Below are 113,118 nucleotides of genomic sequence, written 5' to 3' on the forward strand. Positions count from 1 at the left end.
GTTTCTCGATCGACGGCGCCATGCGACTCGGCAATTGTTAGCGGCCCGAAAACCCCCTGGCAAAGGTGTGACCTACTACCCCACCCCGGAACAACAGGGGGGCCCACACCCCCCACCACACCCCACTTCGCACCCTTATGTCCGAATCAGGGCTCCACTACCCGGACTCGTAAGTGACCTGGGTCCCATGAGCGGCCTCACAGCCCGCACCACACCTCCCCACACCGCGTGACGGCTCATACGCACGGCGTGCGCGCGACCCCCGGCAAAGTTCGGCGACCGCGCCCCGGCCCTCAGGCCGTCCCGGGGTAGAGCCAGCGGCGCAGCAGCGCGCTCAGGCGTGGCATGACCAGATAGGTCAGCGTCGGGGACAGGACGAGGGGGAGAACGGCGGCGCGCAGGGGGATCGGCCAGGCGAGGAGCTTCGGCGCCACCAGCCAGGTGTAGACGAGGACGAAGGGATAGACGGCCAGGAGCGTCACGCACGCCATCTTCCAGCGGGCGGGCGCCCGGCCGGCTCCGCCGGGCACGGTGAACCAGGACTCCATGCCGGTGGTCGTGAGGTGGGGATGAGCCGGGCGGGCGATACCCGTGAGCCGGTCGTGCCACTGCGCGCGCTCGGGGGACTCCATCCACCGCTCCAGGCTGTCGGTGTCCTGGAACCGTACGACCGTATGGAACCGGTTACCGGCACCCTCCGGGCGCAGCCAGGTGACGCCCAGCTGCCCCGGAAAGGTGCGGGCCACCCGCTGGATACCGTGCGCCCATTCCTCGAACTGGTCTTCCCTGCCCGGTTCCACCAGCCAGGTGTAGACGACGCTGACCTGCTCGTCACCACTGCCGTGCGTTCCCCGCGCCGATTCGGTCATGAAGCCAAGATAAGTGGCGTTATGCCCGATATAACCCAAGGCATCCGGGGTGGCGTCGACGGGTGGGGGCGCCGTCGGCCCCGGCCGACCGGACCGGGTCGGCCCAGGTCAGGTCAGCACTTGTTGTCCGGATGCGTGGACCCGCCGTCGTCCAGTCGCTGGTTGTAGACCCAGCCGTTGATCTCGGAGCCGTCGATGCGGACGTGGGTCCACTTATGGCCCGCCGAGTTGGTCACCCAGCAGTGGTACTGCAGCACGACGGACGTTCCCACCTCGGCGGTCACCCCGCAGTCCTCGCTCGGACCGGTACGGATGAGCGCGCTCGCGCCGGACGGCGTCCCCTTGCCGGGCGACTTGTTGGACCAGCTGGGATGGGTACACGCGTCAGCACCGGCGGGCGCGGCACCGGCCACGGGTGCCGTGACGGTGAGCGTCGCACCGGCCAGGAGCAACGGCGCGGCGACCGCCGTGAACAACCTGGCCCTCTTCGTCAGCGAACGCATCGGACTACCCCCTCGCTCGACGGGCGGCCCGTACGGCCGCCCCGATTGCTCCGAGCATGCCGTGCGAAGGCATACGGATTCGACCCTTGCGACACATCCGTCCGAAAGTCATCGGCGACATCAGACGCACCCAATCGCCCTCTTCAACAACGGAGTTAACGGGCCGTCACCGTACCGACGTCCGCGCTCGGCACACGAGCACCCAAGGGCTACCTGGTCCTGAAGTGGCGGTAGAGGTTCCGGGCCACGTACACGCCCGGGCCGCCGAAGCCGACGATGTCGACGCGTCCGTCACCGGTGATGTCGCCGACGAAGCGGGGGTGGCGGCCGACGCGCCAGGCGCCGGCGTCGTCGTTGTACCCGAAACCGCGGCAGACCAGTTGGGCCTGGTCGAACCCGCCGTCGCCCCGGTTGTGTGACACCCAGACGCCCTCGTCGCCGAATCCGACGATGTCGGGGGTGCCGTCGCCGGTGACGTCGGCGAGGAAGCGGAGGTGCTTCTCGCTCGTCCACCCTTGGGCGCGCCCGAAGTCGTTCAGGACGAGCTTGGAGGGCTCGAACGTGCCGTCGCCGCGCCCGCGGGAGACGACGACGCCCTGCGGGCCGAACCCGACGATGTCCACTGCTTTGCCACCGGTGGTTCCGATCAGGAACCGGGGGTGCTCCTCGACCGAATTCCACCCCTGGTCGGTCCCGAAGTCGTCCAGGACGTAGAGGGGGTCGGCGAAGGCGCCTTCTTCGTCCTGGAGCGAGATCCAGACGCCGTCGTCGTGGCAGCCGACGATGTCGAGCCTGCCGTCACCGGTGGTGTCGGCGAGGAAGCGGGGGTGCTTGTCCGCGAGCCAGCCACCCGCCTTCTCGTCGCGGCCGAACGCCTTGAGGACCGGTTCGTCGGCGAGTGGTGCGAACGTCCCGTCCTCGTCCTGCAGTGAGATCCAGACGCCGTCGTCGTGGCAGCCGACGATGTCGAGCCTGCTGTCACCGGTGGTGTCGGCGAGGAAGCGGGGATGCTCGTCCGCGAGCCAGCCACCCGCCTGCCGGCCGTGGCCGAACGCCTTGAGCGCGGGCTCGGCGCCCACGGGCGCGAACGTCCCTCCCTCGCCCTGGAGCGATACGCGGACGCCGTCGGCACAGAGCACGACCGCATCGGGCCTGCCGTCGCCCGTCGTGTCCGCGAGGGTCCACAGGTCCGCGGGGTCCGGGGAGGGGACGGGCTGGTGCAGGACGCGCTCGTCGTCGTCGAACGTGCCGTCCCCCCTGCTGGACGACGTCACCACTCCGTGCGGGGGCTTGCGCCCTACGATGTCCGCGCGCCCCGCTCCCGTGGTGTCGGCGAGGAACCGTTCACCGACCCCGGACCACCGGCCCGGCCGCCCGTCGGGCGAGCGGTCGGTGCCGGCGCTCTTCCACCCGCCCGCCTCCTGATCGCTCCCGAACTTCCGCAGGACCAGCAGCATGTCGCTGAAAGAGGGCGTGGCGTCGGGTACCGGCCGCAGCGCGGTCGAGCGGGCCAGCCGCCACGAGCGGCGGCCGTTCCAGTGACTCAGGGGCGCCCAGTGCAGTACGAGGTCGCTGGTGCGTTCCGGCTCGGCCGGAACGAACCGCCACCGTTGGCTTTCCGCGTCGTCGTCGTACTCACGCAGGACGATCCGGGTGTCGTCCTTGCCGGGGTCGGCGAGGTCGAGTACGGCGCCGTCGGTCGTGGCCTCGATGAAGTAGAGGTCCGCTTCGCCCTCGACGGGGACGACGCGCCACTGCTGGGTCTTCTTGCCGGCGACGGCGTCCCCCTGGCGTACGCCGCGGTCCGCGGCGCCGGGGTTGTCGAGCACCTTGCCGCCGTCCGCGTTGCGGATGACGTACGCCTCGTCGCCGGGTGTGGACTGCGCGGGGGTGAGCAGCCACTGCTCCGGGCTCGGGCCGCCGTCGGGGACCTCATGGACGACCAGCGCGCCGTCCGCGCCCGGCGCGGCCCTGGCGCCGAGGGTCTGCCCCGTGGCGGCGTTGACGATCTCCAGCTTCAGTTCTTCCGTGGGCACGGGCATCGTGGTGCCTCTTCCAGACGGTCGGGAGGTCGGCTCGGGACGGGTGGACGCGGCGGGGCCCGCGGCTCAGGTGAAGACGTGGTGGTACGGGACGCTCCACTCGCTGGGCAGCCGGGGGTAGAACGTGTTGATGACCGTCCCGGTGAAGTCCCCGCCCCAGTTGTAGGTGACGCGCGCCTCGCTGTCGGCCGCCACGGCGTGGTCCTTGAACCCGAGAATGGTGTCGGGGTGGGTGATCGGCACAAACGTGATCCCGCCCCACGGCGTCAGGGTGACGATCCAGAGCTGGGTGTCCTCGGGCGCGCCGTTCTTCCCGCGCCACTTGTCGCCCACCTTGTCGGGGAGGCCGACCTGGACGGTGTCGGCCGTGCTCTTGGGAGCCTCCTGGTGCACGGTGACGCGCCGGCGCCGGGGCTTCGGCGCACCGTCGTCGCCGCGCCCGTCGTCGGTTCCGCCCGCGCCGGAAGGCTTGGGCGGCACCTGGCCCGCGGCGCTCTCGATGCAGTACAGCGGTCGCTGGCCGAAGAAGCCGGCGGGGGTGATGTGCCAGAGGTGGCCCTGCGCCTCCTTGGTGGCCGGGTCGAGCGCGGTGGCCAGTTTCACGCCCTTGTCGTGGCTGTCCTCCTTCAGTTCGGCGGGCCGCAGGTACCCGCCGTTGAAGGCGTGGACGAGCATGACCGGCCGGTTCTCGACCAGCGCGGCAACGATGGCGTTGTCGTAGCTGTTCACCGCCACCGGGCCGCCGACCACCAAATTCGACATCGCCGTGCGCTCTTGGGTGTACATCGCGGAAACCTCACCTGTTCTGGATGCGGAGAAGGACAATGGGCCGGACGCTCGGTGCAGTGATCCGTCACGCGGTATTGCCAGCATTCCGATCGACCTCGACGGAAAATCCGGAAGATGACCGGAAGATGAATGGGCGGCCGCCCCGGGTAACTCTGTTCGCAACAGCACTCACAGACATAACACCCGAAGAAAAGAATCTTCGAAGGCCGCCGAGCCGCGATTGTCAGCTCCCCAAATAACCGCCCACTCATGCGAGTTGGGGGCTTACCACCAATCTTTTTCACTCGTTCGAGGAAAATACGCAAAGACACCTTCCCGGGCGATTAACCTTCTGATAGCTTCGCCCTTCGGAAAGCGCACGGATACCTGCGGATGCCTGTTTCCATTTCGCCGAGCGCGCGTTTCGGCTATGCCGAGCGCGTTTCGGCCGGATCAGTCGAGGACGGGGAATGCCTTCCAGCGCGTACAACCTGAACCGAGCCAAGCGCCAGCCGCTGACCAAGAAGAACCTGCGGGAACTGAACATCGCGCAAACCTGGCAGACCATACTGCAGCACCCCAACCTGGTCTACGTCGACGACTACGGCGTACGGCACAAGCCCGTGGGGTTCTCCGTGAACAAGTCGAGCTTCGGCGCCTTTCCGGGCACCGCTTTCCAGCTCGGCTGGCTCGCGTACATGCACCTCGGGGAGCCGCTGATCGAAGAGCGGTGCAACATCGACCAGCCGCCGCCCGACACGTTCTCCTCGCGCGCCTACGTCAATCGCAACCAGACATCCTCCATGACCTTCACCGACTCGGTCGACTTCACCGTGTCGAACGGAGTCAACTGGTCGCTCCAGGGGGATGCCAAGCTCACCTTCGGGGGCACCGTCAGCGCGCAGCTGCAGCTCCAATTGCAGAACCAGCTCAAGATGGACCTCCAGTCGCAGCTTCAGACGTCGTGTCAGAACGAGATGTCCAACAAGAACGCGAACACGACGACCAACAAGAACAGCAAGGACAACGTCGGGACCGACAACGCCAACACCACCGAGAACGCGACCAGGAACGCGGCGACGAACTCCGCCGCGAATACGGTGACGAACTCGGTCGCCTTCACCACCCAGGGCAGTGCCACCGGAACCGCTACGCTCAACGCGCAGCTGGCGCTGGGCATCCAGGCCTCCGTCGGTGGTTCCCTGAATACCAGCTGGGCCTCGAAATCGCAGATTTCCGGCCAGGTACCACCGGGTTCCCGGGTACAGACCATCGTCACGCAGCGGCGTTGCCGCAGGCTGTACTGCTACGAGATCCCGGTGTCCTTCTCCGGTCTGATCGCGGTGAAGTACGACGTGCCGGTGGCGGTTCTGGCTCCTCCGCAGTCCGGCGACTACCCCGGTCTCGACCAGGTGGTCGCCCGTCCTGTCGGCGACCTCGACCTGACCGGCGGCGGCTTCCTGCTGCACGGGGTGGCCGAGGTCGTCTCCGCCCTGAACGTCCACCACACGATGTTCGACAGCGAGAGCCTGACCCACAGCGACCGAGCGCCGCACAAGCACATTTCACCGGACGACGAGGAGTGACGACCATGGTGTTCGACAATGTCTTCGGCTTCGCGAGCCAGGGCGCGGGCCTCTTCTCGGTGACCACCGGCCGCCCCAGGCCACAGCCGGGTGCGGGCGTCGACTTCGAGGACGCCGAGGAAGGTACGTACGACGACACGAGCACGAGCCTGTTCGGCGACGCGATCCACGGAGCTTCCTCCCGGGCGAAGGTCGTACAGGAGCAGTCACCCGAAGCGCGGGCCGTCCTGGGCTTCCTCGGCTCCTTCATCGCGACCACCCAGGCATCGGCCGGTGTGCAGGCCGAATACGCCCGGGACCCCGGCTCGGTGTCCACGGCCGCGGCCGACGGCATGCAGAAGTCGAGTGCGACGGTGACGGAGCACAGCGGCCTGCAGAAGAACGCGGACCTGCAGGACAAGCCGTCGAAGAGCGACTACGCCACAGCCCCCAAGACCCCGGAGCCCCCCAAAGCCGCCAAGCCGACCGCCGAGGACCCGTCCGCATCTCAGTAGCACCCGTCTTCCGAGGGGGCAGGGGCGTGCACGCCCCTGCCCCCTCGGGCGTCATACGGGGAGCAGTTGCCACTGACGGTCCCGGTGGTCGCCGTCCGCCGCGTCCTGCTTGATCACCGCACGGGCGTTGGTGTCGGTCCGCAGCAGCAGACCGCTGTTCCGGTTCGCGATCTCGTAGACCCGCGGCGTGTCGGTCACGGAGCCCACCGGGATCAGCCGCCACTGCTGGTGGTGGGCGTCGCCTCCCTCGTAGGCGCGCTGGGCGACCACCGCCCCGGGCGCCTCCTGTGCTCCGACGACCTCCAGGACCTTGCCGCTGCGCACGTTCTCGATCCGGTACAGGACCTCGCCGTCGGCCTGGCCCGACGCGACCAGCCGCCACCGCTGGTGGTCCCTGGGGACGGCGAGCAGCTGACAGACCTCGGCCCCGTCCTTGGTCGACTCACGCGCGACCCCCATCCGCAGCCTGCTGCGGACACTGGCCCACGAGACCACCGCGCCCGAATCAGGCAGCCCGGCCATCCGCGCCGACGCGACCTTCCGCACCCGCTGGTTGACGAAGTCGGCGATGTAGAGGGCGTCGACGCAATCCACGGCGAGCCCGTGCGGCCTGTTCAGTTGGGCCGAGGCGGCCGGGCCGCCGTCACCGCCGAAGCCCTCGGTACCCGTACCGGCGACCGTACTGATCTTCCCGTCGGCGGTGACCTTCCGGACCCGGTGGCTGTTGTATTCGGCGATGTAAAGAGTGCCGGCGCTGTCCACCGCCACCCCCATCGGGAGATTCAACCGGGCCGCCGTGGCCGGGCCGTCGTCACCGCCGAAGCTCGCGACACCCGTACCGGCGACCGTACTGATCTTCCCGTCGGCGGTGACCTTCCGGACCCGGTGGTTCTCGCCATCGGCGATGTACACGTTCCCCGCGGCGTCCATCGCCACTCCGCGCGGGTACTTCAACTGGGCCGAAACCGCGAGGCCGCCGTCGCCGGCGGCCCCCGGGGACCCGTTCCCCGCGAAGGTACTGATCTTCCCGTCGGCCGTGATCTTCCGGACCCGGTGGTTGTGGCAGTCGGTGACGTAGAGGCTGCCGGCGCTGTCCACCGCCACCCCCACCGGGTGTTGCAGCCGGGCCGCGGTCGCCGGGCCGTTGTCGCCGCTGAAGTTCCCGACACCCGTACCGGCGACCGTGCTGATCTTCCCGTCGGCCCCGACTTTCCGGATCCGGTGGTTGGCGGAATCGGCGATGTAGAGGTTGCCTGTGTTGTCCACTGCCATGTGACGCGGGTAGTTCAACTGGGCCGCGGTGGCCGGGCCGTTGTCGCCGCCGAAGTTCGCGACGCCCGTACCGGCGACCGCGCTCAGCTTTCCGTCAGTCGTGACCTTCCGGACCCGGTGGCCGTAGTAGTCGGAGATGTAGAGGGTGCCGAAGCCGTCCACCGCGACCCCGTACGGACCGTTCAGCTGAGCCGAAACCGCGGGCCCGTCGTTCCCTTGAGACCCCGCGCTCCCGGTCCCCGCGCACGTGCTGATCGGAGGGGCGGGCTGCTCGACACCTGTTGCCGCAGCTTGGTCAGTGCTCATCGCCATCCCTTCACCGTTCGTCGATCGTTCACCACAAGGAGCGTGCGATTGGCTCCATAACGTCAAAAACAAGGTCGTCGAGGGGTCAGCACGGGAGCGGGCGCGAGGACGCCGGTCACGGCGGAGACCACGCCGAGGACGTCGCCCAGGCCTGATGAGGCTCGTCATCCTGCAGGCCGGGCATCTCATGGGACAAGATCGCGCATTCGAACCCGTGTATGCCACTGGCCGGATCCCTACGTCGGTAGCGCACACCGCACAGCGACAGGCACCAGATGACACCGTGCGACACAGCCGAGTCCGACCGAAAGGCCGGAATCCGCTTCCCCCGCACGGCGCGCGAGCCGGATCCCGCGCTTGCTCCTCGTCCGTGACCCGCGAACACGCCAGTCGCGTCTCCCCGAGCCGACGAACCCCGGTTGGGAGACCGGCGGCAGCCGTAGCGGACCGCGCGGCGGACGCGAAGGTGCCCCGCACGTTTCGCCTGTGGCTTCGGTCGTGAACCGCCGGACCGTCCTTGGGCGACGTCTCATTTGGCTGTTCCACTGAACGTGCGCCGGTAGGCCTGCGGGCTGACGCCGGTGGTGCGTTTGAAGCGGTCACGGAAGGTGGTGGGTGAGCCGAAGCCGACCTGGCCGCCGATGCGCTCCACGGAGTGCTCCGTGGTTTCCAGCAAGTGCTGTGCCTGGCGGATGCGGGCCCGGTGGAGCCACTGGAGCGGCGTGGTGCCGGTCTGGTCGCGGAAGCGCCGGATCAGAGTCCGGGTGCTGGTTCCGGCCCGCTCGGCGATGTCGGCAAGGGTGAGGTCGCGGGCCAGGTTTTCCCGTAGCCAGGTGAGCAGCGTCTCAAGCTCGGAACCCTGCGGTGTGGGTGCGTGGTCATAGACGATGAACTGCGCCTGCCCGCCCTCTCGTTCGAGAGGCATCACCGACAGGCGGGCGGCGTCGGCGGCGACGGCCGAGCCGTAGTCACGGCGGATCATGTGCAGACACAGGTCCATGCCCGCCGCGGCGCCGGCCGAGGTGAGCAACTGGCCGTTGTCGACGTAGAGGACGTCCGGGTCGACGTCGAGGTCCGGGCGGGCGGCAGCCAGCAGGCCGGCCGCGCGCCAGTGGGTCGTGACGCGCAGTCCGTCGAGGAGCCCGGTGTCGGCGAGGAGGAAGGTGCCCACGCAGATGGAAGCGATCCGGGTGCCGTCGGCAGCGGCCGACCGCAGCGCGTCGTGCACGGCGGGAGGGAGTGCGGCAGTGAGATCGGCGACGCCCGGCACGATGATCGTGTCCGCGCCCTGAAGGCCCTCCAGGCCCCAAGGGGCACGCAGGGTGAAGGCTCCGGCGTCGACCTCGTCGCGCTCGGCGCACACCCGGACCTGGTAGCCGGGCCGCCCGTCGGGCAGGCGGGTCCGGGAGAAGACCTCGATCGGGGTGGACAGGTCGAACGGGATCACCTGATCCAACGCGAGCACGGCAACCGTATGCATGGCCGGAACTTACCTCCCCACGGGCTCGACGGACCTGGGCCGCCCTTCCGGAGGGCCCGCGTCATCGCAGTCCACACGCTTCGAGAAGGGGTTGGCACTATTCCGTTGCAACCTGTCACTCGTGCCACTGGGCGAGCGGTCAGGAAGCCGGTTGACTTCGGAGCGTCCCGACAGTCGCTCACCAATCCCCCCTGCACAGCAGGAAGAACATCAGCGTGTCCGTCGAGGGCACCGTCGCCGTCGACCCGATCACCGTCCCCGCGAGTATGTGTCTCACTACGCCGCGCCGCGCCCTCGCCGACGTCTGACTGGTCGCCTCGATCCTGTTGACCGCGACGGTCGTCGGCGTACTGACACTCCTGATCCTGCCCACCCGGGACCACGCTCCGGCCGAGACGTCGGTGCTCGCGCGCGACAGCTCGACGGCGGCGATTCGGCCCGCCCCAGAAGGAAGTAGTCATCCCCTATGAATCTTGTGTCACCAGTGATCGTCGGCATCATCTACTGCCTGCTGATGTCCCTGATCAAAGAACCGCACCGACGCCACTTCAACGCGATCATGGTGGGCGGAGCCGGCGCCGCCTATCTGAGCGGGGGCGGGTTCGGCCCGTGGGAGCTCCCATTCGTCGCACTCACGGCCTACGTCGCCTACCGCGGCCTGGACTCCTGGGCCTTCATCGGCGTCGGCTGGCTGCTCCACACGGCCTGGGACATGGCCCACCACCTCAAGGGCAATCCGATCCTGCCGTTCCACCACGACGCGTCTCTGGCATGTGCCATCTGTGATCCGGTCATCGCCCTGTGGTGCTTTTGCGGAGGACCTTCCCTGATCGCGCTCGTCCGCCGCCGGTTACAGCCCGGGGCTTGAGGGCCTGCCTGTCGTGGAGGTTCGCGCACGAGATGCCGATGGACAGGGACAGGCCCCTTCGCTCGGTGCTCAAGTCCCAGGTTCTGTCGATCATATGTGGGCGACCCAGGCGCAAAGTCCGTGAGCACAGACACAGTTCGGCTTTGGTCGCTTCGGTCGGCGTGCGCGGCACCCGCGCGCGCCGGGTGGTGCGGTGGGCGTGGTGAGCGGTTGGGTCTGCTGCGGCTGGGCATCGGTGCGCGCGGTATCAGCTGCCGCAGGGGGTACGGATGGCTTCCGGAGCGGTCTGGACCGGGGAGGCGTGCGGATGCTGGTCAGGAGATTCGTGGGGATGGTGGCCGGTGGGCTGTTTGTGGTCGCCGCATCGTTGACGTGCGCGCCGTCGGCAGTGGCGCACGATGACGAGGTGATTTCCTGCCATGGCCGGGAGAGCACGCATTTCTGGCCCGGGAAGACGCTTCTGCCTCGTTTGGTGCACGCGAGTGCGCACATCGATTACACGTGTACGGGTGGGTCGGGTGAGGCCGGGCGAGCGACGGGCCAGATCACGGGGCAGACCCGGACGTCGTGCGTGGATGTCAGCGGCGGTCTGACCCGGGAGGTCATCACCTATGCCGACGGCAGGCGGTCGGTGATCCTCTACACCGACGACACCGTGGCCCAGGTCGCCAACGCCAATGTCGTCCTCTTCCGCGGCCGGGTCCTGGAGGGCCGTGGAAAGGGCCAACGGGCTGTGCGGACGCTGCTCCTGCTGGACAAGGGGCTGCCCACAGCCTGCCTCACGCCTGCAGGGCTCACCGATGCCAGTGGTGTGGTCTCCCTGCGTATCGAGCCGGCCTGACCGGGGGAAGCCCGGTGCCGGACGCGTCCTGGGCCCGTGGGCGTGCTGTGGTGTGCGGTGGCGGTCTGGCCGGACTGCTGGCCGCCTGTGTGCTGGCCGAGGGCGGGTTCGCCGTGACCGTCGTCGAGCCCGATCCCGTGGGCGCGTCAGAGGGCCCGCGACCGGGGGCGCCTCAGGGGCATCACGCGCACGGCCTGTTCGTCCGGGGTGTGCGGGTGCTTGAAGAGCTGTTGCCCGGCGTCGTGGGTGAGCTGACCGCCCGGGGTGCGCTCGCGGTGGACGTGGGGGCGGAGTACGCGCTGGTGAGCCGGTTCGGTCGCGGTGCCTCGTTCGTGGCCGGCAAGCACATGCTGGCCGCCGGGCAGCCGCTGCTGGAGTCGGCCGTGCGCCGCCGGGTCCTGGCCCTGCCGGGTGTCACCGTGCTGGCCGGGCACCGGGCTGACCACCTCACCGGCCACGACGGCCGCGTCACCGGGGTAGTGGTGCGCGAAGCCACCGGTGGGGCGTGCCGGCTGCTGGAGGCCGAGCTATTGGTGGATGCCACCGGCAGGGCTTCGAGGGCCGACCGGTGGCTCACCGCACTGGGCTGTCCCGCGGTGCGGGTCAGTGTGGTGGACGCCGGTCTCGCCTTCGCCAGCCGCCTCTACCGCCCACCGGCCCGCCGCCCGTCCTGGCGGGTGTGCCATGTGATGATCACCCCGCCGTCGGCCCGCGGGGGCATCATCATGCCCGTCGAGGACGGCCGCTGGCTGGTGACCCTGTGCGGCGTCGGCGCCGACCGGCCGACCAAAGGCGAGCCCGATTTCCTGCCCTACGCCCGCACTCTCCCCCAGCCCGACCTGGCCGATGCCCTCGAGGAAGCCACCGCGCTGAGCGGCGTCACCCTCACCCACGCCGGCGCCAACCGGCGCCGCCACCTCGACCGTCTCACCCCGCAGCCCCACAACCTGATCCTCGTCGGTGATGCCGCCTGCTGCTTCAACCCCCTGTATGCCCAGGGCATGACGGCCGCCGTCCTCACCGCCCGTACCTTGCGCAGCCACCTGGCCCGTCACCCTTCCCCGGAGGGGTTCGCACCGGCCTTCCACCGCGCTCTCGCCCCGCTGCACGACGCCTGCTGGGCCCAGGCCACCACCGCCGACGCTCTCCTGGCCGGCACAGCCGGCCCCGGCCTCACCCGCCGCCGGCGACTGCTGGCCCGCCACTCGCAGCACGTGCTGGCCGCCGGAACTCGCGACCCGGTGGTGCAGGAAGCATTCCTCGACGTCGTCCACATGCTCTCCCCACCCGCCACGCTCTTCACCCCGCGCGTCCTCGCCCGCCTGTTGGCGGCCGCAGGACTGCCTTGGTCATCTTTCCCTTCCTGCCGGTGAGCGCTCACCGTTCCGCGCGGGTCGTCCCTCCAGGAGTTGGTTGCCCGCAGTTGACAGGCGACACGCGGCGCCGGGGCGGGGGCCCGAAGGGGGCCGTAAGCGGGCGGGCCGGTGGAGGCCATTGCGCACTGGGCCCCTGCGCCCCGGGCGGGCCGTCAGACGCCGCCCCTGTGGGACATGCGGTCCAAGTGGACCGCCTCGGCCTGGCGGTACCCGGCGGCGTTGTGCAGATACAGGGCGGCGCGAAAAGCCGCCCCTTCGGACTTGTTCTCGGATTCGCGTGCGGCGGCTTCCTCGGCTTCCGCGATGGCGCGTCGGAACCGGCGGCAGATACCGCACTCCCGCCGGGTCGGGTAGGCGGGCGGCCCGCCGGCGTGCGCCACGGGGATCATTCCGGGCAGACCCCAGATGGGGCGCGGGCCGATCACGCGCGCCCGCCCCTCGTGGCGGTACCGCTCTGGTTGACGACGAACGGCTGACTCTCCGTCGCCACGCCTGCGGCCCACCGTTCGGCAGCCGTGGCCAGTCGGACGACCTGGAGCGAGGCGTCCCATTCGAGCCCACCACCCGGCGGCCGGAGCTGGATCGCACCGTCGTCGGTGGCCATGACCTCTCCCACTCGGTCCCGGTGCGTGTCCACCAGCCACACACCCAATCGGTAGGTGATCACCGGGGTTGTTGGTGTCGTCATTTCGTTCGAGCCTCCATGTGTCCCGCTCAGGGGGAACGGGCATCAATCGTGGGACTCAGGTTCCACCGGCCCCGCTACGCTGACCAGGGCTTCGTCCATTCCAAAAAGCGCTGGAATAAGGGGAGTTGAACACATGAGCGATGAGTCGGACTCACCGGAGTCACCGGCCGACACATTCGGCGCGGAGATCAAGTTCGCCCGTGAGGCGCGTGGGTGGTCGCAGGCGCGGCTCGCCGTCATGCTGTGCTGCCGGCAGCCGTACGTCAGCAAGGTGGAGACGGGGCAGCAACTGGCCTCGCCGCAGTTCGCCGAACAGTGCGACCGGGTGTTCGGCACGCCGGGGGTCTACGCGCGCATGCGGCAGCGAGCGGCTGACGCGGGAAATCCCGTTTGGTTCATCCCGTACCTCGAACTTGAACGCGAAGCCACAGCCATCTGTGGATACTCAAGCCTCTTCGTGATGGGCATACTGCAAACGCCGGAGTACGCCGGGGCCATCTATCGGGCCGCCCACCCGGAGGAGACCAGAGCCCAGATCAAAGGGCGCGTGGAACGCCGCATGCGGCGCCGGGAACTATTCGACCGCCCCAACCCGCCGTCCCTGTGGGTGATCCTCCATGAGTCCGTCCTGTGGTCGGGCGTGGGCGGCTCAGAGGTCATGCGGGGCCAGTTGGAGCACCTGATTGCGGTCACAGAGTCGCCGCGCATCAACCTGCAAGTGTTCCCCGCCAGTGCGGGCACTCCGGCGCGAGGGACGCCCTTTATTGTGCTCAGGCGACAGGACGAGAGCGAAGTCCTGTACGCGGAGACCTACACGAGAGGGCAGATCGACGACTCGGCGCAAGCGGTTTCCGATGCACGGGATGCGTACGAGCGCCTGCGCGCCGACGCTCTCTCACGTCACGACTCCCTCTCTCTCGTCCGGCACGCAATGGAGGCGTACACCCATGAGCACCACCCGCGACTTTCCCCACCCGATATGGGTGAAGTCGAGTTACAGCGAGGGCAACGGCGGCGAGTGCGTCGAATGGGCCCCCGCATTCGCTCCGTCCGGCGTCGTCCCGGTCCGTGACAGCAAGGACCCCGCGGGCCCCGCACTGTTGCTGTCGTCTTCAGCCTGGTCCGCCTTCGTGACGTACGTCAAGGGCGCGCCACGGACCGTGTAACCTCACCCTGGAAGCCCCGGTCTGCCACCAGCGGACCGGGGCTTCCACATCTGTGACCGGGACGCGGTGGGGCGTTGTCATTTGCATGGGCCGCCTTCATGATGTTCGCAGCCCTGGTGGGCAGAGCGTCGATATAGGACGAACGAGCCGGGAACGAACGGCAGTTGCACGGCCTGTCGCTGTTGCGGGTGGTTTACTCAGGGGCTACTGGCCCGCCCCCGTGGTGGCCTTGGGGCGCTGTGAGGATGAAGTTCCACCCCGCGCCGCACGGCGTGGGACAGTGCCCTTCCGGACCCGTGGTTCCGGCATTCACACGGGAGATGCCTTGCGACCATCCGCTCCGCTCCGCCGCGTCGCCACTCTGGCGGCCACCGCACTCGCCGTGGTGGCCGCCGTCGCTCTCACTCCGCACAGCATCGACGCCTCGGCCGCCCAGCCCGCCAAGGGCATGACGCCCGTCGCGGCCGGACAGCTCGCCAAGTCCCTCGCCCCCCAACTGCACGGGGAGCAGGCCGGCTCGTACTACGACCGCGCGGCGAAAAGACTCGTCGTCAACGTCACCACCCCGGAAGCCGCCGCGAAGGTCCGCAAGGCGGGGGCCGAACCCAGGAAGGTCCGCTACGCGCACAAGACACTGGCCGCCACCGTGGCGGCCCTCAACGCCGGCAAGCCGATCGCGGGGACCGCGTGGGTGCAGGACGTCAGGGCCAACAAGGTCGTCGTCACCGCCGACCGCACGGTGACGGGTAAGAAGCAGGACCAGCTCAACACCATGCTCAAGCCACTGGGGGACACGGTCCAGCTGGAACGGACCGAGTCCGAGCTCAAAATCCGCCTTCAGGGCGGCGACAAGATCGAAAATCTCGGTGACAGCACCGCCTGCACCGTGGGATTCAATGTCAAGAGGGCGGGCAAGCCGGACGCCTTCCTCTTCTCGGGGCACTGCGGCGCTCTGCCCGACAAACATTGGACCATCGGCAGCAGCGTCGACCGGCGGTTGGCAGTAGCGACTGTCCCCGCTGGGGGAGTGAGCTTCCCCGGCAACGACTACGCCATCGCGGAGTACGACAGCCCCACCACCCCCGAACGCCCGAGCACGGTGCAGCCTGCTCAGGAGATCACCGCTGCCCGTGACGCCGTCCTCAACGAAGCCGTCACGGCCTACGGCGCCTTCGGCGGCCTGCAAGAAGGCACGGTCATCGGCCTCAACGCGACCGTGAACTACCCGGAGGGCCAGGTCACCGGCCTGATCAAGACCAACACGTGCGCCCAGGAAGGCGACAGCGGGGCACCCCTCTACTCCGGCTCCGACGCGATCGGAATCCTCTCGGGTGCGGAGAGCGTCACAGACTGTGACGAGGGGACGACCAACTCCTACTTCCAGCCGGTGGTCGAGGCCCTTACGGCGTTCGGCGCGACCGTCGGTTGACCTGACTCCCCTCGCCGGGGACACAGACCAGTACCCCCGGGCAGCCTGCCCGGGGGTACTGGTTTGCGTGGGGGCGGTAGTGCCTACTGCTTGGCCTGCTTGCAGGCCGCGTCCGTGGCGGTCCCGGCGACCTGGGAGACGTTGGTCAGCACCGCCTTGCACACAGCCGGGCTCACCGGGAGGCCGAGGCCGCCGACAGCGCAGGCGAGGTTGCCGTCGGTGGTGCTGCGCGAGTTGGGGATCTGGGCCAGGTAGTTCGCGCAACCGGCGCCGTCGGCCTGCGCGGCGGGGGCGGCGATGACGGCCCCGCCCAGGGCGAGCGCCGAGGCACCGACGATACCGGCGATACGGGCGGTAAAGGTTCGGTTCATGAGGTTTCCTCGCTGCGATGGGGGTGGGAAACGAATCAGCCGACCGGAGTATTACCTTCCAGTCACTCGGTCCTGTAACCACATAATGCACAGGCCAGTTACGCGGCGGCCGGGGGTGAGACCCCGGCGCCTCGCGCACTCACCCGGCGCTCACCGCGCACAGCGCTCCCCCAAGCCGTGGAGTGCGGGCGGGCCTCGGAGGCAAGGCCGGGCAGGCGTTCGGCCCGCTTCGCCCGTCATCTGCGGGGAGCGTCACCCCGCTAGGGGCCGGACCGCCAGGGAGACGGTCATCGCCGCCACGTACCCCTGTGCCACCGGCAGCGCGGCCAGAAGGCCCATCAGCGCGCCCCCTCCACCCTTCGCCGGTGGCGCACCGCCAGGCCGCCGCAAGGGCCGCCCTTCGTGCGGCTCTCGCAGCGCGCGGTGCTGTACAGCGTCCATGACGTTCGGCAGTGGCTCACGGGCTGCCGGATCGACACGGCGAGGCCCGCCTGATGATGAAACAGGTTCCGCCGATCGGCGTGAAGCGGCTCGACGCGGTCGGACACGGCCCCATGGCCCGGCTGTTCACCGGGCCCCGCGGCGGCCGGATCACCCCTGCCGTCCCGCACGGCGCCACCCACGGGGACGAAGTGGTCGTCCGCCTGGGCTACGAGCACCTACGGCGTCACGCTCTCCGGCACACCGGACTGACGGGAATGGCGGACGCCGGTATCCCCGTGCACGTGCTCCGCGTGGCCGCCAAGAGACCGACAGTCCCGAACCGGTCCCGGAGACCACGCCCGCGCGGCACCTGCGACTCGTCCGTCGACCCATCCGAAAAAAGCCTCTGACCTGCGGTTTCCCGCTAGTCAGAGGCTTCTTTCACCGTGTCGGGACGACAGGATTTGAACCTGCGACCCCTTGACCCCCAGTCAAGTGCGCTACCAAGCTGCGCCACGTCCCGATGCTCAACCGGCCCGGGCTTTCGCCCTCGCCGACCGCGCATGAGAACAATACCGCACTCCAGCCGGTGGTCGCGCACGGCTTTCGGAAGGCTCTGACCTCGGGCGAAGACGGTCGGGGGCCCGGTCGCGGAGTCCGGTCCGGGCATGATCGTCGGCGGTGGGTGCCGTGGAGATGAGTAGGCGTACTCATGCGCACGGGGTCGGGGCGCGGACACGCTACGCGCATGAGCACTCCATCGATACAGCGGCCGACGACCACGGCCTTCTTCGTGCAGGCCGCCCTCTCGTTCGGGTTGTCCCTGGTCGCGCTGGCCGTCGGGATCGCGAAGCTGCCCGTGGGGGCGTGGGAGCGGGCGTTTCTGGGGCTGGGGCTGATCTTCGTGGTGTCGTCCGCGTTCACCCTGGCCAAGTGTGTGCGGGACCGGCAGGAAGTGGAGGAGGTGACGAACCGCGTGGACAAGGCGCGGATCGACAAGCTGCTCATCGAGCAGGACGTCTTCAAGGCCGGGGGCATCTGAAAGGCCGGGCATCCAAAAGGCCGGGGCATCTGAGCAGCCGCGCGTCCGGCACCTCACCCCGCGTCCGCGTTCGGGTCCGGATCCGCCCTCCCCTCCGTACCGTGCGCCTCGACGACCGAGCGGGGCGCGGCGTCGCGCCAGGCGTCGTAGAGGATCGCGCGCAGCTCCGCGAGGTCCTCGATCGCGGCGAGGCGGACCCGTAGCCAGTCGTAGCGGTCGTCGTGGCCGGGGCGGACGAAGAACTTCTCCGGCTCCGCCGCGATCAGCTCCGCCCGGTCCTCGCGCGGGCACGTCACCCCGATCGACGCGTCGTCGTCCGCCAGCGCGGCGAAGATCTTTCCGCTCTTCGCGCCTGTCCCGGCCACCCGGAACGTGGGCATCCCCCAGGCGGGCTTCTCGACCGTCCCCGGCAGGGACAGCGCGATCGCGCGTACATCGGCGGCGGTAATCATGATCGTCCGTCTCGCTTCCTCGCGGCAGGGCGGGCCGGTGCGGATACCCACGACGGTAGCCGCCGGCATCGGTACCCGCACCGGCTGCCGATCCCGGGGCGGCGCGGTGTTGACCTTGGACCGGTGCGGCGTGCAAGTATCAAGCCTCTCATTTTCAGCTCCCGCACCGCGCAACTCCCCCGCATCAGGAGGACAGTTGGACACCAACGGCCCGGCGGACGCTACCCCCTCCGCCCTCTCCCGGCGTAGATTCCTGCAGGCCACCGCCGGTACCGCCGCCGTGGCCGGCGCGGCCGTCGCGCTTCCCGTGGACGCGGTGGCGGCGGTGCCCGGCCTGGCCGCCCGCGCGGCCGCCACGCGCGAGGTCACCCTTTCCTTCACCGCCGCCACCAACGGCGCGGCCTCGCTCTCCCCCGCCGGTGACCGGCTGGTCGCCGAGGTGCAGAACGTCCTGTGGTCCATTCCCCGCGCGGGCGGCGAGGCCGTCGCGATCACCCCGGCCGACCTCGAGCCCACCCGCCCCGTGCACTCCCCGGACGGTGCGCACCTCGCGCTCTGCGCCTACCGGGGCGGGGGCTTCCATCTGTGGACCTGCCGCGCCGACGGCTCCGGGCTCCGGCAGCTCACGGACGGGCCGTGGGACGACCGTGGGCCGTCGTGGTCGCCGGACGGCACCCGGCTCGCCTTCGCCTCCGAGCGCGGCGGCGACCCGGTGGCGGGCAGCCCGTACCGCGTATGGGTGATCGATGTGCGGTCCGGCGCGCTCACCCGCGTCACCGGGCTGCCGGGGCAGGAGGGACCCGCGCAGGACGGGGCCTGGGAGGATTTCGACCCCGTGTGGTCGCCGGACGGCGCCCGGCTGCTCTTCGTCCGCGCCAAGGCCGCCGGGTCGGCGCTGGAGGCCCGCACGATCGCCTCCGTGGCGTCCGACGGGCGGGGGCCGGTACGGGTCGAGCACGTCGAGAGCGCCGCCGCGCAGATCATGACGCCGGCGGTGTCACCGGCCGGGAAGCTGGCCTACCTGCGGACCACGGCCGCGCCCGCCGCCTCCTGCGTCCTCGTCGTGGACGGGGCCGCGGTGGCGGTGGACGGGGACGTCGAGCCCGTTCCGCCGCGGTGGGTGTCGCGCGACGAACTGCTGCTGACGGTGAGCGGCCAGTTCCGGATCGTCCGTCCCGCGCGCCCGGCAGCGGATGCCCGGGACGGCACCATCGCCTTCGCCGCGCGCCTGCCCGTCGACCGACCCCGCTACCGCGGCAAGCGGTACGACCTGGAGGGCGGCGTCGTGCGCCGGGTGCGGGCGGTGCATCTGCCGGCGCTGTCGCCGGACGGCCGGCGGGTGGTGTTCGCCGCGCTCAACTCCCTCTGGGTGACCGACGTCTCCGGCGGCCGGGCGCCGCGGCGCGTGGTGCGGACGGACCCCACGAGCTACCTGCTGGCCCCGGCCTGGTCGCCCGACGGGCGGGCGCTGGTCTACACCGACGACCGCGGCGGGCTGCCGGCCGTGCGCCGCCACGACCTCGCCTCCGGCAAGGAGACCGTGCTGGCCGACGGCGGGCGCGCGTATCCGGCGCTCTCGCCGGACGGCGAGCGGCTGGCCTGTCTGGACCTCTCCGGCAACCTTCTCGTGCGCGACCTCGCGGCCGGTACGGAGCGGGTGCTGGCGGCCCCCTTGGGCGGTGGCGGGCTGCCCGGGCGGCCGAGCTGGTCGCCCGACGGCCGTTATGTCGCGTTCTGTGACCGCAACCGCCTCAACCAGCGCTTCCGCGAGGGCTACAACCTGATCCGGGTCGTCGACACCACCACCGGTACCGCCCGGCTGCACCCCGTGGCCCCGCACACCTCGATCGCCGACCGCTACGACTCGGGCCCCGTCTGGTCGCCGGACGGCCGGCTGATGGCGGTGATCGTCGAGTCCGCGCTGTGGCTGCTGCCCGTACGGCCCGACGGGACCCCGGACGGGGCGGCCCGCCGGATCACCGACGAGGCCGCCGACCACCCCTCGTGGTCCGCGGACTCGCGACGGCTGCTGTACCTCTCGGCCGGGCGGCTGCGGCTGTTCGACCTCACCGGCGGCGAGCCGGACGGCGCGGCGCGCACCGTGCCGGTTCCGCTCGACTACCGCCGGCTCACGCCCGCCGACACCGTCGTACGGGCCGGGCGGTTCTGGGACGGCACGGGCAAGGCCGTCCGTGAGGACGTCGACATCGTCGTGCGGGGCGGGCGCGTCGCCGCCGTCGAGCCGCACCGGGCGCGACGGGCGGCGCTGCGCACCGTCGACGCGTCGCGGCGGACGGTGATCCCGGGGCTGTGGGACACCCACACGCACCCCTACCAGAACACCTACGGCGGCCGGCAGACGGCGCTGCAACTGGCCTACGGGATCACCACCGCGGTCTCCTTCGGCGGTTTCGCCTACGAACAGGCCCGGATCCGGGAGGCCGTCGCGGCCGGGGAGCTGGCCGGGCCGCGGCTGCTGGCCACCGGCGAGCTGCTGGACGGGGCCCGGGTGGCGTACAGCATGGGGCGCGCGCACCGTACCGAGGCGGGCCTGCGCCGGTCGCTGACCCGTGCCGCCGCGCTGGACTGGGACTTCGTCAAGACCTATGTGCGGGCGCCGGGCTGGGTGATGCGGGAGGCGGCGCGGTTCGCGCACGAGCGGCTCGGGGTCCGGGCCGGCAGTCATCTGTGCTCGCCGGGCGTGCAGCTCGGGCAGGACCTGACGACCCACCTCCAGGCGACGCAGCGGCTGGAGTTCGGCCATGCGACGACCGCGTCCGGGCACGCCTACCAGGACGTGACGGAGATCTACACGGCCACGGACTTCCATCTGGTGGCCACGATGTTCACGTCCGTTCCGCTGCTGGGTGAGGACCCGGGGCTGGCGAAGGACCCCCGGGTCACGCGGCTGATGCCGCCGTGGGACCTGGCGGTGGTCCAGAAGACGGCAGCCGCCCGGCCGACCGCCGACCAGCTGGCGACGCTGGAGCGTGAGATCGGTGTCTACCGGCGGGTGCTGGCCGGTGGCGGGATCGTGGCCCTGGGCACGGACGCGCCGCTGGTGCCGGTCGGGCTCTCCCTGCACCTGGGGCTGCGCGCCCTGCACCGCTTCGGGCTGTCGGCGGCTCAGGCGCTGCGTACCGCGACGGTGCTGCCGGCGCGGGCGCTCGGTGCCGAGCGGGACCTGGGCACTCTGGAGGTCGGCAAGTTCGCCGACGCGACGGTGATCGACGGCGATCCGTTCACGGACTTCGACACGCTCGTCCGCACGGAGTCGGTGCTGCGGGGCGGGGTGCCGTTCGAGCAGGCGCGGCTGGTCGGCGCGTTCGAGCCCGCGGGGATTCCGGCGCCGCGTGCGGGGGTGCGGCACGAGGACTGGCTCGCGGTGGGGCGGCAGTTGCGCCGTGATTCCTGCTGCGACATGGACGTGCTCTGAGCCGCGGCCGCCCGCGCACCCTCGGTGGAGGGTGCGCGGTGCCGCCGGTTGCTCGGTGAGCGCCGATTACGCGGTGGGCGCCGGTTACTCGTTGATCTCGTACGAGTCGCCGTAGACCTTCCACTTCAGCGGCGGCTTGAGGTCGAAGTTGCCGTTGTTGAGGAAGACGCGCTGGGCGGTGTCGACGCGGCTGGTGTCGCTGTGCGCCTCCTCGCGCTGCATGGCCTTCTTGCGGGCGTCGAGGAAGGCGTTCAGGTAGGTCTTCTCGTCGCCGCCCTGCGCCGGGGTCTTGGCCTTGGCCAGTGCGGCCTTGCGGATGCCGCCGAAGCTGTCCTTGCCGCTGCCGGGGCCGTGCATGACGATCGCGTCGTAGTAGGCGAACTGGCCGAGTGCGCGCAGGCCGTCGGCCTTGGCCTGCTTGACCGCCGGGTCGAAGTAGACGCGGTCGCGCTCGGCTTCCTGGGCGTCCTGGAAGGCCTTGTGCTGGGCGGCCTTCTTCCAGGCGTCCTCGAAGGGCTTGCCGAGGCCGGCGTGCGAGTCGCTGCCGTTGACCTTGCGCAGGGCGGGGAGGTACTTGGCGAGCGGGTTGTCGGGCTTCTGCTTGGTGTACCGCTCGACGAGGTCGAGCATGTCGCCGGTGCCGGAACAGAAGCCGATGATGCCGGCGGTGTAGCCGCGGCCGTCGTCTATGTCCTCGATGTAGGTGAACTGGGCGCGCCAGTCGAGCGAGGAGTTCTCCGCGCTCGACACCAGCCGCATGGCCATGTCCTTCTTGTACGGGTCGTTGAGGTCGGTGCCCGCCGCCAGGGTGTGGAGGGTGGCCCGGGGAGCGGGGGCGGAGGCGGGGGAGGTCGCGGTGGCGGACGCCTGGTCGACCCCGGTGAGCATGAGGGCGGTGGGGATCGCGGCGGCCAGCCCGACGAGGGCGAGACGGCCGGACACAGGGATCCTCTTCGAGGTGCGCGCGGGCATGCGGGACTCCGTTCCCGATCAGCTGTTAGGAAGCTTTCCTAACCATCGGCGTCATTGAAGCGGCCCGTCCGCGCACACCACAAGGGGATCGTGCGCATCCTGGTGAAAACCCGCCACACGCCCGCGCGGCCCGCTACGCCTGCAGGATGACCTCGGCGTCGTCCTCGGCACCGCTCTCGGCGCCGTCCGCGACGTCGGCCCAACCGCCCGCGGGAGGTACCGCGACCGCGCGCCACCACGGATCGACCCGCAGCCCGGCGGCGGGCTCGAACGGCTGCCCGGGGCGGGGGGTGGCCACCACCGCGCCGACTCGGCGCGCCGCGGCGAGCGTCCCTTCCGCGGGCTCCTCCCAGGGGTGCGGTGCGAGGTTGAAGGTCCCCCAGTGGATCGGCAGCATGATGCCGCGGGGCGCGCCGCCCTGCAGGTCGAGATGGGCGCGCATGCCCTCCTCGGGGGTCATGTGGATGTCCGGCCAGAATTCGCTGTACGCGCCGATCTGCACCATCGTGACGTCGAAGGGCCCGTACTGGGCGCCGATCTCCGCGAAACCCGGGAAGTAGCCGGTGTCACCGCTGTGGAAGACGCGGTGCTCGGGGCCGGTGACCACCCAGGAGGCCCACAGGGTGTGCTGGGTGTTGCGCAGCCCCCGGCCGCAGAAGTGGCGCGCGGGAGTGGCGGTGAGGGTGAGGCCCTCGACTACCTGAGTCGACTCGTGCCAGTCGAGTTCGGTCACCTGGGCGGCGGGCACCCCCCAGTGTTCGAGGTGGGCGCCGACGCCGAGCGGTACGACGAAGCGCGTACCGGCCCGGGCCAGGGCCTTGACCGTCGGCAGGTCCAGGTGGTCGTAGTGGTCGTGCGAGATGATCACCGCGTCCACCGGGCCGACCTCGGTCAGCGGCACCGGCACCGGATGCAGGCGCTTGGGGCCCGCGAAATCGAACGGCGAGCAGCGCTCGCCCCACACCGGATCGAACAGCAGTCGGCGGCCGTCGATCTCGGCGAGCACGCTGGAGTGGCCCATCCAGGTGACGCGCAGCCCGGAGTCGGCGGGTTCCGCGAGGTCGGCGATGGTCGTGGGGTGCACGGGCACGGTCCCGGCGGGGGCTCTGCGGACGCGCTCGCCCTTGCGGAAGTAGGTGGGCAAGAACTTCAGCATGGAGCCGGACGGCGTCAGGTCGGCACCCACCGGATTGACGAACCGGCCGTCGGCGAAGTGCGGCGATCGCCGGATGCGTGCCATCCGCTCCCCGGACGGATCCGCCCCGAAGGCGGCCGGGCGCAGCGAGGCGAGCGGTGAGCGGTGCGGTCGGGAGCCGGTCACGGCACCTCCAGGGCGATGGGGGCGCCCCCGTGCCGTGCGGGCCACGGGGGAGGGCGGGTCACTCCCATTATCTGCCCGAGCGGCCGGAGCACATGGTGATCAATCCCACGCGCCGGGCCGCTGAGCTGCGCGGACACCGGGACGTCACCGCCCGGGCCCACCCCCGTTGACATGCGGGCCCGGACGGCGGCGTCCGTACCGGCCGGGAATCCACTGTGCAGGTTCGGCGCCCGGAGCGCACGTCGTTTTCCGCGCCGCACGCTTGCCGCCGGGGGTGCGTTCACAGCCCGCTGACGCGCAAGGTGATGTTGAGCCGTCCGGTCAGGCCCAGCCCGGGTGGCGCGGTGCCCGGCCGGGTGCGGGGGACGCCGTGGTAGGCGAGCCGGGAGGGGCCGCCGAAGACGAAGAGATCACCGCTGCGCAGCTCGACGTCGTTCCAGGGGCGGCCCCGGCCGCCCGGGTGCCCGAACCGGAAGACGCAGGTGTCGCCCAGGCTGAGCGAGACGACCGGTGCGCCGGACTTCTCGTCGCCGTCCCGGTGCAGGCCCATGTGCGCGCCCGCCGCGTAGAAGTTCACGAGCGCGATGTCGTACTCCGGCACCGTCGCCCGCTGCCCGTAGGCGCGCGTCACCGCCGCGCGGGCCAGCTCGCCGAGCCGGGCCGGGAAGGGTTTGACGGGTGCGCCGTCGCCGTCGACGACGGTACGGGCGTAGCCGTAGGGGTACCAGTGCCAGCCCAGGCAGAACGACCGTACGGACATCTCGCCACCGCTCGGCATCCGCACGGTTCGCAGGCCAGCCGGAGGCTTCGCCCATTCCCGGCAGTCGGCCAGCAGACGCCGCTGCGCGGCTTCGTCCAGCCAGCCGGGGACGTGCACGGCGCCCGGGGCGATCTCGGTGGCGGGGCGGGGGAACAGCTCGTCGTGCATGTCCTCCAGCGTAGGCCGGGGTCCTTCGGCGCCCGGGCGGAAGTTTTTTCGCGCGTTCCCCTCCCGGATGTCACGAACGGCACCGGCTCGTCCGTCGTATGGGCGGAGCGGCCGCGGCAGCGGCCGCCGAGGACGATCACCGGAGGTACCCGACATGGCCCGCATCTCTCTCGACCCGCCCCGCACCCCGCTGGTCCGCCTCGTGGAGTGGTACTCCCGGCGGACGTACGGGAAGGTCCTCGAACCGCTGGCGGCCTACGCCCACCACCGGCGGGTGCTGATCACCACGTCCCGCTTCGAACTGTCGGTGGCCCGTTGGAAGAAGCTCGACCCCGGGCTGAAGGCCCTCGCGGTGATGGCGTCGGCGGCGGCCATCGGCTGCTCGTGGTGCGTGGACTTCGGCTACTGGGAGAACCGCAGGCACGGCATGGCGCACCGGAAGCTGCACGACGTGCCCAGGTGGCGGGAGAGCGAGGTCTACACCCCGCTGGAACGGGACGTCATGGAGTACGCCGAGGCGATGACCGCGACGCCGCCGACGGTCGGGGACGACCTGGCCGAACGGCTGCGGCAGCGCCTCGGCGAGGAGGGGCTGGTCGAGCTGACCGCGATGATCGCGGTCGAGAACCTTCGCTCGCGCGTCAACGCTGCGCTTGGGCTGACCAGTCAGGGGTTCAAGGACAGCTGTGACGTCCCCGCGGAGGCATAGACCATGGCGGGTGCACCTGCGCTGCGCGGCGGTGTCCTCAATCGCCGGACGGGCTTGACTCGGCCGGGCTCAGCCAATGCAGCCCGTCCGGCGTTTGAGGACGCGCCCGCAGGGCGCCCGCCGCCGCAGGCGGCACAGCGGTCGGCAGCCGAAGACCCACCGGGCAGCCCCTAGGACTTCCGCCCGACTCCCCCGTAAAAGATCGTGTTGCTCAGCTCCTCGGGCCCCGGCACCGGCCCGTCCGGGCGCCACAGCGGCACCCGGACCAGGCCGGGGTCGAGGAGGGTGAAGTCGCCGAAGAGCGGGGCGATCTCGGCGCGGCCGCGCAGGTTCAAGGTGGCGGTGGCGTTCTTGTAGACGTCGAGGACGCCGTCGCGGGCCGTCTCGTCCGTGCGGCCCGCCTCGTACGCCTCGTAGGGTTCGCCGGTGGCGTGGGAGAGCACGAGACAGCTGCCGGACGGCAGGGCCTCGGCGAAGGCGGCGACGATGCCGGCCGGGTCCTCCTCGTCCTTGACGAAGTGCAGGACGGCGACGAGGAGCAGGGCCACCGGCCGGTCGAAGTCGATGAGGGAGCGGACCACGGGGTCGGCGAGGATCGCCCGGGGGTCGCGGACGTCGCCGAGCGCGAACCCGGCGTCGCCCGCGTTCGTCAGCTTCGCCCCGGCGTGGGTGGCGACGATGGGGTCGTTGTCGACGTAGGCCACCTTGACGTCCGGCGCCACCTCCCGGGCCACCTCGTGGGTGTTGGGCGAGGTGGGTATGCCCGTGCCGACGTCGATGATCTGGCGGATGCCGCCGCCCACCACCTCGCGCACGGCCCGGCGCAGGAAGGCACGGTTCGCGCGGGCGGAGAGGCGGACCTGGGGGTGGGCCTCGATGACGCGCTCGGCGGCCTGCCGGTCGACCTCGTAGTTGTCCCAGCCGTCGAGGTAGTAGTCGTACATCCGGGCCGGGTGCGGCCTGCTGGTGTCGATCTGGTCGGCCGTGAAACCCTGCTCGCTCACGCGGTTGTTCCCTTCGGTACGCATGGCCTTCGATGCCGGTGCGGCCCCGCCGACGCCGTCGGCGGGGCCGGCCTCACTCGCCGCTGACGCTCGGTCCGGCGAGCAGGAAATCGGCCTCGCCGGCCTTCGCGCCGCGGATGAACGTCTCCATCTCGTGGTGCGTGTAGATCAGAGCGGGGCCCGCCGGGTCGGTGGACTGACGGACGGCCACCCGGCCGTCCCCCAGGCGCATGACCTCGACGCAGCTGCCTCCGTTGCCGCCGCTCCACGGCTTGCTCCACCCCTCGGTGCCGAGGTCGGTGGCCCGCATGCCGTTGTAGATGCGATCCATGGTTCAGATCTCCTTACGAATGCCACCCAGGAAGGCCTCGGTGGTCTGTGCCGGCGCGGCTTGCGCGCACATCCGGTCCAGCGCCTCCAGGAAGGCCGAGACATCGTCACGCTGGTCGAAGTAGGAGGCCCCGACGAGGTTTTCCGCGTAGGCGATGTCCGGCAGCTCGGGAAGCGGGAACCGGAAGATATGGAACGGTCCGTACATCGCCGGGTGCGGCCCGGCGGCGAACGGCATGATCTGCAGTCGTACGTTCGGCAGTGCCGTCGCCTCGACGAGGTGGGCGATCTGCTCGCGCATCACACCCGGCCCGCCGATCGGCCGGCGCAGCACGGTCTCGTCCATCACCACCCACAGCAGTGGCGCCCGGTCCCGGGTGAGCAGGCTCTGGCGTACGCGGCGGACGGCCACGGCCCGGTCGATGTCGGCCTCGGGCGCGTGGGGCATTCCGGCGCGGAGCACGGCGCGGGCGTACTGCTCGGTCTGCAACAGGCCGGGCACGTAGTGGGGTTCGTAGGCGCGGATGAGGTTGGCCTCTTGCTCCAGGCTGACGAACGCGCTGAACCACTCCGGCAGGACGTCACGGAAGCGGTGCCACCAGCCGGGGCGGTTGGCTTCCCGGGTGAGGGTGAGGAAGCTTTCGACCTCCGCCGGGTCGGTGACGCCGTAGACGCCCAGCAGCTTCTCCACGTACGGGATCTTCAGGCCGACCTCGGCCTTCTCCATTCTCCGGACGGTGGCGTGCGTGACGTCGAGGGCGCGGCCCGCCTGCTCGAAGGAGAGCCCGGCCTTCTCCCTGAGATCCTGCAGCCGCTTGCCGAGCACGACTCGCAGAACGGTCGGGGCGCCTACACCGCGCGCGTCCGCCACTGTCCACCCCCTCCAACTGCTGTCATATGCCAGCAGTGTGCCACGCGACCTGTGGAGCCGACAGACTGTGCATGCGATTCTGTAATTTGCAGATTGAACCTTGCCACACCCGAGGCGCATCGCACATAGTTGCGGAGTGGTCCCCTCCCATGACGCCCCCCTGCTCGGGCGCTGCGGCAGTTCCATCGCCGAGCGTCTGCAAGACGCCTTCCATTTCCCGGCCCTCAACACCTCGGTGGCGGAGGCGCGAAGACGAGTCCTCGCGCGGCTACGGGAATGGGGCATAGACGAAGTGGCCTGCGACGACGCCCAATTGGTGGTGTCGGAGCTCTTCACCAACGCCGTGCGGCACACCGACAGCGACAACGTCAGCTGTCAGCTGCGGATCAGCGGCGCGCGGCTGCGCATAGAGATCGCCGACCAGGGGCACACCCCCACCGAGCCCCGCGCGCGGTGCAGCGGGGCGGACGAGGAGAGCGGACGCGGCCTCCTGCTGGTCGGCGCGGTGTCCGAGGCCTGGGGGGTGCGGCCCGACGACAGCGGCCGTGGCCGTGTCGTCTGGGCCGACCTGTCGCACCGTCGGATCCCGCACTGACGGATCCTCCGCCGAGCCCGTACGGGCCTGTCTTTCCGTACGAGCCCTTTCACCGGGGACCACGAACCGGGGTGCGGTGGTTACAGCGGCAGCAAGTCCGGCCGCTTGGGCTCCACGTGGTCCCCCGAGGACTCCCCGCGCAGCCGGCGGCCGATCCACGGCACGAGGTGCTCGCGCGCCCAGTGGATGTTGTCGCGGCGCACCTCGGCGGGCGAGCGGTGCCCTTCTTCCGGCCAGGCCTGGTCGGGGTCGGCCGGCACCCGGAGCCCGAGCACCTGGGCGGCCCGCAGGGCGACGCGCGTGTGACCGTCCGCCGAGAGGTGCAGCCGGTCGTCGCTCCACGCCCGCCGGTCCTGGACCGAGCGCAGCGACCACAGGTCGAGGACCGGGCAGTCGTGCCGGTCGGCGATGGCCCGCACGTGCGCGGTGTACGTCGCGATCTTCCCCCGCAGATGGCGCAGGACCGGGATGCCACGGGTGTCGAAGCCGGTGCACAGCAGGACCGTGCCGACGGAAGCGGTCAGCTCGGCGACGGCCGCCTCGTAGCGCTCGGCCACGTCGTCGGGATCGCTGCCCGGCCGCAGGATGTCGTTGCCACCGGCGCAGAAGGTGACCAGGTCCGGCGCCAGCTCCTTCGCCCGGGGGATCTGCTCCTCCACGATCTGGTCGAGGAGTCTGCCGCGGACCGCGAGGTTGGCGTATCGGAAGGAGTGCTCCGCCTGCTGGTCGGAGAGGAGTACGGCCAGTCGGTCGGCCCAGCCGATGAAGGTGTCGTTCGGCCCAGGGTCGCCGACGCCTTCGGTGAAGCTGTCCCCGACGGCTGCGTACGACCCGATCGCGCCCTTGCTGAATGAATTCGAATCGTCTGCCACGTCAGCACATACTTCACCTCACCGAGTGACTTACGCCACCGTAACCAAGGGTTGACGTGCCGTGATGTATCCCACCCCGACAAAGTCGGCTCAACCGGAATACGCGGGCACGGCTCCCGTACGAGCCGATCACACCGTGAAAAGGGTGTCGTAAGGTCGTTGGGCCGCTTCGTCGACGAGCAGCGTCGACAGCCGGACCAGAGGAGAGCGCCCGTGACGCAGACGCCGCAGATCCCGTCGACCGAGCCGGAGCTGGCGGGGGTGCGCAACTTCCGTGATCTCGGTGGGCTGCCGGTCGCCGACGGACGGCGGGTACGCCCCGGCGTCCTCTTCCGCAGCGGTCATCTCGCCCACGCGACCGAGGCGGACGCGCGCTTCCTCGACTCCCTGGGGCTGCACACCGTCTTCGACTTCCGCAACGCCGCCGACATCGCGCTGGAGGGTGAGGACGTCGCCCTCACCGGGGTGCGGAACGTGAACATCCCGCTGACCGACCCGGCGGACGGCACCGAGTTCTGGCGGATGGTGCGCGACGGGGACCTGGATCTGCTGCGGTCCATCCTGGCCGAGGGCCGGGCCGCCGGCCGGATGTCCGATACCTACCGCGAGATCATCACCACCCGCACCGCCGACCACAGCCGGGTGCTGCACGCCCTCGCCGAGGACAGCGTGCCCGCGCTCATGCACTGTGCCGCCGGCAAGGACCGGGCGGGGCTGTCCATCGCGGTGACCCTGCTCGCCCTCGGCGCCTCGCGCGCGACCATCGAGGCGGACTACCTGGAGTCGAACGCGCCGCACCGCCGCTACCGGGTACGCCGGGGCGAGGGCGCGCCCGGCGGTACGTCCCCCGAGGTCATGGAGCTGCTCTCACCGCTGTTCGAGGCCCGGGCGGAGTACCTGGCCGCCGCGTTCACGGCCATCGAGGAGACGTGGGGCACCACCGAGCGCTATCTCGCCGAGGGCCTCGGCGTCACCACGGCGACGCGCGAGCGGCTGCGGGAACGGCTCCTCACCGACTGACCCGGCCGGCCCGCTTCGCGGTCGCGGGGGCCGCTCCCCCGCGGCCGTCAGCGGCCGGCGACCGCCTGCTTCACCAGGGTCCGGCCGAAGTCCCACATCAGCCCGCCACCCCCGTGGGCATCGTCCATGACGGCCGTGAAGGCGTCCACGAACCGGTCCACCTCCTTCTCGCCGATGATCAGCGGCGGGATCAGCTTGATGACCTCCAGCCGGTCACCGGAGACCTGGGTCAGGATCCGGTGCCGCTGGAGCAGCGGCACCACCACCATCTGCGCGAACAGTCCCTTCCGCGCGGTCTGCAGCATCGCCCAACGGCTCCGCAGTCCCAGCGACTTGGGCCGGCCGAACTCGATGCCGATCATCAGGCCGCGGCCGCGCACCTCGTGCAGCAACTCGTACTTGTCGACGAGCGCCGCCAGCCGGGTGCGCAGCAGATCACCGGTCCGCCGGGCGTTGGCCACCACGTCTTCGTCCTCCATCACGGCGAGCACCGCGAGCCCGGCCGCCATCGCCTGCGCGTTGGACCCGAAGCTCGCCGAGTGGACCAGCACCCGGTCCATGGACGAATAGACCTTCTTGAAGATCCAGTCCCTGCCGAGGGTGGCGCCGACCGGCACATAGCCGCCGGAGAGCGCCTTGGCCACGCACACCAGGTCCGGTTCGAGCCCCGTCTCGTGCTGGTAGGCGAAGAACGCGCCGGTCCGCCCGATGCCGGTCTGCACCTCGTCGGCGATCAGCAGGGCCTTGTGCCGGCGCAGCAGCTCCTGGGCGGCCCGCAGGAACCCGGCGGGCGGCTGGAGGACACCCTTGCCCTGGATCGGCTCGACCACGAAGCCCGCCACGTCGCCGCGCTTGAGTTCGCGTTCCAGGGCGTCGAGGTCACCGAGCGGGACGGCCGTGTCGGGCAGCAAGGGGGCGAAGCCGTCGCGGAAGCCGTCCTCGCCGTTGACGGACAGGGAACCGGCGGTCAGCCCGTGGAAGGCGTGCGCGCAGTACAGGATCCTCGGTCTGCCGGTGGCGTAGCGGGCGAACTTCAGCGCCGTCTCGACGGCCTCGGTGCCGCTGTTGCCGAAGAAGACCCGGTCCAGATGCGGTGCGTGGGACAGCAGCCGTTCGGCGAGGAGGCCGGGCAGCGGCTGGCAGTCGAAGCGGGTGAGGTCGGCGAGGGAGGCGTCGAGGACGTCGTGCAGTGCCTTGCGTACGACGGGGTGGTGCCGGCCCAGGCCCATCACCCCGAAGCCCGCGAGCATGTCGAGGTAGTCCTGACCGTCCGCGTCCCAGAAGTAGGCGCCCTCGGCCCGTTCGTAGACCTTGTCGAAGCCGATGGTGCGCAGCATGCGCGGGAGCTGGTGGTTGAGGTACCGGGTGTGCAGGTCGTAGCCCTCCCCGCCGCGCTCCGCCAGGAGCCGGGCGAGGTCGAAGCCGCGGGGGCCGTCCGTCATGCGTCCTCCTCCTTGGTGGCCGGGGCGGCCGTCCGGCGGGCCGCCGCGGCGCTGATCCGGCCGGCGATCTCGGCGGGGGTCAGCCCCAGGTCCGCCAGCACCTCGCCGCGCTTGGCGTGCGGCAGGAACTGTTCGGGGATGCCGAAGGTCCACACCGGCAGGTCGATGTCCGCGTCCCGCAGCGCCTGGGCGATCGCCGAGCCGACGCCGCCGGTACGGCTGTTGTCCTCGACGACGGCGACGACGCGGTGCCGCGCGGCGAGCGCGGGCAGCGCCTCGTCGACCGGTTTGACCCAGCGGGGGTCGACGACGGTGCAGGCGGTGCCGCGCGCGGCGAGCAGTCCGGCGGCGTCGAGGGCGACCCGGGCCATGACGCCGACCGCGATCAGCAGCACGTCGGGGTGGGCGGTCTCCGGGGCGCTCAGCACGTCCATGCCGCCGACGCGGGCCACGGCGGGCAGGGCCGGGCCGACGGTCTCCTTGGGGAACCGCACGACGGTCGGGGCGTCCGTGACGTCGACGGCCTCCCGGAGCTGGGCGCGCAGCTGGTCGGCGTCGCGCGGGGCGGCGATCCGCAGTCCGGGCACGACCTGGAGGACCGACATGTCCCACATGCCGTTGTGACTGGGCCCGTCGGTGCCGGTGACCCCGGCCCGGTCCAGCACGAACGTCACTCCGCACTTGTGCAGGGCCACGTCCATCAGCACCTGGTCGAAGGCGCGGTTGAGGAACGTCGCGTACACCGCGAAGACCGGGTGCAGCCCGCCCGTGGCCAGCCCGGCCGCCGAGGTCGCCGCGTGCTGCTCGGCGATGCCCACGTCCCAGACCCGGTCGGGGTAGGCGGCCGCGAACCGTGTCAGCCCCACGGGGTGCAGCATGGCCGCGGTGATCGCCACCACGTCGGGCCGTTCGGCGCCGATCCGCAGCATCTCGTCGCCGAACACCGAGGTCCAGGTCTGGCCGCCGGCCGCGACGAGCGGCTCGCAGGTCAGCGGGTTCATCACGCCGACGGTGTGGAAACGGTCCGCCTCGTCCTCCAGGGCGGGCCGGTAGCCGCGCCCTTTCTCCGTCCGGCAGTGCACGAGCACGGGACCGTGGAAACGCTTCGCCCGGCGCAGCGCCTCCTCGACGGCCCCGATGTCGTGTCCGTCGATCGGGCCGACGTACTTCAGGCCCAGGTCCTCGAACATGCCCTGGGGTGCGAAGGCGTCCTTGAACCCCTTCTTGGCGCCGTGCAGCGATTCGTAGAGCGGTGTGCCGAGCAGCGGCAGCCGTTGGAGGACGTCCTTGCCCCAGGACAGGGCGCGCTCGTAACCGTCGGTGGTGCGCAGTCCGGCGAGGTGGTGGGCGAGGCCGCCGATGGTGGGCGCGTAGGAGCGTTCGTTGTCGTTGACGACGATGATCAGCGGGCGGTCCTTGGCGGCGGCGATGTTGTTCAGCGCCTCCCAGGCCATGCCGCCGGTCAGCGCGCCGTCGCCGATGACGGCGACGACATGGCGGTTCCAGCGCCCGAGCACCTGGTTGGCCTTGGCGAGCCCGTCGGCCCAGCCCAGGACCGTGGAGGCGTGGCTGTTCTCGATGACGTCGTGTTCGGACTCCTCGCGGGAGGGGTAGCCCGAGAGGCCGCCCTTGCCGCGCAGCTTGGAGAAGTCCTGCCGCCCGGTGAGCAGCTTGTGCACGTAGCTCTGGTGCCCGGTGTCCCACAGGATGCGGTCGGCGGGCGAGTCGAAGGCGCGGTGCAGGGCTATGGAGAGCTCCACCACGCCGAGGTTCGGGCCGAGATGGCCGCCGGTCCTGGCGACCGCGTGAATCAGGAAGTGCCGGATCTCCTCGGCCAGTTCGGGCAGGTCCGCCGCGGCGAGAGTCTTCAGATCGCGCGGACCGCGGATGTTCTCCAACAACGACACGCGAGCCCCTTTTCGTCTTTCGTGCTCGTCCTTACGCTTTCTTCTTTCGCTCTCGTGCTCGCCTTCCCGGCCGGCGGTGACGTCGGGGGCGCCGGACGGGACCCGCCGCGCGGGGCGGCGGGTCGCGAACGGCCGGGCCGGTACGCCGGCCCCCGCGGGGCTCAGTTCCGGTTCGAGGAGATGGTCTCGCGGGCGGCGCGCAGCGACTCCTTCAGGGAGCCCATGGTGGCCAGCACGGCCGTGGGTTCGTAGCCGCAGTGCGCCATGCAGTTGGCGCAGCGCGGGTCCTTGCCCCGCCCGTACTTCTCCCAGTCGGTGTCCTCGATCAGCTCCCGGTAGGTCGGCACATACCCGTCGCTCATCAGATAGCAGGGGCGCTGCCAGCCGAAGAGGGAGTAGTTGGGGATGGCCCACGCGGTGCACGGGAAGTCCGCCTTGCCCTCGAGGAAGTCGAGGAAGAGCGGGCTGTGGTTGAGCCGCCACCGGCCCCGGTTGCCGCCCGAGAATGCCTTCCTGAACAGCTCGCGGGTCTGCTCGACGCCGAGGAAGTGCTCCTGGTCGGGGGCCTTCTCGTAGGCGTAGGCGGGCGAGATCATCATCTCGTCGACCTGGAGGTCGTCATTGAGGTAGTTGAGTACCTCGATGATGGTCTGGGGGGTGTCGGTGTTGAAGAAGGTGGAATTGGTGGTGACCCGGAAGCCGCGCCGCTTGGCCTCCTTGATCGCCTCCACCGCCTCGTCGAAGACGCCCTCCTTGGCGACGGACTCGTCGTGCCGCTCGCGCAGCCCGTCGATGTGCACCGCGAACGCGAAATAGGGCGAGGGCGTGAAGTTGTCCATCTTCTTGCGCATCAGCATGGCGTTGGTGCAGAGGAAAATGTATTTCCTCCGCTCCACCAGCTGGCGCACGATCTCGTGGATCTGCGGGTGCATCAGGGGTTCGCCGCCCGCGATGGACACCATGGGCGCGCCGGATTCCAGCACCGCGCCCACGGCCTGGGCGACCGGCATCCGCTGCTTGAGCACCCCGGCCGGGTGCTGGATCTTCCCGCAGCCCTCGCACTTGAGGTTGCAGGCGAAAAGCGGCTCGAGTTCCACGATCAGCGGGAACTTCTCCCGCTTCCGGAGCTTCTGTTCAAAAAGGTAGGTCCCGACCCGGATGGTCTGGCGGAGCGGCATGGCCATCTAGCTCACCTCCTGGGGAGCAACAAAGAACGGTGCCATTCGAAAAAAGCCGGAAGAACAGTGCGCAGTACGCGGAATGCTGATATTCCACCCCGCAAGGTCCCGATTCGGACGAGTTCATGTTCTGGAGCGTCCACGACCACCCGGACGGCCGCAACCGGGCGCGGACCGGCCCGCACGGCGCTTCGGAGCGTGGCGGCGGACTCCATGTCCACCGCGAGCGCTCCCGCGGCGTGCAGGGCCGTCCGTTCCGCGCCGCGTACGACGTGGTCCGAGCCGACCACCGGGCCGGTGTGGATGACGCGCCGGGGCGCGACCCCGGCCAGCTCCTTGGCCAGCAGTTCCACGCCGACGCACTCGGTGCGCCCGGCGCCGTCACGGGTCTCGTCGGCGACGACCAGGTCCCCGGGGTGCATCCCCGGGGCGAGGCCGGCGCAGAAGCCGGTGGCGATCACGGCGGCGTCCCCGAGCGCCGGGTCGTCCCCGAGCGCGAGGGCCACGGCACGGTCCGCGGCCTGCGGTCCCATGCCGGTGCGCAGTACGGTCACGGGCCCGGCGGCTCCGCCGAAGCCACCGCCCAGGGCGAACCGTTCGATGCCGAGCGCACAGGCGATCAGCAGCGGGGCGGAGCCGGGGGTGCCCGTGCCGGGGGTCATCAGCCGTCCCGCCGCTCGGGGGCGAAGGGCTCGCCGTGCAGATACCGGCCGAGGGCCGTGACGGGGAAGACCTGGCGGTACAGGTGGTAGTTGATGGAGAAGTCCCAGGGGAAGCCGGTCCCGGTGAAGTACGGCTCGTCCCAGGAGCCGTCCGGGCGCTGGTTGTCCACCAGCCAGGCCACGCCGCGCTCGACGGCCTTGCTCTCCCGCTCCCCCGCCGCCAGCAGCGCCATCAGCGCCCAGGCGGTCTGCGAGGGGGTGGTGGCACCGCGTCCGATCCACTCGGGGTCGCGGTAGGAGCGCTGGTCCTCGCCCCAGCCGCCGTCGGAGTTCTGCACGCTCTCCAGCCAGCTCACGGCCCGGCGGACGGCCGGGTGCGAGGCGGGCAGCCCGGCGGCGACGAGGGCGGGCACCACCGATCCGGTGCCGTAGACGTAGTTGGTGCCCCAGCGGCCGAACCAGGCTCCCGTTGCCTCCTGTTCGGCGAGCAGCCAGTCGATGCCGCGCCGGGCGCGCGGGTCGTGCTGCTTGCCGAGGGCCGCCAGCATCTCGACCACATGGGCGGTGACGTCGGCGGACGGCGGGTCGATGACCTCGCCGAAGTCGCAGAACGGCAGCCGGTTGGGGAAGGGGCTGGTGTTGTCGGCGTCGAAGGCTCCCCAGGCGCCGTTCTTGGACTGCATGCCCAGGTTCCAGCGGGTGGCCCGCCGGACGGCCGCCTCGACGCGCCCGGGGTCGGGGTGGCGTACCCGCTGGAGGGCGAGGACGACCTCGGCGGTGTCGTCGATGTCGGGGTAGTTGTCGTTGTCGAACTCGAACGCCCAGCCGCCCGGGGGCAGCTCGGGGCGGCGTACGGTCCAGTCGCCGGGCCGGGTGATCTGTTCGTCCAGCATCCAGTCGGCGGCCTTGACCAGTGCCGGGTGGTCGGCGGCGACGCCCGCGTCGGCGAGCGCGATGACGGCGAGGCAGGTGTCCCAGACGGGTGACTGGCACGCCTCGATCATCCGCGCGCCGTCCTCGCGCCAGACGGCGAAACGGTCCAGCGATTCCAGCCCCGCGCGCAGCACCGGGTGCTGGAGGTCGTAGCCGAGGAGGTGGAGGGCGATGACGGAGTAGACGGCGGGGGGCTGGATGCCGCCCCAGCAGCCGTCGTTCTCCTGGCGTTCGATGATCCAGCGCTCGGCGGCCCTGAGCGCGGTGCGGCGCAGCGGGGCGAGCGCGAACCTGCGGTAGACGTGCAGCGCCTTGTCCAGGCGCTGGAAGAGGCCGTCCCAGCTGGCGGCCGGAGCCGCCGGGCGGGGCGGGTTGGGGCGCCGCGGGTCGGTGTGCAGCTCGTCCAGGGGGAACGGCGCGGGCCGTACCGGGCGCAGGGCGGAGACGATGGTCAGCGGCACGATGGTCTGCCGGGCCCAGCAGCCGAAGTCGTAGATGTTGAGCGGGAACCACTTCGGCAAGTACATGATCTCGGGCGGCAGTTCGGGGAGGTCGTCCCACTTCCACCAGCCGAAGAGGGCCAGCCAGATCCGGGTGAAGACCCGGGCGGCGGCGATGCCGCCCTGCTCGCGGATCCAGCGCGCCGCGGCGGCCATGTGCGGGGCTTCGGGGGCGTCTCCGGCGAGCCGCAGCGCCACATAGGCCTCGATGGTGGCGGAGAGTTCGGCGGGCCCGCCGTGGAAGGTGGACCAGGTGCCGTCCGGGCGCTGCTCGGTGCGGATGAAGAGGGCCGCCGCCTGGACGGTCTTCTCGTCCTGGATGCCGAGGAACTGGCGCAGCATCAGGTCTTCGGCGTCCATGGTGACGTTGGTCTCCAGGTCGCCCTTCCACCAGCCCGCCGCGTCCTGCCGGGCGAGCAGGTGCTCGACCGCGCGGGCGGTGGCCCGCTCCGCGGCCGCGCGTGGCTGCCCGGCCCCCGTCTCCCCGGCCAGGTCGGCGCGGGGCAGGACGGTGGTGCTCTCGTTGGCCGCGGCCGCGAGGGGCATTTGGGCCCCGCTGCTTCCGTCGGTCGTCGCTGTCATGGTTTCCCCTTTTGCAGTGAGTTTCTTCTCTGCCGTACTGCCGTACTTGGGGGTTCCGTCGGCGGCGCCCCGAGCGAGGGGCGCCTGCCGGCGACTGCGAGGTCTAGATCGGGTGAATGGGAATCATCTCTTTCGTACGACGACGAAGTCGGCGAGCGCGACGAGCTGCGCCCGGACCTCTGCGGGCATGTCGACGCCGTCCAGCGCCTCGATCGCGGTGGTGTGCTGGCGGCGGGCCTCCTGGGAGGTCCACTCCCGGCCGCCCGCCTCCTCGATCAGCGCCGCACGGCTGGCGAACTCCTCCTCGTCGAAGTCGGCGGCCTGGGCGTCGCTGAGCTTGGCGTCGGCGGCGAGGATCCGGGCGAGCCGCTCGGAGGCGGGGCCGCCGGCGGCGAGGGCGGCGACGACGGGCAGGGACTTCTTGCGCTGGCGCAGATCGCTCCAGGTCTGCTTGCCGGTGGCCTCCGGGTCGCCCCAGATGCCGAGCAGGTCGTCGACGGCCTGGAAGGCGAGGCCGAGGTGGTAGCCGTAGGCCTCCAGGGTGTCGGCCGTACGGTCGTCGGCGCCGCCGAGGACCGCGCCGATGGAGACGGCACAGGCGAGCAGGGCGCCCGTCTTGTTGCCCTCCATCTCCAGGCACTCCTCGACGGTCACGCGCTCGCGGTGCTCGTAGGAGATGTCCTGGGCCTGGCCGTCGATGAGCTTGCGGGTGGCCGTGGTCAGCCGCCGGGTGGCACGGCCGGCCTCGACGGTGCCGAGCTCCAGCAGGATCTCGTTGGCGAGGGCGAAGAGGGCGTCACCGACCAGGATGGCCTGGGCCGGGCCGTGCACCTTCCACACGGTGTCGCGGTGGCGGCGCTGCTCGTCGCCGTCCATCAGGTCGTCGTGGAGCAGCGAGAAGTTGTGCACGAGTTCCACGGCCACCGCGCCGGGGATACCGACCTCGGGGGCGACCCCGGCGGCCTCGGCCGAGAGCAGGGCGAGGGCGGGGCGGATGGCCTTGCCGCTGTCGCCGTGCGCGGGCCGGCCCTCGGCGTCGATCCAGCCGAAGTGGTAGGCGGCGACGGTGTCCATGGGCGGCGCGAGCCGGCCCACGGCGGCACGCAGCACCGGCGTGGCAAGCGTCCGTCCGCGCTCCAGCAGGGCGGTGACGCCTGCGGTGTCGACAGCTGGGATCGCCGAAGTCACGGTCTCTCCTCTGGTGTTCATGCTCATGCGTCCCCCGTGCCGGGGGTGCATGCCTGGGGTGGCTCGCTCGTTCATACCGGCTCCCGGAGGGGGCTCTGGTGCGGGCGCCCGAGTGCGGAGAGGGCCGCGCCGGCGGCGGACAGACCGCTGCGCACCGCGCCCTCCATGGTCGCGGGCCAGCCGGTGGCGGTCCACGCGCCGGCCAGGTACAGGCCGGGCGCGTTCGTGGAGGCGTGCGGCCGGAGCCGGCCGACGCCGGGGGTGGGGGCGAACGTCGCTGTCCGCTCCCGGGTCACGAAGAAGTCCCGGACGCCGGCGCCGCGTGCCGCGGGCAGCAGCCGCTCCAGCTCGGGAAGGTAGCGCTCGCGCAGCTCGGCGACCGGCAGGTCGATCTCGTCGCGCACGGCCGACTGGGAGACGGCCAGGTACTGGCCGCCGCCGGCGAGGCCGGAGGAGTCCGTGCGGTCGAAGACCCACTGCACGGGGGAGCCGAGGGCGGCGAAGAAGGGCTGTCGCAGGACCTTGCGGTCGTAGACGACGTGGACGTTGAGGATCGGGGCGGTGCCGATGCCGAGCAGGGCGTCGGCGTCGTCGAGGGCGCCCTCGGGCAGCAGGGCGTGGGTCTCGCGCTGGGGGACGGCGAGCACGACGGTGTCGGCGTCCAGCCGCTCGGCCGGGCCCGGACCGGACTCGATGTCCACGTGCCAGGTGCCGTCGGTGCCCCGGGTGAGGCCGGTGGCACGGGTGCGCAGACGGGTACGGACGCCCGCCCGGTCGAGGGCGGCGCGGGCGCGGACGTCGTGCAGCTCGCCCAGCGGTACGCGTGCCCAGCCGATGTCGGCGGCGCCGGGCTCGGAGAGCAGCCCGGTCTTGAAGACCATGGCGGCCAGGCCCAAAGAGGCCTCGCCGGCGGTGGCGTTGAGGGTGGCGACGCCGACGAGGTCCCACAGGGCCTCGACCGCGCGGGGGGACTGGCCGTGGCGGTGCAGCCAGCTCGCGAAGTCCTCCCCGTCCAGCGCGGGGTCCATCGGGTCGAGGCCGCGCAGCGCCAGCGCGGCGCGGCCGACCTTGGCCCGCTCGGCGAGCGAGAGGTGCGGGTAGGTGGCGAGGCTGGCCGCCAGGTGCAGGGGTACGGGCAGCGCGGTGCGGCGCAGCCGCCCCAGGACGGGCCGCCCGGAGGGGTGGCCGACGTCGAGGACGGGGACGTCGAGGCGGCTCTGCAGCGGAGCGAGCGCCAGGGCCTCGACCCGGTCGAGGAACCACTGGTAGGCGGTGCAGCAACGCAGGTACACGTGCTGGCCGTTGTCGACGGTCAGCACGCCGCGGCGGAAGGAGAAGGCCAGGCCGCCCAGCCGGGGCCGGCCCTCGATGAGGGTGACGCTCAGCCCCGCGTCGGCGAGTTCGAGCGCCGCCGTGGTGCCGGCGAGGCCGCCCCCGATCACCACCGCGGCCGCCCCGACGGGGCGGCCTGCCTCCTGCGTGCGGTGCCGGTCGGGCCCGGTCGTCGTCCGTGCTGTCATGCGCCCTCTCCCTCGGCTGCTGTCAGGGACGCGTCCGCGGGGCGGAGGGTTGCACACCGGCCACCGGTGTGAGTTCGGGCCATCAAGCGCGCCCCTTGACGGTCTGCCGGTGGACGCTGCGGGCGTCGAAGCCGGACAGGCCGCGGACGGCGACATAGGCCTTCTCGCGCCCGGGCAGGGAGACCCGGCCGCGCAGCACGGCCCCGGGGTCCTGGGCGATGCGGTCCAGGAGTCTGCGGTAGATGCCGGACATGGCGGCGACGCAGGCACCGCTGCGCCGGTCCAGCATGGGCAGCAGCCGCATGCCCTCGGCGAACAGCGCGCGGGCGCGCCGGACCTCGTACTGCACGAGGCCGGTGAAGTCGGCGCCGGCCGGGGGCGTGGCGGTGTGGAAGCCCGCGGAGCAGCCGAATTTGGCGAGGTCCTCGGCGGGGAGGTAGGTGCGGCCGTTGGCCGCGTCCTCGCGGACGTCGCGCAGGATGTTGGTGAGCTGCAGGGCGAGGCCCAGCGTATCGGCGTACTCCGAGGCGCGCGCGGTGTCCCGGGCGCCGGGGACGGTGCCGAACACGCCGAGCGAGAGCCTGCCGATGGCGCCCGCGACGCAGCGGCAGTACAGGGCGAGGTCGTCCCACGTCTCGTAGGTCTCGCCGCGGACGTCCATCTGGACGCCGTCGATGAGTTCGTCGAGGCCCCCGAGCGGGATGGGGAAGCGGCGTGCGGCGTGCGTCAGCGCGACGGCCACCGGGTCGGTGTCGTCCTCGTCGAGGGTGCCCTCTCTGATCCGGTCGAGCAGCGCGCGCGTCTCCTCCAGCCGCAGCGTCTTGGACGCCGCGTCCAGGGTGCCGTCGCCGATGTCGTCGACCCGCCGCGAGAAGGCGTACAACGCGGACATGGCCCGGCGCTTCGCGGTCGGGAGCAGTCTGATGCCGTAGCTGAAGTTTCCTGCTTGCTGTGCGGTGACGGCCTCGCAGTAGCTGTACGCGGCGAGCACCGGTGCGGACGCGGTCGGCGTTCCGTTCACGGTCCCGCTCACCCCTCTCTTCGCAGTGTCGCCCCCACCTCGCGCAGCAGGCTGAGCTTGGTGGGCTTGGGCGGTCCGGGGAGTACGTCGTGGCCCGCGGCGGCGATCGCCTTGAGTGCGGCCTTCCCGCCGCCCACGAACCCCGCGAGCAACAGCTTCAGCCTGCCGTGGACGCTACCCACCAGGGGGGTGCCCTCATTCAGCAGGTCCCCGGCGCGTTCCGCCTCGTACGCCACGAGTGCGCGCACCGATGCGCCGCCGGTCGGGCGGGCTAGGTCGCTCTCGCTCACGCGGAAGCGTCGCATGTCCTCGGCGGGAAGATAGACGCGGTCGCGCGCGAGGTCCTCGGCGACGTCCTGGAGATGTTCGACGATCTGCAGCGCCGTGCAGATCGCGTCCGAGCGCCGGACGCGCTCGGGGCTGAGCGTGCCGGTGATGCCGAGGACGAGGTGGCCGACGGGGTTGGCGGACAGCTCGCAGTAGGCGAGCAGTTCCCCGTAGGTGGCGTAGCGGCGCACCCGCTGGTCCTGGCGGTTGGCCTCGATCAGCGCGAGGAAGGGTTCGGGGGTCAGCGCGCAGCGGCGGACGGTCGGCCGGAGCCGGAGCAGCAGCGGGTGGCGGGGGCCGGTGCCGGTGTGGTCGAAGACCCGGCGGAGGTCGGCCTCGAAGGCGTCGAGCACGGCGAGCCGGTCGTCGGCCTGCTCGCGGTCGAGACCGAGCAGCTCGGCGTCCCGGCCGCCGGGGGCCAGATCGCCGTCGCCGATGTCGTCGACGAGCCGGGCGTAGCCGTAGATCGCCATGAGGTCGGCGCGCCAGGAGCGGGGCACGAAGAAGGGAGCCACGGGGAAGTTCTCGTGCGCGGCCTTGTCGAGCACGGCGCGCGCGTGCGCGTCCGTCCCTGCGGTCACCGCGGGCTGCCAGGACCGGGGACGGCGTGCGCGCCGCGGAGCTGGAGAGTTCCCGTAGCCATTGCCGTCACATCTCCCGTTCTACACTGCAAACCCAGAACATCCTATTTCGGACACGCCGCAGGTCCCCCCCACCTCGCCCCTGGTGCCGGGGATGGCCAACTATCAGCCCGCTTCGGCACAAATCAGCACGGTACAGCGTACGCCGCACAAATGTCCGACGACCGCCGGGGTATGTGCTTGATCCATACAATGCCACGCAGGGCGTGAATCAACCCTGCCAATAGGCGAGTTGATCGTTACAGCTCGGTCAAGTCCGCGCTGGGCCCGCGAACGCCGGACGGGCCGGTGCCGGCCGGACTCGGCCGGCACCGGCCCGCCGGGGGGCTTGCGGACGCGCCCGCGGGGGCGCCCCGCCGTACACGGCCTAGCGCGCCGTCTCCTTCTCGTAGGCCCGGACGACCTCGTCGGTCGGGCCGTCCATCAGCAGTTCGCCGCGCTCCAGCCACAGCACCCGGTCGCAGGTGTCGCGGATGGACTTGTTGTTGTGGCTGACGAGGAAGACGGTGCCGGCTTCCTTGCGCAGCTCGCGGATGCGGGCCTCGGAGCGCTTCTGGAAGGAACGGTCGCCGGTGGCCAGCGCCTCGTCGATCATCAGCACGTCGTGGTCCTTGGCCGCGGCGATGGAGAAGCGCAGCCGGGCCGCCATGCCGGAGGAGTACGTCCGCATGGGCAGCGTGATGAAGTCGCCCTTCTCGTTGATGCCCGAGAAGTCGACAATGGACTGGTAGCGCTCGCGGATCTGCTCCCGGGTCATGCCCATGGCCAGCCCGCCGAGCATCACGTTCTTCTCGCCCGTGAGGTCGTTCATCAGCGCGGCGTTGACGCCCAGCAGCGAGGGCTGGCCGTCGGTGTAGACCTTGCCCCGCTCGGCGGGCAGCAGCCCGGCGATGGCCTTGAGCAGGGTGGACTTGCCGGAGCCGTTGGAGCCGATGAGGCCGATGGCCTGGCCCCGGTAGGCGGTGAAGCTGACGCCCTTGACGGCGTGCACCTCACGGACACCGGCGTCCGGTCTGCGCTTGATGATCCGGTTCAGGGCGGCGGTCGCGCTGCCCCGGCCGGTATTGCCCCCGTAGACGCGGTAGACGATGTGGACATCGTCCGCGATCACGGTGGGGACGCGGCCGGACGCCGCCGTCGTGTCGACACTGTTCTGATCAGCCACGGCCGTACTGCTCCTCAGCCTTCCAGAAGTACACGAAGCCCCCGAGGCCGAGCAGCAGCGCCCAGCCGAGCGCCAGCGCCCATACGTGCGGCGGCAGCTTGTCCGCACCGTAGCCGTCGATCAGCGCGAAGCGCATGAGGTCGATGTAGACGGCCGCCGGGTTGGCCCCGAGGACGTCGATCACCCACCCCGGGGCGTGGGCCCGCTTGAGCTGGTCGGTCATGCTGTACATCACGCCGGACGCGTACATCCACGTCCGGGTGATGAACGGCAGCAGCTGGGCCAGGTCCGGCGTCTTGCTGCCCGCCCGGGCCATGATCAGCGCCAGGCCCGTGTTGAACGCGAACTGCAGCACCAGCGTCGGGAAGATCAGCAGCCAGGAGAGCTTCGGGAAGTGCCCGAAGCCGACCAGGATGACGAGCAGCACGCCCATCGAGTACAGCAGCTGCTGGAGCTGCTGGAGCGCGAAGGAGATCGGCAGCGCCGCCCGGGGGAAGTGCAGGGCCCGCACCAGACCCAGGTTCCCCGAGATCGCCCGGACCCCCGCCATCGCCGAGGTCTGGGTGAAGGTGAAGACGAAGACACCCGTGACCAGGAAGGGGATGTAGGTGTCCGGGCCCATGTCCCGCTTGGCGTCCATCAGCACGCCGAAGATGAGGAAGTAGACGAAGGCGTTGAGCAGGGGCGTGGCCACCTGCCAGACCTGCCCGAGCTTCGCCTTGCTGTACTGCGCCGTCAGCTTCGCCCGGGAGAACGCCACGATGAAGTGACGCCGGTCCCAAAGCTGCCGCGCGTACTCCCCCAGTCCGGGCCGGGCACCGCTGACCGCCAGGCCGTACTTCTTGGCCAGCTCGGCGGCGGGCAGCCCGTCGTCGGGTGATGGTGGGGCACTCAGGGCGACCGCACTGTCGTGCGTTGTCTCGCTCACAGTTGACACTTTCGTCCTCAAGGTGCGCTGCCGGGGCGGTGCCCCGGGCAGCGCCCGATGCTCTCAGACACGAGCTTGTCAGATCACGGGAGGGCGACCCAGTCGGGTCAGGCGCCAAACGGTACGCCACTTCATGGGGCGCCGTGGACCGCAGGGCGTCGTCCATCCCTCCTTGAAGCCGCCGAGCCAGGCGCGCAGCGCGGGCGGCGACGGCCGCCGGGCCAGCGTCAGCAGCAGCCACACCCCGAGGTAGACCGGGACGAGCGGGGCGGGGAGGTTGCGACGGGCCAGCCAGACCCGGTTGCGGGCCACCATGCGGTGGTAGACCGCGTGTCGGCTGGGGGCCGTGGTCGGGTGGTGCAGCACCATGTCCGACCGGTAGTCGATCATCCAGCCCGCGTTCAGGGCCCGCCACGCGAGGTCGGTCTCCTCGTGCGCGTAGAAGAACTCGTCCGGCAGCCCGCCGACCTCGGCGAAGACCTTCGTGCGGACGGCGTTGGCACCGCCGAGGAAGGTCGTCACGCGCGAGGAGCGCATCGGGTCGGCGGCCCGCAGCCGCGGTACGTGGCGGCGGGCGGTGACCCCGGTGTCGGGGTCGGCGATCCGGAAGCTGATGATGCCCAGCTTCGGATCGGCGGCGAACGCCGCGCGGCACAGCTCGGCGGTGTCCTGGCCGGGCAGGTGCCCGTCGTCGTCGAGGAAGAGCAGGACGTCGACCTCGCGGCCGCCGGGCCCGAACGCCTCGATGCCGACGTTGCGGCCCGCCGGGATGCCCACGTTCTCGGGCAGCTCGACGGTCCGTACGGTCAGCCCCGGCACGGACAGCTCCGGCAGCGGGGAGCCGTTGCCGACGACGACGACCTCGATGGCCTCGCCCTGCTGCTTGGCGACGGAGTCGAGCAGCGCGCGCAGCTCCTCGGGGCGGTTGCCCATGGTCAGGACGACCGCGCCGAGCTTCAGCGGGGCACTCACTTGAGCCTGCTCGAAGCGAGGATGGACACGAGGTGGAGCAGGGTCTGCACGAGCGCGATGCCCGCGAGGACGGCCACACCGAGCCGCGAGAAGAACAGGTCGCCCCGGACCGTGTCCAGGACCGCGAGGACCAGGATCAGCAGGGACGCCTCGATGCCGAGGATGAGGCGGTGGAACTTCAGCGCGCCGGCGGCCCTGCGGGCCAGCGCCATGCCGGACGACCGCGGCTCGGACGCCGCTTCCTTGACCGGCGGCAGCCCGCCCTGGTGCCGGGCGACGCCGACCAGGTCGGTCTCGGCCTTGATCAGGATGGCGCCGAGGGCGGCGAGGGTCCCGAGGAAGGCCCACAGCCAGTCGATGCGGCCGGAGCCCCACAGATCGGCGGCGCGCAGCCCGAAGCCGACCAGGACCGCGGCGTCGCACAGATAGGCGCCGACCCGGTCCAGGTACACGCCGCCGAGCGAGAACTGCTTCTTCCAGCGGGCGACCTCGCCGTCGACGCAGTCGAGCAGCAGGTAGAGCTGGACCATCAGCACGCCCAGCACGGCGCCCGCGATGCCCGGCACCAGCAGGGCCGGAGCGGCGAGGACGCCGAAGACGGTCATCAGGTAGGTGAGCTGGTTGGGCGTGATCCGGGTGTTCACCAGGTACCGGTCGCAGCGCAGCGAGATCTCTCGCATGTACAGGCGACCGGCCCAGTGCTCACCACTGCGCCGGTCCTTGACCCCTGCGGGGTGGACGACCGGGCGGAGTTCAGCGACTGACGGTTTTTGCATAGTCGGCGTATGCGTCCCTGATCTGGTCGGTGGAGAGGTCGAGGTGTTCCAGGATCGTGTAGCGCCCGGGGCGGGTCTGCGGGGCGTACTCGACGGCCTGGACGAACTCCTCCGTGGTGAAGCCGATCTCCTGCGGCGTGACCGGCAGCCCGTGCCTGCGCAGCACCTGGACCATCAGCGCGGACTCCTCGCGGGCGCCGCGCAGGTACATGGCGAAGGCCGCGCCGAGGCCGCACTGCTCGCCGTGGCTGGCGGCGCGCTTGGGGAAGAGCAGGTCGAAGGCGTGGTTGATCTCGTGGCAGGCACCGGAGGCCGGGCGGCTGTCGCCGGCGACCGACATCGAGATGCCGGTGAGCACCAGGCCCTCGGCGAGCACCTGGAGGAAACCGTCGTCGCCGACGCCGCCGGGGTGGCGGAGCACGGCCTCGCCGGCCTGCCGGGCGATGGCGGCGGCCAGGCCGTCGATGTCCTCGCCGCGCTCGCGGTGGGCCAGCTCCCAGTCCGCGACGGCGGAGATGTTGGAGATCGCGTCGCCGATGCCGGAGCGCACGAAGCGGACCGGGGCCTCACGGATGACGTCGAGGTCGATGACGACGGCGATCGGGTTCGGCACGCCGTAGGAGCCGCGGCCCGCGTCGTTGTCGAGGGTCGCGACGGGTGAGCAGAGACCGTCGTGCGAGAGGTTCGTCGCGACGGCGACCAGCGGCAGGCCGATCCGCGCGGCGGCGTACTTCGCACAGTCGATGATCTTGCCGCCGCCGAGGCCCACGACCGCGTCGTAGCGCCCGGACTTCATCGCGTCGCCGAGCTTGATGGCGTCGTCGAGCGTGCCGCCGCCGACCTCGTACCAGGAGGCGCCGGGCAGCGCCGGGGCGAGCCGCTCGCGCAGCTTCGCCCCGGAACCGCCGCTGATGGCGATGGCCAGCTTGCCGGAGCTGGAGATCCGCTGATCGGCGAGGATCTTCGCCAGATCGTCCAGCGCTCCGGCACGGATGTCGACGACGACCGGCGAGGGGATGAGCCTCGTCAGTACTGGCACGCGATCTCCCGGCCCTTGGCGAGGTCCGCGTGGTTGTCGATCTCCACCCACTTGACGTCGCCGATCGGCGCGACGTCGATCTTGAAGCCGTCGTTGACGAGCTGCTGGTAGCCGTCCTCGTAGTAGAGGTCGGGGTCGCGCTCGAAGGTGGTCTTCAGCGCGGCGGCGAGTTCGGCGCCGGCCTCGGCCTCGATCAGGGTGACACCGATGTACTCACCGGTGGCCTCGGCGGGCTCCATGAGCTTGGTGATCTTCTGGACGCCCTTGGCGGGGTCCACGACGACCTTCATCTCCTCGTCGGCGAGCTGCTTCACCGTGTCGAGGGCGAGGATGATCTTCTGGCCCTGGCCGCGGGCGGCGAGCAGGGTCTTCTCGACGGAGACGGGGTGGACGGTGTCGCCGTTGGCGAGGATCACACCGCGGCCCAGGACCTCACGCGCGCACCACAGGGAGTAGGCGTTGTTCCACTCCTCGGCCTTGTCGTTGTCGATCAGGGTGAGCTTGAGGTTGTACTTCGCCTCCAGCGCCTCCTTGCGCGCGTACACGGCCTCCTTGCGGTAGCCGACGACGATGGCGACCTCGGTCAGGCCGACCTCGGCGAAGTTGCCGAGGGTGAGGTCGAGGACGGTGATCGACTCCTCTTCCCCCTCGGGGCCGACCGGCACCAGGGCCTTGGGCAGGGTGTCGGTGTAGGGGCGCAGACGCCGTCCAGCGCCGGCTGCCAGCACGAGGCCGATCATGCGGGTTCTCCTGTTTCGTCGTGTACTGCGGGGGCCCCGGAGGACACCCAGAAGCGAATGCTCTCGATGAGCACCGCGAGCGCGAGGGCGGCCGCGAGGGCCGTCAGCGCGATGGTGAAACCTTGGTCGTGCCACAGGGCGGCGGCGATCGTGACCGCCAGGACGCGTCCTTCGTGGCCGCCGATCGCCCGCACCAGCCAGTGCGGGGGCGCGCCACTGCCGCCACGGATCCGGTACACCGTGTCGTAGTGATGGTAGGCGACCGCGGCCACCAGGCCGAAAGCCGCGGGCAGCGCACCCTCGGCCTGGGACTTGGCCGCGAGCAGCAGGACGATCCCGTATTCGGACGCCCGGAAGAGCGGCGGTACCAGCCAGTCGAGGGGGCCCTTGAGGGGGCGGGCGACGGCGCAGCCGGCGAAGACGGCGTACACCGCGGCCTGTGCGACGGCCTGCCAGGTGCCGGCGGTGCCCGCGAGGAGCGGGCCGACGAACAGCGAGGCGGTGGCCAGCAGCGCCCACAGGGGGGCGGTGTAGGCGCCGGGGGGGAAGGTGGTGCCCACGGTCCGGCTCGCGAGTTCCGCGACCGGGCCGGAGTCGGCGAGGTCGGCCAGGGCCCGGGCCGCGCGGTCCGTGCGGTGCGCCTTGCGGGTCAGCGAGCGCAGCACCCGGCCGGCGGTGGTGTAGCAGGCGGCCAGCGCGCAGCCGACGAGTAGCACGTAGAAGACGGTCCGGGGGGTGGTGAGCGCGGTGAGGACCGCGATCAGGGCCCAGCGCTCACCGATGGGCAGCACGATCATGCGGCGGGCCCAGACCGTCCAGCCGACGCTGTCCAGCTTGTCGGAGAGGGCGGCGGTGGGGCTGGTGTTGGCCGTGGCGTCGTGGTTCGCCTCGTTGAAGGAGAAGTCGACGACGTGCCGGCAGGTCTGCAGGACCATGGCGCCGAGCGCGAGGGCCCAGACGTCGTCGTGGCCGCCGCCGTGGGCCGCGCCGATGGCGAGGCCCGCGTAGTAGGCGTATTCCTTGGCGCGGTCGAAGGTCGCGTCGAGCCAGGCGCCGAGCGTGGAGTACTGCAACGAGTAGCGGGCGAGCTGGCCGTCGGTGCAGTCGAGCACGAACGAGAGGATCAGCAGCACACCGGCGGCGACGAAGCCGGGCCGGGTGCCGGTGGCCGCGCAGCCGGCGGCGACGAGCGCGGTGAGCAGTGAGGCGGTCGTCACCTGGTTGGGGGTGAGTCCGCGCCGGGCGCACCAGCGGGCGAGGTAGCGGGAGTACGGGCTGACGCAGTAGGTGGTGAAGAACCCGTCGCGGGACTTCACGGCGCTGCGCAGCCGGACGGCCTCGTCGTCAACCGCGGCGACGTCCCCTTCGGCCTTCGCACGGACGTCGGCGTCGGCGGGGACGGTGGCGACGAGCACCCCGAGGTCGGGGCGGTGCACGCCGACGCCGTCGGCTTCCAGCCGGGGCGCGAGGACGTCGGGCAGGTTCTCCCCCGGGGCCGCGTCCGTGACCGTGGCGAGCGCGCGGCTGAGCGCGCCGCGCGCATCGGGCTGCGCGGTGAGCGCGCCGGGGGCGGCGGCCGCGGGGAAGCGCGGGTCGGTCAGGGTCAGGCGCAGGGCGTGGAGGTGGCCGACGAAGCGGGCGTCGACGAGGGCGACCCGCTCGGCCGCCGGGACGGCGGCCAGCGCCGCCGCGGCGCCGGCGGCGTCGGCCGCCGCGCGCACATCGAAGCCCAGGGACCGCAGGTCGTCCTCGAGGGAGGAGCCGACGGGCGGCAAACCGGTGAGGATGGCGGTCGACAGACGAACTCACTCCTTGGAAACGGACGTGGCCGCTCTTCGTGTCCGCGGGGCGGCCGAGCAGCGGTGTGACGCGCCAGGGCCCCGAGGGGGGGGCGGCGTGCGGCACGTCGGCAGAGGCTATCGGATCACCGGAGCGGCCCGTTCGCCCGGTCGGCGGCCCCTTCGGCTGACGGCCTGCCTTGCCGCCTGCGGCGGACCTTCGGCTGACGGCCGGTGGTGCCGCCTGCGGCGGCTGAGCGCCTTTCGCCTGGCCGGCAGCTCTTCGCCTGCGGGCCGGTCCGTGCCGCCTGCGGCGGCAGGCGCCCTGCGGGCGCGTCCTCAATCGCCGGACGGGCTTGATGCGGCTGAGGCCAGCCACAACCAGCCCGTCCGGCGATTGAGGACCACCGCCGCGCAGCGGTGGTGCCGACGGCACCCGCCGGTGTGGACGACACGTGGCGCGCAGCCAACTCGCACGAGCCGCCGGACACGGCCTAGGGTGCCCGTCATGACGTGGCTGATCACAGGCGGAGCCGGATATATCGGGGCGCACGTTGCGCGGGCGATGGTGGAGGCCGGGGAGAAGGTGGCCGTGCTGGACGATCTGTCCAGCGGCGTGGCCACCCGGCTGCCGGAGGAGTGCCCGCTGATCCGGGGCTCGGTCCTGGACCGTGCGGCGCTGGACCAGGCGTTCGGGGATCTGGACGTGACGGGAGTGGTGCACCTCGCGGCGAAGAAGCAGGTCGGGGAGTCGGTCGAGAAGCCACTGCTGTACTACCGCGAGAACGTGCACGGTCTGACCCGGCTGCTGGAGGCGGCGGTCGAGGCGCGGGTCGCCAGCTTCGTCTTCTCCTCCTCCGCGGCCGTCTACGGCATGCCGGACGTGGACCTCGTCACAGAGGAGACGCCCTGTGCGCCGATGAACCCGTACGGGGAGACGAAGCTGGCCGGCGAGTGGCTCGTACGGGCCACCGGTGCGGCGTACGGGATCTCCACGGCCTGTCTGCGGTACTTCAACGTCGCGGGCGCGGCCGAGCCGGAGCTCGCCGACACGGGGATCTACAACATCATCCCGATGATGTTCGACCGGCTCACCCGGGGCGAGAGCCCCCGGGTCTTCGGTGCCGACTACGACACCCCCGACGGCACGTGCGTCCGTGACTACATCCACATCGAGGACCTCGCCACCGCCCACCTGGCCGCGGCCCGCCGGCTCGCCGAGCGGCCGGGCTCCGGTGATCTGACGCTGAACGTCGGCACCGGGCAGGGGGTGTCGGTGCGGGAGATGGCCGATCTGATCGCCGAGATCACGGGATACACCGAGCCCGCGCCCGTCCTCGAGCCGCGCCGTCCGGGTGATCCGGCGCGTGTCGTGGCGTCGGGCGAGCGGATCGCGAAGGAGCTCGGCTGGAGCCCGGCGCACGATGTGCGCGCCATGGTCGCCTCGGCCTGGGAAGGATGGTGTCTGCACCACCCCGAGGCACGTCTTCGCTGATCAGCCGTCTGGAGCATCGCCGCAGGTCAGAGGCAATGACAACGGTGTTCAGTGCCGCGTTGCCAATACCCCCCTCCCGTAGTTCACTGAGGGCCCGGCCGATGTTCGTCGGCCGGGTGTGCGACGGTTTCGGGAGGCGGCATTCATGGGCGCAGGGCACGACCACGGCCACTCGCACGGGGGACCGCCGCCGGGTACGAGCGGCACCGCGGCCGCCGCGTACCGGGGGCGGCTGCGGATCGCGCTCGGCATCACGCTCACGGTGCTCGTCGCGGAGATCATCGGTAGCGCCCTGACCGGTTCGCTGGCCCTGCTCGCGGACGCCGGGCACATGGCCACGGACGCGGTGGGCGTCTCGATGGCGCTGGTGGCGATCCACTTCGCCAACCGGCCGGCCAGCGTCCGCCGCACCTATGGGTACGCGCGCGCCGAGATCCTGGCGGCGCTGCTGAACTGTCTGCTGCTGCTCGGCGTGGGCGGCTACATCCTCTTCGAGGCCGTCGACCGGCTGATCAACCCGACGGACGTGCCGGGCGGCATGACGGTCGTCTTCGGTCTCGTCGGCATGGTCGCCAACGTGATCTCGCTGGCCCTGCTGATGCGCGGCCAGAAGGAGAGCCTCAATGTCCGCGGAGCGTTCCTGGAGGTCCTCTCGGACGCCCTGGGGTCACTGGCGGTGGTCATCTCGGCCCTGGTGATCATGGCCACGGGCTGGACCCAGGCGGACCCCGTAGCCTCGCTGGTGATCGGTCTGATGATCGTGCCGCGCACGGTGAAGCTGCTGCGTGAGGCCCTGGACATCCTGCTGGAGGCCGCGCCGAAGGACGTCGACATGGACGAGGTCCGGGCGCACATCACGGCGCTGCCGGGGGTGGTGGACCTGCACGACCTCCATGTGTGGACGATCACATCCGGAATGCCGGTGCTCTCCGCGCACGTGGTGGTGGACCAGTGGGCGCTGGAGGGCGGGGGCCACGAGAAGATGCTGCACGACCTGCAGGGCTGCCTCGGCGAGCACTTCGACGTGGAGCACTGCACGTTCCAGCTGGAGCCCAGCGGACATGCCGCGCACGAAGCCAAACTCTGTCACTGACGCCGGGGGCGCGTACGGCAGACTTGTCAATCGAAGACCGACAAAGAGGATGGTCAATGCCGATCACATCAGCCGAGGGCTCCGCCGACTCCGTATCCGCCGCTGAACCGATCATGCTGGAGCTGGTCGACGAGAACGGCAGAACCATCGGCACCGCCGAGAAGCTCTCCGCCCATGTCGCGCCCGGCAGACTGCACCGTGCCTTCTCGGTCTTCCTCTTCGACGACCGCGGCCGGCTGCTGCTCCAGCGCCGGGCGCTGGGGAAGTACCACTCCCCCGGGGTCTGGTCGAACACCTGTTGCGGCCATCCGTACCCCGACGAGCCTCCGTTCGTCGCCGCCGCCCGGCGCACCGGCGAGGAGCTGGGGCTCGCCCCCGCGCTGATGCGGGAGGCCGGCACCGTGCGCTACAACCACCCCGACCCGGCCTCGGGCCTGGTCGAGCAGGAGTACAACCACCTCTTCGTCGGATCCGTGACCGCCGAGCCGCGCCCGGATCCGGAGGAGATCGGCGAGACGGCGTTCGTCACCCCGGCCGAGCTGGACGCGCTGATGGCTGAGTACCCCTTCTCCGCGTGGTTCACGACCGTGCTGGACGCCGCCCGGCCGGTGGTGCGGGAGATCACCGGGGACGCGGCGGGCTGGTAGCCGTCGCGAGGAGCGGCAGGGCGGCCCAGACCACCTTGCCGCCGCTCGCGGTGTGCTCGACGTCGCACCGGCCGCCGGCCTCCTCCGAGATGGTCTTGACCAGCAGCAGTCCCCGGCCGCCGGTGCGGCGGTCGTCCGCCTCCAGGGGTTTGGGACGGTAGGGATGGTTGTCCTCGACGGCCACCCGCACCCAGTCCGGGCCGAGGGAGACCTCCACGGCCACCTCCGGGGAGAGCAGCGCGGCGTGCTGTACGGCGTTGGTGACCAGCTCGGAGACGATCAGCAGCAGCCCGTGCAACAGGTCGTCGCGGAGCCGGACGCCCTGGTGCCGGAGCAGATCGCGGACCGCGTGCCGGGCCTGGGGCACGGAGGCGTCGAGTGCGGGGGCGGTGAACCGCCAGGTGCCGTCGTACTCCATCGGTCTCCGGAGCGGGGCGACCCGCCCCGGTTCGGGCGGGACGCTCCCGAGGATTTCCATGTCCGATACCAACCCCTCACCGTGGCTGTGCCGCATCCACGAGTGTTGGGGAATATAAAGGTCCACACCGGCGCACTGTGTAGAAATCATCACTTACCGATGACATTTGACCGAGGTCGCGGCATTCGGATTCCCGGGTGACCGGTTTCGGTCGCCGTGTTCCGCGTTCCATGAACGATGTGGAATATCAGACTCCTGGATCAGTCCGGGGGCGCGGCGGCCGACGGCCCCGGTCCCCCCGCCGTCCCCGGCCCCGCCGGCCCGTCTCGCCCCTGCTGTCCCTCGCGTCCCGCTTGTTCCACCAGGCTCACCACACGGCGTCCGCCCACCCCGATCGCGATCAGCCCGAGGCCGTCGAAGAGCAGCGCCAGGGAGAAGAAGGTGCCGATCACATAGAGGCTGCTGTGCGGCCAGTCGGCGAGCACCAGAACGCCCAGCAGCAGGCCGAACGCGCCCTGCACCAGCGTCCAGCCGAACTGCGGGCCGCGCACCACCAGGCCGCCGGCCAGCCGGAACACCCCGCCCGCCAGGAAGAGCAGCGCCGCGAACATCGTCAGGGTCTCGGCGGCGCCCTCCGGCCGGCGGAGCACGACCACGCCCGCGGCGAGATTCAGCGCGGCGACCACCACGGCCAGCCAGAAGAAGTTGCTCTGCCGCGACTGGAAGGCGTGCAGCAGCCCGACCACGCCGCCCACCAGCAGCAGCCAGCCGAAGAGGATCATGGTGGTGAGGGTCGCGAAGGCGACATAGGCCAGGCCCACCAGCCCCGCGACGACGAGCACCCCGCCCAGCAGCGCGAGCCGGCCGAAGCCGCGGCTCAGCTCGCCATGGGGGCCGGACCGCCCGTCCTGTCGCCTGCGGGCTGCGGACATCAGCGCCTCCTCGTAGCGCCCCCTGCTCGGATCATAGGCCGGATCGCATGATCGCGCCCGGATAGCATCCGGCGCATGGAGCCCGCACTGCATCTGGACACCGCCGACGGTGTCGCGACCGTCCGCATCGCCAACCCCGCCAAGCGGAACGCCATGACCACGGACATGTGGCGGGCGCTGCCCGGTCTGCTGGCGGGGTGCGCGGCCGACCCGGCCGTCCGTGTCCTCGTCCTGACCGGCGAGGGGGACACCTTCTGCGCGGGCGCGGACATCTCCAGTCTGACCGAGGGCGCCGAGGCATCCCGGGACCTGGCGGTCGCGGCCGAGGAGGCCCTCGCCGCGTTCCCCAAGCCGACGGTCGCGGCCGTGCGCGGCCACTGCGTCGGCGGCGGCTGCCAGCTCGCGGCCGCGTGCGATCTGCGGTTCGCGGCCGAAGGGGCGTCCTTCGGCATCACCCCCGCCCGGCTGGGCATCGTCTACGCGGCGTCGTCCACCCGGCGACTGGTGGACCTGGTCGGCCCGGCGACGGCGAAGTACCTGCTCTTCTCCGCCGAGCTGATCGACACCGAACGCGCGCTGCGCACCGGCCTGGTGGACGAGGTGTGGCCGCGGGACGCGCTGGAGAAGCGGGTGACGGAGTTCGCCCGGGTGCTGGCCTCGCGCTCACAGCTGACCCAGGCGGCGGCGAAGGAATTCACGACGGCTCCGGGCTCCGGGGAGGACCCCGAGCGCCTCGCGTACTGGGCGGAGCAGGCCCGCACCAGCGGCGACACCGCCGAGGGCGTGACCGCCTTCCTGGAACGCCGAGCGCCACGCTTCGGCTGGACGGTGGGCCGACCGCGCTAGCGGGCGCCGTCGCCCGCGCGGCGTTGTCCTCAATCGCCGGACGGGCTGCTGTGCGGTGTCCTCGGGCCGGACGGGCTTGCTGTGGGGTGTCCTCAATCGCCGGACGGGCTGGGTGGCTGCGGCCGTCCACATCAGCCGCCAGTACTGGCGGCCGAGCCCAGCCAAATCAAGCCCGTCCGGCGTTTGAGGACGCGCCCGCAGGGCGCCCGCCGCCGCAGGCGGCAAAGACAGCCCGTAGCCGAAAAGACCGCCGGCCAGGCGAGAGGCGGCGAGACGGGCCGGTAACCGAAGACCCGGCGGGAGCCACCCCGCCCTACCACCCCTGTCAACTAGTGGGTAACGTGCGGGACATGACCACTCTGCCCGAGCGCGCCGGTCGGCGCTGCCACAATGCTGTCAACACCGTGCACTCCGCTTTGTACTTCTCGCCGGACCTGCGGGAGGAGCTGGGACGGCTCGGTCTCCAGGAGGGCGCTTACTTCGCCGGACGGGGCGCCGCCTTCGGCCGGGTCGGGGCGGGCACCATCACGGCGGCCTTCTACAACTTCAAGCACGAACTGGTGGCCGGGTTCATCCCGCGACTGTGGGACGTCGCCTCGCCGCAGGACGTCCTCCAGGCCCGGCTGCGTGCCTGCGACAGCATGATGCGGCGGCTGCTGGGTGACGACGTCGTGGACTCCGCGGAGATGGCCGAGGCGGCCGAACTCGCGCTGCGCGCCACGGAGGGCTGTAGCCGTGCCGCCCGCCCGCTGTACTCCGCGCACGCCGATCTGCCGGTGCCCGACGCCCCGCACCTCGCCTACTGGCACGCCGCCACGCTGCTGCGCGAGCACCGCGGCGACGGTCATGTGATGGCGCTGGCCACGGCGGGTGTCGGACCGGTGGAGGCCATCCTCTGCCACGCCGCGAGCGGCCAGGGCATGTCCGAGAAGTGGCTGCTGGCCACGCGCGGCTGGAGCGAGGAGGAGCTGGCCGCCGGGCGGGAGCGGCTGCGGGAGCGGGGACTGCTCGACGCGGACGGGAAGTTGACGGAGACCGGCGTCAAGCAGCGCGAGGAGCTGGAGGACACCACGGACCGGCTGGACGCGGGCCCGTACGAGCACCTGGGCGCGGCGGGCGTGGAGCGGCTCACCGAGCTGGCGACGGTCTTCGCGACGGCGGTCGTCAAGGCGGGCGCGTTCCCGCCGGACCTGCGCGGCTGAGGCCCCGGCACGAAGGCCGCCCGCCGCCGCGCGAGGGAACACGCGGCGGCGGGCGGTGCCGTCGGCGGTACCTGCCACAATGCAGATCGCAGCCCGAAGAGAAAGCGGAGCGTGATCGTGACGGCAGCTGGTACGTCGACCGAAGGCAGGATCGCAGGCAGGATCGCCGAAGAGCTCGGCGTGCGGGAGCGGCAGGTGAAGGCGGCCGTCGACTTGCTCGACGGCGGGTCGACGGTGCCGTTCATCGCCCGTTACCGCAAGGAAGCGACCGAGATGCTCGACGACGCGCAGTTGCGCGCCCTCGAGGAGCGGCTGCGGTATCTGCGGGAGCTGGAGGACCGGCGGACGGCGGTCCTGGAGTCCGTGCGCTCGCAGGGCAAGCTGGACGCGGCGCTGGAGGCGCGGATCCGCGAGGCGGACTCCAAGGCGCGGCTGGAGGACATCTATCTGCCCTTCAAGCCCAAGCGGCGCACCAAGGCGCAGATCGCCCGGGAAGCCGGGCTGGAGGCGCTGGCGGACGGGCTGCTGCGGGACCCCGACGTCGAACCGCTCGCCGCGGCCGCGGCCTTCGTGGACCCGGAGAAGGGCATTGCCGACGCCGCCGCCGCGCTGGAGGGCGCGCGGGCCGTCCTGACCGAGCGCTTCGGGGAGGACGCGGACCTGATCGGCGACCTGCGCGAGCGCATGTGGTCGCGCGGGCGCGTGGCGGCGAAGGTGCGGCCCGGCAAGGAGGAGGCGGGCGCGAAGTTCGCCGACTACTTCGACTTCGCCGAGCCCTTCACCGAGCTGCCCTCGCACCGGGTGCTGGCGATGCTGCGGGGCGAGAAGGAGGAGGTCCTCGACCTCACCCTGGAACCGGAGGAGCCGCGCGAGGACGGCGGCCCGAGCACGTACGAGCAGGCGATCTCCCGGCGGTTCGGCATCGCCGACCGGGGGCGGCCCGGGGACAAGTGGCTGGCCGACACCGTCCGCTGGGCCTGGCGCACCCGCGTCCTGGTCCACCTCGGCATCGATCTGCGGCTGCGCCTGCGGCAGGCCGCCGAGGACGAGGCGGTCCGGGTCTTCGCGGCGAACCTGCGGGACCTGCTGCTCGCCGCGCCCGCGGGCACCCGTGCCACGATGGGGCTCGACCCCGGTTTCCGCACGGGGGTGAAGGTCGCCGTCGTGGACGCCACCGGCAAGGTCGCCGCGACCGAGACGATCTACCCGCACGTCCCGCAGCAGAAGTGGGACGCGTCGCTGGCGACGCTGGCCCGGCTGGCCCGTGAGCACGACGTGGAACTGATCGCGATCGGCAACGGCACGGCGTCGCGCGAGACCGACAAGCTCGCGGCGGACCTCATCGCCCGGCAGCCGGAGTTGAAGCTGACGAAGGTGATGGTGTCGGAGGCCGGGGCGTCGGTGTACTCCGCGTCGGCCTTCGCCTCGCAGGAGCTGCCGGATCTGGACGTGTCGCTGCGCGGCGCGGTGTCGATCGCCCGGCGGCTGCAGGACCCGCTGGCCGAGCTGGTGAAGATCGACCCCAAGTCGATCGGCGTCGGGCAGTACCAGCACGATCTGTCCGAGGTGAAGCTCTCCCGCTCCCTCGACGCGGTCGTCGAGGACTGCGTCAACGGTGTGGGCGTCGACGTCAACACGGCCTCCGCGCCGCTGCTCTCGCGCGTGTCGGGCATCAGCGCGGGCCTGGCGGAGAACATCGTCGCCCACCGTGACGCCAACGGCCCCTTCCGGTCCCGCCGGGCACTGAAGGACGTGGCCCGGCTCGGTCCGAAGGCCTATGAGCAGTGTGCGGGCTTCCTCCGCATCCGCGGTGGCGACGACCCGCTGGACGCGTCCAGCGTGCACCCCGAGGCGTACCCGGTGGTGCGGGCGATGATCAAGTCGACGGGTGGCGAGGTCGCCTCCCTCATCGGCAACACGACGACGCTGCGCTCGCTGCGCCCGGCGGACTTCGTGAACGACTCCTTCGGCCTGCCGACGGTCACGGACATCCTGCGGGAGCTGGAGAAGCCGGGCCGCGACCCGCGTCCGGCGTTCAAGACGGCGACGTTCAAGGACGGCGTCGAGAAGATCGGCGACCTGACGCCGGGGATGCTGCTGGAGGGCGTCGTCACCAACGTGGCCGCCTTCGGTGCCTTCGTGGACGTGGGCGTGCACCAGGACGGTCTGGTGCATGTGTCGGCCATGTCGAAGACGTTCGTGAAGGACCCGCGGGATGTGGTCAAACCGGGCGACATCGTACGGGTGAAGGTCATGGACGTGGACATTCCGCGCAAGCGGATTTCGCTGACGCTCAGGTTGGACGACGAGTCGCCGTCCGGCGGTGGCGGTACGGGTGGGCCTGCGGCCCGCGAGGCGCGGGGCGCGCGCGGCAGCCGCGGCGCCGACCGCCGTGCCGCCGCCCCGCAGCAGCGCCGCGGCGGCACGGCACCGGCCCGCGCGGCGGCTGCCCCGTCGAACGATGCGATGGCGGACGCGCTGCGGCGGGCGGGCTTGCTGAACCCGAAGCGGTAGCCCTGGCCGGGCCGGCGCCTGCGCCGCCTACGCCGCCTACGGCGGCAAGCGCCCTGCGGGCGCGTCCTCAATCGCCGGACGGGCTTGATTTGGCTGGGCTCAGCCCAAACCAGCCTGTCCGGCGCTTGAAGACACAACACAGCAGCCCGTCCGGCGTTTCAAGACACCGCCATCAAGCCCGTCCGGCGCTTGAGGACACCCCACACCAGCCCGGCCCGGCGTTTGAGGACACCGCCGCGCAGCGGGTGGTGCGGGCGGGAACCGGCGCGTTGAGCGCGTCAGCGCTCCGCGATGCGGCCGGACGTTACCTCGATGCGGCGCGTCGTGTGGACCGCTTCCAGCATGCGGCGGTCGTGGGTGACCAGGAGCAGCGTGCCGTCGTACGAGGCGAGCGCGGACTCCAGTTGTTCGATGGCCGGCAGGTCGAGGTGGTTGGTGGGCTCGTCGAGGACGAGGAGGTTGACTCCCCGGGCCTGGAGGAGGGCCAGCGCGGCGCGGGTGCGCTCGCCCGGGGAGAGCGTCGCGGCCGGGCGCAGCACATGCGCGGCCTTGAGGCCGAACTTGGCGAGCAGCGTGCGGACGTCGGCCGGCTCCACCTCCGGTACGGCCGCTTCGAACGCGGCCAGCAGCGCTTCGTCGCCGAAGAACAGGCCACGTGCCTGGTCCACCTCGCCCACCACCACGCCGGGGCCCAGCGTCGCGCCGCCCGCGTCCAGCGGCAGCCGGCCGAGGAGCGCCGCGAGGAGCGTGGACTTGCCGGAACCGTTGGCTCCGGTGATAGCGACCCGGTCCGCCCAGTCGATCTGCAGGTCGACGGGGCCGAAGGTGAAGGAGCCACGGCGTACTTCGGCGCCGCGCAGGGTGGCGACGACCGCGCCGGAGCGGGGCGCGGCGGCGATCTCCATCCGCAGTTCCCACTCCTTGCGCGGCTCCTCGACCACGTCCAGCCGTTCGATGAGCCGCTCGGTCTGGCGGGCCTTGGCGGCCTGCTTCTCCGTGGCGTCGGCGCGCAGCTTGCGGCCGATCTTGTCGTTGTCGGTGGACTTGCGGCGGGCGTTGCGGACGCCCTTGTCCATCCAGTTCCGCTGCATGCGGCCGCGGGCCTCCAGGGCGGCGCGGGTGTCGGCGTACTCGTCGTACTCCTCGCGCGCGTGCCGGCGGGCTCGCTCGCGCTCCTCCAGGTACGCGGTGTAGCCGCCGCCGTAGAGGGTGACCTGCTGCTGGGCGAGGTCGAGTTCGAGGACCTTGTTCACCGTGCGGGCGAGGAACTCACGGTCGTGGCTGACCAGGACCGTGCCGGCGCGCAGTCCGGTGACGAAGTTCTCCAGGCGGTCCAGCCCGTCGAGGTCGAGGTCGTTGGTGGGTTCGTCGAGGAGGAAGACGTCGTAGCGGCTGAGCAGCAGCGAGGCGAGCCCGGCGCGGGCCGCCTGGCCGCCGGAGAGGCTGGTCATGGGCCGGTCGAGGTCGACCGTGAGGCCGAGGGAGCCGGCGACCTCCGCCGCGCGCTCGTCCAGGTCCGCGCCGCCGAGGTCGAGCCAGCGGTCGAGGCCCGTGGCGTACGCGTCGTCCGCGCCCGGCGCGCCGTCGACGAGCCCCTGGGTGGCGTCGTCGAGCGTGGCCTGGGCCTCGGCGACGCCGGTGCGGCGGGCGAGGAAGGCCCGCACGGTCTCGCCGTCCCGTCGCTCGGGCTCCTGCGGCAGGTGTCCGACGTTCGCGGTCGGCGGGCTGAGCCGGAGACCACCCGCCTCGGGGGTGTCGAGCCCCGCGAGCAGGCGCAGCAGCGTCGACTTCCCCGCGCCGTTGGCCCCGACGAGGCCGATGACGTCACCGGGCGCGACGACGAGGTCGAGCCCGGAGAAAAGGGTGCGGTCGCCGTGTCCGGCGGCGAGGTCCTTGGCGACGAGAGTGGCACTCATAAGACCTTCGACTTTAGCCGCTGAGCCCATCCCTCCCGAACCGGTTTCCCTCCGGGGGGCCACCGCTGGGTCGGGCTGACGTGTTCTGTCCGCCCGTAGGGCGCCCGCCGCCGCGGGCGGCACAACCGGCCGGTGGCCGAGGCGCCGCCGACCGGGCTCACGGCCGGCGCGTCGTCGCCCGGGCGAAGGCCGCGTAGCCGCCGACGAGCGGGAGCCGGGCGGTGGTGCGGTTCAGGTCCAGCGTCAGTCGCGGCGTGGTGGAGGCCGGCCGGACGAGGCCCGCGTCGGTGCCCGCGACGATCAGCGCCAGGCGGTGGCCCGCCGGGACGACGTGGTCGCTCGCCGCCAGGTCGAGGGTGATGGTGTACGGCTTGCCGGGGGTCAGCGGGCCGCCCTGGGCGGGGTCCGCGTGGTGGCCGAGGTCGGCCCAGCCACGGCTGAAGACGGTGTGGCCGACCTGCGCCGTCGCGGCCTCCGTCCGCTTGTAGCAGGCGCTGTCGCCCGTGGCGCTGCTGCCCCAGCAGGTGCGGTCGGCGAGGGTGCGGATTCCTTCCCCGGCGGCCGCGTAGTCGCGGACGGTGGCCGGGCCCAGGTCGACGAGGACGGCCGAGAGGTGGGCGGAGGTGGTGGACGGGGTGACCGTCAGGCTCACCCGGGAGGATCCGGACAGCCGCAGTTCACGGGTGAGCGGCGGGGTGGTGAATCCGGCCTTGTCGGGGGTGGTGGTGTCGATGCGGGCCGCCCAGTCGCTCTCGTTCTTCGCGGGGTCGTCGGTGAACACCTCGGTGGTGCCGGGCGGCGCCGGTGCGAGGCCGAGGGCGCCGACGCCCGGGGCGGTTCCGGGTGCGGGGCGCAGCGTGGTGGCGGCCGTGGCGCGCGGCGGCCAGATGCGGTCGGTGCGCCACAGGTCGGGGGCGTGTTCGACATCGGCCATCGGCTCGCGTTCGATTCCGTTGTCGTAGCCGAGGAGGTAGTGGTCGAACCAGCGGTGCAGGGTCGTGACCCAGGTCTCGCGGCGGAAGTCGAACGGGTCGACGTGGCCGGTCTGCGAGAGCCAGAGTTTGCGTTCGACGCCGCCTACGGCGAGGGCGTCCCACCACTGGCCGAAGTGTTTGGTGCGGACGTTGAGGTCCTGCATGCCGTGGACGGCCAGGACGCTGGCACGGACCTGGTCGGCGTGGGGGACGTAGTCGCGCGCGCTCCACAGCGGGGTCCAGTCGCCGTTGCGCGGTGCGCCTTCGACAAGTGCGCGCTGTACGGCCTGGCAGCGGCCGCGTGCCTCGGGGCTCTCGACACCGTTCGCGAGCTGGTCGGGGCCACTGCCGAAGAGCGCGGCGCCCCGGGCGAAGTAGTAGTCGTACCAGGAGCTGATGGCCCCGATGGGGACGATCGTGCGCAGGCCCTGGACGCCGGTGGCGGCGACGGCGTTGGCGATCGTGCCGTCGTAGCTCTTGCCGATCATGCCGACGTCGCCGGTGGTCCAGTCGGCCGGGGCGGCCTCGGTGCCGGTGCGGGTGCGGTAGCCGTGGGCGCGGCCGCCCAGCCAGTCGACGACGGCCTTGGCGGACTGGACGTCGGAGCGGCCGCCGATATCCACGCAACCGTCGGAACGGTTGGTTCCGGCGAGGTCGACGAGGGCGACGGCATAGCCGCGCGGCACGAAGTAGTTGTCGTAGTACAGCGGGAACCCGACCGGTCTCCCCCGCTCGTCGTAGGTCTTCTTCTGGCTCTCGTTGCCGCGTCCGCAGCAGGAGTAGTAGGGGCTGGCATCCATGATCACCGGTACCCGGCGGCCGTGTTCGGCGGCTTCCCGGGGGCGGATGATGTCGACGGCGACCCGGTCGGTGCGGCCGTCCCCGTCACCGTCGAGGCCGATGTCGACCCATACCGACTCGCGCACGGCGCGGTCGTAGGAGTAGACGGGTTCGCTCCGCCCGGCCCGTGGCCCGCTGCCCGCCGGCGTGGGCGCGGCGTGCGCCGCCGTCGGCAACAGGGCGAGTACGGCGGCCAGGACGGCCAGGACGGCGACGGTGAACGTTTCCACGGGTATGCGGGTGTCCCGCGCGCGTTTGGGCACGGCCGGACCGTAGCGTGAGTCAACTGCCGTACAGAAGGGGCGGGAGCACTCGGACCGGGACTCATGAGGTGGCCGGGAACGCACTGATGACAGCCGCATGTCGATCACATGTCGGGATTGGCCATGGACATGGCCTCCTCCACAGTGAGTACATAGGGTGCGAGTGATTGATCGTTCTCCCTGACGAGTTGGAGGATTCGTGCGTCACAGACTCATCGTTCCGAGCGCGGCCGCCGCCTGCCTGCTGCTGGCGATCCCGGCGTCGGCAGCCGATGCCACGCCGGGGGCGCCGGGCGTCGGAGACTCCTATTACCCGGCCGCGGGCAACGGCGGGTACGACGTCTCCCACTACGACCTGCGGCTGAAGTACCAGCCGAAGACGGACAAGCTGGAGGGCACGGCGACCCTGATCGCCACCCCCACCCAGGCGTTGTCCCGCTTCAACCTCGACTTCGCGCTCGATGTGAGCGAGGTGCTGGTCAACGGCAAGAAGGCCACGTTCGCGAAGTCCGGTTCCCACGAGGTCGAGGTCACCCCCGCCGCCCCGTTGGAGAAGGACAAGCAGATCAGCGTGGTCGTCCGCTACAGCGGCGTGCCGTCCCAGGTGAAGGTCGACGGGTCCACGGCCTGGATGCGCACGCCGGACGGCGCGGTCATCGCCGGTGAGCCGGAGGGCTCGATCTGGTGGTTCCCCGGCAACGACCACCCGACCGACAAGGCCACGTACGACATCTCCGTGTCGGTACCGGACGATGTCCAGGCGATCAGCAACGGCGTCCTGGCGTCGAAGAGTTCGAAGCTCGGATGGACGCGCTACAACTGGCGCGCCACCAAGCCGCAGGCCACGTATCTGACCACCCTCGCGGTCGGCAAGTTCGACATCACGACGGACACCACGGCCAACGGCCTGCCGGTCCTCAACGCCTACAGCAAGGACCTGGGGGACAACGCGGCGTCGGCGCGGGCCAGCATCGAGCGCACCACCGAGGTCCTCGACTGGGAGAGCAAGGTCTTCGGCCCCTACCCGTTCAACGCGGCCGGCGGCTATGTGCCGAACGTGCCTTCGGGGTACGCGCTGGAGACCCAGACCCGGCCGTTCTACAGCCCCAAGCAGTTCGCGAACGGCGCGAACGCCTCGGTGGTCGTGCACGAGCTGGCGCACCAGTGGTTCGGTGACAGCGTCTCGGTGAAGAACTGGCGTGACATCTGGGTCAACGAGGGCTTCGCGACGTACTCGCAGTGGCTGTGGTCGGACAAGGAGGGCGAGGGCACCACCCAGGAGCTGGCCGACTATCTCTACACCTCGATTCCGGCCGACAACGCCTTCTGGAAGGTCAAGCCGGGCGACCCGGGTGCGGAGAACCAGTTCCACACCGCCGTCTACAACCGTGGCGCGATCGCCCTCCAGGCGCTGCGCAACACGGTGGGCGACAAGGCGTTCTTCGCGATCCTCAAGGACTGGCCGACGGCGAACAAGTTCGGCAACGCCTCGGTCCAGGACTTCGTGAAGTTCGCGGAGAAGGCGTCGGGCAAGCCGCTCCAGAAGCTCTTCGACACCTGGCTGTTCACCCCGTCGAAGCCCTCGAAGGCGAGCGCCGCGAAGGCGGGCATCGGCAAGACCGCCGCCACCACGGGCAAGGCGGGCAAGGGTGTCTCCGCCGACCGGCCCGGCAAGGTGGCCGAGCCCAAGTCGTGGAAGAAGATCCAGTCCGCGCAGAGCGCGCACAGGCACTGATCCACCCCTCGGCTGCCGCCGGGCGGCCCGTCACCCCGCGTCGCGCGGGTGGCGGGCCGCCGTCGCGTTCAGGGGGCGTAGAGTTCCTCGATCTGTGCGGCGTACCGCTCCCGCACGACGCGCCTGCGCAGTTTGAGCGAGGGCGTCAGTTCGCCGCTCTCCGGCCCCCACTCGCGGTTGAGCACCCGGTAGCGCTTGATCTGCTCGGTGCGGTTCAGGCGCGCGTTGGCCGCGGCCACCGCCCGGTCGATCTCCGCGCGTACGGCCGGGTGGTCCACCAGGGTGTCCGGGTCGGCGTCGATGCCGTGCCGGGCGGCCCAGGAGGGCGTCAGCTCCCCGTCGAGGACGAGCAGGGCGACGAGGTAGGACCGCCCGTCACCGTGGACGAACGCCTGGCCGACGAGCGGGTGTTCCTTGAGGGCGTTCTCGACGAGCGCGGGCGAGACGTTCTTGCCCGTCGAGGTCACGATGATCTCCTTCTTGCGGTCGACGACCCAGACGTAACCGTCCTCGTCGATCCGCCCGATGTCACCGGTCGCCAGCCATCCCTCGGCGTCCGTCGCGCTCTCCACCGAACCGTCCGCCCGCAGATAGCCGGCGCAGACGATCTCGCCGCGCACCTCCAGCTCGCCGTCGGCGGCGGTCCGCACCTCCACCCCGTCGAGCGGGCGGCCCACGGACCCGAGACGGAAGCGGGCCGGCGCGTTGAGGGTGACCACGCCGGAGGTCTCGGTCAGCCCCCACCCGTCCATGATGACGATGCCGAACCCGGTCCAGAAGTCGACGACTTCCCCGGGCATCGGCGCGGTGGCGCTGCCGGCCCACTCCAGCCGGTCCAGGCCCGCCAGGGCCAGCAACGGCACCAGCACCCGCTGCCGGGCCGTGGCATAGGCGGCCGCCAGGGCGGCCGGCGGTTCCTCGCCCCGGGCCCGGTGCGCCACGTGCGCGCGGGCCGTCTCGCCCGCCGCCTCGATCACCCGCCGCCGCTCCTCCGGCAGCCCCTCCAGCGCGGCCCGTACCGACGCGGTCAGCTTCTCCCACACCCGTGGCACCCCGAAGAACTCCGCCGGGCGCAGCTCGCGGACCCGGGCGGCGATGGTGGCCGGGTCGTCGCAGAGATGGACGTGCGCGGCCCGCAGGAGGGGGAGGTAGATGCCGAGCACCCGCTCGGCGATGTGTGCGAAGGGCAGGTAGCAGAGGTGCTCGACGTGCTCGGGGAGTTCGACCACGCGGTCGATGCCGGCGCAGTCGAGCAGCACGGCGCGCTGGGTGAGCACCACGCCCTTGGGGTCGCCGGTGGTGCCCGAGGTGTAGACGACGGTCGCCGGGTCGGTCGGGCGCACCTGCCGCCATGCCTTCTCGAAGGCCGCGTCGTCGTGGGGCGCGGCCTGCCGCGCGGTGAGCGCCGTGTAGGGGGTGTGCCGCCCGGCCGCCGCCGCGTCGACGACCACCAGCCGTTCCAGCGGGACGGTGTCGTCGCCGGTCAGCGGCTCCCAGCGGGCCAGCTCGCCGGCCCCTTCGAGCACGGCCAGCCGGGCCCGGCTGTGCCGGGCTATGTGGGCGACCTGCTCGGGCGAGGAGGTGCCGTAGACCGATACGGGGACGGCACCGAGGTGGACGAGGGCGAGGTCGCCGAGCCAGTGTTCGGGCCGGTTGCCCATCATCATCAGCACCTGGTCGCCGCGCCCGACACCGAGCGCGGCGTAGCCCGCGGCGAGAGCGGCGACCTGGGCGCGGACCTGCGCCCAGGTAAGGGTGCGCGGTGCGGCGGTGCCGGGTTCGCACCAGGTCAGGGCGGGCAGGCCGGGGTACTGCGCGGCGTTGCGCAGCAGCAGCGCGGGGAGGGTGAGTTCGTCCGGTGCGGCGGGGAGTCGACGGCGCGCGGGCGTGGTCAATGCGGCCTCCAGGGGTCGGTGTCCGTGGGCCTTGGGCTGACGACCGGTCGAGAGGGAAGGTTTCACAGGGGTGGTGGTACAGCAATACTGTTGAACCCGATTGAGCCGGGCGAGAACCGGACCCGAGCCGGAAGAGAGAGCGAGGCGCCGTCGATGGCCACGGATACCGGGGAACCCACCCTCACCGTCGACGAGTTGGCCGCCCGCGCCGGGGTCACCGTCCGGACCGTCCGCTTCTACGGCACCCGCGGCCTGCTCCCCCCGCCGCGGATCGGCCCGCGCCGGGTCGGGCACTACGGGCCGGACCATCTGTCCCGGCTGGCGCTGATCGAGGAGCTGCAGCACCAGGGGCTGACGCTCGCGGCCATCGAACGCTATGTGCGGCAGCTCCCGCCCGACCTGAGCGCACACGACCTGGCCATCCACCGGGCGTTGGTGGCTTCCTGGCTGCCGGACACGGCGGAGGAGACCACCCGCGCCCAACTGGAGCGGCGGGCCGGGCGGGCGCTGGCCGAGGAGGACATCGACCGGCTGGCCGCGCTGAACGTCCTGGAACGCCTGGAACGGATGGGCGGGCGGGAAGGCGGGAGCGGCGACGAGGAAACGTTCCGGGTGGACCCGGGGCTGCTGGGTCTGGGGGTACGCCTGCTGGACGTGCCGATCGCACTGGAGACGATCCTCGCGGCCCGTACGGTACTGCTGGACCACGCCCGCTCCACGGCCCGGGAGCTGACGCGGCTCTTCCAGGGCGAGGTGGACACGGGCAACATCGAGGCGATGAAGTCCCTGTCGGCCCATATGCAGCCGCTGGTGGTCCAGGCCCTGGTGACGGCGTTCCAGCGATCGCTGAAACAGGAGCTGCGGGCCGTGTACGCCGAGGGGGATCCGTAGGCCGGGCCGGCCGGTCGGTTGTCGGGCCGCACCTCCGCTGCGCGGCGGTGTCCTCAATCGCCGGACGGGCTGGTTGTGCCTGTGTCCTCAAGCGCCGGACGGGCTGGATTGGCTGAGGCTGTCCCCATCAACCCGGACGGGCTCCGGATTCGGCTGAGCCCAGCCAAAACCAGCCCGTCCGGCGCTTGAGGACGCGCCCGCAGGGCGCCCGCCGCCGCAGGCGGCAAGACGACCCGCAGCGGGCCGGGGCCCGAAGTAACCAGCCCGCCGCAGGCGTATAGGCCCGCGCCTCAGCGGAACGTCCCACCCACCTCCGCCTTCTCCAAAAGCAGTGCCGGCGGCTCGAAGCGGTCGCCATAAGCGGCCTGGAGTTCCCGGGCGCGGGCTACGAAGCCGGGCAGTCCGCCCGCGTAGCCGTTGATGAACTGGAGCACCCCGCCCGTCCAGCCGGGGAAGCCGATGCCCAGCAGGGAGCCGATGTTGGCGTCGGCGACGGAGGTGAGGACGTTCTCCTCCAGACAGCGGACGGTGTCCAGTGCCTCGGAGAAGAGCATCCGGTCCTTCATGTCCTCGAACGGCACGGGCGAGGCCGCGGCGCCCCCCTCCGTGCCCCGGCCGAAGTGCTCGCGCAGGCCCGGCCACAGACCGGTCCGCTTGCCGTCGGCGTAGTCGTAGAAGCCCGCGCCGCCGGACCGGCCGGTGCGGCCGAACTCGTCGACCATCCGGTCGATGACGGTGTCGGCGGGGTGCGGCACCCACACACCGCCGGCGGCTTCGACCGCGCGCCGCGTCTCGTCGCGGATCCGGCGCGGCAGGGTGAGGGTCAGCTCGTCCATGAGGGAGAGCACCTTGGCGGGGTAGCCGGCCTGGGCGGCGGCCTGCTCGACGGAGGCGGGGTCGACGCCCTCCCCGACCATGGCCACGCCCTCGTTGATGAACCGGCCGATGACCCGCGAGGTGAAGAAGCCGCGCGAGTCGTTGACCACGATGGGCGTCTTGCGGATCTGCCGGACGAGATCGAAGGCGCGGGCCAGGGCCTCGTCGCCGGTCCGCGCGCCCTTGATGATCTCCACCAGCGGCATTTTGTCGACGGGTGAGAAGAAGTGCAGGCCCACGAAGTCCGCCGGGCGCTCGACCCCTTCGGCCAGTGCGGTGATGGGCAGGGTGGAGGTGTTGGAGCACAGCAGGGCGTCGGGCTCGACGATGTGCTGGATCTCCTGGAAGACCTTGTGCTTGAGGGCCGGGTCCTCGAAGACCGCCTCGATGACGGCGTCACAGCCGGCGAGATCGCGCGGGTCGGCGGTCGGGGTGATCCGGGCGAGCAGTTCGTCGCGCTTGGCCTCGGTGGTGCGGCCCCGGGAGAGTGCCTTGGCGAGCAGTCCCTCGGAGTAGGCCTTGCCCTTGGCGGCCGCCTCGGGCGAGACGTCCTTGAGGACCACGTCGAGGCCGGCCCGGGCGCAGGAGTACGCGATGCCCGCGCCCATCATCCCGGCACCGAGGACGGCGACCTTGCGGACCTTGCGGGGGGCCGTGCCCTGAGGGCGGCTGCGGCCCGCGTTGACGGCCTGGAGGTCGAAGAAGAAGGCCTGGATCATGTTCTTGGAGATCTGCCCGGTGACCAGCTCCGTGAAGTAGCGGGCCTCGATGACCTGGGCGGTCTCGAAGTCGACCTGGGAGCCCTCGACGGCGGCGGCCAGGATGTTGCGGGGGGCGGGGTAGGGGGCGCCCGCGAGCTGCTTCTTCAAGCTCGCCGGGAAGGCGGGCAGGTCGGCGGCGAAGCGGGGGTTGGCGGGGGTGCCGCCGGGGATCTTGTAGCCCTTGGCGTCCCAGGGCTGCCGGGACTCGGGGTGGGCGGCGACGAAGGCGCGGGCCTTGGCGAGCAGTTCGTCGCCGGTGGCCGCGGTCTCGTGGATCAGACCCGCCTCCAGGGCGCGGCGCGCGTCGTACTGCTTGCCCTGCAGGAGGACCTTCAGCAGCGCGTCGGTGATGCCGAGCAGCCGGACGGTGCGGGTCACGCCGCCGCCCGCCGGGAGCAGCCCCAAGGTGACCTCGGGCAGGCCGATCCGGGTGCCGGGGGCGTCGAGCGCGACGCGGTGGTGGCAGGCGAGGGCGATCTCGTAGCCGCCGCCGAGGGCGGCGCCGTTGATCGCGGCGACGACGGGCACCCCGAGGGTCTCGATGCGGCGCAGGTCGCGCTTGATGGCCATGCCCGCGTCGAAGGCCTGCTGGGCCTGTGCGGGGCCGATCCTGATCATGTCCTTGAGGTCGCCGCCGGCGAAGAACGTCTTCTTCGCGGAGGTGACGATGACGCCGGTCACCGAGGCGCGTTCGGCCTCGAGACGGTCGGCGACCGCGTGGAGGGACGCCCGGAACGCGTCGTTCATGGTGTTGGCCGACTGGTTCGGGTCGTCCAGGACGAGGGTGACGACGCCGTCGCCGCTCTGCTCCCAGCGGATGGTGGTGCTCTCGCTCATGTCGAAGTCTCCAGGGTGTTCCGGTGGCGGTGCGCTGGCGCTGAGCTTGTCCGGGTGGTCTTCGCGGCACGCCGCAGGCGGCAGAGCCGGCCCGCGGTCGAGTGATCCGCCGGCCAGGCTAGAGGCGCTCGACGACGGTCGCGCTGCCCATGCCGCCGCCGACGCAGAGGGTGATCAGGCCGTAGCGCTTGTCCTGTCGCTCCAGCTCGTCGACGACCGTGCCGAGCAGCATCGCCCCGGTCGCGCCGAGGGGGTGGCCGAGGGCGATGGCACCACCGTTGACGTTGATCTTCTCCAGGCCGATGCCCATGTCCCGGGCGAAGCGGAGCACCACGGCGGCGAACGCCTCGTTGATCTCGATCAGATCGATGTCGTCGATGGTCAGACCCGCCTTGGCAAGGGCCTTCCGGGTGGCGGGGGCGGGGCCGGTGAGCATGATGGTGGGGTCGGCGCCGGAGACGGCCGCGGAGACGATACGGGCGCGGGGCGCCATGCCGTAGCGCTCGCCGACCTCGCGGTTGCCGATGGCGACGAGGGCCGCGCCGTCCACGATGCCGGAGGAGTTGCCCGCGTGGTGGACGTGGTCGATCCTCTCCACCCAGTGGTACTTCTGGAGCGCCACCGCGTCGAAGCCGCCCGCCTCGCCGATGCCCGCGAAGGAGGGCTTCAGCGCGGCGAGGGAGTCGGCGGTGGTGCCGGGGCGCGGGTGTTCGTCCCGGTCGAGGACGACGAGGCCGTTGCGGTCCCGTACGGGCACGACGGAGCGGTCGAAGCGGCCGGCCTTCCACGCCTCGGCGGCCAGCTCCTGGGAGCGGGCGGCGAAGGTGTCGACGTCGCGGCGGGTGAACCCTTCGAGGGTGGCGATGAGGTCGGCGCCGATGCCCTGGGGGACGAAGCCGACGTCGAAGTTGGTCATGGGGTCGGCGAACCAGGCGCCCCCGTCGGAGGCCATGGGGACGCGGGACATCGACTCGACGCCACCCGCTAGGACGAGGTCCTCCCAGCCGGAGCGGACCTTGGCGGCGGCGAGGTTGACGGCTTCCAGGCCCGAGGCACAGAAGCGGTTCTCCTGCAGGCCCGCGACGGTGTCGGGGAGCCCGGCGGCGATGGCCGCGACCTTGGCGATGTCGGAGCCCTGGTCGCCGACGGGGCTGACCACGCCGAGGACGATGTCGTCGACGGCGGCCGGGTCGAGGTCCGGGAAGCGGCGGCGCATCTCGTGGATCAGGCCGACGACGAGGTCGATCGGCTTGGTGCCGTGCAGCGACCCATTGGCCTTGCCGCGGCCGCGCGGGGTGCGGATCGCGTCGTACACAAACGCTTCGGTGCTCAAGGTCGGCAGCCTTTCGAAAAGGGGATCGGGGCGGGTGCGGGGGCGGGTCAGGAGAGCAGGGACCGGCCGATGATCTCCTTCATGATCTCGGTGGTGCCGCCGTAGATCGTCTGGATCCGGCCGTCGGTGAAGGCCTTGGCGACCCGGTACTCGGTCATGTAGCCGTACCCCCCGTGCAGTTGCAGACAGCGGTCGGCGACCCGCTTCTGCAGCTCGGTCGCCCACCATTTGGCCATCGAGGCGTGCACGGCGTCGAGTTCGCCCCGGGCGTGGTCCTCGATGCAGCGGTCCAGGAACGTGCGGGTGACGGCGCACTCGGTGGCCATCTCGGCGATCTCGAAACGGATGTGCTGGAGCTTGGCCAGCGGGCGGCCGAACGCCTCACGCTCCTTGACGTACGCCGTGGTGATCTCCAGCAGGTGTTCGGCCGCCGCGATCCCGGCGACGGCGATGTTCATCCGCTCCTGGGCCAGGTTGGTCATCAAGTGTCCGAACGCGCCGTGGAGTTCGCCGAGGAGGTTCTCCTTGGGGACGCGGACGTCGCTGAAGAACAGCTCGGCGGTGTCCTGGGCCTTCTGGCCGATCTTGTCGAGGTTGCGGCCGCGCTCGAAGCCCTCCGCGCCGCGCTCGACGACCAGCAGGCTGAGGCCCTTCGCCCCGCCCTCGGGGGTGGTCTTCGCGACGACGATGACGAGGTCCGCGAGGATCCCGTTGGAGATGAAGGTCTTGGAGCCGTTCAGCACCCAGTGGTCGCCCCGGTCCTCGGCCGCGGTACGGATGCCCTGCAGATCGGAGCCGGCGCCGGGCTCGGTCATGGCGATGGCGGTGATGGTCTCGCCCGTGCAGAAACCGGGCAGCCAGCGGCGCTTCTGCCCGTCCGTGGCGAGCGAGGTCAGATAGGGCCCGATGATGTCGTTGTGCAGCCCGATCGCCAGCCCCGAGGCGCCCGCGCGGGTGAACTCCTCGGTGAGCACGGCGCTGTAGCGGAAGTCGGTCTCTCCCCCGCCGCCGTACTCCTCGGGCACCGCGAGGCCGAGCAGCCCCTGCCGGCCGGCCGCGAGCCAGGCGTCGCGGGAGACGACGCCGTCCTTCTCCCACCGCTCGTGGTGCGGCGCCACCTCCTTGGCGAGGAAGCGCCGCACGGTGTCGCGGAACGCCTCGTGGTCGGCGGTGTAGATCCGGCGCTGCATCGTCACGGGCCCTCCTGGGGCGTCTCGAGGCCGCGGACGTCCCAGTCGCGGGCGACCTCGGCGGTGTCGGCGCCGGGCCGCGCGGGCGGCCTGCGGACGGAGCCGGGGGTGGCGGAGAAGCGCGGGGCGGGGGCGGGCTGGGTGAGGCCCGCGTGTTCGGTGAAGGTGCCGCGCGCGGCGAGATGCGGGTGTTCGGGGGCCTCGCGCAGTGACAGTACCGGTGCGACACAGGCGTCCGAGCCCTCGAAGACGGCCGTCCACTCGGCGCGGGTGCGCTGCTTGAAGCGGTCGGCGACGGCGGTGCGCAGCTCCCCCCAGCGGGCGGGGTCGTCGCGGGCGGGGGCGGTCTCCTCGATGCCGAGCAGCCGGATGAAGGTGGCGTAGAAGCGGGGCTCCAGCGCGCCGACCGCCATGTGGCGGCCGTCGGCCGTCTCGTACGTGCCGTAGAAGGGCGCGCCGCCGTCGAGGAGGTTGGCGCCGCGCCGGTCCTGCCAGCCGCCGGCCGCCAGCATGCCGTGGATCATGGCGGTGAGGTGGGCGGTGCCGTCGACGATGGCGGCGTCGACGACCTGTCCGGTGCCGGTGGTCCGGGCGTGCTGGAGGGCGGCGAGGACGCCGATGACGAGGTAGAGGGAGCCGCCCGCGTAGTCGCCCAGGAGGTTGGCGGGCGGGTACGGCGGGCCGCCGACCGGGCCGGTCATGCCGAGGGCGCCGGTGACGGCGATGTAGCCGATGTCGTGCCCGGCGGTGTGCGCGAGCGGGCCGTCCTGGCCCCAGCCGGTCATCCGCCCGTAGACGAGCCGGGGGTTGCGGGCCAGGCAGGCGTCGGGGCCGACGCCCAGCCGTTCGGCGACGCCGGGGCGGTAGCCCTCCAGCAGTACGTCGGCCCGCTCGGCGAGGTCGAGCACGGTCGCCGGGCCGTGCGGCGCCTTGAGGTCGACGACGACGGAGCGTTTGTTGCGGTTGGCGATGTCGTAGTCGGGGTCGATGGCGAGCCCCGGGCCGCCGGGGCGGTCGACGCGGACGACGTCGGCACCGAGGTCGGCGAGGAGCATGGCCGCGAACGGCCCCGGTCCGATCCCCGCGAGCTCCACGACGCGCACCCCGGTGAGAGGGCCGTTCCCTGACGCTGCCATCCAGACCCCAGTCCCGGTGACGACCTCTTATGACACAACTGCTGTAACAGTCGCGATGTTAAGAACGTGTTCCACTTTCCACAAGCCCCCGGAGGTGTTCCGGACCCCCTCGGTCGCCAGCGCGGCTTCCCCCTCTCCAACTTCCTGCACGCCCTTGGCATGAGCGGCTCCGCGATTTACGGCCCGCGCACTCGGGACGCGCCTCACCGGCGAGTGGCGGGCTTCGCCTGCGACCGGGTCGACGGTCCCGGGTGATTGCCCCCAGGCGGGGGGCGCGGGCTCAGCCCGCGTCGAGCTGGGCGATCAGCTTCTTGGGGGCGATGGTCCGGTAGCTCTCCTCGACCCAGTCGCAGAGCAGGTCGACCGGCGTCCCGCCGGTCAGCGGCACGGACACCCAGCCCGACCGCCCGAGCCCGTACCCGCTGGGTGCGGCTCCGGGCACGGCGAGGGCGTGCCCGTGGGTCTCCTCGTCCTTGAGCTTGACGCCGATGCCGGGGCTCTCGGTGTTCCCCTCGGCCCCCAGGAACACGAAGATCTTCTTGTTGACCTTGATGACGGCGTCGTCCTCCCACGGGAACTCCTCGACGGCTCCGGGCAGTCCGAGCGCGAAGTCACGGACCTTCGCTCGCGCGGTGAGGGGGGCGGGGGATGCCGGCATGGGGTCCTCCGGTCGGGGGCCGTCTTACGCGTCGCGGCACGTGGCGCCGCTGTCGGTCACACGCTAGGCCATGTCCGGAAAGTAGCGCCGTACGCCCGCAGGGCGTGGCCCGGGGCGTCTGGTGCGTGCGAGCGCAAGGCGGAGGGCCGCCCTCGTACCGGGCGTACTCGGGCGGTCCCGACAACGCGGCGATCGTGCGTGCCAGGCGTCCCGGGCCAGGCGGGGCTTTCCGGACACGGCCTAGGGCCTGACCGGCGGATCTTCGACTCGTGGGCCGTCATCGCCGCCCGCGGCGGCGAGCGACAGGGCCCGCCGGCAGAGGGAGTCCGCCGCGCGGGTGGTTTCGGGGAGGCGGAACCGGCCGGCCAGGCGCAGCGTATGCGCGCAGGCGTGGTCGAGGCTCACGCGGTGGCCGACGGAGACGAAGACGGGCTTGACGTCGTCCTGGGTGCGCAGGGCGCGGCCCACCTCCTCGTCGCCGTCCAGGAGCGGGGAGGTCGCGCCGCGGCGCGGGCCCGGTGGGGTGTAGGTGAAGGTGAAGGGGTTCTTGGCGACGCCGATCGTGGGGAGGCCGGTGAGGACGCCGAGGTGGGAGGCGAGGCCGAAGCGGCGGGGGTGGGCGAGCCCGTAGCCGTCGCAGACCACCAGGCCGGGGGTGACGGTGAGCGCGCCGAGGGCCGCGAGGACGGTGGGGATCTCGCGGAAGGCCAGCAGGCCCGGGATGTAGGGGAAGGCCACGCGGCCGACCGCCGTGGCCTCCTCGACGACGTCGAACGTCTGCGCGTCGAGGGCGACGGCGGCCGCCGCGACGAGGTCCCGCTCGTCGTCGTACGCCACGTCCACGCCCACGGCCACCAGCGGCTGCCCGGGCGTCGGACCCGGCTCGTCCGTCACGACCCGGCCGCGCAACTCGTCCTGGACGGCGAGCGCTTCCGCCTCCGTCGTCGGCCAGTCGTCCGGCCGGTTCTCGCGGCCGCCGTGGTCAGAGTGCGCAGTGGTCATAGTGCGGCTCACGTTAATCGAGGGGTGGGCGCGCCGGGCTCCCGGGGCGGGCCCCCGGCGCCCGGGGCGCGTAGCCTGTTGATCATGTTTGTACTGGAGCTGACCTACATCGCCCCCGTCGAGCGCGTCGAGGCCGCCCTCGCCGAGCACATCGCCTGGCTGGACGCGCATTACGCGTCCGGTGTGTTCATCGCCTCGGGCCGCAAGAAGCCGCGCGACGGCGGGGTCATCATCGCGGTCGGTGACGACCGGTCGAAGATGGAGGAGATCGTGGAGAGCGACCCGTTCACCGTGGCGGGGGTGTGCGAGTACGCCATCACGGAGTTCATCGCCACCAAGACCGCCCCGCCGCTGGAGCACTACCGGCAGCAACTGCCGTCCTGAGCCCCGCCGGTGGGGCTCCGCCGGCCGGGGCCCCACCGGTCAGGCCGCCGTCACCGGCCCGGCCTGGCGAGGCGGGCGATCCGCCCCTTCTCCCCCGCCGCCCAGCAGCCGCGGTCGGGCGCGCAGTCGACCGTGTCGTAGGAGCCGGGGTCGAAGGCGCGCCAGGTGCGGCCCGCGTCCGTGCTGAACTCGCTGCCGGTCGGTCCGACGGCGAGGGCGGCGGACCGGCTGTGCGGCAGCCAGGCCACCCCGGAGCGGTACGCGGCCGGCGGCCGGACCGACGGGGTCCAGCTCGCGCCGCCGTCACCGCTGACGGCCGCGGCCCGTTCCGACGGCCGGCCGGCGCGGTAGTCGCCGCCGACGGCCAGCCCGTGCGCGCGGTCGCGGAAGGCGAGCCCGAAGACGCCGCGCGCCGGGTCACCGGCCGGCAGGGGTGTGCCGGTGGCCGTCCAGGTGCGGCCGCGGTCGGCCGAGTGGAAGACGCGGGACGTCGCGCCGCCGCCGGTGGCGAACCACGCGTGGGTGCCGGCGCGCGCGTCCGCCCCGACCACGCACTGGCCGCTCGCGGCGAACGCCGCCTCACCGGGGAGCGCCGGGGGCATGCCGGCCGTGGGCAGCACCCGCCAGCGGCGGCCGCCGTCGTCGGTCGCAAGGATCCGGAACCTTCCGTCCACGGGGTCGCCGAGGGCGATGCCGTGGCGGGTGTCGAAGAACGTGAGGCAGTCGTAGAAGGCCTTCGGGTCGGTGTTGCGGAAGCTCTCCGTCCAGGTGGTGCCGCCGTCGTCCGTGCGGAAGACGCGCGAGGCCTCGCCCTCGCCGATCGCCAGGACGACCGCGCGGCGCCCGTCGAACGCCTCGATGTCGCGGAACTCCAGTGCGCCCGCGCCGGGCGGTGAGACATCGCGCCAGCGGCGCCCCCCGTCGCGGGTGCGCAGCACGGTCCCCTTGGTGCCCGCCACCCATGCGGTGCGGCGGCTCACGGCCGCGAGCCCGCGGAACCGCGCGTCGGATCCGCTGGTCTTCGTCTCCCAGGCCGGCTGCCGCGGGCCGCCGCCCCGCGCCTCGGGTGCGGCACCCCGGGCGGGTGCGGTACCCCCGACGGCGAGCATCACCCCGCAGATCCCGGCGAGTAATCCTCGTAACGACTTCCCCATCCGCCTCATAGGGCGGGAAGCTAGCCCACCGGGGGCGGCCCGTCCATGGGGCCGCGAGCAAGGGGCCGCGACCGAGGGAAGTCGTCCAAGTTTCATCCTTTTGGCCGAGACGGATGTGGCTGTCCGGGGGATCCGGGAACCGACGGGCGTCCCTAGCGTGAGACGCATGACCCCGACTCCCCTGCCGTTCCCCCCGGGCCGGGTCCGCGACGTCGCGCGTCGGCGGCTCCGCTGGCTGCCGGCCGTCCTGTGCGGCCTGTGGTTGATCGAGGGACGGCTGACGGCCCGGGCGGTCGCCGATCATCCGGGCGGGCACCACGCGCACCTGGTCGTGTGGTGCGCGGGGCTGCTGATCACCCTGTGCCTGGTGCCGTGGGCGCGGCTCCCCCGGCGGGCGCTGGTGGCCGCCGGGGTGTCCTGGTCGGTGACCGGCTGGCTGCTGGCCGTCGGGGCGCACGTGCCGGTCTGGGGATTCACCGAGAGCGCGGCACTGCTGACGCTGCTGGCCCTCGTCGCCTGGCGCGTCGCGGTACGGGCCGCCGTGCCGCTGGGCGTCGCGCTGGCCGCCGGGGTGCTCGCCGCGCCCGTGCGGAACGCGGACGCGCTCGGCACCACCGTCGTGCCGCACGCCCTCGTGGTGGCGGGGGTCACCGCGCTGGGCCTGTCCCTGCGCTACCGGGATCACGAACGCGCCCGGGCGGTGGCCGCCGCGCGCGACGCCGAACGGCGGGAGCTGGCGGGCGAGTTGCACGACTTCGTCGCCCATCACGTGACCGCGATGACCCTGCTGGCGCGCGCCACCGGCGCGCTGGCGCGGGACGAGCGCGTCGCCGCGTCCCTGCGCGACATCGAGGAGGCCGGTGACGAGGCGATGACGTCGGCCCGGCGGCTGTTGCGCGTGCTGCGCCGGGACCAGCCGCACCGGGAGCCGCTGCCGGGGGTGGGCGGGCTCACGGAGCTGGTCGACCGCTACCACCGGACGTACCCGGACGCCCCCCGGGTCACCTTGCGCGTCGACCCCCGCTTCGACGCGGGCCTCGCCCCCGAGCTGGCGGCGTCCGTGCACCGCATCGTCGGCGAGGCGCTGGCCAATGTGGCCCGGCACAGCCCCGGCGCCTCGGCCGTCCGTGTCACGCTCCGGCGGGCCGGCCACCGGCTTTTCGTGTCCGTGCACGACGACGGCGGCGCCTTCCGGCAGCAGCCGCACCGCACGCCCGGGGACAGCGGCGGTCTCGGTCTCGTCGGCCTCACCGAGCGGGCCGACGCGATCGGCGGCACCCTCGCGGCGGGCCCGGCCCCGGGCGGCGGCTGGGAGGTCCTGGCCGCGCTGCCCGTACGCCCCTGACACCCCACCCCCGCGCCACCCCCGCACCGGGGCGTGACGCCCGAGGGACTGCGGGGTTCTCGGCGGGTCCGCCCGCCCTTGGCGGGGTTACTGAGAGTTCGCAAGCGTAGATCGCAAATGTCTCCCCGCATCCAAGGGAAGTGACGCAGCTCACGCTCGATTCATGTGCACGGGGACGATCGATAAGCCGTCTCTCCAGCGGAAGAGGCAAGGACCAGGACCCGCACCACCCGGAATCAAGCGCAAGGGAGCAGGCGTTGTCCACTCTCATCGACCAGGCCGTTCAGGCCCGGCTCATCGTCTCGGCCCCGCCGGCCCGCGCCGTTCCCGCGCGGCTGCGTTACGTGCGCTCCGATCCCTTCGCCGTGCATATCGCCTTCCCCGCCACCGCCTCGCTCGACGGGGCGGAGGTGGAGTGGACCTTCGCCCGCGAGCTGCTGGCGACCGGCCTCCACACGTCGACGGGCCGCGGCGACGTACAGGTGTGGCCGTGCGGGGCGGACCTGACGGTGCTGGAGTTCCACGCCCGGGAGGGGGTGGCCATGGTCCAGCTCGACACCGTCGAACTCCGCCGGTTCCTGGGACGTTCGTACGAACTGGTGCCCCCGGGCACCGAGGCGGGTCACCTCGACGTGGACAGCGACCTCGCCGCGCTGCTGCGGGAGGCCTGACCGGGCGGCCCCGGCGGCGCCCACGGGATATAGGCGACCCAGTCGGTGCCCGGCAGCGGACGGCGCATCCAGCCACGGGCGTAGGGCGGCAGATAGCCGTCGCGGGGATCGAAGAGGACGGCCGTCGGCTCGCGCCCGGCGGTACGGAGGATGTCGGCCGGGGTGGCCGAGCGGTTGTTGCCCGCGGTCTGGGCGGACGCGCACCCCGCCGCGTAGGCGATGGGCTGCGCGCGCGGCCCGGTCACGAGACAGGGCGGCTCGATGCCGAGACGGCGCAGGGCGTCGGCCGCGCGACGGTAGCGGACGGTGGTGTCACGGGCGTCGGCCGTGTTCACCCGCAACTCCTCCAGCTGCACCGACAGATGGGCGACGAACACCGCGCACAGCACGGCGGTCACGGCGTACCGCCGCCCGGCGGAGCGGGCGGAGCGGACGGCCAGGGCCGCGAGACCGGCGGCGGGCAGGGCGAGCAGGGCGTAGGCGGGGAGCAGGAAGCGCGGGGCGGAGTAGTCGAGGAGCAGCAGGTACGGCGCGGCGACGCCGAGCGCGCAGCCGACGGGCAGCAGGGTGAGGGCCGCCCGCTCCGTGGCCCGTCGGCGGGCCGTCAGGGCGAGGGCGCAGGCGAGGGCGGCGACGGCGGGGAGCAGCAGCCACCACAGTGAGTGGGTGAGCGGTGGTCCCGCTATCCGGCAGGGCCGGCACAACTGGGGGCCGTCGAGACTACGGTAGGCGGCCCGGAATCCGGCGCCGAGGTGCGCGCCCATGCCCCCTTCGGTGTCGCTGGACTGGGCCAGCCGGTGCGTGATCCCGCCGAAGCGCACGTACGCCTCGACGGCCCACTGCGTGCCGCCGAGCGCGAGCCCGCCGACGACGGCCGCCACGGTACCGGGTCGCCGCCAGGCCCGTACGGCCGCGCAGCCGGCCAGCAGGGGCAGGGCGAGCCAGACCCCGTCGTGGGCGCGGAAGAGGGTGGCGGCGGCGAGGGTGACGACGACGCCCGCCAGGGCGGTGCCCCGGTCGGTGACGTCGTGGTGGGCGCGCAGAAACCAGCCCACGGCGGCCACGGCGGCGAGCGCCACCCAGAGGTTCGGCATGACCTCCGGGCCGCTGAGCACGGTGATCCACAACCCGGCGAAGAACAGCGCCGCGAGCGCCGGCCGCACCCGTCCCAGCAGCGGCTCCCACACCTTGAACGCCGCGTACAACGCGGCCGACGACAGCAGCACCAGCACCAAGCGCAGGGCGAGGGTGGAGGAGGTGACGACGATGACGGGGGCGACGAGGAAGCTGATGCCGCGTGAGCGCGGGGCACTGAAATAGGCGGCCGGATTGTGGGGGTCGACCTGGGAGAGATAGACGCTCTCGTCCCAGCCCAGCTCCATGTGCGCGACGGCGTAGCACAGTTGCAGCACCGCGTAACCGAGCGCGACGGCCGCCAGACGCGGATCGCGGCGGGCCGGGCGGACCGGGCGGACGGGGACGGGCTCGGTGACCCGCTCGGTGGTGGCCATGGTCCTCTTCTACCCCATCCACGCCCGCTACGGGTCCCCCGAACGGCCCGGTGACGTCAGGAGCGTTCGGCCCTGAGCCGGGAGGCGGCGATCTCGGCCTCGGCGGCGGTGCGGTCGGCCCAGCAGGCGCCGTCCACGGACTTGCCGGGTTCGAGTTCCTTGTAGACCTCGAAGAAGTGCTGGATCTCCAGCCGGTCGAACTCCGGCAGATGGCGCAGATCGCGCAGGTGCTCGTGCCGGGGGTCGCGGGCGGGGACGCACAGGACCTTGTCGTCCTCGCCCTGTTCGTCGCGCATCCGGAACATGCCGATGGCGCGGCAGCGGACGACGACGCCGGGGAAGGTGGGCTCACCGGCGAGGACGAGCGCGTCCAGCGGGTCTCCGTCGGCGCCCAGGGTTCCTTCGATGTACCCGTAGTCCGCGGGATAGCGGGTGGAGGTGAACAGCAGCCGGTCCAGCCGGATGCGGCCCCACTCGTGATCCATCTCGTACTTGTTCCGGCTGCCTTGCGGGATCTCCACGATGACATCGAAGTCCACGGATGCTCCTCGGTAGGTGTCGGAGCCTTATGGTGGCGTGGCGGCGGGGTGATACACCACAGCGCGGCTCGCCTGGCCGGCGTCTTGGCCGCCTCTCGCCTGGCCGGCGCCTCCTTCGACTACGGGCCGTCGTTGCCGCCTGCGGCGGCGAGCGCCCTGCGGGCGCGTCCTCAATCGCCGGACGGGCTTGATTTGGCTGGGCTCGGCTGCCACGCCCAGCCACAACCAGCCCGTCCGGCGCTTGAGGACACCCCACAGCGAGCCCATCCGGCGCGAGGACACCGCACAGCAGCCCGTCCGGCGATTGAGGACAACCGCCGCGCAGCGGTGGTGCGGGACAGGCGCCCCGCCACAGTGGAGTCAGTCATCCGCCGGCGCGGAGCGCACGAGGCAACGGGCGGCCGGCGGGCGCGCGGCGGGGAGGCGGGGCGCGGGGGTCGCCGACGCGGTGCCCGGCACGCGTACCCGCGCCGCCACGACGCGCTCCGGGGCCCGGGGCCCCGACGCGTCGCGCAGGGTCAGCATGACCACCCCGGCCGCGGCGATCGCGCCCGCCACGAGGGCCAGCACGCCGCCGGCGAGACCGTAGCGGAAGCCCTCGCCGAGTACGGTGATGCCGACCGCCGCGGCGACGACGGGATTGACGACGGTGACGGTGGCGAGCGGGGCCGCGAGCCCCGCGCCGCGGTAGGCGGCCTGGGACAGCAGCAGGCCCGTCGTGGCGAGGACCGCGATGATGCCGAGGGTGGGCAGCAGGGAGCTTGTCGCGCGGTCGGTCCAGTCCTCGGCCGCGGCCTTGGTGAAGACGGACGCCATGCCGAAGGCGGCACCCGCCGCGGAGGCCAGTGTCACTCCCCGGACGACGGGCCGCCGCATCCGGTGCGCGGCGAGCGCGAGCACGGCCACGGCCGCCAGGACCACTGCCGCGAGCACCGGCCGCTCGGCGCCGGCGAGGGTCTCGGAGTGCGGGGTGCCGGTCAGGGAGAGCAGGCCCGCGAGGCCGACGGTCGCCAGGACGGCGCCGCGCCACCCTGCGGCCCCGACCGGCCGGTGGACGAGCAGGGCGGCCATCGGCAGGGCGAACACCAACGTCAGCGCGCCCAGCGGCTGCACCAGGCTCAGCGGCCCGAACGCCAGGGCCACCACGTGCAGGCCCGCGCCCACGCCGGTGAGGGCGACGGCGCCCCACCAGCCCGGGCGGCGCAGCGGGGCGTAGGTGACACCGTCACCCGTGGCGGCGACGCGCTCCTGTGCGATGGCCGCGGCCGCGTAGGCGGCGGCGGAGATCAGGCACAGCAGCACCGACACCATGAGCGAAGTCACGCCACGCCTCGCCTGTCCGTTCCCACACCGTTCATACCCTCAACAATGCCTCGCGCGGGGAGCCGCCGTCGTCGTACCTGGGTACGGACTTGGTCCTACTACCGATGGAGTACGGGGGAGATACGGAGGGTGGCGCTCTCCTTTACCCGGCGGCGTCCGGGGCGGGTGGTCACGAAGGCCAATTCTTCCCCGCATCTCAACCGGAATATCCGGAATCGACGTCATACGTACGCCGCCCGCTCTCCATAAATTCCCAACTCGTGGGGCGTCCGCGCGGCGATGGTTGTACATCACGGGGGGAACCACCATGTGCAGCACTTCCCACACTTGGCATACTCATGCACTCCAGCGGACCGAGGAGCCCAAGGGCCGCCGCGTCACCGTCATCGGCGCCGGGGTGGCCGGGCTGGTGGCGGCCTACGAACTGGAGCGGCTGCGTTACCGGGTCCGGGTGCTGGAGGGCAGCACCCGCGTCGGCGGCCGTGTCCTCACCCACCGGTTCGGCCCGGGCCCCGGCGCCCCGTCCGTGGAACTCGGCGCGATGCGCGTCCCCACCCGGCACCGGCACACCCTGGCCTATGTCGAACATCTGCACCTCGACGAGAGGCTCCGGGAATTTCGGACCCTGCTGTCGGACGAGAACGCTTTCGTGCACACGGCGGAGGGGTTCGTGCGCATTCGTCACGCGTCCGGTCCTCTGTACCGCGCCTTCCGGCGTGACCTCGCGGCGGAAGACCACCCGGGCTCGTACGACGACGCCACCATCGCCTTCGGCGCCTGGCTCACGGCCGTCGTCGGGGCCATCGCCCCGCCGGACCTGCGGGACGCGTTGCGCGGGGACCTGCGCAGGGATCTGCTCGATCTGGTCTCCCGCATCGATCTGACCCCGTACCTCAGCGGTGCGGGCGGAGGCCGGGTGGATCTCCACACGCTCTTCGCGGCGCACCCCGGCATCCGGGCGGGTTGCGGCGGCCGGCTGGGCGGCTTCCTCGACGACATCCTCACCGAGACCAGCCCCGCGCTGCTGAGGATCGACGGTGGCATGGACCAACTGCCCCGCCGGCTCGCCCGGCGGTTGCGGGCCCCGGTGGCGTGCGGCCGCAAAGTGGTGGCCGTCGAGGTGCGGGAGCACGAGGTCCTGGTCCGCTCCCGGCAGGGCACCCGCACGTTCACCGAGGTCAGCGACTTCGTCGTGTGCGCGGTGCCGTTCCCCGCGCTCCGGCGCATGCGGCTGACCGGCCTGGACGCCGACAAGCTGGCCGTGCTGCGCGAGGTGGAGTACTGCCCGGCCACCAAGGTGGCCTTCCACTGCCGGGAGCCGTTCTGGCAGGCGGACGGCATCGGCGGCGGGGCGTCGCTCACCGGCGGCGGCATCCGACAGACGTACTACCCGCCGGCGGACGGCGACCCGGGGCGGGGGGCGGCGCTCCTGGCCAGCTACACCATCGGCCGTGAGGCGGAGCGGCTCGGGCGGATGTCGCCCCGCCGCCGGCACCGGCTCGTCCTGGCGGAGCTGAGCGCGGTCCATCCCGAGCTGCTGCGGCCCGGCATGGTGCTGGGCGCGGTGAGCGCCGCGTGGGGGCACACGCCGTGGACCGTGGGCTGTGCGATGCGCTGGGGCAAGGACGCCGCCGAGGTCGAGGAGGAGCGTGCCCGCGCGGCCCGCCCGGTGCACCGGCTGTTCTTCGCGGGCGAGCACACCTCGACGACTCCGGCGTGGATCGAGGGTGCCGTGGAATCGGCGCTGCGCGTCGTCGGGGAGATCGACGGGGCCGCGCCGGGCCCCCGCCCGGCCGCCCTCCTGGGCGTCCACGACCCGGCGGGGGCCCGCTGATGAGCGTCTTCGACCTGCCGAGGCTGCACTTCGCCGGAGTCGCGACGACGAAACTGCCGACCGGGCCGCGCTGCGGCCGCGTCGACCTGTCCGCCCACCGGGTACTGACCGATGAGGGGCCCTTCCCCACGGACCGGCCCGCGCGCGATTTCCACGCCCATCTCGACGAGCGCGGCCCGCGCTTCGGCCGGGACGGGCGGCTCGCGCCGCACGGGGAGTTCAGCCTCGCCAAGGGCTGGAACTTCGACGGCAACGGCCACTTCCTCATGGACGCCCGCGTCGTCGCCGCCGAGGGCCCGGACGGGGCCGTGGACACCGGTGATCCGGTGGTCGGCCGGAACGTGGACGTCTGGGGCCACTACAACGAGTACCTGCGCACCACCGTCAACCGGGCCCGTGTCTTCGACCTCGACCCCGCGTCGCGGTGGACCACGGCCCTGATGGTGGGCCGGTTCGGTTTCGGCCGCGTCGGCCGCTCGCACGACCGGGGCTATCTGTTCACCGGTGGTGTGAGCGGTCTCCAGCCGCCGCGCTGGGTCGACTTCGGCCACATCCTGGACGTCGGTGAGCATGTGCTGGCCGCGCAGCTGCGGTACTGCGCCGTCCACCAGTTCGTGGTGGCGCGGGACGAGGACGCCGACTGGCACCCCGGCACCGGGGCCTCACCCGTGGTGCGCGCGCTGCGCGCGGCCGTGGAGGGTGGGGGTGCCGACGGTCTCGTCGTGCGGTTCGCGCTGGACGGCATGTCCTCGCCCGTGGTCCCGGACGCGCCCAGCCACTGGCGGGTCCGGGGGACGATCGCGCCGTGGCACGCCGAGGAGCTGCGCACCTACCCGGCGGGGCGGCTGCTGGTGCCCGTGCCCGGCGCGGGCGGTCCGGCCCCGCATCACCTCACGGTGGAGGTCGCGGCCGGGCGGGCCACGTTCGACATGGTCTCCGCCGTCCCGCTCACCGGCCGGGCCCCGCGGCCGGGCCCCGGCCCGCTGCACCGGCTCGGCCCGCCGGTGGACCTCGGCGACCTGGAGCTGCGCACGGCCGGTACCGGCCGGCTCGTCGCGCGGCTGCCGTCGGCGGCGTACCGCGACGGCCGCACCTCGGGCATCGTCACCGCGCCCGTCGCCCCCGGCTGGGAGGCGGCCGGGGACGCGGCGCTGTATCTGACCGGCGTCCTGCCCGGTGGCCGGCGCACGACGCTGCTGACCGAGCGGGAGACGGTCGTCCAGAGCGACGAGGCGCTGACGGTCCTGCACCACCGCGACCTGCTCCACGGCCGCGACCACGCCGTGACGGTGCCGTTGCGCGGCTTCGTACGCGGCCGTCCCGCGCGCACCGGCCCGGTGTACGTGCGGCAGTACTTCAACCCCCGTGCCCTGCCCGGGCACCGCCCGGCCGGGACGCCCGGCGCCCGCTGCGGCGACGCGGTGATCCTGGGGCTGCGCGCGGGCACCCCGGACGGGACCGGCGGGGCCGGCGGTATCGGTGGGCCCGGCGAGTACGCTCCCGAGTGCGTCGTGGAGACCGACGAGCGCGGCCACGGCCTGCTCACCCTGCGCGGTGAACGAGCGGGCACCTGCCGGGTCCTGCTGTCCACCGGCCCCGGCGACCGGCCGGGCACGGACCCCGCCGGACCGGGCTCGGCGTGGGCGGCGTACGACGACGAGGACGCGCTCGGTTTCTGGGCGGGCGCCGGGGCGCTGGCCGTCCGGGTCCTGCCCGACGACTGGCACCTGGACGACGTGCCCCGGCGGGACGTGGACTTCGTCCTGCTGCACCGGGAGGTCTTCGCGTACTACGAGCACGTCTCCTCCTTCATGACGTCGGAGGTGTTCAGCCTCGCCGACCGCTGCAAGGTCGAGACGTACGCGGAACTCGCGTGGCAGATGTGCGATCCGGCCAACAAGGCCAAGACGTACTACATGCCGCCCACCCGCGATCTGTCGGACCCCAAGGCCCGGCTGCTGCTGGCGTATCTGCGCAATCAGCAGGCTCGGGTGCGCCCGCCCGTGCCCGTGGCCGCACCGCTCGCCACGGAGTCCGCCATCACCACGCGCGGTCAGTTGTGGGCCGCGTTGAAACAGGCGGCCACGCTGGAGCTGGCGGTGATGCTGCAGTATCTGTACGCGGCCTTCTCGCTGCCGACCCACGGGGCCGGGTGCCAGTACGTACGGCGCGGGCTGTGGACGCCCGGGCAGCTGGAACTCGCCTGCGGCCAGGGCGGAGCCACGGTGGACGACGGGATGCGCGGGGCGCTGCTGAACGTGGCCCGCGAGGAAATGATCCATTTCCTGGTGGTCAACAACATCATCATGGCGATCGGCGAACCCTTCCACGTCCCGGCCGTCGACTTCGCCACGGTCAACTCGGTGCTGCCGGTCCCGCTGGACTTCGCGCTGGAGCCCTTGAGCGCCGGCAGCGTGCAGCGGTTCATCGCGATCGAACAGCCCGCCGGGCTCGTCCCGGAGATTCGCCGGGAGGGCGCCGTCCGGTCGCGGCCGGACGGCGGCCCGAGGCGGTCGGCGTTCGCGTGGGGGTCGGTGAGCGAGCTGTACGCCGGGATCCGGGAGGGGCTGACGCGGGTGCCCGACCTGTTCCTGGTGGAGAAGGGCCGGGGCGGCGGCGAGCACCACCTGTTCCTGGGCGAGTCGCTCAACGCCACGCATCCCGACTACCAGTTGGAGGTCGACGACCTGCCGAGCGCCCTGTTCGCGGTGGACTTCATCACCGAACAGGGCGAGGGCGCCCCCCTGCCGCCCCGCCCCGCGCGGGCCTCGGACGTCTCGCACTTCCAGACGTTCCTGCGGATCGGCGAGACCCTGACGACCGAGCGGGTCGAGGGCCCCCACGGGCGCCTGGCGCCGTGGCAACCGGCCTATCCGGTGCTGCGCAATCCGACGGTGGCGCAGACGTGTGACGGGACGGGCGGCGGGGCGAAGGACCCGATCACGGATCCCGAGGCACGTGCGGTGGCCCGGCTGTTCAACCACTCGTACCACCTGATGCTCCAGCTCATGGCGCAGCACTTCGGGGAGTGCCCCGACGAGAGCCTGCGCCGCTCGAAACTGATGAACGCGTCCATCGACGTCATGACCGGCATGATGCGCCCGCTGGCGGAGCTGCTGGTGACCATGGAGTCGGGGCGGCGCGGCCGGACGGCGGGCCCGACGTTCGAGCTGGACACCGCGCCCGCCGCCAACCCCCGCCCCGATGTGGCGCGCCGCGCGCTCGCACTGCGCTTCGCGCATCTGTCGGCCGCGGCCCTCGCCTGCCCGCCGGTGCCGGCGCGGGTCCCCGAAATGATGGCGTTCTACGCCGACTTCTTCCGCAGGACGGAGGGGAGGTCATGAATCGACTTCTTCGCACGACGGACGTACTGATCGTCGGCGGCGGCCCGGTGGGCCTGGCGCTGGCACTGGATCTGAAGCGCCGCGGCGTCGCCTTCATGGTGCTGGAGGCCTCCGACGGCACCATCACGCATCCGAAGGTGGGCACGGTCGGCCCCCGGTCGATGGAGCTGTTCCGGCGGTGGGGCGTCGCCGACCGGATCCGGGCCGCGGGCTGGCCCGGGGACCACCCGCTGGACATCGCCTGGGTGACGGCGGTCGGCGGCCACGAGATCCACCGCCTGGACTTCGGCACGGCCGACCACCGCCCGCCGCTGGGTTACACCCCCGAGCCGGAACAGGTGTGCCCGCAGCACTGGCTCGGCCCGCTGCTCGCCCGGGAAGTGGGTGTGCACCCCGACGGCCCGCTGCGCCGAAGCTGCCGCCTCGACCACTACACCCGCTATGACGACCAGGTGGTGGCGCGGGCCACCGATCTGGCCGACGGCTCGCGGCTGACGATCCGCGCGCGTTATCTCGTCGGCTGCGACGGGGCGGCGTCCCGGGTCCGCAAGGCGGCGGGCATCGCGGCGCCGGCCCACTACGAGACCCGGGTCTTCCGCAACATCCTCTTCCGCGCGCCGGGACTGCGCGAACGCCTCGGCGCGCGGGCCGCCCTGGTGTACTTCCTCACCCAGCCGCCGACCCTGCGCTACCCGATGCGGTCGATGGACGGCCGGGGTCTGTACCGGCTGACGGTCTCCGGCCCGGGTCCGGGCGGGCCCGGGCCGGAGGCGGCCGAACAGGACGCCCTGACGATGGTCCGCAACGCCATCCGCTTCGACACCCCGCTGGAGGTGCTCTCCGAGAACGTCTGGCATCTGACCCACCGGGTCGCCGAGCGCTACCGGCACGGCCGTGTCCTGCTCGCGGGCGACGCCGCGCACACCCTCTCGCCGTCCGGCGGCTTCGGTATGAACACCGGCATCTGCGACGCCGCCGACCTCGGGTGGAAGCTCGCCGCCGAGCTGGCGGGCTGGGCGGGCCCCGGGCTGCTCGACTCCTACGACACCGAGCGCCGGCCGGTCGCCGAACACAGTCTGGAGGAGGCCAACGCCCATCTGCTGCGGACCACGCGCCGCGAGCTGCCCAAGGAGATCCTGCTCGACTCCACCGAGGGCGCCCGCGCGCGGGCGAAGCTGTCGGAAGGGATGGAACGCAGCGGGGTACGCCGCGAGTTCGACTCGCCGGACGTGCACTTCGGCTTCCGGTACGTGTCCCCCGTCGTGATCGGCGACGGCAGGAGGGAACGGAACTGGCGCACCGACGCCCTGCCCGGGGCCCGCGCCCCGCACGCCTGGCTGGGTGCGGACACCTCGACGCTGGATCTGTTCGGCGACAGGTTCCGGCTGTTGTGCTTCGCCGACTCCGACCGACTGGCCGCGTTCGAGGCGGCCTTCGCCCACCGGGGCGTCCCGCTGAGGGCGTCGAGGTGCCGCGACGCGCCGGTGGCGGGCCTCTACCGCAGCGCGTTCGTGCTGGTGCGGCCGGACGGCCATGTCGCCTGGCGCGGTGCCACCCTGCCCAGGGACCTGGCGGGGCTGGCCGACACCGTCCGGGGCGCGCGATGAGCGGCGACGGCCCGGGCCCGTTCCGTGCGGCCGACGTCCGCGTCCCCGACCCCTACCCCCACTACCGCCGCTACCGGGAGGCGGATCCGGTGCACCGGGGGGAGGACGGGTGGTACCTGTTCCGGCACGCCGATGTGGCGCGGGTGCTGTCGAGCCGCCGCTACGGCCGGGGCGGGCCGCCCGCCCACCTCCCCGGCGACTGCCCCCATCTGCGGGGGACCGTCGCGAACTGGATGGTCTTCATGGACCCGCCCCGCCACACCGTGGTGCGCGCACGGGTGGCCGGTGCCTTCACCCCACGGATCGTGGAGGGGCTGCGCGCGCGCATCGGTGAACTCGCTTCCGGCCTGGTCGCGGAGCTGGGTGACAGGCTGGCCGCCGACGGGGAAGCCGACCTGATCGAGGTCTTCGCGGCGCCCTTCCCCCTTCTCGTCATCAGCGAACTGCTGGGCGTGCCGAAGGAGGACCGGCCGTGGTTCCGTGCCCGGGCGGTGGACCTCCAGCAGGCGACCAGTGCGCGCGCCGCCCGGAGGGCGGACGGGTTCGCGGTGGCGGAGACGGCGGCACGGGAGCTGGGGGCGTACTTCCGCGCCGAGTTCGCCCGCCGCCGCGCGGGGGCGGGCGGCGGACCGGATCTGATCGCGGCGATGCTGGAGCACCCGGGCGGCACCGGGACCGACGAGGACCTGCTGGCGGGCACCTGTACGCATCTCCTGACGGCGGGTCACGAGACGACGACGAACCTGCTCGCCAAGGGCCTGCTCGCGCTGCTGGCCCACCCCGCCGAGCCGGCCCGGCTGCGGGCCCGGGCGGCGTGGCCGCCGGGCGCGGTGGAGGAGCTGGTCCGTTATGACGCGCCCGTCCAGATGATCAGCCGGTGGGCCCGGGAGGACGACCGGGTCGGCGGGCACGTCATCCGGCGGGGCGAGAAGGTCACCCTCGTCCTCGGCTCGGCCAACCGCGACCCCGCACGCTTCCCGGACCCCGATCGCCTGGACCTCCGCCGTGACGCGCGCCGCCACACCGGATTCGGCCTCGGCATCCACTACTGCGTCGGCGCCCCGCTGGCCCGTGCCGAGGCCGAGACCGGGTTCACCGCGCTGCTGGACGGCCTGCCGGGGCTCGCGCTGGGGGACGAGCCGGTGCGGTGGGCGGACGATCTGGTCTTCCACGGGCCGACGCGGCTGCCGGTGCGGTTGGGCGAGCGGCCTACTGGGGCCGCGCTGTCTGCCGGGGAGTGAACCACCGCCGGAGATAGGCCTCCAGCTCCTCCGCCGTGTCGGTGACGAGACCGATGTGCCGGTCGGGTCGCACGAGGATCAGCGACCCGGCCCCGGCCAGCCGCCGCGCGCCCGGCGCCGGGTACGGGCGGAAATGTCCGACCGGCATGGCGTAGCCGTCGGTGAGCCGCGCCGGCCACCCGTCGTCGACGCGGGCGCCGGGGGCGGTCAGCAGGGTCCAGCGCTCGTAGGAGAGCAGTTCGTGCAGCCGGCAGCGCCGCCCGTCGAGGAGGACGGGCAGGTCGGGAAGCCGGTCACCGGCGCGGAGGGACCGGTGCCGGCTGTGGCCGCCGTGGGAGAGACGGCTCTCCCGGTGGTGCATGGCCAGATCGCTGAGAACGGTCCGGATACGCCCGGCGAACCACTCCCCGCGCAGGAGATACGGCCCGGCGAGGCGCATCCCGAGCAGGGTGAGCCGGGTCGGCGGCAGCTCCAGGACGTCGTGCCGCATCTCCCGCATCACCTTGGCGGCCGTGAGCCGCTGCTCGGTGGCGTACGTGTCGAGCAGCGCGTCGGCCGCCCAGCCCCGGTGGACGGCCGCGAGCTTCCACCCCAGGTTGTGCGCGCCGCGCAGCCCGGTGTTGAGCCCGTGCCCGCCGATCGGCGCCCACAGATGCGCGCTGTCCCCCGCGAGCAGCGCCCGGCCGACCCGCAACGACGCCGCGAACCGGTCCTGGAATCGCGCCCGGTTGGCCCACGGCGGCTCGGTCGGCACGAGGCTCGTGCCGGGGTCGTGGGCGGTGTCGGCGACGAGAGCGCGCATCTCGCCGACGGTGGGGGCGCGGTCGATCGTGGGGTCGGGGTCGGTGCTGAAGCAGAAGAACCGGTACCCGCCGCCGGGCCGGGGCGAGACCCCGAGGGAGGCGCCGCGCACCAGGAAGAAGTAGCCGCGGTCGGAGGCGTAGGGGTGTTTCCAGTCGACTTCGGCGTTGATCTGTACGCACTGGAGATCCGGCCGGCGCGCGCCCTCGAACGGGATGCCGAGCGCCTTGCGCACCACACTGTGCGCCCCTTCGCACCCGACGACCCAACGACACCGGATACTCGTGCCGACCCCGTCGGCCCCCCGCAGTCCGACGACGGCCCCGTCCTCGAAGGTCCGTACTGCGACCGCCTCCGTCGACCACCGGATCTCCCCGCCCACCTGCCCGAGCCGCTCCCCGAGCAGGCGCTCCACGGCGTCCTGCTCGATCGACAACGGCCGCGGATACGCGGTCTCCCCGGCCTCGAGACCGATCCCCCCGACCTCCCGTCCCTCGGCGAACACCTCGACCTGCCGCAACGGAAGCCCCTCTCCCAAGAACGCTTCCACACACCCCAGGTCTCCCAGCACCTCGAGCGCCCGCTGCCACACCACCCCCGCCCGGGCCTCCCGTTTTCCCCGCGCCTCCCTCTCGACGACGAGGACGTCGATCCCGTACTGACGCAGGGCGATCGCGAGCGCGAGCCCGGTGGGCCCGGCTCCGACGACGACGACATCCCGGAATGCGCTCACTGACGTCTCCCCCTCGCCCCGCCCGTCAAGCGGCAACCACGCCGCTGCCCGTTCATCGTGACGGGAAGCGGGCCCGGGCCTCAACGGGGCGCACCCGGGGGGCAGTCATTCCCACAGCACCGGGCGTTATTGGCGCACGCGCGAACGAACCGTCACTCTATCTGGCGAAACGGGTCGTATCCGCGGATTAGCCCATAAGGGTGGGGCACGCGCACAGTGCAGGTTCCCGGGCGCGGGCTTTCCAAGACCGAGCGCTCGGCCGACATCCACAAACGCCGCGCACCCTGCGGACGTTGACGCGGCTCCGACAGAAGGGAACGAGAACATGGCGACTGACGCCGCTACCGGGCTGCAAGGGATCGATCCCGGCGTCTGGGATCAGCTGGCCCGGTCCATCAACGATCTGAAGCCGGAAGGCGATCCGGGCACGACCGCCGAGGAGCTGCGGCAGAACTACATCGCAGAGGCTCAGGCCTTTGAGGACAAGGGAGTAGAAGCCCCCGAGGTCACCAAGGCCTTGTCCGGTCAGGCCGACAAGTGGGAGCCCTGGGAGATCAAGGTCATCGGACCCATCAGTGTCTACGGGGGCGTTGAGTTCTCGTTCGGCGAGGAATGGGTAGTGCGCGCGGAGGCAGGCATCAAGCTGTCCGGCAAGGTGATCTGGAAAGAGGGATTCAACCTCAACTCCAAGATGAACAGCATCAGCTGGGAGAAGAGCCTCGGAGCGGTATGGGGCAAGCTCAGCGTGGGGATCTACGGCGAGAAGAAGTGCCTCCAGGTGAGCGGCGAGGCCTGCTACTGGTGGGGAAAGTGGCGCTGTGCGGGCTTCAACGAAACACTTGGGTGCTTCGGCTGACGCCATCCCGCGCGGCTGGTGAGGACCGGGTACTCGGCTCGCGCCCCGCTCCGGAAGCGGTGCGGCCTCCCGCCCGAATCCACCGGCGTATGCGCGCAGGGGCCAGCGCCGAAGGGGCTCCTACCCCCGCCGTGAAACGGGGTAGGAGCCCTTCACGTGCGCACTTCGGGGTAGCGCTGCTGCCCGGCGGTGGATCTGTTACCACGTGTGCGGGGGCCCGGGGAGCCCTAGTGACCGCTCGGCGGCTCGAAGCAGCCGGTTTCCGGGAACCGGCCGTTGACCTGGACCTGGAAATTGGTCGTCTGCACGAAGGCGGTCACACAGGCGTCGTGACGGACGTAGAGGGCAACGCTGGCACCTGGGTTGCGGCCGGGGTCGTGGGCCCGTACGACGAGTGTTCCGCGCCCCTGCTCGCTGCCCGGACCCTCGTTTCGATAGCCGAGTTCGAGCAGCGCCTCACGCACGCTCTTGGCATCCCACGTCTTGGCCGTCCAGAGCCGCTTGAGAACGGGCTCGATGCGGGCGGCTTCGGTGCGGGCGGCCTTCTCGCTGTCGGCCGACATGCCCTTGGGGATCTTGAAGCCGTTGTTCTCGCGATAGTGCGGGGCTCCGTCGTGCGAGTCGGGCTCCACGTTTCCCCGTGCGGGGCCGTCGGAAGACCGCGCGGGCTCCGGGGAGCGGGGGGCTCCGAGGCTCGGGGCGCGGTCGGTCGCTGTCGAGCCGGTGCGCTCCTGGCCGCAGGCGGTCAGTGCGGTGCCGAGGAGGAGGCTCACAGCCACGTATCGGGATCTGGGTATCCGCATGAGTGGAACTCTGCCACGACACCGGCACGGCCGACGCCTGTTGTCGCGCCGGTCTGCCGCAAGGCGATCGCGAGCGCGAGCCCGGTGAGCCCGGCTCCGACGACGACATCCCGGAATTCGCTCACTGACGTCTCCCCCTCGCCCCGCCCGTGAGTTGCCCGGAGCCCGTCGAACACGCCCCGGGCGTACCACCCTGGGCGGCTGTCGGCACAGCGGCCGCGGCGTAGCCGGAACACGGCGTGGAACGCCGTGACCCACCTCCGGGAACGGGGTTACGTCTCAGACGCGCCCTGCAGTGCGTGCTGGATGATCTCGCGTGCTGCGCGGACGAGGGCGGCGTTGTCCGGGGCGGGGGCGCCGTCAGGGAGGTGGAGCACGTCTTCCAGGCCGATACGGGCATCCAGGCGGCGATAGGCCGCAAGGCGCAGAATGGGCCACGCGGCGGTGCCTTCGCCGTGCAAGAGAATCGGCGTGGCAGCCGATCGGAGTTCTTTCAGCAAGCCGACTGCGGCGCGGAGCGCGTCCTGCGGGGTGGCCTCGGTGATCTCGGCCAGTACGCGCAGGACTCGGCGGGATCCGGGCCAGTCCAGAAACCGTTGTGCGGCGGGGGTACCGGAGTAGATGCCGGCTTCGATGCCGATCCCCCGGTCCAGCAAGGCCGTGGCGACATCGGCGGCGCCGCCCTCGTGCCAGTTCACGGAAGCATGGTCAGGCAGCACGGTCCAGGCCCGGACCTGCGCGGCACGGGCATGAGGGTCTGCCGTAGCCCATGCACCGGTGGTGACCCCAACCGGGATGCCTGGCACAGCATTCCGCACCGCGCTCACGGCGGCGGCAACGGCGGTGGCTTCCAGCGTGTCCTGGCCGTCGCGGTCCTTGGGGTGCAGATGGACGTCCTCGGCGCCGGCCGCGACAGCCTCACGGGCCGCCACCGCCAGCTCGTCGGCGGTCACCGGCAGATGGGAACACTCGGCACGGCTTCGAGCACCGTTGAGACAAACCTGCAGCATGACGCCATCTTCGCAGGCCGCCCCCGGGGGCCTCATCGTGCTCAGCCTCGACGACCCCGACCGCGACGCGCGCGCCGGCGAAGTCCCCGGAACAGACACGATCCGGCTCCGCTCCGGGACAGCCAGTAAACGTCACCCGATCAAGGGTTGTCCCATGTGACAGGAAGTCGGGCTTCAGCCACCTTCAGTCTGTGGTGGTTCCCAGACCGAGCAGTCGTGGGCGAAGAGCACGCGTCGTGGGTCGAAGTCGGCGAGTCGATCCAACCAGTGCCGATAGGGAGGAAGCGGCTGTTCCACGCCGTGAAGTGTCGCGTGGCGGGCCAACTGCTCAGACGCGAAGTGGGAAGCGAAGTCGTATGCCTGGCCGGCGAGCACTACTGTGCCGTCGCTCTGCTGGAGGACCAGCGACTGGTGCCCTTGGGTGTGACCGGGTGTCGGAATGATCCAGATTCCGGGCCAGACCTCGGTCTCGCCGGCGACCTCCTCGTAGGTTGCCCCGGGGAAGTCGATCAGCTCGTCGACTGTGTAGTTGCCCCGGCGTGCGGTGGCCAGTTCGACGTCCTGCACCAGGATGGGCCTGCCGCCAAAGAGAGGGTTCCCGCCGATGTGGTCGAAGTGCAGGTGGCAGTTCACGATCACGGAGACGTCATCAAGGGCGACACCGGACGCGGAGAGGGCATCCTGCAGCGCCCGGCGGCGAGGCCGATAGTGCGCTTCGGTTTCGGGGTCTGCATCGCCGATGCCGGTATCGAAGAGGAGCAGCCCGTCGTCGTGTTGCACCAGGTAAGCAAGGACCGGTTCTACTCGCGGTTGCGGGCCGCCCACTTCCGAGGCAGGCCGGATGAAGTACCCGAGATCGAGTCGGCGCACCGCCATGTTCTTCCGCATGCAGTCATCCTTTGCGGGCCACTGTCTGAAATCCAGCCGGTCTGCTGACAGCGGAACCATCATGGGCCCCCGCTGAGACCCGGCAAGGGCGGGGCCAGAACCACCCGTTCAAACCCACGACCGTGGCCGGAGCACCGTCTACGACGATCACGGCCCACAACACCAGGCAAACAGATTCTTCAGCACCCGCCGGAGCCGGCGGGGCCGTCGATCTGGAGGGTCGCGGGGGCAGCGCAGCAGCCTCCGCCGTCGGCCTGGTCGGTGTCGGGCTGGTCGAAGAGGCCGGCGCCGCCGCACACCCCGGTCTCCGGCAGGGTCAGCTCGACGCGGCCGGCGGCTTCCTGATCACCCGCCAGGGCGGCGGCGATGGAGCGGACCTGTTCGTAGCCGGTCATGGCGAGGAAGGTGGGGGCACGGCCGTAGGACTTCATACCGACGAGGTAGATGTCCTTCTCCGGGTGGGAGAGCTCGTTGACGCCGTGGGGGTGGACGGTGCCGCAGGAGTGGACGTTGGGGTCGATCAGCGGGGCGAGTTCGACCGGGACCTGGAGGCGTTCGTCGAGGCCGAGGCGGACTTCGGAGAGGAAGGTCAGGTCGGGGCGGAAGCCGGTGAGCACGAGGATCTCGTCCACCGGGTCGAGGCGCCGGCCGTCCTCGGCGACCAGCACCAGGCGCTCGCCGTCTCGTTCGACGGTGATCGCGCGGAAGCCGGTGACGGCGGAGGCGTGGCCGGCGTCGACGGCGGCCTTGGCGGCGAGGCCGAGGGCGCCGCGGGCGGGGAGCTGGTCGGCTTCACCGCCACCGAAGGTGCTGCCGGAGATGCCGCGCCGCAGGACCCAGGCGGCATGGGTGCCGGGCGCGTCCTCGGCGAGGTCGGCAAGGCAGGCGAGGGCGGTGAAGGCGGAGGCGCCGGAGCCGATCACGGCGGTCCGCTTGCCCGCGTACCGGGCCCGTACGGCGGGGTCGGTGAGATCGGGGACGCGGTAGGTGATGCGGTCGGCGGCCGCCTTCTCGCCGAGGGCGGGCAGGCCGTCGGCGCCGAGGGGGCCGGGGGTGGTCCAGGTGCCGGAGGCGTCGATGACCGCGCGTGCGGTGATCCGCTCCTCGCCGCCACCGGCGGTGGTGAGGTGGATGGTGAAGGGCTGCCCGTCACGGCCGGAGTCGACGACGCGGTCGCGGCCGGCGCGGGCGACGCCGGTGACGCGGGCGCCGTAGCGGACCCGCTCGCCGAGGGTGTCGGCAAGGGGCTGGAGGTAGAGCCGGGCCCAGTCCCCGCCGGTCGGGTAGGCGGCATCGTCGGGGCGGACCCAGCCGGTGGGGGCGAGGAGCTTCTCGGCGGCGGGGTCGATGAGTTCGGCCCAGCGGGAGAACAGCCGCACGTGGCTCCACTCGCGCACCGCCGCACCGGCTTCCGGTCCGGCTTCCAGGACGAGGGGTTCGATGCCGCGATCAGTGAGGTGGGCGGCGGCGGCCAGGCCGATGGGGCCTGCGCCGATCACGACGACGGGCAGCGGCTGGGCGGTAGTGGTGCTCTGGCTCATCGGAAGTTCTCCCCACAGGCAGCGCGGCGCCACGACGGGCATTTGTTTCGACATTTGTCGATGTAGTCGAGATTGCCTCGCGCATCGACGGATGTCAACATAGACGCATGTCGAAGTCTGAGGATGTCGTTCAGCTGCCGGTCGTGGATGCCGGGGTGGCGCCGTGCTGCCCGCCGCTGACGGCCGGGGAGCTGTCGGAGACGGACGCGGTGACGATGGCGGCGATGTACAAGGCCCTGTCCGACCCCGTGCGCCTGCGGCTGTTCTCGAAGGTCGCCTCCCACCCCGGCGGGGAGGCGTGCGTGTGCGACATCCAGGACGTGGGGGTCTCCCAGCCGACCGTCTCGCATCATCTGAAGAAGCTGCGCGAGGCCGGGCTGCTCAGCTCCGAGCGGCGCGGGACGTGGGTGTATTACCGCATCGAGCCGTCCGTGCTGGCCGCCATGGGCCGGCTCCTCGCCCCCTCCCCCTGACCGGCCCCGCCCGCGCGAACAGGAGCTGTGCACCATCGTGTCCACCGAGACCGGGACGGCCCGCGCCGTCATCGCCCCGCTGACGCCCGCGCACGCCGGCCAGGTGCTGGCGATCTACCAGGCCGGCATTGACGAAGGCAACGCCACCTTCGAGACCACCGCACCCACCTGGGAGGTGTTCGATGCCGGGAAGCTGCCCGGACACCGCTTCGTCGCCGTCGATACCGCCGACGGGCGGGTGCTGGGCTGGGTCGCGGCATCGAAGGTCTCCGACCGGTGCGCGTATGCCGGTGTGGTCGAGCACTCCGTCTACGTCCACCCCGCCGCCCGCGGCCGGGGCATCGCCCGCCTGCTGCTGGACGCACTGATCTCCTCGACCGAGGCAGCGGGGATCTGGACGGTCCAGTCCGGTGTCTTCCCGGAGAACATCGCGAGCCGGGCGGTCCATGAGCGGGCGGGTTTCCGCGTGATAGGTACCCGCGAGCGCATCGCCCGCCACCACGGTGTGTGGCGGGACGTGCTGCTGATCGAGCGCCGCAGTCCCAAGGTCAGCTGAGCCGCGTGGCGATGTGGCGGGCCGCTTCGCGGGCGGTGCGGCCGACGAGGTCGTACCGCTGCTCGCAGTCGGTGCCGGGACGGTCCAGTCCCGGTCACGGCAGTCCACACCATTCACCCGGCGCCTACCGCCGACTGAGCCGAGCGGAACTTCCGCCGCCAGGCGAGGGAGACGTAGACCAGGGCGACGAGGACGGGGACCTCGATGAGAGGGCCGACGACGCCGGAGAGGGCCTGGCCGGAGGTGACGCCGAAGGTGGCGATGGCCACCGCGATGGCCAGCTCGAAGTTGTTGCCCGCGGCGGTGAAGGCGAGGGTGGCGGTGCGGTCGTAGGCCAGGCCGATGGCCTTGCCGAGGGCGAAGGTGCCGAACCACATGATCGCGAAGTACGCCAGCAGCGGCAGCGCGATCCGGGCGACGTCGCCGGGCTGGGAGGTGATCGTCTTTCCCTGGAGGGCGAAGAGGATCACGATCGTGAACAGCAGCCCGTACAACGCGAACGGGCCGATCTTCGGCAGGAACTTCCGCTCGTAACCCTCGCGGCCCATCTTCTTCTCACCGATCCGGCGGGTGAGGAACCCGGCCAGCAGCGGGACACCAAGGAAGATGACCACGTTCAGGGCGATCTTCCACATGGAGATGTCCAGGTGCTCGCCGTCGCCGAGGCCGAGCCAGCCGGGCAGAAGGTCGAGGTAGAGCCAGCCCAGCAGACCGAAGGCGATGACCTGGAAGACCGAGTTCAGAGCGACCAGGACGGCGGCGGCCTCGCGGTCGCCGCAGGCGAGGTCGTTCCAGATGATGACCATGGCGATGCAGCGGGCGAGGCCGACGATGATCAGGCCGGTGCGGTACTCGGGCAGGTCCGGCAGGAAGATCCAGGCCAGTGCGAACATCACCGCGGGCCCGAGGACCCAGTTGATGACCAGCGAGGAGATCATCAGCTTGCGGTCGCCGGTGACGGCGTCGAGTTTGTCGTAGCGGACCTTCGCCAGGACCGGGTACATCATGATCAGCAGGCCGACGGCGATCGGGAGGGAGATGCCACCGATCTCGACCTTGGCCAGGGCGCCGTTCAGGCCGGGGACCAGGCGTCCCAGACCGAGGCCGAGGCCCATGGCGACGAGGATCCACACGGCGAGGAAACGGTCCAGCGTGGACAGCTTCGCAACGACCGAGGTCTCCTCCACGGTCACGGGGGCTTCGGTGCGGGTCACGGGCAGGACCTCTTCCGGTCGGCGGCACTGCGGGCCCGCTCGGCCAGCGCGGTGAACTGTCCGGCCAGGGCTTCGATGACCTCGGGCTTGAGCTTGTAGTAGGTGAACCGGCCGCACGGCTCGGTCTCCACGACCCCGGCCTCGCGCAGCACCTTCAAGTGGTTGGAGAGGTTGGTCTGCCTGGCACCCGTCTCCTCGACCAGGTGCGTGGTGCACAGGGTCTCGTGGGCGAGCAGGGTCACGATCTTCAGCCTGAGCGGGTCTCCGAGAACCCGGATCAGATCAGCGTCGACTGACGTCATCATGGACTGATACTTTCACATCAGCGGTGACTGACACCAGTGGATGCTGATGTCATGTTTCCTTTCCCTCTGTGAGACAAGAGAGACCCTGATGTCCGAGAAGCCCTCCGTTCTCTTCGTCTGTGTCCACAACGCCGGCCGGTCCCAGATGGCCGCCGCGTGGCTGACCCACCTGGCGGGCGACCGCGTCGAGGTCCGCTCCGCCGGCTCCGCCCCCGCCGACAGCGTCAATCCCGCCGTCGTCGAGGCCATGCGCGAGCTCGGCATCGACATCGCCGACGAGACCCCCAAGGTCCTGACCGTCGACGCCGTCCAGGCGTCGGACGTGTGCATCACCATGGGCTGCGGCGACGTCTGCCCGGTCTTCCCCGGCAAGAAGTACCTGGACTGGAAGCTCGAGGACCCGGCGGGCCAGGGCGTCGAAGCCGTCCGCCCGATCCGCGACCAGATCAAGGTTCTGATCGAGGGCCTGATCGCCGAGATCGCCCCGGAGAAGACGCCGTGACCGCGGACATCCGCAATGTGATCGCCATCGGCTCCGGCCCCGCCGGTTGAACACCGCCGGGCCCCAGTTCCCGGCCTCTCTCGCACACCCATCGAGACGGTGGCGGAGCGCGGGTCCTACGTGCGCCAGCGCGGGTCGCAATCTGCCGACAGTGCAGCCGACGATTAACGAGCGCAACGCGAGATGCGCCCTTAGCTGCCCCCGTGGGGGCCGATCGCAGCTCCGCCCACGGGCTACCGCTGACAGCGCACTGCACAACCCTTCCGCGGGTACCCGCGGTGAAATGTGATTGAGGGCACCACAGAGTTGGCGGATCGCCCACCCGTTGGCGTCGCGGGGACCCCGCAGGCCCCGACGCAGCCCCAGCCAAAGGCGTCTGAAGGCGCCACGGGATCCTCTTTTCCCAGCCTCGCCAGATCGAAAGGAGGCACCCCCGGCGGGCCCGATCTTGAACCGGGCCTGCGAGAAGGCGAGCCACTGATGCTCACCATCATAGTAATCCGCATAGCGGAAAATGTCGGGGAGAGTCTGCACCCGGTGCTGATGCCCAGTCAGCACCAAAGTGCGGAATTCGCCCGCACACGCAAACCCTGGCCGCACCTTGAGCCCGTCTCGCCGCGACAGGGCGGAGAAAGGTGCAGTTTGCAGGTGATTGCCCGTTTCCTATGACAGAAGGAAACTCAGACCCTCTAGCTCCGTCTGCTGTACCGATGGTGTGCTGTGTCCAGCGCGGCGGAGAGAGCCAGAACACCCGCTGGGCAGTTCTCAGCCGCGAACCTCACCCTGCATAGGCCCGGCGCGTACGGACAGCACTCCGAAGTCGTGCGGGCATTCCAAGGAAGGGCATCGCGTGAAGAAAAGGACAGTGGCCAACGTCTTGGCCATCACCGCCATATCGGCGCTCGCAACAGGCACCATGACGGGCGAAGCATACGCTGGCAAAGATGACAAAGCCGTCAACTGGCGAAATGTACAGACCCTGAGGTGTGTGCAGGCAAAAGAAATCCAGAAGGACACCGTGTTCGCCGCCGCTTGCTACGACTACTCTCAGTGGTGGGAAGAGAACCTGCGGGAAAACTTCTATCTTTTCCATTTCAAGGGTTACCCCTCCAAGTGCCTCGACAGTAACAGCAGGGGCTCCGTGTACTTGGGCCCTTGCGACCGCTATAACAAGAATCAGCAGTGGATAGAAGACGACAGATCCACTGGATGGCGGCTCACCAACGTCGCGACGAACCGCGTTCTTGACAGTAACTACAACGGCTCGGTTTACACCAACCCTGACGAGGGCGACAGCAACAAGTACCAGCGGTGGGAGTAGTCGCGTGAGTAACTCCTCTGGCCCGGTGTGAACCTATCCGAGGGCAAGAGGACGGGCGTGATGGGGGCTGTACGGACTTTCAAACCTGTGCGACTTCACGCCGTGTGCGGGCGTGGGTTACTTGCGGGCGTGCAGCCCCCTCCGATATCACTGACCTCACGTCGGTCCGACGATCACCCGAGTAACCACGGGTGTACGGCAGCACGGGTCAGCGTGCGCAGGTCGACCAGGGCCGGTGACGCCCGGTCGGCCCGGTCTCTGGAAATCAGAAGCCGACAACACGGCGGCGTTGCAGCCGCATGCGCCCATCAGCGATTGCGTCGGCTCGCGCTTCGAACGCCAAAATGGCGGCCACGGCCGCGTCAATCTTCTTTCGCGACCGCGGCGAGTCCTTCGCGATCAGGATTCCCTGCGGCCTCCCCCGGGGTCGGCCTTGCGGGGCGCGTTCCGAACGGACCGAGCAGCCTGCCAGCGCTGGCAGCCTGACACTGGATCCCTGTCCGGCCTGGTCACGCCGCCGGTCGCGGAAAGTTTAAGAACGTACTGGTCACGCTACTGGGTCACGCTGACCGCTGAGCCAGTCCGGGAAAACAGGAAAACCCCCGCTGAGCAGGGGTTTTGTCTGATCTAACTGGTGTCCGAGGGGGGACTTGAACCCCCACGCCCGATAAAGGGCACTAGCACCTCAAGCTAGCGCGTCTGCCATTCCGCCACCCGGACCAGGTGTCTCCGCGAGGTGTTCCCCCGCAGCGGCACGGCCAACAATACCAAGGTTTCGGAGTGCCTTTCAGCAGGTCAGCAGGGGGCCGCCCCGGGGAGCCCGGTCCCCCGGGGCGGCCCCGCCACAACGCTCAGTCGCGCGCCTCCGCCGACGCCGGCTTCGGGATCAGGAACGACGCCGCGAGCGCGGCGCCCAGAATGGCGACGCCCGCGATCATGCCGGAGGTGTAGCCCGTGGACGAGGCCGCGTCCGTCGGTGCGGTCGCCGTCTTGACCGCGTACAGCAGCGCGAAGCTGAGGCCCGCGCCGAGGTTGAAGGCGCCCGCGTTGAGGCCCGGCAGGAAGCCCGGGTTGTCGGCCGGGGAGTGCACGATGCCGAGGCCGTTGAGGACGATGTTCGCCACGCCCGCGTAGGTGATGCCCACGAGGAGCGAGGCCACGAGCAGCATGACGCGCGAGTGGGCGGGGATGGTGAGGATCATCAGGACCACCGAGGCCGCGGCGCCGACGAGGCCCAGGCGCAGGATGCGGCCGTAGCCGAAGGTGGCGGCGAGGCGGCCGGCGATCGGGCCCATGGCCAGGCCCGCGAGGGCGTAGGGCGTGAGCGTCCACCACGCGGACTGTTCGGCGGTCATGCCGAGGCCGGCCTCGGCGTCCTGGGCGAACGCCGGGATCAGCCCGTTCATGACGGCGAACACACCCGTCATGGTGAGCACCGTGGTCAGCAGGGTCGCCCAGGTGGCGCGTCGGCGCAGATGACCGGTGGCGACCAGCGGGTGGCTGGTGCGGCCCTCGGTCCGCCAGAACAGGGCGAAGGCGACGGCGGAGACGGCGACGAGGCCACCGACCAGCATCCAGTCCGCGGCGCCGAGCTTGCCGGCCTCGTTCAGGGCGATGAGCAGTGCGCCGACGGACACGACGAGCAGGGCGACGCCCGGCCAGTCCATCCGGGTCGCGGCGGGCACCTTGGACTCGGGGGTCAGCGTGGCCACGAGGACAGTGGCGAGGACCGCCACGACGGCCATCGACCAGAAGACCGCCTCGAAGCCGTGGTTGTCGGCGAGGAAGCCGCCCGCCAGGGAGTCGACACCGGCGATGCCGCCGTTGACCGCGGTGATCACGCCCAGCAGGGTGCCGTACCGCTTCGGGTCGGTGATCTCGACCCGCAGCATGATCAAGCAGAGCGGGACGGTCGGGCCGGAGACGCCCTGGACGACACGGCCGACGAAGAGCATGGGCACGCTCGTGGCCAGCGCGGCGATCACACAGCCGACCGCCATGAGCACCAGCATTCCGGCCAGGACCTTCCGGCGTCCGATGACGTCGCCGAGGCGCGGCAGGAAGAGCGAGAACAGGGCGGCCGAGGTGAAGAAGGCCGTCTGCGTCAGCCCGATCTCCGCGGAGTCGGCACCGAGGCTGTCCTCGATGCTCTTCAGCGCGGGGCTGAGCATGCTCGCGTTGAGCTGGAAGGCGATGCAGGCCGTGAGCAGCGCGGTGACCAGCACGGCCACCCTGGTGGGGCGGCCACGCGTCGGACCGGTGGGCTGGTCGTCGGTGATGCGGTCAGTGAGGGAAACGTTCATGCCTCGGGGATCTCTGGGAGCGCAGCGCGGCGGCTGCTGCCGGGGCGGGGTCTTGGGTCCCGCGTCCGGTCGAACGGCAATGTCTGGGTCGCCGGCCGGCCCTCGGACACACCTCGGGCCACACCGCCTCCCAAACACAGAAAAACCCCAGCGAAAGCTGGGGTTTCCTCTGGTGTCCGAGGGGGGACTTGAACCCCCACGCCCGATAAAGGGCACTAGCACCTCAAGCTAGCGCGTCTGCCATTCCGCCACCCGGACCGGGTGTCGTCCCGCAGGTGTTCCCCGCGGCGACATGGACAACAATACCAAGGTTTTGGAGTGCCCTTCACCTGGGTATTCACGCGGGTACATAAGGTTGCTTTATGGGCACAGACGGTCATTCTGCCGCCCGCCCTGGGCGCCGACCGGGTCCCCGGCCGGCGCCCAGGGCGGTGCGCCCCCGCCCGGGCCCCCTACCGCGGCGGCATCAAGTGGTACTCCGGGAAGTTGCCCGGCAGCCGTTCCGGCGCCGTGCGCGGGCCGTCCGTCACCGCCCGGACCAGCAGTTCCCCGCCCACGAAGGCCCCGCGCCACGAGGCACCGAAGCCGCCGAACAGCTCGTCGCGGTCGCCGCGCGAGCGGGGTTTGCCGCGGCCGACCTTGAAGGCACGGATCTGCGGGGCCAGCCGCTCGTACACCGCCTGGTCGTCCGTCGACAGGGAGGCGACGAGGGCGCCGTTGCTGGCGTTCATGGCGGCGAGGAGTTCGGCCTCGGTGTCCACCAGGACGATCGTGTCGACCGGGCCGAACGGCTCGGCGTGGTGCAGGGGCGAGGCCGGGGGCGGGCTGAGGAGGGAGACGGGCGCCACATAGGCGGACAGGTCCTGGCCCGGCAGGAAGCGGCCGTCGGCCAGGTCGCCCCGGTGCAGCGGTATCGCGCCCCGGTCGATGGCCTCCGCCACCTGATCGGTCAGTTCCTTGGCCTTCGCGGCGTTGATGAGGGGACCGAAGTCCAGCTCCGGCGGTTCGTCCCCGGGGTCGGCGACCGCCAGCGGATGCCCGCAGGTGACGGACCTCACCGCCGGGAGGTACACCGCGAGGAAGTCCGCGAACGCCGGCCGCTGGACCACGAACCGCGGGTACGCGGTGCAGCGCTGCTTGGCGTAGTCGAAGGTCTTGCGGATCTGCGGGGCGAGCGCGTCCCAGCCGGTGAAGTTCCAGATGCCCCAGGTGTTGAGGCCCTCCTGCTCCAGGATGTGGCGCTTGCCCAGGTCCGCGACCGCCGTGGCGACCCGCGCGCCGGTGTCCCGGCCGCCCACGAACGAGACACAGCCGATCTCCGGTGAGCGCACCAGCGCCTCCGACAACTCGGCGCCGCTGCCGCTGACCAAGGTCACCGGCAGTCCCTCGCGGGCCGCGAGGGCGCAGGCGAGGGTCAGACAGGCCAGCCCGCCGTCCGTCGGCGTCTTGGCGATGACCGCGTTGCCCGCGAGGGCTTGGACGAGCATGGCGTGGACGAGGACGCTCATCGGGTAGTTCCAGCTGGCGATGTTGCTGACCGGGCCGGGCAGCGGCACCCGGCCGGCGGCCATGGTGTCGATACCGTCGACGTACCAGCGGACACCGTCGATGGCCCGGTCCACGTCCGCCCGGGCCAGCCGCCACGGCTTGCCGATCTCCCAGACGAGGAGGAGGGCGAGGAGGTCGCGGTGCTCGGTGAGCGCGTCGAGGGTCGCGGTCACCCGGGCCTTGCGCCCGGCGAGCGGGACCTCGCGCCAGACGCGGTGCTGGTCGAGGGAGGCCCGAACGGCGTGCCGGGCGGTGTCCCCGTCCAGGCGGGGCGGACCGGCGATGGGACTGCCGTCGACCGGGGTCGTGGCGGGGAGCGGGCGGCCGTCCGCCCGCCAGGTGCCGTTCCACAGGTTCAGGACGCGTTCGCCGCGGAACGCTTCCGGGGCGAGTGCCAGACAGCGCTGCCAGGCGGTGGCCCATTCGGTGCCGGGCTTGAGCGCGAGGGCGCTGGAGGAGGTTCCGGCGGAAGTGCCGGAAGGGGTGCCGGGGGTGACTGCCATCGGTGTCTCCGCTCTCGGTGCACGGACTCCCCTCGCGGGGGCAGGGGGAGTGCGGGGCGGGGAAGTGACGCGTCGTGCCGTTCCACGGACGTTCCGTTGCGTATTACCGAACGGTAGCCATGTGGCGGGCCGGCCGCCGGGGGCTCGGGGCGGATGAGGCCCACGTCACGTCCGCCTGTCCGGCGGATCTCGGGGGTGTACCACCGGTGCGCGGCGGGTGGGCCGTCCTTGCCGCCTTCGGCGGTGAGCGCCCTGTGGGCGTGTCCTCGAACGCCGGACGGGCAGGGAGGCGGATCCGCCCGGCGCTCGGTGACGCCGTCCCCACCGGGGACAATGAGCCGACCAAACGCCGCCACCAGCACCGGGACTGATCGACATGGGACGGGTCACCGAACGACGCCGCGTCATCCGCATTCGCGAGGGGGCCGTCAGTACCCGGCCCGACACCCTCGTGGCCGAGGAACCGCTGGAGATCCGCCTGAACGGCAAGCCGCTCGCGATCACCATGCGCACCCCCGGCGACGACTTCGCGCTCGCCGCGGGCTTCCTGGTCAGCGAGGGCGTTCTCGGCAGCGCGGAGGAGCTGGCGAACATCGTCTACTGCGCGGGTGCCACCCAGGACGGTGCCAATACCTACAACGTCGTCGACGTGCGGCTCGCGCCCGGTGTGCCCGTACCGGACATCAACCTGGAACGGAACGTCTACACCACGTCCTCCTGCGGCCTGTGCGGCAAGGCGAGCCTGGACGCCGTACGGACCACCGCCCGCTGGCCCGTCGCGGACGGGCCAAAACCGATCCTTCTCGAGCCCTCCCTGCTCGCCGTCCTCCCCGACCGGTTGCGGGAGGCGCAGCGGGTCTTCGACCGCACCGGCGGGCTGCACGCCGCGGCGCTCTTCTCCCCCGACGGTGAACTCCTGGACGTGCGCGAGGACGTGGGCCGGCACAACGCGGTCGACAAGCTCGTCGGCCGCGCGCTCCAGCAGGGGCTGCTGCCGCTCTCCGGCGCGGTCCTCCTCGTCTCCGGCCGGGCCTCCTTCGAACTGGTCCAGAAGGCGGTCATGGCCGGCATCCCCGTCCTCGCCGCCGTGTCGGCGCCGTCCTCGCTGGCCGTGGACCTGGCGGCGGAGACCGGTATGACCCTGGTCGGCTTCCTCCGCGGTTCCTCGATGAATGTCTACGCCGGGGAGCAGCGTGTTGCCCTAGGGTGAAAGCCGCCCGACGCGAGGGTGCGAAGTGGGGGTACGACACATGTCAGTACGGCAGTTGCCGCCGTTACCGCAGTACCGCGTGGACGCGGTGACGCGGCGGATGTGCGCCACGACCCACCTCGACGAGGACTTCACCGACGAGGTGCTGTTCGAGTTCACGGCGGACCGGCTCAAGGCCGTGGGGCTGCCGCTGGGCGTCAATCTCGTCGCCCTCGTACGGCACGCGCTGGCGGCGCGCGGGCGGGCCGTGGCCCGGGACCGCACGCTGTCGCTGCTGCTGGCCGGGGCGGTGGTCTGCGTCGTCGGGACGGTCGTCTCGCTGGGCGAAGGCTCCACAACGGCCGTCGGCGGGTTCCTCCTCGCCCTGCTCGCGGTCCTGGTGACCGCGTGGGTGGTGGCCTGCCGGGCCGCCCTCCAGGCGCGGCGCGCCGCGTTGGAGGTGTACCGGGGCACCGTCGAACCACAGAAGCTGGCACCGCCCGCGCCCCGGGAGACGGAGGACTACCTCAAGGCGCTGCGCCGGGCCAACGTCGTGCCGTACGACACGGAGGCCGAGTCCGCCAATCCCTTCGTCGGCAGCGGCCGGAAGATCAAAGAGGTGGTGTGGGCGCCGATCGACGTGGGGCGTCCGGCCGATTCGCCGACGGGCGGGAAACTGACCATCAAGCCGTTCGACGCCGTCAGTCTCCACACCTATGTGGCGAAGGAGATGGCGAACATCGTCGGTCTGGAGGGGCTGCGCGCCCAGAACCGGCTCTACATACGGGGGTTGAACGTTCCGCATCTCGGGGCGGATCTGCTGCCCGATCCCCTCAAGCGCCCCCTCCCCCGCATTCCGCCGGCGTTGGTGCAGTCCGCCGTGATGCGGTCCGGGGCGGGGATGCGCGCGTATCTGAGCCTGGAGATGGTGGGCGAGGGCGGCAACGTGGTGGTGTCGATGCATCTGCGGGCACGGCTGCTGGACCCACGGCTGTCGTGGGAGGTGGCCGCGTATGTACTGGCCCCGACGGCGCCCCGGTTCCACACGGTGGCGTATCTGCCGCTGGGCGGTTTCGAGCAGTGGTGGGCCGTCGTGCGGCTGCCGTCGTCCAATCCGCTGCGTGCCCTGTGGGGCGCCCCCGGCCGGGCACGACGCCGGCGGGCGGACCGCCACCAGCACGAACGGGCGCTGGAGAAGGTGCGCCGGCAGATCACCAAGTATCACGCCGCCTACGACTACGGGGCGTTGAACAGTCTGCGGGAGCGGGCCTCGGACTGGGACGCCATGGGTCACTCGGAGCGTACGGACGCGCAGGACATCTTCCAGCGGCTTCAGCAGGGGGTGTTGATCGCCACGGAGCGTTTCCTGCGTGACCACAACGTCGACACCGGCGACTTCGACCGTGCCCAGCAGGTCATCACCACGCAGACGTACAACATCTCGGGTGACATCACGGGCCCGAGCAATTTCGGCAACAACGGCCAGATCAACGCGTACGGGCAGCAACAGGGGGCGGGGCAGCAGCAGGGCGGCGCGCACCCCTGAGCGCGCTGACGCCCAGTCGGCGCGCTCACTCAGGCGATCACTCGGAGGGAACCGATGAGTACGTACAACTTCCACGGCGGCGTCTCGGGGCCGGGCAACTACGGGGACAACGGGAAGATCGAGGTGCACTACGGCCAGTCGCCCGCCGACGCCCTGCGGCTGGCGGGCGAGCTGGTACGGCAGCTGCGCGCCGACAACCCGGCGCTGGCCGGTGAGGCGGAGCTGCTGCGGGGCGAGCTGGTACGGGCGGACGAGGAGGGCCGGCCCGCCGACCGGGGGCGGCTGCGGCGGTGGCTGGAGCTGATCTCCACGGGGGCGGCGGCCGGAACGGGTTCCTTGGCCCTGGCGCAGGAGCTGGGGCGCGCGCTGGGCATGTGAGAGCGGTTCTTCGGCTACCGTCCGTCGTTGCCGCCTCTCGCCTGGCCGGCGGCTCTGCGCCTGCGGGCCGTCTTGCCGCCTGCGGCGGCGAGCGCCCTGCGGGCGCGTCCTCAATCGCCGGACGGGCTTGAATCAAGCCCGTCCGGCGATTGAGGACAAAGCACAAGAGCCCGTCCGGCGATTGAGGACACCCGCCGCCGCGCAGCGGTGGTGCCGGCACCGTCTAGTCGGCCCGGACGACGGCCTCCGCCCCCGCGAGGGAAACCGTGAGGCCGGAGCGCAGCGGAAGGGTCTGGCCGGGGGCGACCGTCTGGGAGGTGCCGTCGGAGCGGCGTGCGGTCCACGCCGCGTCCGAGCGGTTCGCCAAGCCGAACTTCCCCGGTTTTTTGGGGTGTTCGACCAGTTCGGCCACCAGCGTGGCGTCGGTGTAGTCGTGCCGGGCCGGCTCGGCCCGCACATGGTGGGCGTGGAGCCGGGCGGCGTGCCCGAGGCGGACGTGCCGTTCGGTGCGTGGTGGTGGCGTGGTGATGACCAGCCGGGGCGGCAGCAGGAGCGTCCGGCCGCAGGACCAGCAGGGGCGGGCGGTGGCCGAGCGGGGCTCGGTCATGTTCTGGCGGCCGCAGGACGCGCAGACGACGATCGTGTCGCGCACCTGGCTGAGGGCGTCCCGCCACTGGGACTCGCGGACCCGCCGGGAGGCGTCCCGCAGGCCCTCGGTGAAGTTCTGGACGAAGAGCTTGCGCAGGGCCGGGGGCACGACGGCCCAGGTGGCGAGGACGGTGCCCTGCTCGGTGGGGTCGGGGGCGTTGCGGCTGTCGTCGGGGTCGAAGATGAACAGCGGGCTCTTGCCGTAGAGCTTGCGTTCGGCCGCCTCGTCCAGGCAGCGGATGGCCAGCTCCGCCTTGCCCTTGAGCGGGTGGTGGTTCATCAGCAGCATGAAGAGCAGGACGGACAGGGAGTGCAGGTCCGTCTGGGTGCCGGGAATGGCCCCGCTGTCGCCGCGAACGAGTTCGGGGGCCATGAACTCCATGGTGCCGGAGATGCCGCTGGCCTCGCCCTCGACCACCGCGTTGTCGTTGTCGCAGACCAGGACGTCGCCGGTGGCCGGGTCGAAGAAGATGTTGCCCCAGGAGATGTCGCGGTAGGCGATGCCCCGGGAGTGCAGGGCCTGGTACGCCTCGACCATGTGCAGCCCGGCGGTGACGAGGGCCCGGGGGGTGGTGCGCAGCCGACGGCGGAAGAGGGCGGGCAGGCCCTGGAAGCGGTCGGGGCGTACGTCCATGAGGTAGCCGAAGGCGTCGCCCCGGCCGGTCACGAACGCCTGGGGCCACAGGAAGCGGTCGTCGTCGAAGTCCCGGCCGACGAGTTCCGTGACGATCTTGCGCTGTTCCGCCGTGGCGCAAGCCGGGTAGTACCACTTGAGTGCCTTCTCGCCCTGATCGGTCGAGACGCGGTAGACCTCGCCCTGGCCGCCGGCGCCCAGCATCCCGGTCACCACGGCTTCGCCGCCGTCGTCGATGGTGAGCCGGGTGCCGTTGTCGAGCATGCCGGACATCAGTTCTCCGTTTCGTGAGGGTGCGGTGCGGGAGCCGTCTCCGGTGCCGGCGGCGGTGGGGGCGGCGGTTCCCGGCGGAGCCGCTCCCGCGGGTCCTCGCCGTCGCCCCCGCCCTCGCCCCCGCCGTCCGTGGGCCGTCGCCAGGCGGCGACCACGGTGGTGTCGTCGCCCGAGTACCCCCCGGCGTGGGCGAGCCAGCCCGGCAGGGCCGCGCGGACCCCGTCGGCCCCCACGGTCTCCAGCCGTTCGTTGAGTTCGCGGACGAATTGGACGAACCCCTCCTGCGCGGCGAAGCTCTTCGACAGCCCGTCCGTGGACAGCGAGACGCAGCGCGGCATCCGGTCGGGATCCGTGACGGGGGCCCAGTGCACCCGCATCAGCTCCCACGCCCGGGGGGCGCAGAGCGACTCCGTCTCGTCCCCGAGTTCCGGCTCGGCCGGGGCGAGCGGCGCGCCGATCGAGCCGTCGGCCTCGACCACCATGAGGTCGCCGTCCCCGAGCTGCCAGGCGGCGAAGAGGCCGGGCACGAGGACGGCGCCCAGCAGCGTCGTGCCGTACGGGCGGAAGGCCGCGCCGTCGTCGGTGCCGTCGTCCAGGGGGTGGTCGCGCAGGTGCCGGCGGACCTCTTCCTGCCAGGCGCGCACGATCTCCCGGGGCAGCCAGTGGCCGGCCGCGTGGCGCAGCCGGCGGAGGTCCTCCGGCATCCGGGCGCGCTCGGCGAACGCCCGGCCGCACCGGGTGAAGACGTCGACGGCGAACCGCGCGCCGAGGTGGCTGCGGGTGTAGGCGGCCGAGCCGTGCCCGTCGGCGACGGCGAGGACGAGGACGTCCTCGGACCGGTCGTCGGCTTCGCACCAGTCCTGGTTGCGGGCCTTGGCGGGGCCCGGTTCGCTGCCCCGCAGGATTTCCCAGTGCGGCATGGTCACCACACGGCGTCGTCATCGTCGTCGTCGAGCGTGGGCGGCGCGTACGCGGGTCCGGGCGCTTTGGTCAGACCACCGGCGACGGGCTGGGAGGCCGCCTTCACGGCCGCGGTGGAGGCCCAGCGGATGGCCGCCGCGAGTTGCTTGGGGCTGTTGGCGTCGAGGACGGGCAGCTCGGGGTTGGCGAGGAATTCCCGCAGGACGTCCCGGTCGGCATCCTGGCCGATGGCGATGGCCACGCGTACGGCCTTCTTGCCCCAGGGTGTCGCGTCGATGGCCTTGAGGCCGGTCCGCCATTCGTCGAGGGGCTGGCCGTCGGAGACCAGGGCCAGCACGGGCTTGAGCGCCCGCTGCGGCATGGGCGGCGTCTCCAGTTCGCGGGCGGCGAGGCTGAGCGCCGCGCCCAGGTTGGTGCCACCGTCGACCTGGACGTCCTGCCAGGTGAAGTCGTCGATGGAGACCGGGTCGGGCGTGTGCCACCGCGCCGTGGAGGAGAAGGTCATGACCCGCACCAGCAGTTGCGCCGACGGGTTGTCGTGTGCCACCGACCGCATCTCCGGGATCGCCTCCCGGATCGCGTAGTTGAGCTGCCCGATCTTCTCCCCGGACATGGAGTACGAGCAGTCGAGTATCCAGATGAAGTGAACCGGGCGGTTCTCCATCGGGCCTCCGGGAATGTCGCTCACGTCGACATCACCCTCCGTTCAGCATGAGCAGGACGATGGCCACGGCCGCGCCACCCACGAGCGCGGCCGCGGCGACGAACAGGCCAAGGACGACGCGGCGTTGCCGTGCCATGTGGGCGGGTACCCCGGTGGATGTCCGGGTGGTGGTGGGTGTCACCTCGGGTGGTCTCCCTCGTCGTTCGGGGACGGCTTCGACCCTAACCGGGTCCGGGGGACGCGTCAGCGTTTTCCCGCCCCAGGGGCATCGGCGACCTCGGCGGTGAGCAACTTCCGTACGGGAAGTCCCGTTTGTGACAGCAGCCAGAGGACCGGCTCGGCGGCCCGGCGCTGTTCGCCGCTCTGGGCGTCCTCCCCCGTGGCGGCGTGGGCGCTGACCGCCCAGTAGCGGGTACGGCCGAAGCTGTGGTCGAGGCCGCGCACCAGATTGCCCAGGCCGACGCTCTCCAGCCAGGAGTCGATGCGCGGGCCGGGTACGGGCAGGGAGACCAGCCGGTCGAGGACGTCCCGCTTGGTGACCACCGTGGCGACGGGGGTGCGCCGGCGCCGGCCGGTCAGTGCCTCCATCTCCCCCGCCAGCCGGTCGTAGGTGGCGGTGGGCCCTTCCGGGGAGGGGCGGGCGGCGACCGCCCGGGGCGCGTCCTCGCCGCCCAGCCGGGTGCGCACACCGGGTTCGGCCAGCGCGTCCACCACCATGACGACCCCGGTGGCGTGCGCGAGGTACTGCTGTTCGCGGACCGTCTTGGCGTCCCGCAGGGTCTCGCCCATCGGGTCGTACAGATACAGCAGCCGGCGCCGGCGTCCGTGGGAGATCCGCATCATGAAGGCCCGTGGCTGGCGTGCGGTGGTGGCGCGGGCCCAGCCGTCGCCGTCCAGCTGCCGGTCGAGGGCGTCGAGTTCCCGGGCGTCCTCGAGGGTGGCGAACTCGACCTTCAGCGAGCCGCGCCGGTCCCACGAGCGCAGCCCGGCGACCATGGCCGCCAGCAGCATCGTCTTGCCCGACGACGTGCCGCCGACGATCGGCACGTGGACGATCCGCGCGGACGCCAGCTTCCGGGGCAGCCGCTCGTCGCAGTGCGGGCAGTGCCCGGCCAGCGCGTCGCGGCCGGCCGGGAGGCTGGTGGCGAGCTTGTGGCCGCACGCGCAGATCCGCCACAGCGCCCCGAAGCGGCCCGGCCGCAGGTGCCGGTGCGCGGCGCCGCAGTCCGGGCAGTGGTAGACCGGCAGGGCGATCGGCCGGTAGCAGCCGGGGTAGGGGCACTTCATGCGGACACCGCGGGCGAGCAGCCCGGCCCGCTCCACGGCCCGTACGGCGAGGGCGGTCGCGGCGAGGGCCGCGCACACCACGGCGATCAGCAGCGCGAACGTCAGCAGGACGACCGCGAACAGCGCGGCGGCGCAGACGGCGGCCAGGGTCGCGCCCACGCCGACGCCCACACCGGTCAGCCACAGGACGCAGCGGGTGAAGCCGTTCACCCCCCGGGGTCCGGACGGGCGGCGGCCGCGCAGCAGATTGGCCGTGATCCGCCCGAACCACTCCTTGCGCAGGGCGTGTTCGGCGGCGTGGGCGCCGCCGCGCGCGGCGGAGGCGCCGTCCTTCCACACCTGCCGGAACCAGTACGAGAAGTAGGCCGGTTCGCCCGCGGTGCCGGGCCGTTCGACGCGCGGGTCCGCGGCGCCGGGCCGCCACGGCCCCAGACCGCGGCCGGTCGCGGCCAGGGCCCGCCACAGGAATTCCGGTGCCGTG

99 protein-coding genes, 3 tRNA genes and 1 pseudogene (1 of these 103 only partly in view) are annotated in these 113,118 nt (G+C 71.7%); 36 read left to right on the top strand and 67 right to left on the bottom strand.

The features are described from left to right. Positions 1-293: 293 nt before the first annotated feature. From ACZ6MA_RS09070 to ACZ6MA_RS09085, 4 genes are all read right to left on the bottom strand, one after another. Complete coding sequence (locus ACZ6MA_RS09070) at positions 294-869, bottom strand: antibiotic biosynthesis monooxygenase (protein WP_469432307.1); 576 nt, start codon at positions 867-869, stop codon at positions 294-296. A gap of 113 nt (positions 870-982) precedes the next feature. Then, positions 983-1,372, bottom strand: a complete 390-nt coding sequence (locus ACZ6MA_RS09075; protein ID WP_469432308.1) for an SH3 domain-containing protein — start codon at positions 1,370-1,372, stop codon at positions 983-985. A 209-nt stretch (positions 1,373-1,581) separates the two neighbouring features. Further along, positions 1,582-3,414 carry an FG-GAP-like repeat-containing protein gene (locus ACZ6MA_RS09080; protein ID WP_469432310.1) on the bottom strand — a complete coding sequence of 611 codons (1,833 nt, stop codon included), beginning with the start codon at positions 3,412-3,414 and terminating at the stop codon, positions 1,582-1,584. A gap of 66 nt (positions 3,415-3,480) precedes the next feature. Continuing rightward, positions 3,481-4,200: a hypothetical protein gene (locus ACZ6MA_RS09085; protein WP_469432311.1), complete on the bottom strand. Its 720-nt coding sequence runs from the start codon at positions 4,198-4,200 to the stop codon at positions 3,481-3,483. A gap of 452 nt (positions 4,201-4,652) precedes the next feature. Here ACZ6MA_RS09085 and ACZ6MA_RS09090 point away from each other — a divergent pair, with 452 nt between their 5' ends. Next, a complete protein-coding gene (locus ACZ6MA_RS09090) occupies positions 4,653-5,768 on the top strand; it encodes a hypothetical protein (protein WP_469432313.1) in 1,116 nt (371 codons plus the stop codon). Positions 5,769-5,773: 5 nt separating this feature from the next. Continuing rightward, entirely contained in the window at positions 5,774-6,262 is a 489-nt protein-coding gene (locus tag ACZ6MA_RS09095; RefSeq protein WP_469432314.1) for a hypothetical protein, read from the top strand. Between the two features lie 51 nt (positions 6,263-6,313). Here the strand turns inward: ACZ6MA_RS09095 and ACZ6MA_RS09100 are convergent, their stop codons facing one another. Further along, a complete protein-coding gene (locus tag ACZ6MA_RS09100) occupies positions 6,314-7,840 on the bottom strand; it encodes an NHL domain-containing protein (RefSeq protein WP_469432316.1) in 1,527 nt (508 codons plus the stop codon). Positions 7,841-8,369: 529 nt separating this feature from the next. After that, a complete protein-coding gene (locus ACZ6MA_RS09105) occupies positions 8,370-9,320 on the bottom strand; it encodes a GlxA family transcriptional regulator (RefSeq protein WP_469432317.1) in 951 nt (316 codons plus the stop codon). Positions 9,321-9,786: 466 nt separating this feature from the next. Between ACZ6MA_RS09105 and ACZ6MA_RS09110 the strand changes: the two genes are divergently transcribed. Continuing rightward, entirely contained in the window at positions 9,787-10,188 is a 402-nt protein-coding gene (locus ACZ6MA_RS09110) for a DUF6010 family protein (protein ID WP_469432318.1), read from the top strand. Here ACZ6MA_RS09110 and ACZ6MA_RS09115 read toward each other — a convergent pair. Next, positions 10,139-10,261, bottom strand: a pseudogene (locus ACZ6MA_RS09115) (IS5/IS1182 family transposase); the annotation flags it as partial. The gene ACZ6MA_RS09110 and the pseudogene ACZ6MA_RS09115 sit on opposite strands and share 50 nt — an antisense overlap. A 498-nt stretch (positions 10,262-10,759) precedes the next feature. On the opposite strand from ACZ6MA_RS09115, the gene ACZ6MA_RS09120 reads away from it, so the two are divergent. Then, complete coding sequence (locus tag ACZ6MA_RS09120) at positions 10,760-11,029, top strand: hypothetical protein (protein WP_469432319.1); 270 nt, start codon at positions 10,760-10,762, stop codon at positions 11,027-11,029. 14 nt (positions 11,030-11,043) lie between these two features. Continuing rightward, positions 11,044-12,402, top strand: coding sequence for an FAD-dependent oxidoreductase (locus tag ACZ6MA_RS09125; protein WP_469432320.1), 1,359 nt, complete (start codon positions 11,044-11,046; stop codon positions 12,400-12,402). Between the two features lie 155 nt (positions 12,403-12,557). On the opposite strand, the gene ACZ6MA_RS09130 is transcribed toward ACZ6MA_RS09125, so the two are convergent. Both ACZ6MA_RS09130 and ACZ6MA_RS09135 read right to left on the bottom strand, forming a co-directional pair. Then, positions 12,558-12,830, bottom strand: coding sequence for a hypothetical protein (locus ACZ6MA_RS09130; protein WP_469432322.1), 273 nt, complete (start codon positions 12,828-12,830; stop codon positions 12,558-12,560). Next, positions 12,827-13,093: a hypothetical protein gene (locus ACZ6MA_RS09135; protein WP_469432323.1), complete on the bottom strand. Its 267-nt coding sequence runs from the start codon at positions 13,091-13,093 to the stop codon at positions 12,827-12,829. Before ACZ6MA_RS09135 ends, ACZ6MA_RS09130 begins: the two co-directional genes overlap by 4 nt. A 133-nt stretch (positions 13,094-13,226) precedes the next feature. Here ACZ6MA_RS09135 and ACZ6MA_RS09140 point away from each other — a divergent pair, with 133 nt between their 5' ends. The 3 genes from ACZ6MA_RS09140 to ACZ6MA_RS09150 all read left to right on the top strand — a co-directional run bounded on the left by ACZ6MA_RS09140 (position 13,227) and on the right by ACZ6MA_RS09150 (position 15,688). Continuing rightward, a complete protein-coding gene (locus ACZ6MA_RS09140) occupies positions 13,227-14,165 on the top strand; it encodes a helix-turn-helix domain-containing protein (protein ID WP_469432324.1) in 939 nt (312 codons plus the stop codon). Beyond that, positions 14,077-14,259: a DUF397 domain-containing protein gene (locus ACZ6MA_RS09145; protein WP_469432326.1), complete on the top strand. Its 183-nt coding sequence runs from the start codon at positions 14,077-14,079 to the stop codon at positions 14,257-14,259. Before ACZ6MA_RS09140 ends, ACZ6MA_RS09145 begins: the two co-directional genes overlap by 89 nt. Before the next feature lie 325 nt (positions 14,260-14,584). Next, positions 14,585-15,688: a S1 family peptidase gene (locus tag ACZ6MA_RS09150; protein WP_469432328.1), complete on the top strand. Its 1,104-nt coding sequence runs from the start codon at positions 14,585-14,587 to the stop codon at positions 15,686-15,688. Positions 15,689-15,771: 83 nt separating this feature from the next. Here the strand turns inward: ACZ6MA_RS09150 and ACZ6MA_RS09155 are convergent, their stop codons facing one another. Then, positions 15,772-16,059, bottom strand: a complete 288-nt coding sequence (locus tag ACZ6MA_RS09155) for a hypothetical protein (protein ID WP_469432329.1) — start codon at positions 16,057-16,059, stop codon at positions 15,772-15,774. Between the two features lie 872 nt (positions 16,060-16,931). Beyond that, positions 16,932-17,005 (bottom strand) — tRNA-Pro (locus tag ACZ6MA_RS09160). A gap of 225 nt (positions 17,006-17,230) precedes the next feature. Between ACZ6MA_RS09160 and ACZ6MA_RS09165 the strand changes: the two genes are divergently transcribed. After that, positions 17,231-17,524: a YiaA/YiaB family inner membrane protein gene (locus ACZ6MA_RS09165; RefSeq protein ID WP_184738031.1), complete on the top strand. Its 294-nt coding sequence runs from the start codon at positions 17,231-17,233 to the stop codon at positions 17,522-17,524. A 53-nt stretch (positions 17,525-17,577) separates the two neighbouring features. On the opposite strand, the gene ACZ6MA_RS09170 is transcribed toward ACZ6MA_RS09165, so the two are convergent. Further along, a complete protein-coding gene (locus ACZ6MA_RS09170; RefSeq protein ID WP_469432331.1) occupies positions 17,578-17,976 on the bottom strand; it encodes an MmcQ/YjbR family DNA-binding protein in 399 nt (132 codons plus the stop codon). 196 nt (positions 17,977-18,172) lie between these two features. Between ACZ6MA_RS09170 and ACZ6MA_RS09175 the strand changes: the two genes are divergently transcribed. After that, complete coding sequence (locus ACZ6MA_RS09175) at positions 18,173-21,412, top strand: amidohydrolase family protein (protein ID WP_469432333.1); 3,240 nt, start codon at positions 18,173-18,175, stop codon at positions 21,410-21,412. An 84-nt stretch (positions 21,413-21,496) separates the two neighbouring features. On the opposite strand, the gene ACZ6MA_RS09180 is transcribed toward ACZ6MA_RS09175, so the two are convergent. From ACZ6MA_RS09180 to ACZ6MA_RS09190, 3 genes are all read right to left on the bottom strand, one after another. Then, entirely contained in the window at positions 21,497-22,384 is an 888-nt protein-coding gene (locus tag ACZ6MA_RS09180) for a chitosanase (RefSeq protein ID WP_469432335.1), read from the bottom strand. Between the two features lie 133 nt (positions 22,385-22,517). Continuing rightward, a complete protein-coding gene (locus ACZ6MA_RS09185; RefSeq protein WP_469432337.1) occupies positions 22,518-23,705 on the bottom strand; it encodes an MBL fold metallo-hydrolase in 1,188 nt (395 codons plus the stop codon). A 280-nt stretch (positions 23,706-23,985) separates the two neighbouring features. Continuing rightward, complete coding sequence (locus ACZ6MA_RS09190; RefSeq protein ID WP_469432338.1) at positions 23,986-24,633, bottom strand: alpha-ketoglutarate-dependent dioxygenase AlkB family protein; 648 nt, start codon at positions 24,631-24,633, stop codon at positions 23,986-23,988. A gap of 154 nt (positions 24,634-24,787) precedes the next feature. On the opposite strand from ACZ6MA_RS09190, the gene ACZ6MA_RS09195 reads away from it, so the two are divergent. Further along, complete coding sequence (locus tag ACZ6MA_RS09195) at positions 24,788-25,342, top strand: carboxymuconolactone decarboxylase family protein (protein ID WP_469432340.1); 555 nt, start codon at positions 24,788-24,790, stop codon at positions 25,340-25,342. A 170-nt stretch (positions 25,343-25,512) separates the two neighbouring features. Here the strand turns inward: ACZ6MA_RS09195 and ACZ6MA_RS09200 are convergent, their stop codons facing one another. Genes ACZ6MA_RS09200 through ACZ6MA_RS09210 form a run of 3 tightly spaced genes read right to left on the bottom strand, consistent with a single transcriptional unit; the run spans position 25,513 to position 27,547 of the window. After that, complete coding sequence (locus ACZ6MA_RS09200; RefSeq protein WP_469432341.1) at positions 25,513-26,370, bottom strand: SAM-dependent methyltransferase; 858 nt, start codon at positions 26,368-26,370, stop codon at positions 25,513-25,515. A 49-nt stretch (positions 26,371-26,419) separates the two neighbouring features. After that, positions 26,420-26,677, bottom strand: coding sequence for a DUF397 domain-containing protein (locus tag ACZ6MA_RS09205; RefSeq protein ID WP_130881367.1), 258 nt, complete (start codon positions 26,675-26,677; stop codon positions 26,420-26,422). Positions 26,678-26,680: 3 nt separating this feature from the next. Further along, entirely contained in the window at positions 26,681-27,547 is an 867-nt protein-coding gene (locus tag ACZ6MA_RS09210) for a helix-turn-helix domain-containing protein (RefSeq protein ID WP_469432343.1), read from the bottom strand. A 136-nt stretch (positions 27,548-27,683) separates the two neighbouring features. Between ACZ6MA_RS09210 and ACZ6MA_RS09215 the strand changes: the two genes are divergently transcribed. Next, positions 27,684-28,142: an ATP-binding protein gene (locus ACZ6MA_RS09215; RefSeq protein ID WP_469432344.1), complete on the top strand. Its 459-nt coding sequence runs from the start codon at positions 27,684-27,686 to the stop codon at positions 28,140-28,142. Positions 28,143-28,222: 80 nt separating this feature from the next. Here the strand turns inward: ACZ6MA_RS09215 and ACZ6MA_RS09220 are convergent, their stop codons facing one another. After that, positions 28,223-29,014: an SGNH/GDSL hydrolase family protein gene (locus ACZ6MA_RS09220; RefSeq protein ID WP_469432346.1), complete on the bottom strand. Its 792-nt coding sequence runs from the start codon at positions 29,012-29,014 to the stop codon at positions 28,223-28,225. 213 nt (positions 29,015-29,227) lie between these two features. Between ACZ6MA_RS09220 and ACZ6MA_RS09225 the strand changes: the two genes are divergently transcribed. Then, the gene (locus ACZ6MA_RS09225; RefSeq protein ID WP_469432347.1) at positions 29,228-30,034 is read left to right on the top strand and encodes a tyrosine-protein phosphatase; all 807 of its coding nucleotides are present in this window, start codon (positions 29,228-29,230) and stop codon (positions 30,032-30,034) included. Between the two features lie 47 nt (positions 30,035-30,081). Here the strand turns inward: ACZ6MA_RS09225 and ACZ6MA_RS09230 are convergent, their stop codons facing one another. The 16 genes from ACZ6MA_RS09230 to ACZ6MA_RS09305 form a co-directional block, all read right to left on the bottom strand. Beyond that, entirely contained in the window at positions 30,082-31,476 is a 1,395-nt protein-coding gene (locus ACZ6MA_RS09230; protein WP_469432348.1) for an aspartate aminotransferase family protein, read from the bottom strand. Then, the gene (gene dxs / locus ACZ6MA_RS09235) at positions 31,473-33,383 is read right to left on the bottom strand and encodes a 1-deoxy-D-xylulose-5-phosphate synthase (protein WP_469432349.1); all 1,911 of its coding nucleotides are present in this window, start codon (positions 33,381-33,383) and stop codon (positions 31,473-31,475) included. Before dxs ends, ACZ6MA_RS09230 begins: the two co-directional genes overlap by 4 nt. 161 nt (positions 33,384-33,544) lie before the next feature. Then, positions 33,545-34,567: an adenosyl-hopene transferase HpnH gene (gene hpnH, locus ACZ6MA_RS09240; protein WP_469432350.1), complete on the bottom strand. Its 1,023-nt coding sequence runs from the start codon at positions 34,565-34,567 to the stop codon at positions 33,545-33,547. A 5-nt stretch (positions 34,568-34,572) separates the two neighbouring features. Continuing rightward, on the bottom strand, positions 34,573-35,223 hold the full coding sequence (locus ACZ6MA_RS09245; RefSeq protein ID WP_469432351.1) for a phosphorylase family protein: 651 nt from the start codon (positions 35,221-35,223) through the stop codon (positions 34,573-34,575). Next, entirely contained in the window at positions 35,223-37,238 is a 2,016-nt protein-coding gene (gene shc / locus ACZ6MA_RS09250) for a squalene--hopene cyclase (protein ID WP_469432352.1), read from the bottom strand. The genes ACZ6MA_RS09245 and shc overlap by 1 nt, the downstream gene beginning before the upstream one ends. Before the next feature lie 123 nt (positions 37,239-37,361). Next, a complete protein-coding gene (locus ACZ6MA_RS09255) occupies positions 37,362-38,447 on the bottom strand; it encodes a polyprenyl synthetase family protein (RefSeq protein WP_469432354.1) in 1,086 nt (361 codons plus the stop codon). Between the two features lie 50 nt (positions 38,448-38,497). Further along, positions 38,498-39,946: a hydroxysqualene dehydroxylase HpnE gene (gene hpnE, locus ACZ6MA_RS09260; RefSeq protein WP_469432356.1), complete on the bottom strand. Its 1,449-nt coding sequence runs from the start codon at positions 39,944-39,946 to the stop codon at positions 38,498-38,500. 82 nt (positions 39,947-40,028) lie between these two features. Further along, the gene (gene hpnD / locus ACZ6MA_RS09265) at positions 40,029-40,979 is read right to left on the bottom strand and encodes a presqualene diphosphate synthase HpnD (protein ID WP_469432357.1); all 951 of its coding nucleotides are present in this window, start codon (positions 40,977-40,979) and stop codon (positions 40,029-40,031) included. Next, positions 40,976-41,842 (bottom strand): squalene synthase HpnC, encoded by an 867-nt coding sequence (gene hpnC / locus ACZ6MA_RS09270; RefSeq protein ID WP_469433115.1) that lies wholly within the window; start codon positions 41,840-41,842, stop codon positions 40,976-40,978. The genes hpnD and hpnC overlap by 4 nt, the downstream gene beginning before the upstream one ends. Before the next feature lie 460 nt (positions 41,843-42,302). Continuing rightward, on the bottom strand, positions 42,303-43,100 hold the full coding sequence (locus ACZ6MA_RS09275) for an ABC transporter ATP-binding protein (RefSeq protein WP_469432358.1): 798 nt from the start codon (positions 43,098-43,100) through the stop codon (positions 42,303-42,305). Further along, positions 43,093-44,028 (bottom strand): ABC transporter permease, encoded by a 936-nt coding sequence (locus ACZ6MA_RS09280; RefSeq protein ID WP_469432359.1) that lies wholly within the window; start codon positions 44,026-44,028, stop codon positions 43,093-43,095. Before ACZ6MA_RS09280 ends, ACZ6MA_RS09275 begins: the two co-directional genes overlap by 8 nt. A 78-nt stretch (positions 44,029-44,106) precedes the next feature. Then, positions 44,107-44,961, bottom strand: coding sequence for a glycosyltransferase family 2 protein (locus ACZ6MA_RS09285; RefSeq protein ID WP_469433117.1), 855 nt, complete (start codon positions 44,959-44,961; stop codon positions 44,107-44,109). A 35-nt stretch (positions 44,962-44,996) separates the two neighbouring features. Further along, positions 44,997-45,776, bottom strand: a complete 780-nt coding sequence (locus tag ACZ6MA_RS09290; RefSeq protein ID WP_469432360.1) for a CDP-alcohol phosphatidyltransferase family protein — start codon at positions 45,774-45,776, stop codon at positions 44,997-44,999. Continuing rightward, entirely contained in the window at positions 45,754-46,815 is a 1,062-nt protein-coding gene (locus tag ACZ6MA_RS09295; RefSeq protein ID WP_130881384.1) for an iron-containing alcohol dehydrogenase family protein, read from the bottom strand. Before ACZ6MA_RS09295 ends, ACZ6MA_RS09290 begins: the two co-directional genes overlap by 23 nt. After that, positions 46,803-47,555 carry a phosphocholine cytidylyltransferase family protein gene (locus ACZ6MA_RS09300; protein ID WP_469432361.1) on the bottom strand — a complete coding sequence of 251 codons (753 nt, stop codon included), beginning with the start codon at positions 47,553-47,555 and terminating at the stop codon, positions 46,803-46,805. Before ACZ6MA_RS09300 ends, ACZ6MA_RS09295 begins: the two co-directional genes overlap by 13 nt. Next, entirely contained in the window at positions 47,552-49,354 is a 1,803-nt protein-coding gene (locus ACZ6MA_RS09305; protein WP_469433118.1) for a DUF5941 domain-containing protein, read from the bottom strand. The genes ACZ6MA_RS09300 and ACZ6MA_RS09305 overlap by 4 nt, the downstream gene beginning before the upstream one ends. Before the next feature lie 487 nt (positions 49,355-49,841). On the opposite strand from ACZ6MA_RS09305, the gene galE reads away from it, so the two are divergent. The 3 genes from galE to idi all read left to right on the top strand — a co-directional run bounded on the left by galE (position 49,842) and on the right by idi (position 52,568). Beyond that, complete coding sequence (gene galE, locus ACZ6MA_RS09310; RefSeq protein WP_469432362.1) at positions 49,842-50,828, top strand: UDP-glucose 4-epimerase GalE; 987 nt, start codon at positions 49,842-49,844, stop codon at positions 50,826-50,828. A gap of 145 nt (positions 50,829-50,973) precedes the next feature. Further along, positions 50,974-51,921 (top strand): cation diffusion facilitator family transporter, encoded by a 948-nt coding sequence (locus ACZ6MA_RS09315; protein WP_469432364.1) that lies wholly within the window; start codon positions 50,974-50,976, stop codon positions 51,919-51,921. A 56-nt stretch (positions 51,922-51,977) separates the two neighbouring features. Then, complete coding sequence (gene idi / locus ACZ6MA_RS09320; protein WP_469432365.1) at positions 51,978-52,568, top strand: isopentenyl-diphosphate Delta-isomerase; 591 nt, start codon at positions 51,978-51,980, stop codon at positions 52,566-52,568. Here idi and ACZ6MA_RS09325 read toward each other — a convergent pair. Next, a complete protein-coding gene (locus ACZ6MA_RS09325; protein WP_469432366.1) occupies positions 52,543-53,046 on the bottom strand; it encodes an ATP-binding protein in 504 nt (167 codons plus the stop codon). The two genes, idi and ACZ6MA_RS09325, sit on opposite strands and share 26 nt — an antisense overlap. Before the next feature lie 200 nt (positions 53,047-53,246). Continuing rightward, complete coding sequence (locus ACZ6MA_RS09330; protein ID WP_469432367.1) at positions 53,247-53,918, bottom strand: HdeD family acid-resistance protein; 672 nt, start codon at positions 53,916-53,918, stop codon at positions 53,247-53,249. Between the two features lie 75 nt (positions 53,919-53,993). Here ACZ6MA_RS09330 and ACZ6MA_RS09335 point away from each other — a divergent pair, with 75 nt between their 5' ends. The 3 genes from ACZ6MA_RS09335 (at position 53,994) to ACZ6MA_RS09345 (ending at position 58,480) form a co-directional block, all read left to right on the top strand. After that, complete coding sequence (locus tag ACZ6MA_RS09335; RefSeq protein ID WP_469432368.1) at positions 53,994-54,764, top strand: enoyl-CoA hydratase/isomerase family protein; 771 nt, start codon at positions 53,994-53,996, stop codon at positions 54,762-54,764. A 350-nt stretch (positions 54,765-55,114) separates the two neighbouring features. After that, positions 55,115-55,966, top strand: a complete 852-nt coding sequence (locus ACZ6MA_RS09340) for an SCO6745 family protein (RefSeq protein WP_469432370.1) — start codon at positions 55,115-55,117, stop codon at positions 55,964-55,966. 117 nt (positions 55,967-56,083) lie between these two features. After that, entirely contained in the window at positions 56,084-58,480 is a 2,397-nt protein-coding gene (locus tag ACZ6MA_RS09345) for a Tex family protein (protein WP_469432371.1), read from the top strand. A gap of 278 nt (positions 58,481-58,758) precedes the next feature. Here the strand turns inward: ACZ6MA_RS09345 and ACZ6MA_RS09350 are convergent, their stop codons facing one another. Next, positions 58,759-60,396, bottom strand: a complete 1,638-nt coding sequence (locus ACZ6MA_RS09350) for an ABC-F family ATP-binding cassette domain-containing protein (RefSeq protein ID WP_469432373.1) — start codon at positions 60,394-60,396, stop codon at positions 58,759-58,761. A gap of 157 nt (positions 60,397-60,553) precedes the next feature. Next, the gene (locus ACZ6MA_RS09355) at positions 60,554-62,572 is read right to left on the bottom strand and encodes a Xaa-Pro dipeptidyl-peptidase (RefSeq protein ID WP_469432375.1); all 2,019 of its coding nucleotides are present in this window, start codon (positions 62,570-62,572) and stop codon (positions 60,554-60,556) included. A gap of 100 nt (positions 62,573-62,672) precedes the next feature. On the opposite strand from ACZ6MA_RS09355, the gene ACZ6MA_RS09360 reads away from it, so the two are divergent. After that, complete coding sequence (locus ACZ6MA_RS09360; protein ID WP_469432376.1) at positions 62,673-64,208, top strand: M1 family metallopeptidase; 1,536 nt, start codon at positions 62,673-62,675, stop codon at positions 64,206-64,208. Between the two features lie 68 nt (positions 64,209-64,276). Here ACZ6MA_RS09360 and ACZ6MA_RS09365 read toward each other — a convergent pair whose 3' ends face one another. Next, positions 64,277-66,103: an AMP-dependent synthetase/ligase gene (locus ACZ6MA_RS09365; protein ID WP_469432378.1), complete on the bottom strand. Its 1,827-nt coding sequence runs from the start codon at positions 66,101-66,103 to the stop codon at positions 64,277-64,279. Between the two features lie 153 nt (positions 66,104-66,256). On the opposite strand from ACZ6MA_RS09365, the gene ACZ6MA_RS09370 reads away from it, so the two are divergent. Next, positions 66,257-66,994: a MerR family transcriptional regulator gene (locus ACZ6MA_RS09370; RefSeq protein ID WP_469432380.1), complete on the top strand. Its 738-nt coding sequence runs from the start codon at positions 66,257-66,259 to the stop codon at positions 66,992-66,994. Between the two features lie 290 nt (positions 66,995-67,284). On the opposite strand, the gene ACZ6MA_RS09375 is transcribed toward ACZ6MA_RS09370, so the two are convergent. The 6 genes from ACZ6MA_RS09375 to ACZ6MA_RS09400 all read right to left on the bottom strand — a co-directional run bounded on the left by ACZ6MA_RS09375 (position 67,285) and on the right by ACZ6MA_RS09400 (position 74,787). Then, a complete protein-coding gene (locus tag ACZ6MA_RS09375) occupies positions 67,285-69,468 on the bottom strand; it encodes a 3-hydroxyacyl-CoA dehydrogenase NAD-binding domain-containing protein (protein WP_469432381.1) in 2,184 nt (727 codons plus the stop codon). A gap of 118 nt (positions 69,469-69,586) precedes the next feature. Beyond that, positions 69,587-70,801, bottom strand: coding sequence for an acetyl-CoA C-acetyltransferase (locus tag ACZ6MA_RS09380; protein WP_469432382.1), 1,215 nt, complete (start codon positions 70,799-70,801; stop codon positions 69,587-69,589). 47 nt (positions 70,802-70,848) lie between these two features. Further along, positions 70,849-71,991, bottom strand: coding sequence for an acyl-CoA dehydrogenase family protein (locus ACZ6MA_RS09385; protein WP_469433120.1), 1,143 nt, complete (start codon positions 71,989-71,991; stop codon positions 70,849-70,851). 2 nt (positions 71,992-71,993) lie between these two features. Beyond that, positions 71,994-73,127 (bottom strand): CaiB/BaiF CoA transferase family protein, encoded by a 1,134-nt coding sequence (locus tag ACZ6MA_RS09390; protein WP_469432384.1) that lies wholly within the window; start codon positions 73,125-73,127, stop codon positions 71,994-71,996. Positions 73,128-73,407: 280 nt separating this feature from the next. Continuing rightward, entirely contained in the window at positions 73,408-73,785 is a 378-nt protein-coding gene (locus ACZ6MA_RS09395; protein WP_469432386.1) for an MmcQ/YjbR family DNA-binding protein, read from the bottom strand. Positions 73,786-74,025: 240 nt separating this feature from the next. Then, complete coding sequence (locus tag ACZ6MA_RS09400; protein ID WP_469432387.1) at positions 74,026-74,787, bottom strand: endonuclease V; 762 nt, start codon at positions 74,785-74,787, stop codon at positions 74,026-74,028. Positions 74,788-74,871: 84 nt separating this feature from the next. On the opposite strand from ACZ6MA_RS09400, the gene ACZ6MA_RS09405 reads away from it, so the two are divergent. Beyond that, a complete protein-coding gene (locus tag ACZ6MA_RS09405; protein ID WP_469432388.1) occupies positions 74,872-75,171 on the top strand; it encodes a YciI family protein in 300 nt (99 codons plus the stop codon). Positions 75,172-75,221: 50 nt separating this feature from the next. Here the strand turns inward: ACZ6MA_RS09405 and ACZ6MA_RS09410 are convergent, their stop codons facing one another. Beyond that, positions 75,222-76,325, bottom strand: coding sequence for a WD40/YVTN/BNR-like repeat-containing protein (locus ACZ6MA_RS09410; protein ID WP_469433121.1), 1,104 nt, complete (start codon positions 76,323-76,325; stop codon positions 75,222-75,224). A gap of 166 nt (positions 76,326-76,491) precedes the next feature. Here ACZ6MA_RS09410 and ACZ6MA_RS09415 point away from each other — a divergent pair, with 166 nt between their 5' ends. Together ACZ6MA_RS09415 and ssgD are read left to right on the top strand one after the other, a co-directional pair. Further along, positions 76,492-77,670: a sensor histidine kinase gene (locus ACZ6MA_RS09415; RefSeq protein WP_469432390.1), complete on the top strand. Its 1,179-nt coding sequence runs from the start codon at positions 76,492-76,494 to the stop codon at positions 77,668-77,670. A gap of 257 nt (positions 77,671-77,927) precedes the next feature. Then, entirely contained in the window at positions 77,928-78,341 is a 414-nt protein-coding gene (gene ssgD / locus ACZ6MA_RS09420) for a spore wall synthesis regulator SsgD (RefSeq protein ID WP_469432391.1), read from the top strand. Here the strand turns inward: ssgD and ACZ6MA_RS09425 are convergent. From ACZ6MA_RS09425 to ACZ6MA_RS09435, 3 genes are all read right to left on the bottom strand, one after another. Further along, positions 78,293-79,852 (bottom strand): hypothetical protein, encoded by a 1,560-nt coding sequence (locus tag ACZ6MA_RS09425; protein ID WP_469432392.1) that lies wholly within the window; start codon positions 79,850-79,852, stop codon positions 78,293-78,295. The two genes, ssgD and ACZ6MA_RS09425, sit on opposite strands and share 49 nt — an antisense overlap. Positions 79,853-79,908: 56 nt before the next feature. Beyond that, positions 79,909-80,391 carry an inorganic diphosphatase gene (locus ACZ6MA_RS09430; protein WP_469432393.1) on the bottom strand — a complete coding sequence of 161 codons (483 nt, stop codon included), beginning with the start codon at positions 80,389-80,391 and terminating at the stop codon, positions 79,909-79,911. A 360-nt stretch (positions 80,392-80,751) separates the two neighbouring features. Beyond that, on the bottom strand, positions 80,752-81,714 hold the full coding sequence (locus ACZ6MA_RS09435; RefSeq protein ID WP_469432394.1) for a DMT family transporter: 963 nt from the start codon (positions 81,712-81,714) through the stop codon (positions 80,752-80,754). Positions 81,715-82,021: 307 nt separating this feature from the next. Between ACZ6MA_RS09435 and ACZ6MA_RS09440 the strand changes: the two genes are divergently transcribed. The 4 genes from ACZ6MA_RS09440 to ACZ6MA_RS09455 are packed head-to-tail and all read left to right on the top strand — an operon-like array spanning position 82,022 to position 89,740. Then, positions 82,022-83,548 carry a flavin monoamine oxidase family protein gene (locus ACZ6MA_RS09440; RefSeq protein ID WP_469432396.1) on the top strand — a complete coding sequence of 509 codons (1,527 nt, stop codon included), beginning with the start codon at positions 82,022-82,024 and terminating at the stop codon, positions 83,546-83,548. Beyond that, a complete protein-coding gene (locus tag ACZ6MA_RS09445; RefSeq protein WP_469432397.1) occupies positions 83,548-86,892 on the top strand; it encodes a ferritin-like domain-containing protein in 3,345 nt (1,114 codons plus the stop codon). Before ACZ6MA_RS09440 ends, ACZ6MA_RS09445 begins: the two co-directional genes overlap by 1 nt. Next, positions 86,889-88,499, top strand: a complete 1,611-nt coding sequence (locus ACZ6MA_RS09450; RefSeq protein ID WP_469432399.1) for an FAD-dependent monooxygenase — start codon at positions 86,889-86,891, stop codon at positions 88,497-88,499. The genes ACZ6MA_RS09445 and ACZ6MA_RS09450 overlap by 4 nt, the downstream gene beginning before the upstream one ends. Next, the gene (locus ACZ6MA_RS09455) at positions 88,496-89,740 is read left to right on the top strand and encodes a cytochrome P450 (protein ID WP_469432400.1); all 1,245 of its coding nucleotides are present in this window, start codon (positions 88,496-88,498) and stop codon (positions 89,738-89,740) included. The genes ACZ6MA_RS09450 and ACZ6MA_RS09455 overlap by 4 nt, the downstream gene beginning before the upstream one ends. Here the strand turns inward: ACZ6MA_RS09455 and ACZ6MA_RS09460 are convergent. Beyond that, entirely contained in the window at positions 89,709-91,274 is a 1,566-nt protein-coding gene (locus tag ACZ6MA_RS09460) for an FAD-dependent oxidoreductase (protein WP_469432402.1), read from the bottom strand. The two genes, ACZ6MA_RS09455 and ACZ6MA_RS09460, sit on opposite strands and share 32 nt — an antisense overlap. Positions 91,275-91,599: 325 nt before the next feature. Between ACZ6MA_RS09460 and ACZ6MA_RS09465 the strand changes: the two genes are divergently transcribed. Then, positions 91,600-92,130 (top strand): hypothetical protein, encoded by a 531-nt coding sequence (locus tag ACZ6MA_RS09465; RefSeq protein WP_469432403.1) that lies wholly within the window; start codon positions 91,600-91,602, stop codon positions 92,128-92,130. 227 nt (positions 92,131-92,357) lie between these two features. Here the strand turns inward: ACZ6MA_RS09465 and ACZ6MA_RS09470 are convergent, their stop codons facing one another. The 5 genes from ACZ6MA_RS09470 to ACZ6MA_RS09490 all read right to left on the bottom strand — a co-directional run bounded on the left by ACZ6MA_RS09470 (position 92,358) and on the right by ACZ6MA_RS09490 (position 96,372). Continuing rightward, the gene (locus ACZ6MA_RS09470; protein WP_469432405.1) at positions 92,358-92,909 is read right to left on the bottom strand and encodes a hypothetical protein; all 552 of its coding nucleotides are present in this window, start codon (positions 92,907-92,909) and stop codon (positions 92,358-92,360) included. After that, positions 92,900-93,058 carry a hypothetical protein gene (locus ACZ6MA_RS09475; RefSeq protein WP_469432406.1) on the bottom strand — a complete coding sequence of 53 codons (159 nt, stop codon included), beginning with the start codon at positions 93,056-93,058 and terminating at the stop codon, positions 92,900-92,902. Before ACZ6MA_RS09475 ends, ACZ6MA_RS09470 begins: the two co-directional genes overlap by 10 nt. A 147-nt stretch (positions 93,059-93,205) precedes the next feature. Beyond that, complete coding sequence (locus ACZ6MA_RS09480) at positions 93,206-93,943, bottom strand: 3-keto-5-aminohexanoate cleavage protein (protein WP_469432408.1); 738 nt, start codon at positions 93,941-93,943, stop codon at positions 93,206-93,208. A gap of 174 nt (positions 93,944-94,117) precedes the next feature. Next, positions 94,118-94,831 (bottom strand): N-acyl homoserine lactonase family protein, encoded by a 714-nt coding sequence (locus ACZ6MA_RS09485; RefSeq protein ID WP_469432409.1) that lies wholly within the window; start codon positions 94,829-94,831, stop codon positions 94,118-94,120. Between the two features lie 179 nt (positions 94,832-95,010). After that, entirely contained in the window at positions 95,011-96,372 is a 1,362-nt protein-coding gene (locus tag ACZ6MA_RS09490; RefSeq protein WP_469432410.1) for an NAD(P)-binding domain-containing protein, read from the bottom strand. A 107-nt stretch (positions 96,373-96,479) separates the two neighbouring features. Here ACZ6MA_RS09490 and ACZ6MA_RS09495 point away from each other — a divergent pair, with 107 nt between their 5' ends. After that, positions 96,480-96,845: an ArsR/SmtB family transcription factor gene (locus ACZ6MA_RS09495; RefSeq protein ID WP_469432412.1), complete on the top strand. Its 366-nt coding sequence runs from the start codon at positions 96,480-96,482 to the stop codon at positions 96,843-96,845. A gap of 37 nt (positions 96,846-96,882) precedes the next feature. Next, positions 96,883-97,401, top strand: a complete 519-nt coding sequence (locus ACZ6MA_RS09500) for a GNAT family N-acetyltransferase (protein ID WP_469432413.1) — start codon at positions 96,883-96,885, stop codon at positions 97,399-97,401. Positions 97,402-97,514: 113 nt separating this feature from the next. Here ACZ6MA_RS09500 and arsB read toward each other — a convergent pair whose 3' ends face one another. After that, the gene (gene arsB / locus ACZ6MA_RS09505; RefSeq protein WP_469432414.1) at positions 97,515-98,615 is read right to left on the bottom strand and encodes an ACR3 family arsenite efflux transporter; all 1,101 of its coding nucleotides are present in this window, start codon (positions 98,613-98,615) and stop codon (positions 97,515-97,517) included. Continuing rightward, positions 98,612-98,920: an ArsR/SmtB family transcription factor gene (locus tag ACZ6MA_RS09510; RefSeq protein ID WP_469432416.1), complete on the bottom strand. Its 309-nt coding sequence runs from the start codon at positions 98,918-98,920 to the stop codon at positions 98,612-98,614. The genes arsB and ACZ6MA_RS09510 overlap by 4 nt, the downstream gene beginning before the upstream one ends. 88 nt (positions 98,921-99,008) lie before the next feature. Here ACZ6MA_RS09510 and ACZ6MA_RS09515 point away from each other — a divergent pair, with 88 nt between their 5' ends. Both ACZ6MA_RS09515 and ACZ6MA_RS09520 read left to right on the top strand, forming a co-directional pair. Beyond that, positions 99,009-99,422 carry an arsenate reductase ArsC gene (locus ACZ6MA_RS09515; protein ID WP_469432417.1) on the top strand — a complete coding sequence of 138 codons (414 nt, stop codon included), beginning with the start codon at positions 99,009-99,011 and terminating at the stop codon, positions 99,420-99,422. An 850-nt stretch (positions 99,423-100,272) separates the two neighbouring features. Further along, entirely contained in the window at positions 100,273-100,743 is a 471-nt protein-coding gene (locus tag ACZ6MA_RS09520) for an RICIN domain-containing protein (protein WP_469432419.1), read from the top strand. Positions 100,744-101,375: 632 nt separating this feature from the next. On the opposite strand, the gene ACZ6MA_RS09525 is transcribed toward ACZ6MA_RS09520, so the two are convergent. From ACZ6MA_RS09525 to ACZ6MA_RS09540, 4 genes are all read right to left on the bottom strand, one after another. Next, positions 101,376-101,463 (bottom strand) — tRNA-Leu (locus ACZ6MA_RS09525). Between the two features lie 131 nt (positions 101,464-101,594). Beyond that, a complete protein-coding gene (uriT, locus tag ACZ6MA_RS09530; protein ID WP_469432420.1) occupies positions 101,595-103,046 on the bottom strand; it encodes a uridine transporter UriT in 1,452 nt (483 codons plus the stop codon). 170 nt (positions 103,047-103,216) lie between these two features. Then, positions 103,217-103,304: transfer RNA gene (locus ACZ6MA_RS09535), tRNA-Leu, on the bottom strand. Positions 103,305-103,498: 194 nt separating this feature from the next. Then, positions 103,499-105,097: an aldehyde dehydrogenase family protein gene (locus ACZ6MA_RS09540; protein WP_469432421.1), complete on the bottom strand. Its 1,599-nt coding sequence runs from the start codon at positions 105,095-105,097 to the stop codon at positions 103,499-103,501. Between the two features lie 376 nt (positions 105,098-105,473). Here ACZ6MA_RS09540 and fdhD point away from each other — a divergent pair, with 376 nt between their 5' ends. From fdhD to ACZ6MA_RS09555, 3 genes are read left to right on the top strand one after another with little or no spacing between them, the layout of a single operon-like run. Further along, a complete protein-coding gene (fdhD, locus tag ACZ6MA_RS09545) occupies positions 105,474-106,307 on the top strand; it encodes a formate dehydrogenase accessory sulfurtransferase FdhD (protein WP_469432423.1) in 834 nt (277 codons plus the stop codon). A gap of 40 nt (positions 106,308-106,347) precedes the next feature. Further along, positions 106,348-107,832 carry a hypothetical protein gene (locus ACZ6MA_RS09550; RefSeq protein WP_469432424.1) on the top strand — a complete coding sequence of 495 codons (1,485 nt, stop codon included), beginning with the start codon at positions 106,348-106,350 and terminating at the stop codon, positions 107,830-107,832. Positions 107,833-107,886: 54 nt separating this feature from the next. Further along, on the top strand, positions 107,887-108,210 hold the full coding sequence (locus ACZ6MA_RS09555; RefSeq protein ID WP_469432426.1) for a hypothetical protein: 324 nt from the start codon (positions 107,887-107,889) through the stop codon (positions 108,208-108,210). Between the two features lie 223 nt (positions 108,211-108,433). On the opposite strand, the gene ACZ6MA_RS09560 is transcribed toward ACZ6MA_RS09555, so the two are convergent. The 5 genes from ACZ6MA_RS09560 to ACZ6MA_RS09580 form a co-directional block, all read right to left on the bottom strand. Beyond that, the gene (locus ACZ6MA_RS09560; RefSeq protein ID WP_469432427.1) at positions 108,434-109,765 is read right to left on the bottom strand and encodes a protein kinase domain-containing protein; all 1,332 of its coding nucleotides are present in this window, start codon (positions 109,763-109,765) and stop codon (positions 108,434-108,436) included. Further along, on the bottom strand, positions 109,765-110,685 hold the full coding sequence (locus ACZ6MA_RS09565; protein ID WP_469432429.1) for a PP2C family serine/threonine-protein phosphatase: 921 nt from the start codon (positions 110,683-110,685) through the stop codon (positions 109,765-109,767). Before ACZ6MA_RS09565 ends, ACZ6MA_RS09560 begins: the two co-directional genes overlap by 1 nt. A 2-nt stretch (positions 110,686-110,687) precedes the next feature. Further along, on the bottom strand, positions 110,688-111,350 hold the full coding sequence (locus ACZ6MA_RS09570; protein WP_469433122.1) for a vWA domain-containing protein: 663 nt from the start codon (positions 111,348-111,350) through the stop codon (positions 110,688-110,690). Between the two features lie 31 nt (positions 111,351-111,381). Next, positions 111,382-111,531: a hypothetical protein gene (locus ACZ6MA_RS09575; RefSeq protein WP_469432431.1), complete on the bottom strand. Its 150-nt coding sequence runs from the start codon at positions 111,529-111,531 to the stop codon at positions 111,382-111,384. 62 nt (positions 111,532-111,593) lie between these two features. Then, on the bottom strand, positions 111,594-113,118 hold the 3' portion of the coding sequence (locus tag ACZ6MA_RS09580) for a TRAFAC clade GTPase domain-containing protein (protein WP_469432433.1). Its footprint extends 56 nt past the window's final position; only the last 1,525 of its 1,581 coding nucleotides appear in the window; its start codon lies off the right edge, out of view — the gene reads right to left on this strand; its stop codon occupies positions 111,594-111,596.

This window comes from Streptomyces sp. NPDC042259 (genome assembly GCF_055582085.1).

Excerpts from the sequence above, each read along its gene's own strand:
- ACZ6MA_RS09555 (WP_469432426.1), top strand. The coding sequence starts at position 107,887 with ATGAGTACGTACAACTTCCACGGCGGCGTCTCGGGGCCGGGCAACTAC.
- ACZ6MA_RS09135 (WP_469432323.1), bottom strand. The coding sequence starts at position 13,093 with ATGACGACACCAACAACCCCGGTGATCACCTACCGATTGGGTGTGTGG.
- ACZ6MA_RS09080 (WP_469432310.1), bottom strand. The coding sequence starts at position 3,414 with ATGCCCGTGCCCACGGAAGAACTGAAGCTGGAGATCGTCAACGCCGCC.
- ACZ6MA_RS09395 (WP_469432386.1), bottom strand. The coding sequence starts at position 73,785 with ATGCCGGCATCCCCCGCCCCCCTCACCGCGCGAGCGAAGGTCCGTGAC.
- ACZ6MA_RS09340 (WP_469432370.1), top strand. The coding sequence starts at position 55,115 with ATGACCACTCTGCCCGAGCGCGCCGGTCGGCGCTGCCACAATGCTGTC.
- ACZ6MA_RS09560 (WP_469432427.1), bottom strand. The coding sequence starts at position 109,765 with ATGTCCGGCATGCTCGACAACGGCACCCGGCTCACCATCGACGACGGC.
- ACZ6MA_RS09165 (WP_184738031.1), top strand. The coding sequence starts at position 17,231 with ATGAGCACTCCATCGATACAGCGGCCGACGACCACGGCCTTCTTCGTG.
- ACZ6MA_RS09335 (WP_469432368.1), top strand. The coding sequence starts at position 53,994 with ATGGAGCCCGCACTGCATCTGGACACCGCCGACGGTGTCGCGACCGTC.
- ACZ6MA_RS09355 (WP_469432375.1), bottom strand. The coding sequence starts at position 62,572 with ATGCGGCTGTCATCAGTGCGTTCCCGGCCACCTCATGAGTCCCGGTCC.
- ACZ6MA_RS09510 (WP_469432416.1), bottom strand. The coding sequence starts at position 98,920 with ATGATGACGTCAGTCGACGCTGATCTGATCCGGGTTCTCGGAGACCCG.
- ACZ6MA_RS09290 (WP_469432360.1), bottom strand. The coding sequence starts at position 45,776 with ATGCAAAAACCGTCAGTCGCTGAACTCCGCCCGGTCGTCCACCCCGCA.
- ACZ6MA_RS09565 (WP_469432429.1), bottom strand. The coding sequence starts at position 110,685 with ATGCCGCACTGGGAAATCCTGCGGGGCAGCGAACCGGGCCCCGCCAAG.
- ACZ6MA_RS09550 (WP_469432424.1), top strand. The coding sequence starts at position 106,348 with ATGTCAGTACGGCAGTTGCCGCCGTTACCGCAGTACCGCGTGGACGCG.
- ACZ6MA_RS09090 (WP_469432313.1), top strand. The coding sequence starts at position 4,653 with ATGCCTTCCAGCGCGTACAACCTGAACCGAGCCAAGCGCCAGCCGCTG.
- ACZ6MA_RS09140 (WP_469432324.1), top strand. The coding sequence starts at position 13,227 with ATGAGCGATGAGTCGGACTCACCGGAGTCACCGGCCGACACATTCGGC.
- ACZ6MA_RS09105 (WP_469432317.1), bottom strand. The coding sequence starts at position 9,320 with ATGCATACGGTTGCCGTGCTCGCGTTGGATCAGGTGATCCCGTTCGAC.
- ACZ6MA_RS09385 (WP_469433120.1), bottom strand. The coding sequence starts at position 71,991 with ATGCAGCGCCGGATCTACACCGCCGACCACGAGGCGTTCCGCGACACC.
- ACZ6MA_RS09330 (WP_469432367.1), bottom strand. The coding sequence starts at position 53,918 with ATGTCCGCAGCCCGCAGGCGACAGGACGGGCGGTCCGGCCCCCATGGC.
- ACZ6MA_RS09465 (WP_469432403.1), top strand. The coding sequence starts at position 91,600 with ATGGCGACTGACGCCGCTACCGGGCTGCAAGGGATCGATCCCGGCGTC.
- ACZ6MA_RS09070 (WP_469432307.1), bottom strand. The coding sequence starts at position 869 with ATGACCGAATCGGCGCGGGGAACGCACGGCAGTGGTGACGAGCAGGTC.
- ACZ6MA_RS09085 (WP_469432311.1), bottom strand. The coding sequence starts at position 4,200 with ATGTACACCCAAGAGCGCACGGCGATGTCGAATTTGGTGGTCGGCGGC.
- idi (WP_469432365.1), top strand. The coding sequence starts at position 51,978 with ATGCCGATCACATCAGCCGAGGGCTCCGCCGACTCCGTATCCGCCGCT.
- ACZ6MA_RS09180 (WP_469432335.1), bottom strand. The coding sequence starts at position 22,384 with ATGCCCGCGCGCACCTCGAAGAGGATCCCTGTGTCCGGCCGTCTCGCC.
- ACZ6MA_RS09245 (WP_469432351.1), bottom strand. The coding sequence starts at position 35,223 with ATGACCCCCGGCACGGGCACCCCCGGCTCCGCCCCGCTGCTGATCGCC.
- fdhD (WP_469432423.1), top strand. The coding sequence starts at position 105,474 with ATGGGACGGGTCACCGAACGACGCCGCGTCATCCGCATTCGCGAGGGG.
- ACZ6MA_RS09155 (WP_469432329.1), bottom strand. The coding sequence starts at position 16,059 with ATGAACCGAACCTTTACCGCCCGTATCGCCGGTATCGTCGGTGCCTCG.
- ACZ6MA_RS09315 (WP_469432364.1), top strand. The coding sequence starts at position 50,974 with ATGGGCGCAGGGCACGACCACGGCCACTCGCACGGGGGACCGCCGCCG.
- hpnE (WP_469432356.1), bottom strand. The coding sequence starts at position 39,946 with ATGACAGCACGGACGACGACCGGGCCCGACCGGCACCGCACGCAGGAG.
- ACZ6MA_RS09410 (WP_469433121.1), bottom strand. The coding sequence starts at position 76,325 with ATGGGGAAGTCGTTACGAGGATTACTCGCCGGGATCTGCGGGGTGATG.
- ACZ6MA_RS09170 (WP_469432331.1), bottom strand. The coding sequence starts at position 17,976 with ATGATTACCGCCGCCGATGTACGCGCGATCGCGCTGTCCCTGCCGGGG.
- ACZ6MA_RS09190 (WP_469432338.1), bottom strand. The coding sequence starts at position 24,633 with ATGCACGACGAGCTGTTCCCCCGCCCCGCCACCGAGATCGCCCCGGGC.
- ACZ6MA_RS09370 (WP_469432380.1), top strand. The coding sequence starts at position 66,257 with ATGGCCACGGATACCGGGGAACCCACCCTCACCGTCGACGAGTTGGCC.
- galE (WP_469432362.1), top strand. The coding sequence starts at position 49,842 with ATGACGTGGCTGATCACAGGCGGAGCCGGATATATCGGGGCGCACGTT.
- ACZ6MA_RS09450 (WP_469432399.1), top strand. The coding sequence starts at position 86,889 with ATGAATCGACTTCTTCGCACGACGGACGTACTGATCGTCGGCGGCGGC.
- hpnH (WP_469432350.1), bottom strand. The coding sequence starts at position 34,567 with ATGGCCATGCCGCTCCGCCAGACCATCCGGGTCGGGACCTACCTTTTT.
- shc (WP_469432352.1), bottom strand. The coding sequence starts at position 37,238 with ATGACAGCGACGACCGACGGAAGCAGCGGGGCCCAAATGCCCCTCGCG.
- ACZ6MA_RS09485 (WP_469432409.1), bottom strand. The coding sequence starts at position 94,831 with ATGCGGAAGAACATGGCGGTGCGCCGACTCGATCTCGGGTACTTCATC.
- ACZ6MA_RS09195 (WP_469432340.1), top strand. The coding sequence starts at position 24,788 with ATGGCCCGCATCTCTCTCGACCCGCCCCGCACCCCGCTGGTCCGCCTC.
- ACZ6MA_RS09325 (WP_469432366.1), bottom strand. The coding sequence starts at position 53,046 with ATGGAAATCCTCGGGAGCGTCCCGCCCGAACCGGGGCGGGTCGCCCCG.
- ACZ6MA_RS09405 (WP_469432388.1), top strand. The coding sequence starts at position 74,872 with ATGTTTGTACTGGAGCTGACCTACATCGCCCCCGTCGAGCGCGTCGAG.
- ACZ6MA_RS09300 (WP_469432361.1), bottom strand. The coding sequence starts at position 47,555 with ATGATCGGCCTCGTGCTGGCAGCCGGCGCTGGACGGCGTCTGCGCCCC.
- ACZ6MA_RS09390 (WP_469432384.1), bottom strand. The coding sequence starts at position 73,127 with ATGGCAGCGTCAGGGAACGGCCCTCTCACCGGGGTGCGCGTCGTGGAG.
- ACZ6MA_RS09495 (WP_469432412.1), top strand. The coding sequence starts at position 96,480 with ATGTCGAAGTCTGAGGATGTCGTTCAGCTGCCGGTCGTGGATGCCGGG.
- ACZ6MA_RS09415 (WP_469432390.1), top strand. The coding sequence starts at position 76,492 with ATGACCCCGACTCCCCTGCCGTTCCCCCCGGGCCGGGTCCGCGACGTC.
- ACZ6MA_RS09540 (WP_469432421.1), bottom strand. The coding sequence starts at position 105,097 with ATGGCAGTCACCCCCGGCACCCCTTCCGGCACTTCCGCCGGAACCTCC.
- ACZ6MA_RS09400 (WP_469432387.1), bottom strand. The coding sequence starts at position 74,787 with ATGACCACTGCGCACTCTGACCACGGCGGCCGCGAGAACCGGCCGGAC.
- ACZ6MA_RS09230 (WP_469432348.1), bottom strand. The coding sequence starts at position 31,476 with ATGACGGACGGCCCCCGCGGCTTCGACCTCGCCCGGCTCCTGGCGGAG.
- ACZ6MA_RS09490 (WP_469432410.1), bottom strand. The coding sequence starts at position 96,372 with ATGAGCCAGAGCACCACTACCGCCCAGCCGCTGCCCGTCGTCGTGATC.
- ACZ6MA_RS09200 (WP_469432341.1), bottom strand. The coding sequence starts at position 26,370 with ATGCGTACCGAAGGGAACAACCGCGTGAGCGAGCAGGGTTTCACGGCC.
- ACZ6MA_RS09205 (WP_130881367.1), bottom strand. The coding sequence starts at position 26,677 with ATGGATCGCATCTACAACGGCATGCGGGCCACCGACCTCGGCACCGAG.
- ACZ6MA_RS09515 (WP_469432417.1), top strand. The coding sequence starts at position 99,009 with ATGTCCGAGAAGCCCTCCGTTCTCTTCGTCTGTGTCCACAACGCCGGC.
- ACZ6MA_RS09480 (WP_469432408.1), bottom strand. The coding sequence starts at position 93,943 with ATGCTGCAGGTTTGTCTCAACGGTGCTCGAAGCCGTGCCGAGTGTTCC.
- uriT (WP_469432420.1), bottom strand. The coding sequence starts at position 103,046 with ATGAACGTTTCCCTCACTGACCGCATCACCGACGACCAGCCCACCGGT.
- ACZ6MA_RS09570 (WP_469433122.1), bottom strand. The coding sequence starts at position 111,350 with ATGGAGAACCGCCCGGTTCACTTCATCTGGATACTCGACTGCTCGTAC.
- ACZ6MA_RS09455 (WP_469432400.1), top strand. The coding sequence starts at position 88,496 with ATGAGCGGCGACGGCCCGGGCCCGTTCCGTGCGGCCGACGTCCGCGTC.
- ACZ6MA_RS09445 (WP_469432397.1), top strand. The coding sequence starts at position 83,548 with ATGAGCGTCTTCGACCTGCCGAGGCTGCACTTCGCCGGAGTCGCGACG.
- ACZ6MA_RS09425 (WP_469432392.1), bottom strand. The coding sequence starts at position 79,852 with ATGGCCACCACCGAGCGGGTCACCGAGCCCGTCCCCGTCCGCCCGGTC.
- ACZ6MA_RS09110 (WP_469432318.1), top strand. The coding sequence starts at position 9,787 with ATGAATCTTGTGTCACCAGTGATCGTCGGCATCATCTACTGCCTGCTG.
- ACZ6MA_RS09285 (WP_469433117.1), bottom strand. The coding sequence starts at position 44,961 with ATGGGCAACCGCCCCGAGGAGCTGCGCGCGCTGCTCGACTCCGTCGCC.
- ACZ6MA_RS09100 (WP_469432316.1), bottom strand. The coding sequence starts at position 7,840 with ATGAGCACTGACCAAGCTGCGGCAACAGGTGTCGAGCAGCCCGCCCCT.
- ACZ6MA_RS09350 (WP_469432373.1), bottom strand. The coding sequence starts at position 60,396 with ATGAGTGCCACTCTCGTCGCCAAGGACCTCGCCGCCGGACACGGCGAC.
- ACZ6MA_RS09255 (WP_469432354.1), bottom strand. The coding sequence starts at position 38,447 with ATGAACACCAGAGGAGAGACCGTGACTTCGGCGATCCCAGCTGTCGAC.
- ACZ6MA_RS09075 (WP_469432308.1), bottom strand. The coding sequence starts at position 1,372 with ATGCGTTCGCTGACGAAGAGGGCCAGGTTGTTCACGGCGGTCGCCGCG.
- ACZ6MA_RS09375 (WP_469432381.1), bottom strand. The coding sequence starts at position 69,468 with ATGAGCGAGAGCACCACCATCCGCTGGGAGCAGAGCGGCGACGGCGTC.
- ACZ6MA_RS09440 (WP_469432396.1), top strand. The coding sequence starts at position 82,022 with ATGTGCAGCACTTCCCACACTTGGCATACTCATGCACTCCAGCGGACC.
- ACZ6MA_RS09095 (WP_469432314.1), top strand. The coding sequence starts at position 5,774 with ATGGTGTTCGACAATGTCTTCGGCTTCGCGAGCCAGGGCGCGGGCCTC.